104 protein-coding genes, 3 tRNA genes and 1 other RNA gene (2 of these 108 cut by a window edge) are annotated in these 112,788 nt (G+C 73.1%); 60 read left to right on the top strand and 48 right to left on the bottom strand.

Going from position 1 to position 112,788, the window contains the following annotated elements; genetic code table 11:
- The 4 genes from RM446_RS07585 to RM446_RS07570 all read left to right on the top strand — a co-directional run.
- Positions 1-264 carry the final stretch of a single-stranded DNA-binding protein gene (locus tag RM446_RS07585; RefSeq protein ID WP_311544444.1) on the top strand. The gene continues 303 nt to the left of window position 1, outside the view, so 264 of the gene's 567 nt are visible here — the last part of the coding sequence; the start codon falls outside the window, past its left edge; it ends in the stop codon at positions 262-264.
- Positions 265-371: 107 nt separating this feature from the next.
- On the top strand, positions 372-608 hold the full coding sequence (gene rpsR / locus RM446_RS07580) for a 30S ribosomal protein S18 (protein WP_040273181.1): 237 nt from the start codon (positions 372-374) through the stop codon (positions 606-608).
- 25 nt (positions 609-633) lie between these two features.
- Positions 634-1,080 carry a 50S ribosomal protein L9 gene (gene rplI / locus RM446_RS07575; RefSeq protein WP_311544442.1) on the top strand — a complete coding sequence of 149 codons (447 nt, stop codon included), beginning with the start codon at positions 634-636 and terminating at the stop codon, positions 1,078-1,080.
- A 159-nt stretch (positions 1,081-1,239) separates the two neighbouring features.
- A complete protein-coding gene (locus RM446_RS07570) occupies positions 1,240-2,061 on the top strand; it encodes a peptidoglycan recognition protein family protein (protein ID WP_311544441.1) in 822 nt (273 codons plus the stop codon).
- A gap of 60 nt (positions 2,062-2,121) precedes the next feature.
- On the opposite strand, the gene RM446_RS07565 is transcribed toward RM446_RS07570, so the two are convergent.
- The gene (locus tag RM446_RS07565; protein WP_311544439.1) at positions 2,122-3,474 is read right to left on the bottom strand and encodes an MATE family efflux transporter; all 1,353 of its coding nucleotides are present in this window, start codon (positions 3,472-3,474) and stop codon (positions 2,122-2,124) included.
- 339 nt (positions 3,475-3,813) lie between these two features.
- On the opposite strand from RM446_RS07565, the gene dnaB reads away from it, so the two are divergent.
- The 3 genes from dnaB to RM446_RS07550 all read left to right on the top strand — a co-directional run bounded on the left by dnaB (position 3,814) and on the right by RM446_RS07550 (position 7,080).
- On the top strand, positions 3,814-5,751 hold the full coding sequence (dnaB, locus tag RM446_RS07560) for a replicative DNA helicase (protein WP_311544438.1): 1,938 nt from the start codon (positions 3,814-3,816) through the stop codon (positions 5,749-5,751).
- Positions 5,752-5,975: 224 nt separating this feature from the next.
- Positions 5,976-6,512 (top strand): SRPBCC family protein, encoded by a 537-nt coding sequence (locus RM446_RS07555; RefSeq protein WP_311544436.1) that lies wholly within the window; start codon positions 5,976-5,978, stop codon positions 6,510-6,512.
- Between the two features lie 109 nt (positions 6,513-6,621).
- On the top strand, positions 6,622-7,080 hold the full coding sequence (locus RM446_RS07550) for a pyridoxamine 5'-phosphate oxidase family protein (protein ID WP_311544435.1): 459 nt from the start codon (positions 6,622-6,624) through the stop codon (positions 7,078-7,080).
- A gap of 179 nt (positions 7,081-7,259) precedes the next feature.
- Here the strand turns inward: RM446_RS07550 and RM446_RS07545 are convergent, their stop codons facing one another.
- The 4 genes from RM446_RS07545 to upp all read right to left on the bottom strand — a co-directional run bounded on the left by RM446_RS07545 (position 7,260) and on the right by upp (position 10,083).
- Entirely contained in the window at positions 7,260-7,478 is a 219-nt protein-coding gene (locus tag RM446_RS07545; protein ID WP_311544434.1) for a hypothetical protein, read from the bottom strand.
- A 399-nt stretch (positions 7,479-7,877) separates the two neighbouring features.
- Positions 7,878-8,396 (bottom strand): PH domain-containing protein, encoded by a 519-nt coding sequence (locus RM446_RS07540; protein WP_311544433.1) that lies wholly within the window; start codon positions 8,394-8,396, stop codon positions 7,878-7,880.
- Positions 8,397-8,729: 333 nt separating this feature from the next.
- The gene (locus tag RM446_RS07535) at positions 8,730-8,951 is read right to left on the bottom strand and encodes a three-helix bundle dimerization domain-containing protein (protein WP_311544432.1); all 222 of its coding nucleotides are present in this window, start codon (positions 8,949-8,951) and stop codon (positions 8,730-8,732) included.
- A 490-nt stretch (positions 8,952-9,441) separates the two neighbouring features.
- Entirely contained in the window at positions 9,442-10,083 is a 642-nt protein-coding gene (upp, locus tag RM446_RS07530; RefSeq protein ID WP_311544431.1) for a uracil phosphoribosyltransferase, read from the bottom strand.
- Between the two features lie 322 nt (positions 10,084-10,405).
- Here upp and RM446_RS07525 point away from each other — a divergent pair, with 322 nt between their 5' ends.
- The 6 genes from RM446_RS07525 (at position 10,406) to RM446_RS07500 (ending at position 13,810) form a co-directional block, all read left to right on the top strand.
- On the top strand, positions 10,406-10,903 hold the full coding sequence (locus RM446_RS07525; protein ID WP_311544430.1) for a tRNA adenosine deaminase-associated protein: 498 nt from the start codon (positions 10,406-10,408) through the stop codon (positions 10,901-10,903).
- 80 nt (positions 10,904-10,983) lie between these two features.
- Positions 10,984-11,469, top strand: a complete 486-nt coding sequence (locus RM446_RS07520; RefSeq protein ID WP_311544429.1) for a tRNA adenosine deaminase-associated protein — start codon at positions 10,984-10,986, stop codon at positions 11,467-11,469.
- Positions 11,470-11,495: 26 nt separating this feature from the next.
- Positions 11,496-11,975 (top strand): tRNA adenosine(34) deaminase TadA, encoded by a 480-nt coding sequence (tadA, locus tag RM446_RS07515; RefSeq protein ID WP_311544486.1) that lies wholly within the window; start codon positions 11,496-11,498, stop codon positions 11,973-11,975.
- Between the two features lie 10 nt (positions 11,976-11,985).
- A tRNA-Ser gene (locus RM446_RS07510) sits at positions 11,986-12,070 on the top strand.
- A gap of 193 nt (positions 12,071-12,263) precedes the next feature.
- A complete protein-coding gene (locus RM446_RS07505) occupies positions 12,264-13,061 on the top strand; it encodes a hypothetical protein (protein WP_311544428.1) in 798 nt (265 codons plus the stop codon).
- A gap of 50 nt (positions 13,062-13,111) precedes the next feature.
- The gene (locus RM446_RS07500; RefSeq protein ID WP_311544427.1) at positions 13,112-13,810 is read left to right on the top strand and encodes a hypothetical protein; all 699 of its coding nucleotides are present in this window, start codon (positions 13,112-13,114) and stop codon (positions 13,808-13,810) included.
- Positions 13,811-13,983: 173 nt separating this feature from the next.
- On the opposite strand, the gene RM446_RS07495 is transcribed toward RM446_RS07500, so the two are convergent.
- Positions 13,984-15,063 (bottom strand): medium chain dehydrogenase/reductase family protein, encoded by a 1,080-nt coding sequence (locus tag RM446_RS07495; protein WP_311544426.1) that lies wholly within the window; start codon positions 15,061-15,063, stop codon positions 13,984-13,986.
- 133 nt (positions 15,064-15,196) lie between these two features.
- On the opposite strand from RM446_RS07495, the gene RM446_RS07490 reads away from it, so the two are divergent.
- From RM446_RS07490 to RM446_RS07470, 5 genes are all read left to right on the top strand, one after another.
- The gene (locus tag RM446_RS07490; protein ID WP_311544425.1) at positions 15,197-16,012 is read left to right on the top strand and encodes a helix-turn-helix transcriptional regulator; all 816 of its coding nucleotides are present in this window, start codon (positions 15,197-15,199) and stop codon (positions 16,010-16,012) included.
- Positions 16,009-16,677, top strand: coding sequence for a hypothetical protein (locus tag RM446_RS07485; protein WP_311544424.1), 669 nt, complete (start codon positions 16,009-16,011; stop codon positions 16,675-16,677). Before RM446_RS07490 ends, RM446_RS07485 begins: the two co-directional genes overlap by 4 nt.
- A gap of 342 nt (positions 16,678-17,019) precedes the next feature.
- Entirely contained in the window at positions 17,020-17,715 is a 696-nt protein-coding gene (locus RM446_RS07480; RefSeq protein ID WP_311544423.1) for a class I SAM-dependent methyltransferase, read from the top strand.
- A gap of 496 nt (positions 17,716-18,211) precedes the next feature.
- Positions 18,212-19,483: a styrene monooxygenase/indole monooxygenase family protein gene (locus RM446_RS07475; protein WP_311544422.1), complete on the top strand. Its 1,272-nt coding sequence runs from the start codon at positions 18,212-18,214 to the stop codon at positions 19,481-19,483.
- Between the two features lie 184 nt (positions 19,484-19,667).
- Positions 19,668-22,535, top strand: coding sequence for a type I polyketide synthase (locus RM446_RS07470; RefSeq protein WP_311544421.1), 2,868 nt, complete (start codon positions 19,668-19,670; stop codon positions 22,533-22,535).
- Between the two features lie 200 nt (positions 22,536-22,735).
- Here the strand turns inward: RM446_RS07470 and RM446_RS07465 are convergent, their stop codons facing one another.
- Positions 22,736-23,095, bottom strand: coding sequence for an STAS domain-containing protein (locus tag RM446_RS07465; RefSeq protein ID WP_311544420.1), 360 nt, complete (start codon positions 23,093-23,095; stop codon positions 22,736-22,738).
- A 334-nt stretch (positions 23,096-23,429) separates the two neighbouring features.
- On the opposite strand from RM446_RS07465, the gene RM446_RS07460 reads away from it, so the two are divergent.
- A complete protein-coding gene (locus tag RM446_RS07460) occupies positions 23,430-23,876 on the top strand; it encodes an STAS domain-containing protein (RefSeq protein WP_311544418.1) in 447 nt (148 codons plus the stop codon).
- Between the two features lie 137 nt (positions 23,877-24,013).
- On the opposite strand, the gene RM446_RS07455 is transcribed toward RM446_RS07460, so the two are convergent.
- The 3 genes from RM446_RS07455 to RM446_RS07445 all read right to left on the bottom strand — a co-directional run bounded on the left by RM446_RS07455 (position 24,014) and on the right by RM446_RS07445 (position 25,374).
- On the bottom strand, positions 24,014-24,454 hold the full coding sequence (locus tag RM446_RS07455) for a pyridoxamine 5'-phosphate oxidase family protein (RefSeq protein WP_311544417.1): 441 nt from the start codon (positions 24,452-24,454) through the stop codon (positions 24,014-24,016).
- A 151-nt stretch (positions 24,455-24,605) separates the two neighbouring features.
- A complete protein-coding gene (locus RM446_RS07450; RefSeq protein WP_311544416.1) occupies positions 24,606-25,094 on the bottom strand; it encodes a MarR family winged helix-turn-helix transcriptional regulator in 489 nt (162 codons plus the stop codon).
- Positions 25,095-25,289: 195 nt separating this feature from the next.
- Positions 25,290-25,374: transfer RNA gene (locus RM446_RS07445), tRNA-Ser, on the bottom strand.
- Positions 25,375-25,521: 147 nt separating this feature from the next.
- Between RM446_RS07445 and ffs the strand changes: the two genes are divergently transcribed.
- The 3 genes from ffs to RM446_RS07430 all read left to right on the top strand — a co-directional run bounded on the left by ffs (position 25,522) and on the right by RM446_RS07430 (position 28,575).
- Positions 25,522-25,617: signal recognition particle sRNA small type (ffs, locus tag RM446_RS07440), an RNA gene on the top strand.
- 157 nt (positions 25,618-25,774) lie between these two features.
- Positions 25,775-27,958, top strand: coding sequence for a DNA polymerase III subunit gamma and tau (locus RM446_RS07435; protein WP_311544415.1), 2,184 nt, complete (start codon positions 25,775-25,777; stop codon positions 27,956-27,958).
- A 254-nt stretch (positions 27,959-28,212) separates the two neighbouring features.
- Positions 28,213-28,575 carry a YbaB/EbfC family nucleoid-associated protein gene (locus RM446_RS07430; protein ID WP_311544485.1) on the top strand — a complete coding sequence of 121 codons (363 nt, stop codon included), beginning with the start codon at positions 28,213-28,215 and terminating at the stop codon, positions 28,573-28,575.
- A gap of 112 nt (positions 28,576-28,687) precedes the next feature.
- Here RM446_RS07430 and RM446_RS07425 read toward each other — a convergent pair whose 3' ends face one another.
- Positions 28,688-29,434 carry a DUF6882 domain-containing protein gene (locus RM446_RS07425; RefSeq protein WP_311544414.1) on the bottom strand — a complete coding sequence of 249 codons (747 nt, stop codon included), beginning with the start codon at positions 29,432-29,434 and terminating at the stop codon, positions 28,688-28,690.
- A 142-nt stretch (positions 29,435-29,576) separates the two neighbouring features.
- On the opposite strand from RM446_RS07425, the gene recR reads away from it, so the two are divergent.
- The 3 genes from recR (at position 29,577) to RM446_RS07410 (ending at position 32,754) form a co-directional block, all read left to right on the top strand.
- Positions 29,577-30,176 carry a recombination mediator RecR gene (recR, locus tag RM446_RS07420; RefSeq protein WP_311544413.1) on the top strand — a complete coding sequence of 200 codons (600 nt, stop codon included), beginning with the start codon at positions 29,577-29,579 and terminating at the stop codon, positions 30,174-30,176.
- Between the two features lie 248 nt (positions 30,177-30,424).
- On the top strand, positions 30,425-31,696 hold the full coding sequence (locus RM446_RS07415) for an aspartate kinase (RefSeq protein ID WP_311544412.1): 1,272 nt from the start codon (positions 30,425-30,427) through the stop codon (positions 31,694-31,696).
- A complete protein-coding gene (locus RM446_RS07410; RefSeq protein ID WP_311544411.1) occupies positions 31,693-32,754 on the top strand; it encodes an aspartate-semialdehyde dehydrogenase in 1,062 nt (353 codons plus the stop codon). The genes RM446_RS07415 and RM446_RS07410 overlap by 4 nt, the downstream gene beginning before the upstream one ends.
- A 147-nt stretch (positions 32,755-32,901) precedes the next feature.
- Here the strand turns inward: RM446_RS07410 and RM446_RS07405 are convergent, their stop codons facing one another.
- The 8 genes from RM446_RS07405 to RM446_RS07370 form a co-directional block, all read right to left on the bottom strand.
- A complete protein-coding gene (locus tag RM446_RS07405) occupies positions 32,902-33,630 on the bottom strand; it encodes a GntR family transcriptional regulator (RefSeq protein WP_311544410.1) in 729 nt (242 codons plus the stop codon).
- A gap of 2 nt (positions 33,631-33,632) precedes the next feature.
- A complete protein-coding gene (locus RM446_RS07400) occupies positions 33,633-35,453 on the bottom strand; it encodes a S9 family peptidase (protein WP_311544409.1) in 1,821 nt (606 codons plus the stop codon).
- Positions 35,454-35,525: 72 nt separating this feature from the next.
- On the bottom strand, positions 35,526-36,044 hold the full coding sequence (locus RM446_RS07395; protein WP_311544408.1) for an NUDIX domain-containing protein: 519 nt from the start codon (positions 36,042-36,044) through the stop codon (positions 35,526-35,528).
- A gap of 353 nt (positions 36,045-36,397) precedes the next feature.
- Complete coding sequence (locus RM446_RS07390; protein ID WP_311544407.1) at positions 36,398-37,843, bottom strand: serine hydrolase domain-containing protein; 1,446 nt, start codon at positions 37,841-37,843, stop codon at positions 36,398-36,400.
- Between the two features lie 389 nt (positions 37,844-38,232).
- A complete protein-coding gene (locus RM446_RS07385; RefSeq protein ID WP_311544406.1) occupies positions 38,233-39,537 on the bottom strand; it encodes a dihydrolipoamide acetyltransferase family protein in 1,305 nt (434 codons plus the stop codon).
- Between the two features lie 14 nt (positions 39,538-39,551).
- Entirely contained in the window at positions 39,552-40,550 is a 999-nt protein-coding gene (locus RM446_RS07380) for an alpha-ketoacid dehydrogenase subunit beta (RefSeq protein WP_311544405.1), read from the bottom strand.
- An 18-nt stretch (positions 40,551-40,568) separates the two neighbouring features.
- The gene (gene pdhA / locus RM446_RS07375; RefSeq protein ID WP_311544404.1) at positions 40,569-41,696 is read right to left on the bottom strand and encodes a pyruvate dehydrogenase (acetyl-transferring) E1 component subunit alpha; all 1,128 of its coding nucleotides are present in this window, start codon (positions 41,694-41,696) and stop codon (positions 40,569-40,571) included.
- Positions 41,697-42,064: 368 nt separating this feature from the next.
- Positions 42,065-42,742 carry a GntR family transcriptional regulator gene (locus RM446_RS07370; protein ID WP_311544403.1) on the bottom strand — a complete coding sequence of 226 codons (678 nt, stop codon included), beginning with the start codon at positions 42,740-42,742 and terminating at the stop codon, positions 42,065-42,067.
- Between the two features lie 695 nt (positions 42,743-43,437).
- Between RM446_RS07370 and RM446_RS07365 the strand changes: the two genes are divergently transcribed.
- Positions 43,438-44,190 carry a phosphatase PAP2 family protein gene (locus tag RM446_RS07365; protein ID WP_311544402.1) on the top strand — a complete coding sequence of 251 codons (753 nt, stop codon included), beginning with the start codon at positions 43,438-43,440 and terminating at the stop codon, positions 44,188-44,190.
- 69 nt (positions 44,191-44,259) lie between these two features.
- Here RM446_RS07365 and RM446_RS07360 read toward each other — a convergent pair whose 3' ends face one another.
- Positions 44,260-45,231: a TIGR03557 family F420-dependent LLM class oxidoreductase gene (locus RM446_RS07360; protein ID WP_311544401.1), complete on the bottom strand. Its 972-nt coding sequence runs from the start codon at positions 45,229-45,231 to the stop codon at positions 44,260-44,262.
- A gap of 121 nt (positions 45,232-45,352) precedes the next feature.
- Complete coding sequence (locus RM446_RS07355) at positions 45,353-45,958, bottom strand: DUF1349 domain-containing protein (protein ID WP_311544400.1); 606 nt, start codon at positions 45,956-45,958, stop codon at positions 45,353-45,355.
- Between the two features lie 360 nt (positions 45,959-46,318).
- On the opposite strand from RM446_RS07355, the gene RM446_RS07350 reads away from it, so the two are divergent.
- The 4 genes from RM446_RS07350 (at position 46,319) to RM446_RS07335 (ending at position 49,974) form a co-directional block, all read left to right on the top strand.
- On the top strand, positions 46,319-47,020 hold the full coding sequence (locus RM446_RS07350) for a pyridoxine/pyridoxamine 5'-phosphate oxidase (protein WP_311544484.1): 702 nt from the start codon (positions 46,319-46,321) through the stop codon (positions 47,018-47,020).
- Between the two features lie 104 nt (positions 47,021-47,124).
- Positions 47,125-47,493: a VOC family protein gene (locus RM446_RS07345; protein WP_311544399.1), complete on the top strand. Its 369-nt coding sequence runs from the start codon at positions 47,125-47,127 to the stop codon at positions 47,491-47,493.
- A 217-nt stretch (positions 47,494-47,710) separates the two neighbouring features.
- The gene (locus RM446_RS07340; RefSeq protein ID WP_311544398.1) at positions 47,711-48,028 is read left to right on the top strand and encodes a transcriptional regulator; all 318 of its coding nucleotides are present in this window, start codon (positions 47,711-47,713) and stop codon (positions 48,026-48,028) included.
- A 500-nt stretch (positions 48,029-48,528) separates the two neighbouring features.
- Positions 48,529-49,974, top strand: a complete 1,446-nt coding sequence (locus RM446_RS07335; RefSeq protein WP_311544397.1) for an endo-1,4-beta-xylanase — start codon at positions 48,529-48,531, stop codon at positions 49,972-49,974.
- A 302-nt stretch (positions 49,975-50,276) separates the two neighbouring features.
- On the opposite strand, the gene RM446_RS07330 is transcribed toward RM446_RS07335, so the two are convergent.
- Positions 50,277-51,203 (bottom strand): AEC family transporter, encoded by a 927-nt coding sequence (locus RM446_RS07330; RefSeq protein ID WP_311544396.1) that lies wholly within the window; start codon positions 51,201-51,203, stop codon positions 50,277-50,279.
- 218 nt (positions 51,204-51,421) lie between these two features.
- Here RM446_RS07330 and RM446_RS07325 point away from each other — a divergent pair, with 218 nt between their 5' ends.
- On the top strand, positions 51,422-52,402 hold the full coding sequence (locus tag RM446_RS07325; protein ID WP_311544395.1) for a DUF389 domain-containing protein: 981 nt from the start codon (positions 51,422-51,424) through the stop codon (positions 52,400-52,402).
- Positions 52,403-52,569: 167 nt separating this feature from the next.
- On the opposite strand, the gene RM446_RS07320 is transcribed toward RM446_RS07325, so the two are convergent.
- Positions 52,570-52,866 carry a hypothetical protein gene (locus RM446_RS07320; RefSeq protein ID WP_311544394.1) on the bottom strand — a complete coding sequence of 99 codons (297 nt, stop codon included), beginning with the start codon at positions 52,864-52,866 and terminating at the stop codon, positions 52,570-52,572.
- A gap of 69 nt (positions 52,867-52,935) precedes the next feature.
- A complete protein-coding gene (locus RM446_RS07315; protein WP_311544393.1) occupies positions 52,936-53,982 on the bottom strand; it encodes a glycoside hydrolase family protein in 1,047 nt (348 codons plus the stop codon).
- A gap of 218 nt (positions 53,983-54,200) precedes the next feature.
- Here RM446_RS07315 and RM446_RS07310 point away from each other — a divergent pair, with 218 nt between their 5' ends.
- The 5 genes from RM446_RS07310 (at position 54,201) to RM446_RS07290 (ending at position 61,327) form a co-directional block, all read left to right on the top strand.
- Positions 54,201-55,295, top strand: a complete 1,095-nt coding sequence (locus RM446_RS07310; RefSeq protein WP_311544392.1) for a LacI family DNA-binding transcriptional regulator — start codon at positions 54,201-54,203, stop codon at positions 55,293-55,295.
- Positions 55,296-55,370: 75 nt separating this feature from the next.
- Positions 55,371-56,993 (top strand): FAD-dependent oxidoreductase, encoded by a 1,623-nt coding sequence (locus tag RM446_RS07305; RefSeq protein ID WP_311544391.1) that lies wholly within the window; start codon positions 55,371-55,373, stop codon positions 56,991-56,993.
- Positions 56,994-57,060: 67 nt separating this feature from the next.
- Positions 57,061-59,271 (top strand): hydantoinase/oxoprolinase family protein, encoded by a 2,211-nt coding sequence (locus RM446_RS07300; RefSeq protein ID WP_311544390.1) that lies wholly within the window; start codon positions 57,061-57,063, stop codon positions 59,269-59,271.
- Positions 59,268-59,966 (top strand): hypothetical protein, encoded by a 699-nt coding sequence (locus tag RM446_RS07295; RefSeq protein ID WP_311544389.1) that lies wholly within the window; start codon positions 59,268-59,270, stop codon positions 59,964-59,966. Before RM446_RS07300 ends, RM446_RS07295 begins: the two co-directional genes overlap by 4 nt.
- Entirely contained in the window at positions 59,963-61,327 is a 1,365-nt protein-coding gene (locus RM446_RS07290) for a transporter (protein ID WP_311544388.1), read from the top strand. Before RM446_RS07295 ends, RM446_RS07290 begins: the two co-directional genes overlap by 4 nt.
- Positions 61,328-61,458: 131 nt before the next feature.
- Here the strand turns inward: RM446_RS07290 and RM446_RS07285 are convergent, their stop codons facing one another.
- Positions 61,459-62,454 (bottom strand): DMT family transporter, encoded by a 996-nt coding sequence (locus tag RM446_RS07285; protein WP_311544387.1) that lies wholly within the window; start codon positions 62,452-62,454, stop codon positions 61,459-61,461.
- A 438-nt stretch (positions 62,455-62,892) separates the two neighbouring features.
- Between RM446_RS07285 and RM446_RS07280 the strand changes: the two genes are divergently transcribed.
- Positions 62,893-63,435: a hypothetical protein gene (locus tag RM446_RS07280; protein WP_311544386.1), complete on the top strand. Its 543-nt coding sequence runs from the start codon at positions 62,893-62,895 to the stop codon at positions 63,433-63,435.
- Here RM446_RS07280 and RM446_RS07275 read toward each other — a convergent pair.
- Positions 63,423-65,075, bottom strand: a complete 1,653-nt coding sequence (locus tag RM446_RS07275) for a DUF2637 domain-containing protein (protein WP_311544385.1) — start codon at positions 65,073-65,075, stop codon at positions 63,423-63,425. The two genes, RM446_RS07280 and RM446_RS07275, sit on opposite strands and share 13 nt — an antisense overlap.
- Positions 65,076-65,579: 504 nt before the next feature.
- On the opposite strand from RM446_RS07275, the gene RM446_RS07270 reads away from it, so the two are divergent.
- From RM446_RS07270 to RM446_RS07195, 16 genes are all read left to right on the top strand, one after another.
- Positions 65,580-66,482, top strand: a complete 903-nt coding sequence (locus RM446_RS07270; RefSeq protein WP_311544384.1) for a LysR family transcriptional regulator — start codon at positions 65,580-65,582, stop codon at positions 66,480-66,482.
- A gap of 174 nt (positions 66,483-66,656) precedes the next feature.
- The gene (locus tag RM446_RS07265) at positions 66,657-67,598 is read left to right on the top strand and encodes a bile acid:sodium symporter family protein (RefSeq protein WP_311544483.1); all 942 of its coding nucleotides are present in this window, start codon (positions 66,657-66,659) and stop codon (positions 67,596-67,598) included.
- A gap of 89 nt (positions 67,599-67,687) precedes the next feature.
- Entirely contained in the window at positions 67,688-68,134 is a 447-nt protein-coding gene (locus RM446_RS07260) for a hypothetical protein (protein WP_311544383.1), read from the top strand.
- Positions 68,135-68,839: 705 nt separating this feature from the next.
- Entirely contained in the window at positions 68,840-71,536 is a 2,697-nt protein-coding gene (locus tag RM446_RS07255) for a lantibiotic dehydratase (RefSeq protein ID WP_311544382.1), read from the top strand.
- Positions 71,536-72,714 (top strand): lantibiotic dehydratase C-terminal domain-containing protein, encoded by a 1,179-nt coding sequence (locus RM446_RS07250; RefSeq protein WP_311544381.1) that lies wholly within the window; start codon positions 71,536-71,538, stop codon positions 72,712-72,714. Before RM446_RS07255 ends, RM446_RS07250 begins: the two co-directional genes overlap by 1 nt.
- On the top strand, positions 72,711-74,513 hold the full coding sequence (locus tag RM446_RS07245; RefSeq protein ID WP_311544380.1) for a hypothetical protein: 1,803 nt from the start codon (positions 72,711-72,713) through the stop codon (positions 74,511-74,513). Before RM446_RS07250 ends, RM446_RS07245 begins: the two co-directional genes overlap by 4 nt.
- A complete protein-coding gene (locus RM446_RS07240) occupies positions 74,510-76,468 on the top strand; it encodes a TOMM precursor leader peptide-binding protein (RefSeq protein WP_311544379.1) in 1,959 nt (652 codons plus the stop codon). The genes RM446_RS07245 and RM446_RS07240 overlap by 4 nt, the downstream gene beginning before the upstream one ends.
- Positions 76,469-76,479: 11 nt before the next feature.
- Entirely contained in the window at positions 76,480-77,976 is a 1,497-nt protein-coding gene (locus RM446_RS07235) for a nitroreductase family protein (RefSeq protein WP_311544378.1), read from the top strand.
- Positions 77,973-79,808, top strand: coding sequence for a thiopeptide-type bacteriocin biosynthesis protein (locus RM446_RS07230; protein WP_311544377.1), 1,836 nt, complete (start codon positions 77,973-77,975; stop codon positions 79,806-79,808). The genes RM446_RS07235 and RM446_RS07230 overlap by 4 nt, the downstream gene beginning before the upstream one ends.
- Entirely contained in the window at positions 79,805-80,803 is a 999-nt protein-coding gene (locus tag RM446_RS07225) for an ABC transporter ATP-binding protein (protein WP_311544376.1), read from the top strand. The genes RM446_RS07230 and RM446_RS07225 overlap by 4 nt, the downstream gene beginning before the upstream one ends.
- A gap of 4 nt (positions 80,804-80,807) precedes the next feature.
- Complete coding sequence (locus RM446_RS07220; protein WP_311544375.1) at positions 80,808-81,626, top strand: ABC transporter permease; 819 nt, start codon at positions 80,808-80,810, stop codon at positions 81,624-81,626.
- Between the two features lie 105 nt (positions 81,627-81,731).
- The gene (locus tag RM446_RS07215) at positions 81,732-82,505 is read left to right on the top strand and encodes a hypothetical protein (RefSeq protein ID WP_311544374.1); all 774 of its coding nucleotides are present in this window, start codon (positions 81,732-81,734) and stop codon (positions 82,503-82,505) included.
- Entirely contained in the window at positions 82,502-84,484 is a 1,983-nt protein-coding gene (locus RM446_RS07210; RefSeq protein ID WP_311544373.1) for a hypothetical protein, read from the top strand. The genes RM446_RS07215 and RM446_RS07210 overlap by 4 nt, the downstream gene beginning before the upstream one ends.
- On the top strand, positions 84,481-85,767 hold the full coding sequence (locus tag RM446_RS07205; RefSeq protein WP_311544372.1) for an aminotransferase family protein: 1,287 nt from the start codon (positions 84,481-84,483) through the stop codon (positions 85,765-85,767). Before RM446_RS07210 ends, RM446_RS07205 begins: the two co-directional genes overlap by 4 nt.
- Positions 85,764-87,065 (top strand): iron-containing alcohol dehydrogenase, encoded by a 1,302-nt coding sequence (locus tag RM446_RS07200; RefSeq protein WP_311544371.1) that lies wholly within the window; start codon positions 85,764-85,766, stop codon positions 87,063-87,065. Before RM446_RS07205 ends, RM446_RS07200 begins: the two co-directional genes overlap by 4 nt.
- Before the next feature lie 5 nt (positions 87,066-87,070).
- Positions 87,071-87,259, top strand: a complete 189-nt coding sequence (locus RM446_RS07195; protein ID WP_311544370.1) for a thiazolylpeptide-type bacteriocin — start codon at positions 87,071-87,073, stop codon at positions 87,257-87,259.
- 118 nt (positions 87,260-87,377) lie between these two features.
- Here RM446_RS07195 and RM446_RS07190 read toward each other — a convergent pair whose 3' ends face one another.
- From RM446_RS07190 to RM446_RS07170, 5 genes are all read right to left on the bottom strand, one after another.
- Positions 87,378-88,022 carry a response regulator transcription factor gene (locus tag RM446_RS07190; RefSeq protein ID WP_311544369.1) on the bottom strand — a complete coding sequence of 215 codons (645 nt, stop codon included), beginning with the start codon at positions 88,020-88,022 and terminating at the stop codon, positions 87,378-87,380.
- A gap of 588 nt (positions 88,023-88,610) precedes the next feature.
- The gene (locus RM446_RS07185) at positions 88,611-89,357 is read right to left on the bottom strand and encodes an ABC transporter permease (protein WP_311544368.1); all 747 of its coding nucleotides are present in this window, start codon (positions 89,355-89,357) and stop codon (positions 88,611-88,613) included.
- Positions 89,354-90,295, bottom strand: a complete 942-nt coding sequence (locus RM446_RS07180) for an ABC transporter ATP-binding protein (RefSeq protein ID WP_311544367.1) — start codon at positions 90,293-90,295, stop codon at positions 89,354-89,356. Before RM446_RS07180 ends, RM446_RS07185 begins: the two co-directional genes overlap by 4 nt.
- Complete coding sequence (locus tag RM446_RS07175; protein WP_311544366.1) at positions 90,292-90,639, bottom strand: transcriptional regulator; 348 nt, start codon at positions 90,637-90,639, stop codon at positions 90,292-90,294. Before RM446_RS07175 ends, RM446_RS07180 begins: the two co-directional genes overlap by 4 nt.
- A gap of 23 nt (positions 90,640-90,662) precedes the next feature.
- The gene (locus tag RM446_RS07170) at positions 90,663-91,319 is read right to left on the bottom strand and encodes a hypothetical protein (protein WP_311544365.1); all 657 of its coding nucleotides are present in this window, start codon (positions 91,317-91,319) and stop codon (positions 90,663-90,665) included.
- A 188-nt stretch (positions 91,320-91,507) separates the two neighbouring features.
- Between RM446_RS07170 and RM446_RS07165 the strand changes: the two genes are divergently transcribed.
- Positions 91,508-91,678, top strand: coding sequence for a hypothetical protein (locus RM446_RS07165; RefSeq protein WP_311544364.1), 171 nt, complete (start codon positions 91,508-91,510; stop codon positions 91,676-91,678).
- Between the two features lie 91 nt (positions 91,679-91,769).
- Here RM446_RS07165 and RM446_RS07160 read toward each other — a convergent pair whose 3' ends face one another.
- Both RM446_RS07160 and RM446_RS07155 read right to left on the bottom strand, forming a co-directional pair.
- Complete coding sequence (locus RM446_RS07160) at positions 91,770-93,071, bottom strand: glycoside hydrolase family 6 protein (RefSeq protein ID WP_311544363.1); 1,302 nt, start codon at positions 93,069-93,071, stop codon at positions 91,770-91,772.
- Between the two features lie 200 nt (positions 93,072-93,271).
- Entirely contained in the window at positions 93,272-93,928 is a 657-nt protein-coding gene (locus RM446_RS07155; RefSeq protein WP_311544482.1) for a nucleoside/nucleotide kinase family protein, read from the bottom strand.
- Positions 93,929-94,048: 120 nt separating this feature from the next.
- Between RM446_RS07155 and RM446_RS07150 the strand changes: the two genes are divergently transcribed.
- A complete protein-coding gene (locus tag RM446_RS07150) occupies positions 94,049-95,119 on the top strand; it encodes a mandelate racemase/muconate lactonizing enzyme family protein (RefSeq protein ID WP_311544362.1) in 1,071 nt (356 codons plus the stop codon).
- Positions 95,120-95,159: 40 nt separating this feature from the next.
- Here RM446_RS07150 and RM446_RS07145 read toward each other — a convergent pair whose 3' ends face one another.
- The 10 genes from RM446_RS07145 to RM446_RS07100 all read right to left on the bottom strand — a co-directional run bounded on the left by RM446_RS07145 (position 95,160) and on the right by RM446_RS07100 (position 103,467).
- Positions 95,160-95,906 carry an N-acetylmuramoyl-L-alanine amidase gene (locus RM446_RS07145; protein ID WP_311544361.1) on the bottom strand — a complete coding sequence of 249 codons (747 nt, stop codon included), beginning with the start codon at positions 95,904-95,906 and terminating at the stop codon, positions 95,160-95,162.
- 253 nt (positions 95,907-96,159) lie between these two features.
- Positions 96,160-97,020, bottom strand: a complete 861-nt coding sequence (locus tag RM446_RS07140) for an SAM-dependent methyltransferase (RefSeq protein WP_311544360.1) — start codon at positions 97,018-97,020, stop codon at positions 96,160-96,162.
- Positions 97,021-97,278: 258 nt separating this feature from the next.
- Entirely contained in the window at positions 97,279-97,752 is a 474-nt protein-coding gene (locus tag RM446_RS07135) for a nitroreductase family deazaflavin-dependent oxidoreductase (protein ID WP_311544359.1), read from the bottom strand.
- Between the two features lie 72 nt (positions 97,753-97,824).
- Positions 97,825-98,235 (bottom strand): VOC family protein, encoded by a 411-nt coding sequence (locus RM446_RS07130; RefSeq protein WP_311544358.1) that lies wholly within the window; start codon positions 98,233-98,235, stop codon positions 97,825-97,827.
- Positions 98,236-98,393: 158 nt separating this feature from the next.
- A complete protein-coding gene (locus RM446_RS07125; protein WP_311544357.1) occupies positions 98,394-99,212 on the bottom strand; it encodes an SAM-dependent methyltransferase in 819 nt (272 codons plus the stop codon).
- A 215-nt stretch (positions 99,213-99,427) separates the two neighbouring features.
- Positions 99,428-100,129, bottom strand: a complete 702-nt coding sequence (locus RM446_RS07120; RefSeq protein ID WP_311544356.1) for a glycosyltransferase — start codon at positions 100,127-100,129, stop codon at positions 99,428-99,430.
- Positions 100,126-100,734, bottom strand: a complete 609-nt coding sequence (locus tag RM446_RS07115; RefSeq protein WP_311544355.1) for a class I SAM-dependent methyltransferase — start codon at positions 100,732-100,734, stop codon at positions 100,126-100,128. Before RM446_RS07115 ends, RM446_RS07120 begins: the two co-directional genes overlap by 4 nt.
- Positions 100,731-101,495, bottom strand: a complete 765-nt coding sequence (locus RM446_RS07110) for a PIG-L deacetylase family protein (RefSeq protein ID WP_311544354.1) — start codon at positions 101,493-101,495, stop codon at positions 100,731-100,733. The genes RM446_RS07115 and RM446_RS07110 overlap by 4 nt, the downstream gene beginning before the upstream one ends.
- Positions 101,479-102,558 (bottom strand): acyl-CoA dehydrogenase family protein, encoded by a 1,080-nt coding sequence (locus tag RM446_RS07105; RefSeq protein WP_311544353.1) that lies wholly within the window; start codon positions 102,556-102,558, stop codon positions 101,479-101,481. The genes RM446_RS07110 and RM446_RS07105 overlap by 17 nt, the downstream gene beginning before the upstream one ends.
- Before the next feature lie 201 nt (positions 102,559-102,759).
- Entirely contained in the window at positions 102,760-103,467 is a 708-nt protein-coding gene (locus RM446_RS07100; RefSeq protein WP_311544352.1) for an alpha/beta fold hydrolase, read from the bottom strand.
- A gap of 693 nt (positions 103,468-104,160) precedes the next feature.
- Here RM446_RS07100 and RM446_RS07095 point away from each other — a divergent pair.
- The 3 genes from RM446_RS07095 to RM446_RS07085 are packed head-to-tail and all read left to right on the top strand — an operon-like array spanning position 104,161 to position 105,292.
- Positions 104,161-104,601, top strand: a complete 441-nt coding sequence (locus RM446_RS07095) for a hypothetical protein (protein WP_311544351.1) — start codon at positions 104,161-104,163, stop codon at positions 104,599-104,601.
- 27 nt (positions 104,602-104,628) lie between these two features.
- Complete coding sequence (locus RM446_RS07090) at positions 104,629-104,925, top strand: hypothetical protein (RefSeq protein ID WP_311544350.1); 297 nt, start codon at positions 104,629-104,631, stop codon at positions 104,923-104,925.
- Between the two features lie 28 nt (positions 104,926-104,953).
- A complete protein-coding gene (locus RM446_RS07085) occupies positions 104,954-105,292 on the top strand; it encodes a hypothetical protein (RefSeq protein ID WP_311544349.1) in 339 nt (112 codons plus the stop codon).
- Positions 105,293-105,422: 130 nt separating this feature from the next.
- On the opposite strand, the gene RM446_RS07080 is transcribed toward RM446_RS07085, so the two are convergent.
- Positions 105,423-106,115, bottom strand: coding sequence for a TetR/AcrR family transcriptional regulator (locus tag RM446_RS07080; RefSeq protein WP_311544348.1), 693 nt, complete (start codon positions 106,113-106,115; stop codon positions 105,423-105,425).
- A 54-nt stretch (positions 106,116-106,169) separates the two neighbouring features.
- Here RM446_RS07080 and RM446_RS07075 point away from each other — a divergent pair, with 54 nt between their 5' ends.
- Positions 106,170-107,288, top strand: coding sequence for an FAD-dependent oxidoreductase (locus RM446_RS07075; RefSeq protein ID WP_311544347.1), 1,119 nt, complete (start codon positions 106,170-106,172; stop codon positions 107,286-107,288).
- 280 nt (positions 107,289-107,568) lie between these two features.
- Here the strand turns inward: RM446_RS07075 and RM446_RS07070 are convergent, their stop codons facing one another.
- The 4 genes from RM446_RS07070 to RM446_RS07055 form a co-directional block, all read right to left on the bottom strand.
- Complete coding sequence (locus RM446_RS07070; RefSeq protein ID WP_311544346.1) at positions 107,569-108,054, bottom strand: hypothetical protein; 486 nt, start codon at positions 108,052-108,054, stop codon at positions 107,569-107,571.
- A gap of 561 nt (positions 108,055-108,615) precedes the next feature.
- Positions 108,616-109,548 (bottom strand): ferritin-like domain-containing protein, encoded by a 933-nt coding sequence (locus tag RM446_RS07065; protein WP_311544345.1) that lies wholly within the window; start codon positions 109,546-109,548, stop codon positions 108,616-108,618.
- 996 nt (positions 109,549-110,544) lie between these two features.
- Positions 110,545-110,617: transfer RNA gene (locus RM446_RS07060), tRNA-Arg, on the bottom strand.
- A 190-nt stretch (positions 110,618-110,807) separates the two neighbouring features.
- Positions 110,808-112,073: an aspartate aminotransferase family protein gene (locus RM446_RS07055; RefSeq protein ID WP_311544481.1), complete on the bottom strand. Its 1,266-nt coding sequence runs from the start codon at positions 112,071-112,073 to the stop codon at positions 110,808-110,810.
- A gap of 256 nt (positions 112,074-112,329) precedes the next feature.
- Here RM446_RS07055 and RM446_RS07050 point away from each other — a divergent pair, with 256 nt between their 5' ends.
- A protein-coding gene (locus RM446_RS07050) for an NAD-dependent succinate-semialdehyde dehydrogenase (RefSeq protein ID WP_398694628.1) crosses the window boundary here: on the top strand, positions 112,330-112,788 show its 5' portion. The gene runs 1,011 nt beyond the window's last position; 459 of the gene's 1,470 nt are visible here — the first part of the coding sequence; the start codon lies at positions 112,330-112,332; the stop codon falls past the right edge of the window.

Raw genomic sequence — 112,788 nt, 5'->3', positions numbered from 1 at the left:
GACGTCGACGAGGTCGGCCCCGCGCTGCGCAGTGCCACCGCCAAGGTGACCAAGGTGCAGCGCCAAGGCGGTCAAGGCGGCGGTTTCGGCGGCGGTGGCGGCCAGGGCCAAGGCCAGGGCGGCGGCGGAGGCTACGGCAACCAGGGGGGCGGCTTCGGCGGGCCCCAGGGCGGCCGGTCCGGTCCTCCGGCTGACGACCCCTGGGCCACCGGCGGCGGTTTCGGCGGCGGTGGCGGAGGCTACTCCGACGAGCCCCCGTTCTGACCGCTGTCCCACTCGCGGAGACGCGCGGCCGACGCCGTGCGCGCCCGCGATCCTGTCCGAATGACCATCCCCGGGAGATCCGGGGCTCTTGCTAAAGGAGCACCACGATGGCGAAGCCGGCAGCGCGCAAGCCCAAGAAGAAGGTTTGCCTGTTCTGTCAGGAAAAGCTGACCTACATCGACTACAAGGACACGACCCTGCTTCGGAAGTTCATCTCCGACCGGGGCAAGATCCGTGCCCGCCGGGTGACCGGCAACTGCACGCAGCACCAGCGCGACGTCGCGACCGCGATCAAGAACGCTCGCGAGATGGCGCTGCTGCCCTACACCAGCACCGCTCGCTAACGGGGATTTTCGAGGGAGGTTTGTCGTGAAGCTGATTCTGACCCAAGAGGTCACCGGCCTCGGCGCCCCGGGCGACGTCGTCGAGGTGAAGGACGGTTACGGCCGCAACTACCTGCTGCCCCGCGGTTTCGCCATCCGGTGGACCCGCGGCGGGCAGAAGCAGATCGACTCGATCCGCCGCGCCCGTTCGGCCCGGGAGATCCGCAGCCTTGAGGACGCCCAGCAGGTCGCGGGCCGACTCAACTCCATGCGCGTGAAGCTGAACCAGCGCGCTGGTGACGGCGGTCGCCTGTTCGGCTCGGTCACCGCCGGCGACGTCGCCGAGGCCGTGAAGTCGGCCGGCGGCCCCGAGGTCGACAAGCGCCGGATCGAGATCCGCAACCCGATCAAGTCGGTGGGCGACCACAAGGTGCAGATCCGCCTGCACCCTGAGATCAGCGCAACCATCGCCGTTCAGGTCGTCGGCGTCTGATCGACCGACCGCCTGACCAGGCCCCGGCCCCACGGGCCGGGGCCTTTTCGTGCGTCCGCGGGCCTCTGCGACACGCCGACATGATGTAACGCTTCAATGACAAAGAGTGACTTACCTTGTCCTGTGGGCCCGCAGCTCCACAGGAAGGGTGAGGCCGTTATGTCCAGTCGGGATGCGGAGAGAACGGACGTCGGCGTCGAGCGCCGCAGCGTCCTGCACGGAGCCGCCCTGGCGGCCGGAGGAGTCCTGCTCGGCGGCGCCATCGACCTGGCCGCGGCCGGCGACGCGCTCGCGGGAGCGCAGCCGACGGTCTACACCCGCGGCGATTGGAACGCCCGCAGGCCCAAGAGCTGGGCCGTGATGCGCCCGTCCCCGCCGGACCGGATCGTTGTGCACCACACCGCCACGGCCAACAGCGCAAACCACAGCAAGGGCCACGCCTTCGCGCTTTCCCGGGCGATCCAGAACTACCACATGGACACGAACGGCTGGAACGACACCGGGCAGCAGCTGACCATCAGCCGGGGCGGGCACATCATGGAGGGCCGCAACCGATCCCTGAAGGCCATCGCCGAGGGCCACCACCTCGTGGGAGCGCACACGGCCAACCACAACAGCCACACGATCGGCATCGAGAACGAGGGCAACTACGTGTCGGCGACGCCGCCGCGGGACCTGATGGGCGCGCTCACCGAAACCTGCGCATGGCTGTGCCTGGCCTACGGCCTCGACCCGGCCGACGCGATCGTCGGCCACCGCGACTACAACGCCACCGCCTGTCCCGGCGACCGGCTGTATGCGCTGCTGCCGCAGCTGCGCAGCGACGTCCGGTCACGGCTGCGCGGCCTCAAGGCGCGGTTGATGCAGCGCGGGGACTCCGACGTGCCCGAGGAGCACCTGCCCACCTATCCCGACGTCCCCGCCGACGAGAGCCGGGCGCTCTTCTACCACGGGCCGGCGGTGGGTCCCCGGGACAACTGAGACCGGTTGGCCTGCGCCGCCCTCCCGGCTGCCGGCTCCGGCGACCGGGAGGGCGGGCGGTCAGGGGCGCGCGGCCCCGCTCACCAGCCAGGCGTCGCCGCGCGCCCGCAGCGCCAGGGTGGCGCCGCGGGCGGCCATCCACACGGCGAACGCGCACCACAGCCCCGTCAGGCCGTACTGCGGAGCGTCGGCCAAGCCGACCCGCACCGCGGCGGCGCAGGGCAGGAACACCAGCATGGTCCAGAAGCTCGCCCAGGCGAGGTAGCGCTGGTCTCCCGCGCCCATCAGGATGCCGTCGAGCACCATCACTACTCCGCTCAGCGGCTGCATGAGGGCCACCACGACGAGAGCGCCCAGCAGCAGGCCGCGCACCTGAGGGTCGTCGGTGAACAGCAGCGGTGCCCAGGGCCGCACGGCGAAGACCGCAAGGGCGAACAGCAGGCCGGCGAGTACGCCCCACTCGACCATGCGGCGGGTGGCCGCGCGGGCGCCCCGGGGATCGGAGGCGCCCAGGTAGCGGCCGATGATGGCCTGCCCGGCGATCGCGATCGCGTCCATGGCGAACACCAGCAGCGACCAGATCTGGGTGGCGACCTGGTGCGCGGCGATCTCGGGGTCTCCCAGCCGCGCGGCGACGGCGGTGCACACCACCAGTACGACGCGCAGCGAGACGGTGCGTACGAACAGCGCGACTCCGGCGCCCGCGGCCGCGCGCAGACCCTCTGAGCTGGGGGCGGCGGAGACGCCGTGGCGGCGTGCCGCACGCAGGACGACGGCGGCGTAGACGGCGGCTCCGGCGGTCTGGGCGGCGACGGTGGCCCAGGCCGAGCCGGCGATCCCCCAGTCCAGCGCGAGCACCAGCAATGCTGCCAGCCCGATGTTGGCGAGGTTGGCGCCCACGGCCACCACGAGCGGAGTCGTGGCGTCCTGCAGCCCCCGCAGGACGCCGGTGCCCGCCATGACGACCAGCAGCCCGGGTGTGCTGAGCAGGCTGATGCGCAGGTAGACGAGTGCGTGCGGGGCTACCTCGGGCGATGCGCCCAGCGCCTCGACCAGCCACGGCGCGGCCGGGTAGCCCAGCGCGAGGATGCCTGCGCCGATCAGCAGCGCCAGCCATACGCCGTCGATGCCGCTGCGCAGCCCGGCGGCGATCTCGCCGGCGCCGACGCGGCGGGCGACGGCCGAGGTGGTCCCGTAGGCCAGGAAGATGCACAGGTTCGCCAGGGTCATCAGCACCTGGCCGGCCACACCCAGGCCGCCAAGCTGCGCCGTGCCCAGCGTGCCCACGATGGCGGTGTCGCTGAGCAGGAACAGCGGCTCGGACACCAGTGCGAAGAAGGTCGGCACGGCGAGCCGGAAGATCTCGCGGTCGTGGGCGTGGCGGAACGGCGGCGCCGAGAGGAGAGCGGGCATGTCCTTGCAACGGTAGGGGATAACGGACACACGTTCGACTCGCTGTGCAGAGTTGTCCACCACATCAGGGGCCTGTGGATAACTTGTGGACAGCCGCTGGGGAAATTTCTTTCGCGCACAGCCGGTGCACAACATGATCGCAGGTCACTGGGGATATCGGCACCGGAGTCCGAAGTTATCCACAGGCACTGTGCACAAGCTATCCGCAGATTAACCCCAGTGGTCCACAGGATCTCCCCAAGTCCGTCCACAGGCTGCTTTGCGCTGCGGGTCCCGCAGTCGCGAGAATCCAGGCTCGGGCATGCTCGACATGCCGACCGTGAAGCAGGGGGAATCCACGTGAGCGTCGCCGAACACCCGCCGGACGGCACCGGCACCGGATTCGAGCGCACACCGCCGCACGACATCATGGCCGAGCAGAGCGTGCTCGGCGGCATGCTGCTTTCCAAAGAGGCCATCACCCAGGTGGTCGAGATCGTGCGGTCCGCCGACTTCTACCGGCCGGCGCACCAGACGGTCTTCGACGTCGTCGTCGACCTGTTCTCCCGCGGCGAGCCGGTCGACGCGATCTCCGTCAACGCCGAGCTGACCAAGCGCGGCGAGATCGCGCGGGTGGGGGGAGCGCCCTACCTGCACACTCTCACCGAGGCGATCCCCACTGCGGCCAACGCCGGCTACTACGCCCGCATTGTCGCCGACCGCGCTGTGCTGCGCCGCCTGGTCGAGGCGGGTACCCGCATCGCCCAGATCGGCTACTCGGGCGACGGCGAGGTCGACGACCTCGTCGACCATGCCCAGGCCGAGATCTACCGCGTCGCCGAGAAGCGCACCGGCGAGGACTACCTGCCGCTGAGCGACGTCATGCCCGGGGCTCTGGACGAGATCGAGGCGATCTCCGCGCACGACGGCTCGATGACCGGCGTGCCCACCGGGTTCACCGACTTCGACCAACTCTCCAACGGCCTGCACCCGGGGCAGATGGTCATCATCGCGGCGCGCCCGGCGGTCGGCAAGGCGCTTGCGCTGGACACACCGCTGCCTACGCCCGGCGGCTGGACCACCATGGGCGAGGTCGCAGTGGGAGAGGACCTCGTGGCCGCCGACGGCACCCCCACACGCGTCGTCGCCGCCACCTCCGTGATGGACCGCAGGCCCTGCTACGAACTGGTCTTCGCCGACGGCACCGCGGTCGTGGCCGACGCCCGGCACCAGTGGCCGACGCTGCGCCGCGACGCCGCGGGGCCGACGGTGCACGGCCTCGCCACGACCGGCGAGATCGCCGCCGCAGTGGAGTGCGGGACCGGCGTCGTCATCAGTGCGCCGGGCATGAGACCCGGCGGGCGGAGGGCGCCGGCCCGCGTGACCCGGACGGCGCCGGCGGGGCCGCCTGCCGGTTCGGGCGGTCCCTCCGGCGCCAACGGGACTCCGCCCGCCCTACTCGATCCCCAGCTTGTGGACAGCGCCGCGGCGCACGGGGAGCCCCACCGGGTGGTCGCGGCGCGCAGGGTCCCCAGCGTTCCGGTGCGCTGCGTTCAGGTCGACCACCCCGACCACCTGTATCTGGCCACCCGTTCGCGAATCCCCACCCACAACTCCACCCTCGCTCTCGACTTCGCCCGGGCCGCCTCGATCAAGCACCAGCTCACCAGCGTCTTCTTCAGCCTGGAGATGGGCCGCAACGAGATCGTCATGCGGCTGCTCTCCGCCGAGGCCCGGGTGCCGCTGCACACCATGCGGTCGGGCCTGATGACCGACGACGACTGGGCTCGTCTGGCCCGCCGGATGGGGGAGGTCGCCGGCGCGCCGCTGTTCATCGACGACTCGCCGAACCTGGCGATGATGGAGATCCGCGCGAAGTGCCGCCGCCTCAAGCAGCAGCACGACCTCAAGCTCGTGGTCGTCGACTACCTCCAGCTGATGAGCTCGGCCGGACGCGTCGAGAGCCGCCAGCAGGAGGTCTCGGAGATGTCGCGGTCGCTGAAGCTCCTGGCCAAGGAGTTGGAGGTCCCGGTGATCGCCCTGTCCCAGCTCAACCGCGGGCCCGAGCAGCGAACGGACAAGAAGCCCCAGGTCAGCGACCTCCGTGAGTCGGGGTCGATCGAGCAGGACGCTGACATGGTCATCCTGCTCTACCGCGAGGACGTGCACGAGAAGGAGTCTCCCCGGGCGGGCGAGGCCGACCTCATCGTCGCCAAGCACCGCAACGGCCCCACGGCAACGGTCACCGTCGCGTTCCAGGGGCACTACAGCCGATTCGTCGACATGGCGCCGGGCTGACATGCCGACCCGCACCGCCGCAGCTCCGACTGCGCCGGGCGCGGACGGCCGGCCCACTGGACCGGCTGCCCCGCAGCGTCGGCTCGGTTTCGGCTGTGCTCGATTCGCATTGGCGATGGGCCGATTTGTCGACAAAGCGATCCGCGCGGGGGAGCGGGCCGCGGCTCCGGCCCCTTTGGCAGACTGGGCGGTCGGAGGCGGTTCGTGTTGCGGGAGGTATCGCCGTGCGGCTTGGTGACGGGCCCCGGACCGAATGCGAGAGGCTGGTCGCGGCCCCCTCGGCACGGGTCTGGGAACTGGTGGCCGACATCGGGCTGCCGGCGGAGTACAGCCCCGAGCTGATGCGGGCCGAGTGGTTGGGCGCCGGGGTTCCGGCCGTGGGGGCGCGCTTCGCGGGATACAACCGGAACCGCCGACTCGGCGCGTGGCGGACCGTATCGGAAGTGGTCGAACTCGTTCCCGAGCAGGTATTCGCGTGGGCCGTGCTCGACGCCGACGGGCGGTTCGGTCCGCCTGCGGAGGATCCGGAGCGTGCCTTGGCGGTGTGGCGCTACACGCTGGAGCCCCGCGAGGGCGGCGGCACGCTCCTGCGTCAGGAGGTCCGGCTGGGTCCGGGCCGCTCCGGACTGACCGCCGCCGTGGACCGCATGCCCGACCTGGAAGAGCAGTTGGTGGCCGGCCGACTCGACGAGCTGCGCGCCGGCATGGAGACCACCCTGCGCGGCCTCGCCTCCCGCGCCGAGAACGGCTCCGCGGCGTAGCGTGTGCATGAGACCGCCCCTGGGACGCCGATGCGCGGCCGGGGCGGGTCCGTGCCGTGCACCGTCCGGCGTCGCGCCGGGCGCCGCTCCTGAAGACGAGGTGAACACCGTGCCCGCCCTTTCCGTCGAGCAGCGCCGGGCCTTCCTGGCCGAACCGCGCATCGCCGCCTTCTCGGTCAGCGCCGGCGAAGGCCGAGCCCCCCTCACGGTCCCGATCTGGTACGCCGTGGAACCGGGCGGCGAGCCGTGGATCATCACCGGGCGGCGGTCGCGCAAGGGCCGCCTCATCGAGGAGTACGGCCGGTTCTCGCTGATGGTGGAGTCCGTCCGGCCGCGGGTGCGCTACGTGTCGGTCGAAGGCCCCGCCGAGCGGCAGCCGCTGACCGAGGAGCTGCTGCGGGCCATGACCGAGCGCTACATGCTCCCCGAGGCCGTCGAGGGCTACCTCGCGGCGGCCTGGGCGGCCCGTACCGAGCTCGACGACGCGGTCTACGTGCTGCGGCCCGAGCACTGGCTTTCGGCGGACCTCTCCGAGCACGGGGGCACCACCGGGCACCGGGTCGTGTAGGGAGCCGGAGCCGAGACGGAGACGGCGAGGCCGCCGCCCCGCTTCCAGACGGCCGGAAGGCGTGTCGGCGCGTGGCCCCGCGGTTCGCCCCGGAGAGGGGCGCGTCAGGCCGGGCAACGCTGAGGGGCCGGTCGCGTCGTGCGGCCGGCCCCTCAGCGGCGGCGGATACTCCCGTCGCGTCAGATCCAGCGGGCCTCAGGGCGGGTCCGTCCGCTGTCGTCGGTCACCAGCACCCAGCTCATCAGCGGGCGGTCGGAGGCGACGGACTCCGCGGCCTCGCGCGGCTGCGGAGCGGCGGGCGCCGGAGCGGCGCTGCGCAGCCGCGCAGCGTTGCGCGTGCGGCGGCGGGGCGGTGCGGTACGGCCTGCCTGTGGCGCCGGGCTCACCGGTTGGTTCATTGCGGCACCCCCTTGTTCGCCTCTCTGAATACTACAGTTAACCCTTCGTTCACCTTGAAGTCAATCTGGATTCCCTGCCATGTCGCTCGGGACCGGGGGTGGCGAAGGGCTTCAGCTGGAGCTCCGCCGTCAAAGTGAACAAAAGATGAACAAGAAGAACGTCCGTCTGAATCCGAGATGCCGGCGGTGCGTGCGCATCTCCGCGCGGGGCCCGCGATCGGGCCGGGCGGGCGCGGGGGAGGGCACCGCCCTATGCTGCCCCTGCCCCTGCCCCTCGGCCGCGGGACGGCGGAAGACGCTGAAAGCCCGGCCGCGGGCGGCCGGGCTTTCACCGGTGTCGGGTATCGGGTAGGAGACCCGGTTGCCGGGTCGGCGTGTGCACGCCGCCCGGACCGCGGATCACTCGTTCGGGTCCTTGAAGATCAGGCCGACGACTTCCAGGTAGAGCTGCTCCGGATAAGGCACGAAGTTGATCCGGCTCAGGGCCTGGTCCTGACCGGCGGACTCCATGACGAACGTGCCGTATCCGAGGAAGCGCCCCATGATCGAGCGCTCGAAGCGCATGTCCGTGACCTTGCCCAGGGGCATCATGTTGACCTGGCGGGTGATGAGTCCCTGGGTCAGCAGCAGGCGCTGCGACGTGATGACGAAGTAGTCGACCGACCACTCGGCCACGCGCCAGACGAACCAGACGAGGATCAGCAGCCACACCCACCAGATCACCGCCAGCGCGGCGGGGCTCGCCGCGATGACGGTGTTGCTGAGGATGCCTGCGAAGATCAGCGCACCGAGCACGGATGCGACGGGTCCGATCAGCACCGCGGGGTGCCGCCGGATGGTGACGACGTCCTGTTCGTAGGGCAGCAAGTAGCGGTTGACAGATGCCGGTGCTCGGTTCGGCGGTGCGACGAGCCTCATGGCCGGGCGACCCCTATGCGCTCAGGGTGTTCACGAATCGGGACAGTGATTCGGCGGCCGACATGAGTCCCCCGACTCCGGTCTGAATGACCCCGGCAGCGCTTTCCGGTTGAGTGAGCAGATAGAACGCGACGAAAGCGATGAGGGCGTACCCCAGCCACTTCTTCAACCTCGCCATGACCGACTCCCCACGAATGCTGATGACCCACTGACCCAAGGTGATTGTTACACCGACATACGGGCCCGTAAAGCCAGATGCCCGTTTCGGGCGTGGCGTTCCCGGCGCAGGGCGTGGTGCTGGTCACCCGGCTGCCGACCGTGCGGCCCGGCCGGTCAGCGGCGTTCGGCGAAGGCGAGTGCGAGGACCTGCAGGTGCTGTCGCGCGATGCGCTCCACGAGCTCGGGGGTCGCCCGCCCGGTGACGTCGAGGGCGCCCTGACGCGCCGCGTCCACACATCGTGTGATGGTGGCGGCGTCGTGTACTCCGGCGAACTCGGAGTTCAGGCGCTCGACGACGGGGGAGAGGTCGCGCGGCGTAGTGGTCTTCTCGGGCATCTCACTCCTTCGAGGGAAAAGGGTGACCGGTTGCGCTGTGTACCCGCAAGCAGGCGCTTCGTAACCGCCCTCGGGGTCAAGATTACGGGTCGGGCATAAGGCCGATGGTGGTCGAGTTCGGCTATCGGGGATTCGGCGAGGGGTGTCTGCGGTTGTGCTCGGTCAGTGAGTCGGGGGCGACTGTCGCCCATGATCGACCCTTAGTGTCACGACTCCATCTCGGTCTGAATTCGGCCTACGCAAATCGTCGTGTTCCGGGTGCTCAGAACGCGATCACCAATGCGGTGCCGGGTGACCGCCCGAGCGCCTGTTCGAACCAACCGAGGTCTTCCCTGATTTCGGATGTCCAATCATCGTGATTCGGATTGATGCAAAAAAGTCGAACAGTGCATGTCCGACCGTCGTGCCTCGCGGTCGCCGCGGGCGCCGACGGCGCCCCCGCCGCGGCAACCGCGTTCACGGGGTCCGATGCCACCGGACCGGATTCGGTTCAGACCGATCCGTACAAGCGGTCGCCCGCGTCTCCCAGGCCCGGAAGGATGAAGCCCCTGTCGTTCAACCGCTCGTCGACGGCGGCCGTGACCACGCGCAGCGTCGCGCCGTTCTGCTCTCCCAGGTTTTCGGTCAGAGTCTTCAGGCCTTCGGGGGCGGCCAGTAGGCAGATGGCGGTGACATGGTCGGCGCCGCGCTCGACGAGCAGGCGCAGGGCCGCGGCCAGGGTGCCTCCGGTGGCCAGCATCGGGTCGAGCACGTAGCACTGGCGGCCGGAGAGGTCGTTGGGCAGCCGGTCGGCGTAGGTGGCCGGGCGCAGGGTCTCCTCGTCGCGCGCCATGCCCAGGAAGCCGACCTTCGCCGTCGGCAGCAGCCGGGTCATCCCGTCCAGCATGCCCAGCCCCGCCCGCAGGATGGGCACGACGAGCGGTGTCGGCCGGGTCAGCTGCGTACCGGTCATCGGTGTCAGCGGAGTCTCCACGGTCACGTCGGCCACGCGCACGTCGCGGGTCGCCTCGTAGGCGAGCAGCGTCACGAGCTCGTCGGTCAGTCTTCGGAACGTGGGCGAGTCGGTGCGCACGTCGCGCAGTGTGGTGAGTTTGTGCGCGACCAGCGGGTGGTCCACGACCAGGGTCTCCATTGAACACTCCGGTTGAGCTGGGCGGGCGATGGGAAATCGGCGCCGAGTCTATCCGCGTGCATGCGGGCTGCCGCCCCCCGGTTGACCTGGGATTCGGCGCGGTCGGCGGCGCGGAGGTGCATCCGTAACCCGATCGCGTCGGTCGTAACGTTCTGCCGGGTGGCGGTTGTCCGTTGTAATAGAGGTTGTGAGCGCCGACTTCTATCACGAGGCAGATTCCCTCTGGGGAAACCGGGTCGCGGGCGACCGCGACCGCTACGATGACGCCGCGCCGGACGATCTGCGATCCTGGCCCGATCACAGCAGGGCTGGTGGGGTGACGATGACGGAACTCGACGACGACGATGACGGCGGCGATTTCGCCGCGGTCGCGTACCGCGAGGAGGACTACTGGGACGTCTATCTGCTCCCGGTTGCCCTCACACAGGACTTCAAAGGGCTGCTGCACGCGCTGCGGCAGCAGCCCAGCATCAGCGGCGCGATCGGCATGCTCGCCATCGGCGACGACTTCTTCGTCATCGTGCGCCTCTACGGCGACGACGTGAGCCTGTTCCTCTCCGACGTCACGGCGTCCGTGGACTGGCAGGTGGCGCGTGACGTCCTGGAGTATCTCGACATCGACGTGCCCGACGACGAGGATTTGGACCAGGTGCTGCCCGCGGGCGACATGTCGGTACTCGCCGATCTCGGTCTGGACGAGATGGAGCTGGGCGCCCTCGCCGGCGACCTCGACCTCTATCCCGACGAGGTCCTGGCCAGCATCGCCGAGCGCATCGGATTCCACCAGGCGTTCCAGCGTGCGGTGGACTCGATGGGGTAAGGGACTCGGGATCGGCCAGTGACGGCAGGTCAGGCCCCCGGCCGGCCCGGCGCCCGCGAGAGAGGACTGGAGAGCGTGCGGTGTCGATCTTCTCAGCGGTCTTCTGCAGAGCCGCCGACGAGTGGACGGGCGTAGAGACCGAACTCGACGACGCGGCGAGCATCGACGACGTCGCCGACATCATGCGCGACGCCTCGGGCTCCGCCTCCGAAGGCACGATGGTCCTGCTCATGGAGGCCGACGACGAGTGGTTCGCCGTGGTGCGCGTGGAGGACCACTCCGACCCCCGCGTGTTCCTCTCCGACGTGCGGGTCGTCCACGAGCACCCCGTCGCGGCGCTGCTGCTGGACAGCGGCGAGATCGAGGCGCCCGAGCAGGTCGAGGGGACCGGCCAGAAGCCCTATCCGCAGCCCGGAGGCGACACCCGCCTGCTCGTCGACCTCGGTACGCCCTCCGGGGAGCTCGTCGCGCTGACCGCCGGCGGAGGGCTGCTGCCGGGTGACATCCTCGCGGAGATCGCCGACCGCGCCGGATTCGGCGGACCTCTGGAGGCACTGCGGCTGTGACCGGAACCGGGGGCGATCCGGTGCCCATGGGCCGTGCCGGGATCGATGCGGCGCTGCGCCTGGCTCTGGACGAGAGCGGGCGCACCGCCGACAGCGGTGACGTCCCGGTGGGCGCGGTCGTGCTGGACGCCGCGGGCGAGGTGGTCGGCACCGGGCACAACGGACGCGAAGCGGTCGGCGACCCCACCGCCCACGCTGAGATCCTCGCTCTGCGCGCCGCGGCCCGCCGTCGCGGCGCGTGGCGCCTGAGCGGCTGCACCCTCGCGGTCACCCTGGAGCCGTGCACCATGTGCGCCGGAGCCCTCGTCCAGGCCAGAGTCGACCGCCTGGTCTACGGCGCCCGCGACTCCAAGGCGGGAGCGGCCGGATCGCTGTGGGACGTGGTCCGCGACCCCCGGCTCAACCACCGCCCGGAGGTGGTCCCGCCCGACCTCGTCGCACCCGAGCTGGCCGACCGGTGCGGGGCCGTTCTTTCCGAGTTCTTCTCAGTGCGCCGTATCCGGTAGAGTACGCAGCGGTGGAGTCGCCTAGTGGCCGATGGCGCTCGCCTCGAAAGCGAGTGTAGGGAGACCTACCGTGGGTTCGAATCCCACCTCCACCGCCGCCGGATGAGCCGGCCGCCCGATCGGGCGGCCGGCTCATCTCGTGTGTGCGCCTTCCTGGGGCGCGGGGGTGCGACGGATCCGGCCCCGGACCCGACCGGCCGCGGCCGGATGCGGCAACGCGGGAGCCTGCCGTTCATCCGGGACGGCGGCTACGATTTCCTCCGCATCCCCCTACAAGAGGAGACGTCGGTGACCGCCGGCCGGCTCGGCAGCTACAGGCGCGCCCGCGGCAACACGCAGGAGCCCCCGCGGCCGCAGTGGAAGCGCTCCCGTCCCCGCGGAGCGGCCGCGACCGTCGGCGTCGGTGATGCCTCGTTCTCCCGGCGGTTTCGCGACTCCGCACTGGAGCGTGTGCTGGTCTCGCCGTGGGCCGGACCGCTCACGTGGGTCGCGGTGACGACGTCCATGACCGCACCCTTCCTGGGACGCTTCACCGCGCTGGTGCTCGGCGCTCTGGCGCTGCAGCCGGCCTGGGCGGGGCATGCACTCGCGTACTCGATCGGGGCATGCGCGGGCGCGGGGCTCGCCGCGCTCACCGCCGTTGTCCGGCGCAAGAGGTGTGCGGCGGCCGAACGGGGTGCCGACGCGCGGCTCAAGCGTGCGGCCAGGCTGGTCCTGCACCGGGGAGAACTCGCGGACGACCCCGCGGCCAACCGGATCGCCGCGTCGCTGGGGCGGATCCACCTGCGCGAGGGATGGACACCGCTCGCCGCCCGGATGGTGCGGGTCTTCGCCGGCGGCACCGTCGTCGCGCTGGCGGTGGCGCTGTACTTCATCTACGCCGGCAGTGGTGCCGCCGGTATCGCCGAATTCGCCGGAGTCGCCGTCCAGCTTCTCGGACTGACGACCGCGGCAGCGGCGGTCTCGCTCCCGGCGCGCCTCCACACCAACAGCCGCCGGATCGTCGCGCTGCAGGCCGCCGAGGCCTGGTCGGGCGCCCCGGGGCGCCCGACCAGAAGCGCGGACTCAGGTTGCCCGGTCATGTGACGACACCTCGCAGCAGCAGAACCGACAGCCGCCGTGCCGAGGAGGTGCCGATGACCGCCGACACCGCCGATCCGGCCGGTCCCCGCATCTCCGTGCGGGACCGCGTCGCCGTCGCGATGTGGAGGAGGCCGCGAACCCGGGGCGGCGCGGGCGGCCTCGTACTCGGGCTGGCTCTGGGGGCGCTGCTGCCGCTCACCGTGTACGACCCCGGTGCCCGCCTGTACATGCCCGTCCACGTGCCGTGGCTCGGAACCTGCGTCTCGGCGGTGACGTCAGCCATGGGAGGGGCCGCTGGAACGGTGGGCGGCTTCGGCGTCGGCGGCCGTGCTCTGGCGACGGAGAAGAGCGGAGTCCTCGGATCCCGCCTCGACCCGAGGATGATGGGCGCGGCGCGGACGGCGCTGCGGAAAGGCGTCCTGCCCCGCGACGCCGAAGCCGCTCGGATCGCCGCGGCGATTGCGCGCCTCCGGCAGCGGAGACCGGTCCACCCCGGGGCCGAGTCCCTGCTCTTCGGCACGCAGGCCGTGCTGCAGGCCGTCCTTCTGATCCAGGCCGCAGGGAGCAGCCCGGCACGGGCGATCCTGTGCGGTGCCGGGGCGACCGCCTTCGCCGTGCTGGCGGCCGACGCCCCGAGGAGGTCGCGGGCGCGAGCGCGGCGGGAGCGGGTGCTGTTCCTGTCCGGCGGCGACGACGCGCCCCCCGGCAAGGACGGTTCCGGCCGGGAGAGCGTCCCGCGGAGTGGCCGATGACGCGCCCGTCGGAGCCGGCTACCGCTGCCGCCGCATCGCCGCGCCGAGAGCCGCCGAAGATCGGTACGGCCGCCTGCCCGCAGCCGCTTTCGCGCTGCTCGACCGCTGATCGGCCCCCGCGGTCCCCGGCCCCGACCGCTCGGCCCGCCGGCGCTGTCGACGGCGTCCGCGCGTCACGGCCGGAGCACGGTCAGGGCGAAGCGCCGACCGCAGTCGGCCGCATGGGCGACGGCCCGCGCCGCGTCATCCAGGGCGAACCGGGTGATCTCGAATCCGCTGAGGTCCAGCAGACCGGCCCGGGCAAGCGCGATGAGGCCGCCGACGGCGCTGCGCGGGTACATCCACTGCCCGCGCACGGTGACGCTGTTGCGCATGATCCACGGGTAGGGCAGTTCCAGGTCCGCGCCGCCGAGCATGCCGACGCCGCCCATGAGTACCACCCTGCCGTGCTCGCGGACCGCCATCGCGGCGGCCCGCACCGGCCGCGTCCCCGCCGAGGGAGGGAGCAGGTCGAGTACGGCGTCGATCGGCCCCGGTGCCGCCTGCACCATGCGCTCGCGGTCGGCGTCCTCCGCACTGGTGAGCTCGACCGGGCGCACCCGGAACCCGAATCGCCGCTTCAGATCGTCCAGTACTGCGCGGTCGCGGCCGGGCGCCACGACGCACCCGGCGCCCATCGCCAGCGCGACGGCGACTCCGGCGCTGCCGAAGTTCCCGGTCGCCCCGCTGACAAGCACGGTTTCGCCGGGCTGCACTCCGGCCGCGAGCAGGCCCCCGTAGGGCACCAGGCACAGGTTCAGCACCGCCCACCGCCCGGCGTCGGCGGGGTCGATCGTGCCGAGCGGGGCGGCGTTCTCTGTGGGCACGAGCATCTGCTCGGCGAAGGCCCCGTGGCCGAAGCGCTCCTGCAACCGGAGCCCGCCCTCCCCCCGCGCGCTCAGGCCCTGGAGGGTGATGTCGGGTGTCAGCGCGTCGTCGCGGGAGCGGACGGTCGGGTCGCACAGCACCCAGTCCCCCGGCGAGAGCCGTGTCGCGTCCGGCCCGACCTCGCGTACCCGGCCCACCGCCCCCGCGCCGGGTGCCGCGGGCAGCCGGAGCAGGTACTGCCGAGCGCCGCTGAACACCTCGGCGGCATAGGGCAGCACAGGCGCTGCCACCACGTCGACGACGACCTCCCCTGTGCCGAGCGTTGGTCCGGGCACGCTCCGCACCGACAGCTGTGCACCGAACTCCGGCAGAATCGCGGCCTTCACAGTCCTCGATGCTCCTTTCATCACGTCGGATCGCTCACCGGACGATCGTGGGCGGGCCGCGGGCCCGGCCGCCAGGACCGCCCGGGTCCTGGGACCGTCGGGTCCTACCCGCGGGGAGGGGGCGACAGTGTCAGTGTCTGAACCGGACCGCAGTGGTCTGGGCGCCTTCCTGCGGTCGCGGCGCGAAAGGCTGGCCCCGCAGGACGTCGGGCTCCCCGAGCGTGGCCGCCGGCGCACCCCCGGGCTGCGGCGCGAGGAGGTCGCCGAGCTCGCCGGAATCGGCACCGACTGGTACATCCGGCTCGAACAAGGGCGCTCCGTGATCCCCTCGCCCGCCACAGTCGGCGCCCTGGCCGCCGCCCTGCGCCTCGACGCCGCCGAGCAGGCCCATCTGCAGGCCCTGGCGGGCGCCTTCGTCCAGGAGCCCTTCGTTCGCGAGCGCGCGCCGGACGGGCTGCGGAACCTCGTCGAGACGCTCGACCGGCCGGCCTACCTCACCGGCCGCCGATGGGACCTGCTGGCCTGGAGCCCCGCGGCGGCCGACCTTTTCGCCGACTTCGGGGCGTGGGCGGAGGAGGACCGCAACGTCCTCGTCTACCTGCTGCTCGACCCCGGAGCCCGCCGCCTCTTCGGCCACGGGTGGGCCGACCAGGCCCGGCACCTCGTGGGCCGGTTCCGCGCGGCTCGCGACCTCCGGCCGGCCGACCCTGCGTTCGACCGGTTGACCGCCCGGCTCCTCCGCGGCTGTCCGGAGTTCGGCGCCTGGTGGGACCGGCACGACGTGCGGGAGGCGGGCGGCGCCGGAACGAAGGTCCTGCACACCCCGGACCGGGGCGCCCTGCGATTCGACTACGCCACGTTCCAGGCCGACGAGGACCCCGCGCTGTGCCTGACGGTCTACACGCAGGCCGGTCGGCAGCCGCAACCCCCCGCAAAGGAGTCGCCGTGAACGGTGGCACCGCCCTGCCGGACCCCTCGCGCGCCTACCCGCTGGAACGCCTTCTGTTCTCGCGCTGGCGGCGGCCGATGGTCTGGGGCTGGATCCTGGGAGCCGTAGGTGCGCCGGTCGCGGGCGCACTGTTCTGGATCCTCGAGTCGGGGACGGCGGATCCGGTTCCCGTCTGGCGTGCGGTGGTGGAGGGCACGTTCCTGAGCGTGGGCATCAGCGCCGCCATGGGAGCCCTCGCCCACGGCGCGGTGCCGGAGCGGCTGGCGCGTGTCGAGGCGGAGCCGTGGCGGCTGCGGGCCGCCCGGAGCGTGTGGAAAAGCGGTGAGCTCTCCGCCGACGCCGAAGTGAACGCCATCGCCGCCGCCATGGCGCAGGCGAGCCTGCGCTGGCCGCACACGTCGGCGGGGAACCGGTGGACCCGGGCCGTCCTGCTGTGCTTGGCGCTCCTGGAGGCGGTCGCGGTAGGCACCGCCCTCGCCGATGGCGACATGGTCGGCGCTCTCGGCTACGGCTCCTTGGCGGCCTGCATGGTCGTGATGGCAACCGCCGGTGTGTCCGCGGGCGTCAGGGCCGGCCGCCGCTGCCGCCGCATCGTCGCCCTCGAAGCCGCCGAGGGCTGGTACAGCCGCCTGCCCGCAGCCGCTTTCGCGGAGCTCGACCGGTGATCCGCCCCGCGTCGGCCCCGCGGTTCCCGACCGCTCGGCCACGGGGCGCCGCATCGGCGGCGTCCGCCATCGATTTGAGGGCCGGTGGAGTCTCTGGTTTCGGGTGTCCCCATATGGGTGGCGCTCCGCCGTGACCTGCAGACCACGCGTCCGATCGACTAAAAAGTCGGGAGTGCGGTGACCTGGTCCTGCGCTGGCACGCGATGCGACGTCCCCAGTTGAGGCAGTGCTGCGCGATCGGTGTCCGTTTCGGGGTTAATGCGTGCCTCATGTGGTCGCTGGGTATCAGGCCGCGGTGCCCGCACGGGCGCGCCTGCCGACCCGAACCCCCGAAGGACAAGCATGGACGAGTCTCCCGCCGGCACCGGTTATGACGAACCCTCCGCCAGCGTCTACACCCCCAAATGGATGCGCACCTACGACCGGATCGTGTTCGGCGGGACCTGCCGGTGGTACGGCTGGGGTCCCACGGCCGCCCGCCTGGTGGAGTTCTACCGGCAGCACTTGGGGCGGCGCCATCTCGACGTCGGAGTGGGGACCGGTCTGCTGCTGGACCGGGCGGGCATGCCCGCGGACTACGAGGAGCTCCACCTGCTCGACCGCAACCGGGTGCCGCTGGAGATGACCGCCCGCCGCCTGCAGCGGTTCTCCCCGGACACGACCCCGGCCGACGCGCAGGAGCCGTGGCCCCTGCCCGACGACCGGTTCTCGTCGGTGGGGTGCTCGTTCACCATCCACTGCCTGGCCGACCCCGAAGGGCGCGGGATCGCCGCCAAGGCCTCCTTCTTCGACGAGGTCGCCCGCGTGCTGGAGCCCGGTGGGACCTTCTTCGGCACCACGCTGCTGGGCCGCGAGGACTGGAAGGGGTGGCGCCCTGTGGCCGGCCCGCTCATGGCGGTCTACCGCCGAAAGGGCTGGTTCGACAACTCCCGCGACGCCGCCGTAGATCTGCGGCGGGAGCTCGCCGCCCGCTTCGACGCCGTCGAGGTTCACGTCGAGGGATGCACCGCGTTCTGGACCGCCCGCGGCCGCGCGTGAAGCGCATCGAGTCCGTGTCCGCCACGCGGGTCCACTGAGTGGGCCCGGGGCGCGGCGCCCGCGCCGCGCCCCGGGCGATTCGCCTGCCCCCACCCGGAGAGTCATGCTGAGAGACGCCGCTCCCACCGCGGACGACGGTCCCGCCCCGATCGCCCCGGCCGCTGAGCGGCGCGAAAGCCGGCGGCGCCGGTGGGGGCCCGAGCAGCAGGACGTGCCCGCCGACTGCGCGGCCGTTCCGACCCGTATCCGTCGCCCTGCTCACCTGCGCCGTTGGCACCCGGCGCAGGTAGCCCGGACGCCACATCGCCCGCCACACAGGCGATGTCGCGCCCGACCCGGCTGGACTCCCATGATCACGCGGTGGAATAATCCCGGTCGAGCGCGGCATTCAGCCACACCGCACCGGACATCAGGACAGGGACCGAGCGGTCCTCGCGGGGCGGCAAAGGAACCTGTCCGCCGCCGCAGCAACGACCCCCGACCCGAGGACCCCCCAATGACCATGCGTCGCATCACGATCGTCGGAACCGGCCAGGCCGGTCTGACGCTGGGCAACCTGCTGCGCAACGCCGGCCACCAGGTGCGCATGACCGGTTCCATGACCAGCACTGAACTGCGCAAGGGGCGTCCCGACCTCACTCAGATGTCGTTCCCCTCCACTCGGCGCATCGAGGAGGAGGCCGGTCTCTACAACCGGCTCGACTGGCTGGACGCGGCGCCGCGGCTGCGCGGCGTCGACCTGTCACTGCGCCCGGGCGGCGACGAGAACATGACCATCGCCAGCGACTGGAGCGGCGGCTGGGGGCTGTCCGTCGACCGCAGCGTCAAAATCGCCGACTGGCTGGACCGCTACGAGGACGACTGGGGATCGACCACGATCCACGCCATGACCACCGGCGACCTGGACTACATGCTCCAAACCGGTATGACCGAACTGATCGTGGTGGCCACCGGCGACAGCCAGTTGGGCCGCGTCTTCCCGATCGACGCCGAGCACACCGCCGGAGCGCGGCGCCGCGCCTACGCTCAGGCGTTCGTGGTGGGTGCGGACCACCCGGGCGACCGCATCCTGGCGGCCTCCCTGCCCGAGGGTGAGGTCTACCTCATCCCGGTGCTGACGACCGCCGGTCCGGTGACCAGCGTCCTCATCGGGGCCCGGGCCGGGGCTTCTGCGCTGGACTGCCACGAGAACGACGAGCGCACCGTGCCCGACGACCAGGTGTGGGAGCGCATGATGCTGCGCCTGGTCCAGCACGTGCCCGACTTCGCCGGACTGTGCAAGGACGCCGTCCTGGCCGACGTCGACGGCCCGGCCACGGTGCTCACCCACGTCGACCCGGTCGTGCGCCGGCCGGTGGGGTACCTGGCGTCCGATCTTCCGGTACTGGGCATGGCCGATGCGGTGCTGACCTCTGACCCGGTGAGCTGCCAGGGGTGGGGCAACTCCACCCGCTCGGCCCACATCATCGCCGACGAGATCGCCAAGCGCGGCGACGCTCCCTTCGACGCCTCCTGGATGCAGCAGGTCCACGACCGGTTCTGGCACGAAGCCGGGCGCCACGCGGCCGCGTTCTCGGAGATGATCGACCAGTTCTACGCGGGCACCCTGCCGGCGCACTACCTGGAGGTGGCCGGGGCGGCCACCGCCTACCCCGAGGTCGGCAAGCGGTGGAACGACGCTTTCGACGAGCCCTCCGACTTCGCGAACTTCCTCTACAGCCAGGATGAGGCGCGCGCCTACCTCGCCGACGTCGCCGCCCGCTCCTGACCTCCGACGTCCCCATACGCCTACCCCAGCCCTCCCAGAGACCCGGTCCCCCGATTCCACGTCACTGTCCCTAGGAGGTTGGCTTGGCCTGCCCTGAAGCCCCCACTCCCCGCCACGAACCCGCCCCCGGCCGCGTCGGCGCGGCCGCCGACCGCGGCGACCGCCGCAGATCGGGGGCCTCCCGATGACCCGACCGGTGATCGTCGGCATGTCCTGCCGCCTACCCGGCGGCGTCGACTCCCCCGAATCCCTGTGGGCGGCGCTTTATGAGGGCGCCGACCTCATCACCGACCCCTCGGACGAGCACCCCCACCAGCGCGAAGACGTTCTGCCCGGCGGTCTGCTCGACGACGCCGACATGGCTCTCGACGCCGACCACTTCGGGCTGTCGCCGCTGGAGACCCGTACCCTCGACCCGCAGCAGGCGCTGCTGCTGGAGGGGGTCGACGAAGCCCTGCAGGACGCCGGGATCGCCCCGGGTGAGCTGCGCCGCACACCTGTGGGGGTGTGGGTGGGCTCCTCCTGCCTGGACCAGTCCATCACCCATTTGGGCACCGACCACGGCGGAACCATGGTCGAGACGGCCGGAGCGCTGCCGAGCATGCTCGCCGGCCGCCTCGCCCGCACCTTCGACCTGCGCGGGGCGGCCGAAGTGGTCAACACCGCCTGCTCGGCGTCGCTGGTTGCGCTGCACCGCGCCCACCAGGCCCTGTTGCTGGGCGAGGTCGACACCGCCGTGGTCGCGGGGGTGCAACACCTCGGCCTCGACACCCACACCCGCATGTTCCGCAACTCCGGCACCTACTCCCCGACGGGCCGGTGCCGCCCGTTCGACGTCGACGCCGACGGGTTCGTGCGGGGCGAAGGGGTCGCGGTACTCGTCCTGACCACGGCCGAGCGCGCAGCCGCGACCGGTACGCGGGTGCGCGCCGAACTGCTGGGCAGCCACACCAACGCCGACGGGTTCGTACCCCACGGGCTGGCTTCACCGAGCCGGGCCGCCCAGACGGATCTGCTGCGCCACGTCTACGAGCGTTCCGGTGTGGATCCGTACGCGGTGGGCTACGTGCACGCCCACGGCACCGCCACCCGCGCGGGAGACGCGGCCGAGTCCATGGCGCTGGCCAACGTGATGGGCCGCGGCCGCGCCGAGGACGAGCGGCTGGTGGTGGGCTCGGTCAAGGCCAACCTCGGCCATCTGGAGGGCGCGGCCGGCGTCGTCTCCGTCGTCTCCACCGTGCTGGCGATGGAACACGGCCACGTCCCGCCCACCCCGCACCACGCGGAGCCGCTGCCGCGCATGGCCGAACTGGGGCTGGAGGTCGCCACCGCCCCGCGGCCCTGGCCCGGGCCGCCCGAGCGGCGGCGCCTGGCCGGGGTCTCGGCGTTCGGGTTCGGCGGTACCAACGCCCACGTCATCCTCGCCCTGCCCGAGACGGCGCCCCGGGGGGCCGTCTCGGGGGAGCAGGCCGCCGAGCCGGTGGCGCGCCTGCTGCCGGTCTCGGCCGGCGGACCGGCGCCGCTGGCCGAGACCGCCGGCCGCTGGGCCGAGCACCTGCGCGGCGCACCGGAGACGGCGTGGGAGGCGATCGCCCGCACCGCCGCCACCGGCCGCGACCACCTGGCCCAGCGCGCCGCCGTCGTCGCCGAGGACCCGGCGGGAGCCGCCGCGGCGCTGGAGGCACTGGCGGGCGGGCGGGGGCACCCGGCGCTGATACCTCCGCGCCGCACGCCTGAGCGTCCGCCGCGTGTCGTGTTCCTGTTCCCCGGCCACGGTTCCCACAGCCCGGGAATGGGCGAGCTGCTGGCCGAGCGCGAGCCCGTGTACGCCGCCGCGCTGCAGAAGGCGCGCGCGGCCCTTCAGGCCCACCGGCCGCAGACACCGCTGGGGGAGGCGGACCTGCGCGCGGTGCAGCCGGCCGCCGTGGCCCATCAGGTCGCGCTCAGCGCGCTGCTGGCCGACTGGGGCATCCGGCCCGACGCTGTGGTGGGCCACTCGCTGGGCGAGGCCGCGGCCGCCCACGTGGCCGGCGCGCTCAGTCTGGAGGACACCGCCCGCCTGGTGGCCGAGCGCAGCGCTCTGCTGGCCGAGTCCGCCGCACTGGGCGGCATGCTGGCCACCGATCTGGACGCCGACCGGGCCGCTGCGGCCGCGCGGGCGAGCGGCACCAGCCTGGCCGCGGTCAACGGCCCCGCATCGACGGTGCTCTCCGGTACCCACGGTGCGCTCACGGCGCTGCGGGAGCACCTGGAAGCCCATCACCCGCGGGCCCGGTGCTGGGAGGTGGACCAGGCGCCGCCGGCGCACTCGCCGCTGCTGGACGCGGCCGCCGACCGCCTGGCCGCGGCCTTGGGCGAACTGGCGCCCGGAGCGTCGGCGGTCCCCATGGTCTCCACCGCCACCGGCGCCGGGATCGGCGGCGCCGAGCTGACCGGCGCCTACTGGGGCCGCCAGCTGCGCGCTCCGGTGCAGCTGGCGGAGGCGGTGGCGGCCGCCACCGGCGATCCGGGAGCGTCGGCGGTGCTGGTGGAGGTCAGCGCCCGCAGCGTGCTGGCACCGGCCCTGACCGACGATGTGCTGGCGTGTGCCGATGAGGCCTACGACGAGCACACGGCGCTGCTGCGTCTGGCGGGCGGACTGTATGCCCGGGGCGTGCCGCGCGCCTGGGACCGGGCGCGGCCTGCGGCGGCGGTACCGCTGCCCGCGCGTGCCTGGGCCCGCCCGAGCGACCGCCCCGACCCGGCAGAGCGCGGTGACGATCTGGCACGGCGCCGCGCCGAACTGGAGGCCGCCGCCGATGAGGCGCAGCGGCGGGACGTTCTGGCGCGGGCGCTGCAGGCATGGGTGGCCGAGCAGGTGCCCGGCCAGGCCGGAGCCGAGCCGGTGGGCCTGGATTCCGACCTGGCGGCCCTGGGGCTGGGGTCGCTGGTCCTGATGGGGCTGCGCACCCGACTGCACCAGCTGACCGGCGAACCGGTGGAGATCGCCGACTTCTACGGCGAAGCGGGGGTGGCCACGCTCGGCGCGGTGCTGGCACACCGCTCCCGCTGACGGCCTCCCTCCGGGCGATGGCGAAGGGGCTCGGTCCGACCTGGCGGTCGGGCCGAGCCCCTTCTCTTCCCCGGATCGGATTATCGACTTATCGGCTCAGCTGTTTTCACAGTTAAGGTGAACCCGATATCGACGATAACGCGGCCGACCGACGCAATGCGGGAATGGTGCGTCGCGGAATCAGCGGTTCGGTGCCGGGCTTACCCCGGCATCGGCGGCCGGTGGGAAAGTGCTTCCTCCAGGCTGCCGTCGATCGGCATCAGCCTGCCGATCCCGCAGATCTCCAGGACGCGTCGGACGCTGCGCTGAGGCGCTACGACGCGGATGGTCTTTCCCCGCGACAGGGCCCTGCGGCGGGCCGTGAGCAGGGCGTGCACGCCCGAGGAGTCGCAGAAGGCTGTCTCGGACATGTCGACGACGAGGACGCCGGCTTTGGAGTCGAGCACGTCGAACATGCTCTTCACCAAGCCGTCGCGATTGTGGATGTCGATTTCCGCGGGCATCGCGGCGACGGCGTGGCGCCCGTTCGAGGCGATCGGCGGCGAGAAGGCTGTATGCATAGGCTTCGTCCTTCGGACCCAAGGCTGCGAGGTGGCCCTTGGCCGGACCGGGAGCCCTCGGCGGTCTCCACCATGTCTACCAACCTGCCTCTCAAATCCGGGCAAACGACAGTTATGGATCGGCCATTTCGCGCAAGTCGCCCATATAGCCCCATTTTGGTGAGCGGTATCGGTCACAATAATCCGACGTTTGCGGCGCGCAGTGGCGGGGCAGCGAAAGGGTGGGTCCGGAGGCGCGGCCCGAGGGTGCCCCCGCTCACTCGCCAGTGACGTTGGGGACATCCGTTCACGCGGAGGTCCCACGAGGAGGGACCGGGCTTCCGGTCAGGTGATTATGAAACAGCCCACGCAGATCGTCGCGAAGACCGACTACATCGGGCGCGGAGCCGTCGTCACGGTGCCGCAGAGCATCGAACCCTGGCACACCCGCTGCCTGCGCGAGCAGCTGCTATGGCTGCTCAACGAGCGACTCGACGAGGTGGTGATCGACTTCACCCCCACGATCGCCTGCACGTCCGCGATGAGTGAGGCGCTCGAACGCGTCTACACCCGCACCCGGGCGCGGGGGATGGGACTGTCGCTCGTACTCGACCAGGACTCCCCGCCCGCGAAGGCGCTCGAGGCGTCCGGACTGACGCGTCTGCTGCACGTCCACGCCGACCGCGGCGAGGCGGAGCGCGGCCTGCGGGAGCGCGCCGCCTCGCGCACCCGCCGCGGGACCGGGCAGGATCCGAATCCCGTACCTCCGCCGCGAGGCGGACCCGTCGCGAAGGCGTCCTGAACCGTACGCGCCGGCGACCGGAACCGCGGTGCGGACAGCTGCGGCGGTCCATGTCGACACGTCGCCACGTCGCCATATCGACCGGTCACCGTGTCGATTCGCGGGTCCAGCGCCCCGGCGACCGGACGCGCGCGCACTCACTCGGCGGCGGGAACCTCCAGTGCGGTCCCGTAGAGGCGCGACACCCGGAGCCGGACGACTACGCGGCTCTCCGCCACCTGCTGTTCGAGGAAGGCCGCCCGCTCCTCGGGTCCGGGACCGGCCCCGGGCGCCAGCCCCAGCAGTTCCAGGCCGACGGCGTCGCCGGGCGTTCTCGCGGGTTCGGACACCTCCGCCTCGCCCTCGGCGACGGCGAAGGACCACGGATCAGGGCTCGTGTGCAGCGCAGCGCGCGGGTTCCGGCGGAGCTGGCGGACCTTGAGCCGGTCGGCCGTCGACGAGACGCGGACGGTCCCCTCGTCGGGATCCCAGCTGTAGACCACTGTGGACAGGTGCGGATGGCCGCCGACGCGAACGCTGGCCAGCACGCCGAAGCGCTGCCTGCTGAGCAGGGACGACAGCTCCGGCTCGGTCAGCACGCGGGGACCGGGGCGGTGAGCCGTCGGATTCGGGAGCTCGGACACGCGGCCTCCGGGCGGTAGTCGCAGAAAAGCTACGTCAGTGGATTGTTCCGTTGCGGACTATATATCCGAAGTACGTTTTTGTCGCGCCGCCGCACGTGCTCCCCGCCTATCGCTTTCGCTGCCGTGCCCGGCGCACCGGCCGGGGAGACTCCGCCGGAACGGCCAGATGGCCGCCGGCCAGGCGTTCCAGCGCGCGCAGCAGTGTTCGGCGCTCATCCTCGGGTAGCGCGTCCAGCGCCTCGCGGTGGACGCGGTCGACGACGCGGCTGCTCCGCTCGGCCGCACGGGCGCCTTCCTCGGTCACCGTGACGACGCGGGCCCGGCGGTCGGTGCCGGAGGGTCTGCGCTCGGCGAGGCCCGCCGCCTCAAGGGCGTCGACGGTCACCACCATCGTGGTCTTGTCCATGTCGCCCATCTCGGCGAGTTGCGCCTGGGTGTGCTCCTGGCCGACGGCGTGCACGAGCACGCAGTGCATGCGCGGGGTGAGCCCGATCTCGGCGAGCGCCGCCGACATCCGGGTGCGCAGCACGTGCCCGGTGTGATCGAGCAGGTAGGAGACATCGGGCTCGCTCCGCCGCGGCGCCATGGCAGTCATGCCGATAAGGCTAGAACCTTGACGGGCAACAACCGCCGATCTTGTAGCTATCGTGAAGGAAAACGATTTCCATTTGCGATAGCTACAAGATCGGCGGTGCTGTGAGCCGACCGGACCGGCGCCCCGCACCCGGAAACGACGAAGGCCCCGACCGCGCACCCGGTCGGGGCCTTCGTACTGCCTACGTAGAGGCGGCGGAGGATACGAGATTCGAACTCGTGAGGGGTTGCCCCCAACACGCTTTCCAAGCGTGCGCCCTAGGCCTCTAGGCGAATCCTCCGCGGACAACTTTACCAGCCACTCCGGCGTGCTGTGACACGTCGGGCGCGCCCGACGCGCCGGCGGGCGGAGCCGAGTGCGTGAGGACCGCCACCCGGCATCGGGCCCGAACGGTTCGCCGGGGCGCGAGTGTCCGATACAGTTGGGGGCAGACCCCTCGTGCGGCGTCACCTTATGAACCTCCCCAGGGCCGGAAGGCAGCAAGGATAAGTAAGCTCTGGCGGGTGCGCGGGGGGTCCTTTCTCTTTCCCGGGAGGCCCTTCCGCCCCCGCCTCACCGGCGCAGCCGCGTGCGGTCTGTCTCAAGTACAGGGTTGAATGGACCCGCGGACACGGCCGGGGGCGATCGGTCGCCCCGGATGGCCGGCAGTGCCGATCCGCGGAGGGAGCAGTGAGCGCGCCGTGAGCATCGCGCTGTATCGCAAGTACCGCCCGGCGACGTTCGGCGAGGTTCGCGGGCAGGAGCACGTCACCGACCCGCTGCGCCAGGCGCTGCGCAACGGCCGCGTGAACCACGCCTACCTCTTCAGCGGCCCCCGCGGCTGCGGCAAGACCTCCAGCGCGCGCATCCTGGCCAGGTCGCTCAACTGCGACCAGGGGCCCACCCCCGACCCCTGCGGCACCTGCGACGCCTGCGTGGCGCTGGCGCCCGACGGCCCGGGCAGCATCGACGTCATCGAGATCGACGCCGCCTCCCACGGAGGTGTCGACGACGCCCGCGACCTGCGCGAGCGCGCCTTCTTCGCGCCGGTGAGCTCGCGCTACAAGGTCTACATCATCGACGAGGCGCACATGGTGACTCGCGAGGGCTTCAACGCGCTGCTCAAGCTCGTCGAAGAACCCCCGCCGCACCTGAAGTTCGTCTTCGCCACCACCGAGCCGGACAAGGTCATCGGCACCATCCGCTCGCGCACGCACCACTACCCGTTCCGGCTGATCCCGCCGAGCACGCTGCGCGAGCTGATGGAGGAGATCCTCACCGACGAGGGCGTTCCCTTCGACGCCGCCGCCCTGCCGCTGGTGGTGCGGGCCGGTGCCGGCTCGGCCCGCGACTCGCTTTCCATCCTGGACCAGTTGCTGGCCGGATCCGACGAGAACGGCATCACCCGCGAGGGCGCGGTGGCGCTGCTGGGCTACACCGACTCCAGCCTGCTGGGCGACATGGTCGACGCGCTGGGCGCGGCCGACGGAGCAGCGGTCTTCGGTCTGATCGACCGGGTGATGGAGGCCGGCCACGATCCCCGCCGGTTCACTGCGGACCTCCTGGAGCGCACCCGCGACCTGGTGGTGCTGGCCGCGGTTCCCGACGCCCTGGACAAGGGGCTGATCAACGTCGCGCCGGACGCCGTGGACCGGATGCGGGAACAGGCCGAGCGCCTCGGCCCTGCCCGGCTCACCCGGGCCGCCGACATCCTCAACCAGGCTCTGACCGAGATGCGCGGCGCCACCTCGCCGCGGCTGCTGCTGGAGCTGATGTGCGCGCGGATCGTGCTCCCGGGCTCCGCCGGCGCGGGCGACTCCGGCGCGCTGCTCGCGCGCCTGGAGCAGCTTGAGCAGCGGATGGCCTCCGGGCAGGCGGCACCCGCACCCGCGACGCCCCTGCCCGTTCCGGCTGCGCCGGCCGCGGCCTCCAGCGCTCCTGCGGCGCCGGAGCCGTCGCCGCCTCCGGCACGGTCCGAGCCCGCCCCGGCGGCGGATCCCGCACCTGCCGCCGAGTCGGGGGCTCCCGCACCGGCCGCGGCCCCGGCCGCCGGCTCCCGCCCGGTCCCGCCCCCGGACGACTGGGGGATCTCCGGCGGCGACGGCGCGTCGGCGCCCTCTCGTGCTTCGACTCCGGCGTCGCCGGGCGACGGGGCGCCGGGCGGCACCGGCACCGCCGACCTCGGCGGCATCCAGGCCGCGTGGGACCGGATCATGGAGGCTGTCAAGGGCATCCGCCGGTTCACCTGGATGGTGCTCAGCGGCAGCGACGTCCGCCCGGTAGGAGTCGAGGGCAACCTCGTCCAGCTCGGGTTCACCCGGCCGAACGAGGCGAAGGGCTTCTCCAACAGCGGCAGCGACAAGGTGGTCTCCCAGGCCATCCGTCAGGTGCTGGGCATGGAGGTCCGGGTGGCGGCCGTGCCCGCCAACGGTTCGGGCCCCGCGGCCGCGGGACCGCCCGCGCCGCCGCGCCCGCCGGCCGCGCCGCCGGGCGGCGAGCCGGCGGGATGGGACGCTCCTGCGGCCCCGCAGCCGCCGGAGGCCCCCGGCCCGGTCTCCGGTCCCGGGTCGGACCCGGGGCCCGCACCGCCCGCCGGGCGCGAAGGCGGCGCCGCGGCGCCCGGCCCTCCGGCGCTCCCGCACCAGCAAGAGCCCCCGCCCGATCCCTTCGAGGACGCGGCTGAGGCGCCGCCGCCCGAAGCCGGCCCCGCTCCCGAGCCCGCACCCGCACCCGCGCCCGCGGCGCCGGCTTCCGCACCGCAGGCCCGCGACGCCGACAGCCCCGCCCCGAAGGCGGCCGGTAGCCGTCCGTACTCGGGATTCGCGCTGATCGAGGCCGAACTCGGCGGCAAGATCATCAGCGAGATCGACCACACGGCCGAGTGAGCCCGCCCCCGCGCGCCGTCCGCAGGCCCCGTCGGCACGTCCGCTCGTCGCCGAATCGCCGAATCGCCGAATCGCCGAATCGCCGAATCGCCGTGTCGACACACCGACACGCCCCCGTCCGCGCCGTGTGCCGGTACCTTTCGGCTCCCCACGCGCACCGGACCTTCGGCGCGCGGTCCGGGCGCGATGAGCGGATACGCTCGCAAGCACGGACAGCGCAGGCAAGGAGAGATGCAGTGAACCCTGGCGGCGGAATGGACATGCAGGCCCTCCTCCAGCAGGCCCAGCAGATGCAGCAGCAGCTCATGGAGGCCCAGCAGCAGCTCGACGAGGCCCAGGTCGAGGGCACCTCGGGCGGAGGGCTGGTCAAGGTCACGGTGAGCGGCCGCGGCTCGGTGGAGGAGATCCACATCGATCCCCAGGCCATCGACACCGACGACGCCGAGGAGACCGCGCAGACGGTCGCGGACATGGTGCTGGCCGCCATCCGCGACGCCGAGTCCTCGGTGGAGGAGCTCCAGCAGGAGAAGATGGGCCCGCTCGCCGAAGGCCTCGGCGGCGGCATGCCCGGCGGGGGGATGCCGGGCGGCGGCATGCCGGGCCTTCCGGGCTTCTAGCTGGGCGCGGTTCCGCCCGCGGCGGGCCCGCCGCGGGCGGAACCGCGTGCCCACCGCCCTGCGCGGCGGGGCACAAGACGGTGCCCGGCGGCGTTTCGGCCCATCGGCGGACTCAGACCGCGGTGTCGGCGTTGGCCACGGAGAGGTCGGTGAGGCGGCCGTACTCGTCGAACGCGGCGCTCACCGCATGGTCTCCGCGGACTCCGCGCAGCCCGCCGTCGGGTGCGGTCTCGACTGCGGCCCCGTGCCGCTCCAGGTAACCGCTCACCGTCGCACGCGGGTCGTGCGGGAACACCTCGATGCCCTGCATGATCCGCCGCGGCAGGGTGACCAGGTCGAAGCCGGCCCGCGGGATGGCCTCGTCGACCATGACCATGGCGATCCGGGCGCCGGTACCCGCCGTCACGCTGCCGTACCCGCGCCCGGCGACCGTCCCCGTCGACGCGAGCAGGAGCCGTTCGAGCGCCATCCGCGCGTCGGCGAACTCCGAGAGCTCCAGCCGCGGCGTCACGAGTTCGGGGACGTCGCGCTCCTCGCCGATGCGGCGCAGGTCCAGCGACAGTGACAGCCGTTCCGAACCCGGCGGATGCATGTGCGGGTTCGCCCACGCCCACACCCAGCTGCCGTCCGTGCCGAACGTTCCCAGCGGGGCCATCCGCACGGTGATCGAGCCCTGCCGGAAGGTGCACGCCTCGATGTCGACGTGCCACTCGGCGGCGGGGTGGTAGGCGTTGTAGGCCTCGGTCTGCTCGATCGCCCAGGCCGCGCAGGCGGCGCCCATCCGCTCCAGGCCGGGGCTGAACCACCGGCGGGACCCGGTCCCCTCGGCGCCGCCGGGTCCGTGGTCGGGTTCTGCCATGCTCGTCGCTCCCTCTGCCCGCATGTCCGGTCGGGACTTCGACGCCCGCGGGGCGCCGACGGATCCCGCCCCTCCGGTGGCGGCACCGGGCGGCCGACTGGGCTACGGTGGGAGGCGCAGCGATGACTCACCTGGATGGGCTATGTACGAGGGCGCGGTTCAGAACCTGATCGACGAGCTCGGGCGGCTGCCCGGCGTCGGTCCCAAGAGCGCGCAGCGTATCGCCTTCCACGTGCTCGCTGCCGAGACCGCCGACGTCAGGCGGCTTTCGGACGCGCTGGTCGAGGTCAAGAACCGCGTGCAGTTCTGCGTGGTCTGCGGCAACGTCTCCGAGGAGAACGAGTGCCGCATCTGCCGCGACGCACGGCGCGACGCCGCCGTCATCTGCGTCGTCGAGGAGTCCAAGGACGTCGTGGCCATCGAGCGCACCCGCGAGTTCCGCGGCCGCTACCATGTCCTCGGCGGCGCGATCAGCCCGATCGAGGGCGTCGGCCCCGACGACCTGCGCATCAAGGAGCTGATGTCGCGGCTCTCCGACGGCCAGATCACCGAGCTCATCCTGGCCACCGACCCCAATCTGGAAGGGGAGGCCACCGCGACCTACCTGGCGCGGCTGGTCAAACCGATGGGGCTGAAAGTCACCCGCCTGGCCAGCGGACTGCCCGTCGGCGGCGATCTCGAGTACGCCGACGAGGTGACGCTGGGCCGGGCCTTCGAAGGCCGGCGGAGCTTGGAGTTCTAGCTCACATTCCCCGGCCGGGTGCCCGGCGGGCGCGCTTTGCGCGCCGCGCGCGTTTGCCGAGATGGCGGCGCGACTTCGCGGGAAGCATGAGTATCCGCGCGCACACGGGGTACGTCCCAGCGCCGGTGCTGTTCGGCCCGCCGCCCCGCCAGGCCGACTGCCTCGCAGGTGAGACGGCATCCCCGACATTCCGCTAGCTACACTTTCGAGTTGATTACCGTGATCCCGAACCCTCAGGAGCAACGACCGTGGCTCTGATCGTGCAGAAGTACGGTGGGTCTTCCGTCGCAGACGCGGAAGCCATCAAGCGAGTGGCCCAACGGATCGTCGCTCAGAAAAAGGCGGGTTACGACGTCGTCGTCGTGGTCTCGGCCATGGGCGACACCACCGACGAGCTGCTCGACCTCGCCGAGCAGGTATCGCCGCTGCCGCCCGGGCGCGAGCTGGACATGCTGCTGACCTCCGGTGAGCGCATGTCCATGGCGCTGGTCGCCATGGCGATCGGCAACCTCGGCTACGAGGCCCGCTCGTTCACCGGTTCGCAGGCCGGCGTGCTGACCACGTCCCTGCACGGCAACGCCAAGATCATCGATGTCACACCCGGACGCATCCAGGAGGCGCTCGACGAGGGCTCCATCTGCATCGTCGCCGGTTTCCAGGGGGTGTCCCAGGACAGCAAGGACATCACCACGCTGGGCCGGGGCGGGTCCGACACCACCGCCGTCGCGCTCGCGGCCGCGCTCGACGCCGACGCCTGCGAGATCTACAGCGACGTCGACGGCGTGTTCACCGCCGACCCGCGCATCGCGCCCACCGCCCGGCGCATCCCCAAGATCTCCTACGAGGAGATGCTGGAGATGGCCGCCTGCGGCACCAAGATCCTGCACCTGCGCTGCGTGGAGTACGCCCGCCGGTACGGAATTCCCCTGCATGTCCGCTCGTCGTTCAGTCAGAGGCCCGGTACCTGGGTCGTCTCAGAAGTTGAGGAATCCGAAGGCATGGAACAACCGATCATCTCCGGTGTCGCACACGACCGGAGCGAGGCCAAGATCACGGTCGTGGGCGTCCCCGACAGGATCGGTGAGGCGGCGACGCTCTTCTCGGTGCTCGCCGACGCCGAGATCAACATCGACATGATCGTGCAGAACGTGTCGGCAGCCTCCACATCGCGCACCGACATCTCCTTCACGGTGCCGATGGACGCCGGCCAGACCGCGCTCGCCGCCCTGAAGAAGGTGCAGGACAAGGTCGGGTTCGAGTCGCTGCGCTACGACGACCAGATCGGCAAGGTCTCGCTGATCGGGGCCGGCATGCGCTCCTACCCCGGTGTCACCGCCCGCTTCTTCGACTCCATCGCCAAGTCGGGCACCAACATCGAGATGATCTCCACCTCGGAGATCCGCATCTCGGTGGTCGTCGAGCAGGACCAGGTCGACACGGCGGTCGCGGCCGCCCACTCCGAGTTCCAGCTCGACGCCGAGCAGGTCGAAGCCGTTGTGTACGGAGGTACCGGACGATGAGCGAACGCCGTCCCACCCTGGCCGTCGTCGGTGCCACCGGCGCCGTCGGCACCGTGATGCTGGACATCCTGTCGACCCGCGAGGACGTCTGGGGCGAGATCCGCCTGGTCGCGTCGCCGCGTTCGGCCGGCAAGAGGCTCACCGTCCGCGGCGAGGAGGTCGAGGTCCAGGCGCTGGCGCCGGAGGTCTTCGACGGTGTCGACGTCGCGATGTTCGACGTCCCCGACGAGGTCTCCAAGCAGTGGGCGCCCGTCGCCGCCGAGCGCGGCGCGGTCGCCGTGGACAACTCGGGCGCGTTCCGCATGGACCCCGAGGTCCCGCTGGTCGTGCCCGAGGTCAACGCCGAGCAGGCCCGCAACCGCCCGCGCGGCATCATCAGCAACCCCAACTGCACCACGCTGTCGATGATCGTGGCCATGGGGGCGCTGCACCGCGCCTACGGCCTCGCCGGGCTGGTCGTGGCCTCCTACCAGGCGGCTTCGGGTGCCGGGCAGGAGGGCATCGACACCCTGCACGACCAGATCGAGAAGGCGGCCACGGACCGCACGCTGGGCAGCCGCGCTGGCGACGTGCGCGCCGCGGTGGGCGAGCAGGGCCCGTTCCCGGCGCCCCTGGCGATGAACGTCGTGCCGTGGGCCGGGTCGCTGAAGGAGGACGGCTACGCCTCCGAGGAGCTCAAGGTCCGCAACGAGTCCCGCAAGATCCTGGGCATGCCCGACCTCGCCGTGGCGGCCACGTGCGTGCGGGTCCCGGTCGTCACGACCCACTCGCTGGTGGTGCACGCCACCTTCGGCAGCGAGGTCGACGCCGACGCCGCCCGCGCGGTGCTGGCCTCGGCCCCGGGCGTCGTGGTCCAGGACGACCCGGCGCGCGGCGAGTTCCCCACCCCGGCCGACGTGGTGGGCACCGACCCCACGTGGGTGGGCCGGATCCGCCGCTCGCTTGACGACCCCAAGTCGCTGGAGCTGTTCATGTGCGGCGACAACCTGCGGAAGGGCGCCGCGCTGAACACCGCCCAGATCGCCGAGGTCGTCGCCCGGGAGTTCACCGGCTCCTGATCCGGTCCCCGGTATCGGGGGCGGGGCGGCCGGGCCGTGCGGCCCGGCCGCCCCGCCGTTCCCAGGGCCTCCGCCGGGACGGCCTTTTCGGTCCCGCCCTTCGTTTCGTTGCACCGGGTTCCCGGGTTCACCGGTTCGGTGTGCCGCTCAGCCCTGCCTGGGCTGGCGCGCCAGACTGAGCCGGTACAGCAGTCGGCAGTGGTCGATCGACCCCACCAGGTCCGAGGTCTCGACCGGGCGCCGCCCCTGGTAGTGCGTGCGCTCCACGACCAGCACCGGCAGCCCCGGTGCCAGGTGCAGAAGGCTCGACTCCGGCTCGCGCAGCGGGCGTACGCCCACCTCCTCCACCACCCGGTCGACGACGACCCCGGCGGCACCGAGGCGCTGCAGCACGCTGGCCGCCGGGTCGGCGTCGGCGGGGGTGCGCAGCGTCCCCTGGGTGAGTGCGGCCGGCTCCCAGGCGGTGTGCAGCGCAACGGGGACACCGTCGGCGGTGCCCAGGCAGCGGGTGCGGAAGACCCGCACGCCGTCGCGCATCCCGAGCCGCCGCGAGACCAGTCCGCACGCGGTCTCGGTGCAGGTGCCGAGGTCCTCGCGGCCCAGCGGGTCGACGCCCGAGCCCGAGGTGCGGTCGGTGCGGGAGAACCGGTGGATCTGGGGCACCGTGCGGACGTAGTAGCCCGAGCCGGGCTTGGCCTCGACCAGTCCTTCGCTGACCAGCAGCCGCAGCGCGTGTCGCGAGACCTGCTCGCTGACCCCGTAGGTGCGTGCCAGCCGGGAGCGCGACGGCAGGCGCGAACCGGGTTCGAGCTCGCCGTTGAGGATGGGCCTGCGGAGGAGGTCGGCCACCCACAGGTAGCGCGGTCGCCCGCCCACGGCTACAGCGCTTCCGGTGCCGCGCCCTCCCGTCGGCCGGTGATTCTCAGCGCGAAGTCGAGCTCGACCGCGGTCTGGCGGATGCGCTCCTCGATCACGAAGGATCCGTGCCCGGCGTCGAAGCGGTAGACCTCGTGCGGCCTGCCGAGCTCGGCGAGACGGGCGAGGTAGTTGTCGACCTGCCGGATCGGGCAGCGGGGGTCGTTCTCGCCGGCCAGCACCAGCACCGGAGCGCGCACGTCGGCGGCGTAGGTCAGGGGTGAAGAGGCCCGGTACAGCTCGGGCACCTCATCTGGGGAGCCGCCGAACAGCGACCGGTCGAAGGCGCGCAGCCCCTCCATCTGGTCGGCGTAGGCGGTCTCGTAGTCGGCGATGGGCATCGCCGCGATTCCGGCGGTCCAGTCGCCGGGCCGTCGGCCCAGGGCGAGCAGGGCGAGGTAGCCGCCCCAAGACCCGCCTTCGATGAGCAGCCGGTCCGGGTCGGCCAGACCGCCTTCCACGGCCCAGTCGCGGACGGCGGTGATGTCCTCCAGTTCGGTGATGCCCACGCGGCCCTCCAGGGCGTCGCGCCAGGCGGTGCCGTAGCCCGTCGAGCCCCGGTAGTTGACGCGCACCACCGCGAACCCGTGGTCGACCCAGGCGGCCACGTCGGGCATGAACGCGTCGAAGTCCTGCATCTGCGGGCCGCCGTGGACGACGAAGACCGCGGGGTAGGGCCGTTCGCCCGCCTCGGGCAGCGAGACCAGCGCATGGACGCTGCCCCCGGGGCCGTCGACGTGCACGTCGTGCACCGGCACCGACGGGGGCGCGGCGGGGCCCTCGGATTCGATGACCACGGCGCCGGAGGTGCTGCGCACGACGGGCGGATGTGCGGAGCTGGACCAGGAGTACTCGACGGTGCCGTCGGGGCGGGCCGTGGCGGCCGAGACCACGCCGGGCGGGACGTCGAGGGGGGCGAGGCTGCCGGTGGCGAGGTCGTAGCGGTGCAGCAGGACGCGGCCGCGGGTCTCCTGCGAGATCAGCAGGGCGGCCGCGTCGGGCGTCCAGTCGGCCCACAGCTCACCGGGCAGGCCGGTGTCGATCCCGCGTTCCTCGCCGGTGACGGGGTCCCACAGGAGCGGGGCGCGGCGGCCGCCGCGCTCGTGCATCACCAGCAGCCGCCGGCCGCCGGGCTCGAATGCGACGGGGGCCAGGTCCAGGCCGGAGCCGTCCCACAGGTCGGCCACCGGCTCGGCGGTCGTGCCGCCGCCGTCCGGATCGCCGCCGGGCCGCAGGCACAGCACGCGCACCGCCATGTGGCGGCTGTCGCCGTGCTCGCTGTGGGCCAGCGCCAGCAGCGAGCCGTCGTCGGAGAGGCCGGCCACCCAGCCCTCGCAGCGGTGCGCGTAGACGGTGCGGGCGGGCCCGCCGGAGACCCCCGCGTGCGCGCTGAACCCGGAGTCGGTCGAGCGCCCCACCACGGCGAATCCGCCGGAGCCCAGCGCCAGGCCGCCCGCATAGGAGGGGGCGAGGTCGGGAAGAGGGGTCTCGGCCGGATCGCCGGGGCCGGTACCGAAGGGCCGGCGCCGCCACACGCCGAACTCGTCGCCGTCGGTGTCGTCGAACCACCACACCCACGCGCCTGCCGGGTCGAGCGCACCGTCCTCCGTGCCGTGGGGGCGCTTGGTCAGCTGCCGCCGTTCGCCGGTGGTGCGGTCCCAGGAGTGCAGCTCCCAGGTGCCGCTGATGTTGCTGCGGAAAAGCGAGCGGTCCGGAGCCTCCCTCGCCCACGAGGGGAGCCCGACCCTGCCCGCGCGGAACCGATCCTGCCAACGCTCGCCCATGATCTCCAGTAAAGCAGCCCCGATCTCCCTGATGTGCGCGAATCGATCACTCCGGGGGGACCGCGGGTGCGTTCACCGGGGCAGGGCCGCGTCCGCCGGCCGCATCGCGGCACCGTCGGCCTCCAGCAGCCGCTGTACGAGCGCGGGGTCGTAGTCGGCCAGCCCGGCGTCGTTCAGCACGACCATGTCCGTGGGGTGGGGGAGCACCTCGGCCGGATGCGCCTGGCAGATCCCGGCGATCTCCGCAGGGTCGGGCGCGAAGCCGTCGGGCACGGCGCAGGGCCGCAGCGACCGGTAGACGTGCATGCGGAACCAGTAGGGTGCGTCGTCCTCGGTGCGGCCGCGGATGTCGTAGATGCCGGTAGGCGCGAGCGGGCCCAGGCGCACACCCGCCTCCTCGGCCGCCTCGCGCCGCGCCGCCTGCTCGGCGGTCTCGCCGGGCTGGATCCGCCCTCCGGGCAGCAGCCAGTGGCCGGCGTAGACACCCCGGTTCTGCAGGACGAAGGTGAGGGTCCGCTCGGGGCCGGGGGCGATGGCGGCGGCGGTCATCAGCGGGGCGGGGCCGGTCGAGGGGCGGGAGGAGGTCGTCATGCGGTGCTCTCCTGGTCGGCGTCGGGGGATGGCGGCCTGACGGCCGGGGCGCCCGGCCGCCGCACGCGACCCGCGAGCCGTCGAGTGGAGGCGCCGACCGGTCGGGGCGGTGAAGGGGAGGGCCGCCTCCGACGCGGCGTCCCGGACGGCGTTTCGGGTCGCCTGCGGTGCCCAGCCTTGCGCATACGCCGTGTTCCCCGCCACCGCAGCGGGGATCCGTCGCGCCCGGGTCCGCGCCGCCCGGGGCGCGCGGAGGGCGCGCCCGCCCCGGTTCCACGTGAAACACTGCAGGTGGCGGGGCTGTCGATACTGCGCAGCAGGCGGCGTCCCTCGGCGCGACCCCGCGGGCCCGGTTACGGCCGCGGCCTGGCACGCAGCCGCGCCGCGACCCGCGCGGCGGTGAGGACGGCCCCCACGAGGGCCAGGGCCGCCAGGAGCACGGTCAGAGCGGGGAACAGCAGGAACGCGTCAACGGGTGTGTAGCTGTTGTCCTGCAGCGCCGGCGCCACGAGGAAGAGCAGCACGGCCGGTACCGCAGCCGCCACCTGGGGCAGCAGGCGCGGGACGAACCGCCACGCCGACCAGGACGCGCGCCGCGCCGCCCATCCGGACGCGCGCCGCAGGCCCAGCGTGCCCAGGGACAGCGTCAGCAGTGTGAGCGCGCCGAGCGACAGGTCGACCAGGGTCGCCGTCGGCGCCCCGGGGTCGGGATCGCGGCCCTCGGTCAGGTCGATGATCCCCGAGCTGATCTCGTAGGCCTGCTCGCGGGAGGGCGTGAAGCTGTTGAGCAGTACCGCCACGCCGTAGCCGCTGCTGGGCACCAGGTCCTGCTGTGCGTTGAATCCGGAGGTAATCCCGCTGTGCGAGATCCGGGCGGGGGCGATCCCAGGGCTGCTGCGCTTCCAGCCCAGCCCCGACCGTTCGGCGTTGCGCTGCGGCGTGTGCGACTGGCGGATCAGCTCCTCCGGGAGAAGGCGCCGGCCGCCGGGGCCGACGCCGCCCCGCTGCTGCATCGCAAGCCACGACGCCATGTCGTGTGCGGTGCTGACGACGCCGCCGGCCCCGCTGTTCATCTCCTCGGCCCCGGCCGCGGGCAGCACAGTCCCGTAGGCGGTGACGTATCCGTCGGCCAGCCCGTCGACGTGATCGCCCGTGGTGGTGGCGTTGACCGTCTCGTCCATGCCCAGGGGAGCGAAGACCCGGTCGGCGAGGTAGTCGTCGAAGGGGCGTCCGCTCGCCTCCTCGACCACGCGGGCGGCCAGCCAGTAGTTGGCGTTGCTGTAGGCGTAGTCGGTTCCGGGCTCGGTGACCGTGGTCCAGTCGCGCGTTCTGGCGGCGCCCTCCTCCAGCGTATCGGCGGGGCCGACGATGGTGGGGTTGGGCAGCCCCGAGGTGTGGGCGAGTAGTTGGCGGACGGTGATGGCGCGGCCGAAACCGACGTCGGGCAGGTAGCGGCCGACCGGGGCGTCGAGGTCGAGTCGGCCCTCGTCCGCGAGCCGCAGAGCGGCGAAGGCGGTGAACGACTTGGAGACGGAGCCGATGCGCAACCTGCTGTGCTCGGTGAGCGGCTCCCCACGGGAATCCTCGCCGTATCCGGCCTCGAATACGGTCTCGCCGTCGCGCACGACCGCGACGGCGGCACCCGGGAGCCCGTGGCGGTCGAGGTAGTCCGCGACGAACGCGTCGGCCTCGGCGGGGTCGAACCCCTCGGCGTCGCCGGCGACCGCGGACGCGGGCACCGCCGAGGGGACGAGGACCGCGGCGGCGAGCGCCAGGCACAGTAGGGGGACCGACCGCATGCGAATACTCCTGATGATTGAAGGACCGCGGTCGGCGCGGCGGCAAGGCCGCATCCCGCCCGAATGGGCGCCGCGAGCAGGTGCCACCGTCCCACCCGCCCGGGGTGCGGCGGATCAGGGCGCCACCCTGAGTCGCCCCGGACTCCCGAGGTGGTCGGCCGGCAGTCGCCGCCGGGCGGCTCCCCTAAGGGTTCGGCGCAGGCCCGTCCCCGGACACCCGGAAATCACCGTTGATCTTGTAGCTATCGTGAAGTAAAACGATTTTCAGTGACGATAGCTACAAGATCGACGGGGACAGTCGGCAAGGGCTCGGCGCAGGCCCCCGGACACGCGGCGGCGCCCACCCCCGCGAGGGGACGGGCGCCGCGGCGTATCCGGGGACGGGCCGCTCAGACCACGATCCGCATCGGGTTCTCCAGCACCTCGGCGAGGTCCTTCAGGAAGGCCGCGCCGACAGCGCCGTCGACCGCGCGGTGGTCCACCGACAGCTCCAGCGAGATGGTGTTGCGGACCACGACCTCGCCGTCGCGCACCACCGGCTGCTGCTTCATCGCCCCCACGGCCAGGATGGCCGCCTCCGGCGGGTTGATGACCGCCGAGAAGCTGTCCATCCCGTACATGCCGAGGTTGCTGACGCTGAAGGTGCCGCCGCTCATCTCCTGCGGCTTCAGCTTGCCCTCGCGGGCGCGTCCGGCGAGCTCGCGGCTGCGCTCGCCGATCTCCGACAGCGCCAGCTTGTCGGTGTCGTGCAGCACAGGGACGATCAGCCCGGCCTCCACAGCCACCGCGACGCCCACGTTGATGCGGCCGTGCTGCAGCAGCTTCTCGTCGACCCACGACCGGTTGACCTCGGGGTGGGCGCGCAGGGTGGTCGCGCACGCCTTGACGATCAGGTCGTTGAAGCTGATCTTGCTGCCGGTGCTCTCCAACTGGGCGTTGATCTGCGCTCGGAAGTCCTTGAGTCCCTCGGCGTCGATCGTCCGCCGCAGGTAGAAGTGCGGCGCCTCCTGCTTGCTCTGGGTGAGGCGGCGCGCGATCACCTTGCGCACGTTGCTCACCTGGAGCTCGGTCGAGTCGCGGCCGTCGTCGAAGGCCTCCCGGCCGGCGGAGGCCTGCGGAGCGGCGGCTGACGGCGCGGGGGCGGTCTCGGGCGCGGCCGGGCGCTGCTTGGCGGCGGCCTCGATGTCGGCTCGCACGATCCGTCCCTTGGGGCCCGAGCCGCTGATCGACTCGATGTCCAGCCCGTACTCGCGCGCGAGCCGGCGTGCCAGCGGGGAGCTGCGCGGACGCGTTCCCGCGGAGCCGTCGGGGTCGGTGGGGGCGGCGGGCTGCGGAGCCCCCTCTCCGCCGTCCTGCGTCTCCGCCGGCGCCTCCTTACCGGTGGTGCCGCTATCAGCGGGCTTCTCCTCGGCGGGAGCCGCCGCGCCTTTGGAGGAGGACTCCTCGGGCACCGCGTCGGGACTGTCGCCGATGTGGCCGATCACCGCGCCGATCGGGACGGTGTCGCCCTCGGAGACCGCCTGCTGGACGAGGTAGCCGTCCTCGTAGGCCTCGTACTCCATGACGGCCTTGTCGGTCTCGATCTCGACGAGGACGTCGCCCGAGGCGACCTTGTCGCCGACGTTCTTGACCCAGGAGCTGATGACGCCTTCCTCCATGGTGTCGGAGAGGCGCGGCATGTAGATCTCTGACATCGTGTGGTTCCCCTTCACCCGACTCGCTTGCCCACAGCGCTCAGGGTCTCCTTGACGGCGGTGGTGATCGACTCTGCCGACGGAAGCGCCGCGGTCTCCAGCGGCTTGGCGTAGGGGAGCGGCACCTCGGCCATGGCCACCCGGCGCACCGGGGCGTCCAGGTAGTCGAAGGCCCCCTCCTGAATGGACGCGGCGATCTCGGCGCCGATCCCGTAGGTCAGCCAGTCGTCCTCGGCGATCACCGCGCAGCCGGTCCTGCGGACCGAGTCGACGATGGTCTGCCGGTCCAGCGGGCGCAGACTGCGCAGGTCGACGACCTCGACGCTGATGTCCTCTGCGGCCAGCCGCTCGGCGACCTGCAGGCCGACGGCGGCCATGCGCGAGTAGCCGATGAGCGTGATGTCGGCGCCCTCGCGGGTAACAGCGGCCCGGCCGATCTCGGCGACCGCCTCGTCGCCGTCGGGAACCTCGCCCTTGGAGTTGTAGAGCCCCAGGTTCTCCAGGAGCATCACCGGGTCGTCGTCGCGGACGGCCGCGCGCAGCATGGCGGCGGCGTCGGCCGGCGAACTGGGGGCGAGGACCTTCAGCCCGGGGATGAAGGAGTAGAACAGCTCGATGTTCTGCGAGTGCGTCGCGCCGAGCTGCTGCCCGCCGCCTCCGGGGGTACGGATGACCATCGGCACGCTGGTCTGGCCGCCGAACATCCCGTAGACCTTGGCGGCGTGGTTGATGATCTGGTCGATGGCGATCAGGGAGAAGTTGATCGTCATCAGCTCCACGACGGGGCGCAGCCCCAGCATCGCCGCGCCCACGGACGCGCCGACGAAGCCCTCCTCCGAGATCGGGGTGTCGCGCACCCGGTTCTCGCCGAACTCGGTGAGCAGCCCCTCGGTGATCTTGTAGGAGCCCTCGAAGAGGCCGATCTCCTCGCCGAGAAGCAGGACGTTCTCGTCGCGGAGCATCTCCGCCCGCAGCGTGTCGCGCAGGGCTTGGCGGTAAGTGATCACAGACATGTACCCGCTCCTTGAGGTCTATTCGGCGAACACCGGGTCGGCGGGCATGCGGCGCGACTCGTTCGCCACGGGGGTGGCGTAGGTGTAGTCGAAGAGCGTGGAGACCTCGGGGTGCGGGCTGTTCTCGGCGAAGTCCGCGGCGTCGGCGACCTCCTCCTTGACCGAGTCGGAGATCTCCTGCTTCTTCTCCTCGGTCAGCACCCCCGCCTTCTCCAGCTGGTCGGCGAAGTCGGCCACCGGGTCGTTGGACCGGGCCTCGGCGACCTGCTCCTCGGTGCGGTACTTGGCGGGGTCGACCACGGAGTGGCCCTTGAGGCGGTGGCTCGTGCACTCCAGGATGTAGGGCCGCTGCTCGGAGCGGGCCTTCTCGACGAGGTCGGCGGCCGCGTCGCGCACGGCCAGCACGTCGCGGCCGTCCACACGCACGCCCTCGACGCGGAAGGCGGACCCGCGCTTGTACAGGTCGGGCTCGGCCGAGGAGCGGTGGACCGCGGTTCCCATGCCGGTGAAGTTGTTCACGATGGTGTAGACGATGGGCAGGTTCCACAGCGAGGCGAGGTTGAGGGCCTCGTGCCAGGCCCCGATGTTGGTGGTGCCGTCGCCCATCTGGCACATGACGATCTCGTCGCCGCCGCGGTAGGAGATCGCCAGCGCCGCACCGGTGGCCAGGGGGAGCTGGCCGCCCACGATGCCGTAACCGCCGAGCATGCGGGTCTCGGTGTCGTACATGTGCATGGAACCGCCCCAGCCCTTGGCCACACCGTCGGTGCGCCCGTAGAGCTCGGCCATGACCCGCCGCGGGCTCATGCCCTTGTGGATGGCGTAGCCGTGGTCGCGGTAATTGGTGTAGAGGTAGTCGCGCTCCTGCAGGGAGTCCATGAGGCCGACGACCGTGGCCTCCTCGCCCAGGTTCAGGTGGCAGTAGCCCCCGATGCGCGCCTGGGTGTAGGCCTGTCCCGTGCGCTCCTCGAACCGGCGGACCAGCAGCATCCGCCGGTAGTAGTCGAGCAGTACCTCAGGCTTCTCGTCGGCGACGCCGGAGGTCGCGCCGCGGGCGGCCGAGGTGGTGCTGTCCTTCCGGCTCCGCCGGCGGCCCCCCGTGCTCCTGGCGGTGCCGCCGCCCTTCGCTTTGGCCGTGTCAGCCATGCTGGTGCCTTTCTACGTGCGGAGGCGGCCTTTCGGGGGCCGGCGGGCCCGGGAAGGCCGCTACCCGGGTACGCGGTCGGAACCGGGCCCGGGAAGAGGGTGCGCCGGCGCCGGGCTCAATCGGCGGGGCGCGCAAGTGGCTGGCTAGCTGTCCGTGGCTGGACTCGCGTCCGCCCGCCTTCCGTGTCACCCTTCCCCGGTTGCGGGCTCGGGTCACTCGTTTCGGTCGGCTCGCGTAGCTCCATCGGTGCACATACCGTGTGATGTGCGTCGCGCACACTCTACGTACTGATCGATGATCGATCAATACGACTTTACGGGACACCCATCGCGAATCGGACTGGCGGGGTGGCACGTCCCCGCGGGCCTCAGCCCGCGCGGCCGTAGGTCTTCAGCGCGGCTTCCACGTAGTTGAGGACGTGCTCGCGCACCATGCGCCCCACATCCGGGTCGGCTCTGCGGAACGCGTCGGTGATCTGGGCGTGGTCGGCCGCCTTGGCGTGCAGCTCCATGTTCAGCCACCGCACGGACAGCCGCGTCCACACCTCGACGCCCAGGGATTCCCAGGTGTGCAGGAGCACACTGTTGTCGGCCGCCCGCACGATCTCGCGGTGGAACTCCACGCTGTGCTTGATCTGCTCCTCGACGTCGCCGTCGGCCGTGGCGCGCCGCAGGGCCTCGACCTCGCGCTCCAGCGGGCGCGGGTCGGCCGCCAGCCGGGGCGACGCAAGCTCGGCCGCCACCAGTTCGAGTCCCGCACGCACCGGGTAGATCTCGGCCATGTCCGCCACGCCGAAGTCGCGAACGCGTGCGCCCTTGTTCGGCACCGACTCGATCAGGCGCAGATTCTCCAGTTCGCGCAAGGCCTCGCGCACCGGCGCCTGGCTGACGTTGAACTCGGTCGCCACGCGGCGCTCGACGATGCGCTCGCCCGGCTGCCAGCGGCCCGAGAGCAGACCTTCCACCAGCATGTGCCGGATCTGCTCGCGCAGGGGGTTCCGGGACAGGCGGGCGGGGTCGTCCGGCCACTCCGGGAGGTCGACCATCAACGGCCTTTCTGCTCGGGGCCCCGGGCAGGGCGTCGCGCGGGGAGCGGAGTCGGGTTCCACTACGAAGAGTGCCATACGCGAGACGGCCCGGACCTCCGCCGGGCGGCGTCCCCGCCGCGGCAGGCACCGGTGGGCGCGGGGGTGAACAACAACCGGGACCGCGCTGACCAGGGGGTGAATCCGGAGATCGGAGAAGGGGCGCTCTGCGAGTGTCAGTGCCGTCGTGGGTAGCGGGACGCTATGCTCGACTGTCGGAAATGTTCCATCCAAGCCAGTCAAGCGCGATGGCGCGGCAATGTGCGGCACTCCGGCGGTACGTCCGCCCGGGCTGCGGCACGTCCCCGCACCGTCTGCGGTGCGGTCTCCGGTGGCGCCGGTGCCCCACTGGCAAGCCGACCAGGGGAGGCCGTGACCACCGTGTCCCCGGCGTCTTGGCGCACCCGTTCCCAACCGACCCAACCGAGCGGCGAGCCCGTCCCCCCAACGCACAAACGTGCCGCAGGCCAGCCCACGAATCGTGAGACAGCACTGAGCACATGATGCATACACTGCGGATCCGGTCGAACCCGCTGTTGCGCGCCGGGATGTCGAGACCCTTGTCACAGACACGGCGATCGCTCGTCGGTTCCCGGACCTCGGTCGGCGGCGCATCAGGCCGCCGATCCGGAGCACCACAGGTCACCTGGCCGAGCGTGAGTGAGATCGCGTGGGGGCTGGCGTCCGACAAGACGGCGATCATGCTGGCTGTGGCATTGATCATCATGACCGTTCTCTCAGCCGGCCCGCTCCACCCTATCGACAATCTGATCAACAACGCACCTCGGCCGTTCTGGGAACAGCTGCGGGTTCCGATGATCCTGTGGCCCGACACGGTCGCGTCGCGGTTCGTGGCGCTGCCGGTGCTGGGCGTGACGTGCCTGCAGCTGGCCTACTGGCACCGCTCCTGGCGGCCGGTCATCCTGGGCGCCGTCGGGCCCTTCGGCATGGTCTGCCTCGTCGCGGCGATGAAGCTGCTGTTCACCCGCAGCCACCCCCGCACGCACGACCCCGCGTTCTTCTCCGACTCCGGAGTCTCCTTCCCCTCCGGCCACGGTGCCAACGCCATCCTGATCTACGGGCTCGTCCTGTTCCTGATCATCCGCTACCGGGCGGCGCGGCCGCACATCGTCCGTCGGCTGGCCTACTGCATCGTGGGCATCGCCGTGCTACAGGCGATGGTGTCGGTCTATCTGCACTTCCACTGGTTCACCGACCTGATGACCGGCATGGTCGCGGGCGGCCTCGCACTCGTCCTCACCATCCGGCTGGACCGGATGATCCCCGAAGGGCGCACCGTCTACTGGTGGCCGTGGTACGGCGGCAGCCTGTGGCGCGGCGAGGACGGCGGCCGCGGCGAGGACGACCGGGCCGAGGGCGGTTCGGGAGAGTCGGCCGAGCGGGGCTGAGTCCGACGCCGGAACCCGGGCCGGGCCCTCCCCGCGGCGCGAAGGGCACGGATCCGCCGCCGCACGCGCTCACCCCGCCGGCGCGGGGGCGTCCAACCGCCCGCTGAGCTCCTTGGCGAAGAAGTCGAAGAACCCGTCGGGGTCCGGCCCGGCGTTCACCAGCGCGAGGCGGTCGAACCCGGCGTCGGCGAACCGCTCGACGGCGGCGACGTGGCGCTCGGGATCGGGTCCGTATCCGAAGGCCGAGGCCATGTCATCCTCGCGGACGTGGGCCGTCGCAGCCTCGAAGTTGGCCACGTTGGGCAGTTCGGCCTGCACCTTCCACCCGGTCGCGCCGAAGCGGAACATGCGGTGCGCGGACTTCAGCGCGGTCTCCTCGTCGGGCGCCCAGGACAGCGGTACCTCGGCGTAGCGGGGCCCGTTTCCGCCGGAGTGGCGGTAGGCGCGGGTCAGCGCGTGGTCGGGCTCGGTCGCGAAGAGGGCGTCGCCGAGCTCGCCCGCCAGGCTCGCCGCAGCCGCACCGCCCGCTGCCACCGCGATCAGCGGCGGGTCCTCGGGCAGATCGAAGACCCGGGCGTCGACCAGTCGCAGGTGCTCGCCCTCGAAGGAGCGGTAGCCGCCCTGCCACAGCAGCCGGATGATGTGCAGCGACTCCCGCAGCATCGCGTGGCGCTCGGTGACCGAGGGCCAGGGCCGACCGACCACGTGCTCGTTGAGCTGCTCGCCCGAGCCCACGCCGAGCACGAAGCGGCGCCCGTCGGCCAGCAGCGCGGTCGTGGCCGCGGCCTGCGCGACCAGTGCGGGGTGGTAGCGGATGAACGGGCAGGTCACGCCGGTGGCCAGGCCGATCCGCCGGGTACGGGCCGCGATGGCTGCCAGGATCGACCAGGCGAAGCCCGAGTGCCCGTGGCTCTCCAGCCACGGGTGGTAGTGGTCGCTGATCACGACGAAGTCGAAGCCCGCCGCCTCGGCGCGCTCGGCTTGGCGCACCATCTCCTGCGGCGAGTAGCCTTCGGCGAAGAGTTTGTAGCCGATCTGCATGATCCCCTCCACACCCGGTGCCGGCGTCCGGCGTGCCGCTACCCGGGTGCCCGGGGGGCATGCCCGCCGGGGGTGCCGCGAGGTCGGACGGTCCGGGCCCGCAAGGGCGGGTGCGGTCGGCTCAGCTGCCGTCGCGCACGTCGGCGATGCGTTCGGCAGAGTAGGCGATCTCCTCGAAGCGGGCCGTCGTGCCCGCACCCGTGGGGCTCTGGGCGAGGAAGCCGACCTCGGCCTCCTCGCGCAGCGCGAAGTACCGGATCAGCTCCCAGGGGCCGCCGTCCACGCGTACGTGGAAGGCGTAGGCCGACCCGATGCGCCCGGCGCGCAGCCGGATGTCGGCGGCCGCGGGGTCGGCGCGGAAGTGGTTGCAGTCGTCGCTGACACCGCGGTTGACCACCGACACCACGGTCCCGCTGCCCTGCGGTGAGGCCTCCACGCACAGCTTTGCCCAAGCGTCGGGGCCGGAGTGGAGTACCAGCGCCGCCGCGTCGAACGTCGCGGTCAGGTCGAGGCGCACCCGCGCGCTGACGCAGAAGTCGCCGTTGAGCGCACCGACGAGCGCGGGGGCGTTGTCGTGGAGCGTGCCGTCGGCAGGTTCGGTGAACAGGTCGGTGCCGCCGGCGGCGCTGACGACGAGCCTGTCGTAGCCCTCGACCGTGTAGGCCTCGGGCGCGTTGAGCCAGCGCATCGTGACAGGGAATGCCGACAGGGAGACGGGATCGGCCATGAGGGGCTCCAATGGCGCACGGGGGCCGCGGGGCGCGGCGGCTGAACGGGCGGGACGGGACTCGCTCCGCCCTGGGGATTGGCGAGGAACATACTGATCGCCGGTCGGCCGCGGCAAGGGGCTATCGGCAGTGGTGCGAACCGGTGCGCAGCGAATTCGGGAGCGCTCCCATGGTACAGCTGCGCGTCCCGATCCCGTGCGGGAGTCCCAGCACACAAGGGGTCGGGCGGGCCGCCGGCCGTTCCGCGGGGCGGCGCGGCGCCCTCCTCTGCCTCCTCCTTGGGCCCCTATGCTGATCGGCGGGCCCGCGGATGCTGCGAGCCCGGCACACACGCGGGACGGAGGGGACGGGTGAGAGTCATGGCGGGCGAACCCGGTGGAGGGAGGGCGCAGGTCGGCGGCCCGATGCGGGAGCGGCTGCGCGGGCTGCGCGGGATCCCGGTGTTTGCGGGGGAGATTCCGGCGTTCGACCCCGATACGGCGCCGGACGACCCGGTGGAGCTGTTCACGCGGTGGCTCGACCACGCTCTTGGCGCGGGCGTGCCGGAGCCGCACGTGATGAACCTGGCAACGGCCGACGCGGCCAACCGCGTGGCATCCCGCTTTCTGATCCTCAAGGACGTCGGCCCGAACGGCTGGTCGTTCGCGACGGGATCGGCCAGCCCCAAGGGGCGCGACCTGGACGCCAACCCGCACGCGGCGCTGGCCTGCTACTGGCCGCGAGTGGGCCGCCAGATCCGAATCGCCGGCACGGTCGCGCCCGAGAGCCCGCGCACCGGCGCCGCCGACTTCCTTGCCCGCTCTCCCGACGCGCGCGCGGAGGCGCTCGTGGGCGGGCAGAGCGCGCCGATGGCCTCGGTGGGCGAGCACGAACGCGAGCTGGCCGAGGCCCGCGAGCGCGTCGACGCGGACCCCTCGCTCGTCGCGCCGGAGTGGACGCTGTACACGCTGCGCCCCGACTACGTGGAGTTCTGGCAGGGGTCGCGCGACCGCAACCACGTCCGCCTGCGGTACACGGCTGCGGGGGAGGGCCGGTGGCAGCGGGCGCTGCTGCGGCCCTGAGCGCTGCCCGTGCGGCCGGCCCGAATGTCACAGGGGCGCGCGACCATGGCAGCAGCGGCGCTTGCCGCCGCGCGTCCGTTCCGAGACCCGAGGAGTAGCAAACGATGATCGGTCGGCTTTCCACCGTTGTCCTCGACTGCCCCGACCCCCGCGCGCTGGCCGCGTTCTACTCTGAGGTGCTCGGCATGCCGATCACGCGGGCCGAAGGCGACTGGGTCGACATCGGCGACCGGGACGGGACGCAGGTGAGCTTCCAGCTCGCACCCGACCACGTCCCGCCGCGCTGGCCCGATCCCGCCTATCCGCAGCAGTTCCACCTCGACGTCGACGTCGACGACATCGCTGCGGCCGAGGAGCGGGTGCTCGCCCTCGGCGCTGCCAAGGTCCGTGAGGACGGCACCTTCCGGGTTTACACCGACCCCGCGGGCCACCCGTTCTGCCTGGTCCTCGCGCCCTCCCAGCCCGCGGGGTAAGCGGCGGAGCGGGCCGCCACCGGCGCGGCACCGACCGTGGTGCGGTGCGGCGTGTTCGACTGGGGTACGGGCAGGTCGGCCGCACGACTCCGCGGCACCGTGCTCACTCCGCCGCAGAACCGGCCCGGCTCGCCGGGCCGGGGGCCGCCTACGCCGCGCAGGCCCGCTCGCGCGCCTGCTACCGGGAGGGCGGCCCCGAGACCAGGGGAGGCAGCGCATGCCGATCACCGAGACCCTGTTCGACGACTTCATCCACGTACGGCCGAGGTTGGCGATCCTGGTCCGGCTGGCAGGCGCGGAATGGGTGGAGTTCACCCAGGTGCGCGACAGCGTCGGATGCAGCGACTCGGCGCTGTCGAAGCAGGTCACTGCGCTCAAGGGCGCCGGGTACACCGAGGTGCGCAAGATGACCGAGCGCCACCGGCGCCGCACGTGGATCCGGCTGACCGACGAGGGCGGGGCCGCGCTGGCGCGCCACCTGGAGGCGCTGGAGCGCCTCTGCGCTCAGGCGCGCGGCCCGGCCCCGCGGAGCTGAGTCGGCGCGCGTCCGCCCGGGCCGTCCGCGGCGGATCACCGGAGGACGCGCATCCGGCAGCGCTCCGCCGCACGCGTCGAGGTGGAGCGAAGGCGGGCCACGGACGCCTGTTTCGGTTGACCTATTCGGCCCTTATTCGGTCACTCCTATTGCGGCCTTTTGTTCGAAACTATCGAAGTTTCCGATTGTGAGCCTTCGGTCTCTGTGTCTTCTCGGAAGAGCCTGCATTCGAATTTGCCGTTAGCGGACCGTACTTTTTTCTTGTTCCGGACGCACGTTATTGGGGAAATAGCGACCGATAGTTTCGGATTCATTGCCGAGAGATAGCGAATCTCCTGGTATTGGACCCATGCCCGCTCGGGTGCCTGATTGGTCCGTAATCTCTCCTTCCCGAGCCGTCAGAACCGGTGTTACGTTCATCACGCTCATGAGCTGGGAGCGCTCCACCTTCACGATCCCCCCCCGATTCCACTGGATTCGCGCACCTGGAGGTGCCTGACGTGAGACTCGCAAGAAGCGGCGGTCGCCAGACCCCGCGCCGCCACCGGGCGGCCCCCGCCCGGCGGGCCGTCGGCGCGGCGCTCGCGACGCTTCTCGGCGCGGCGGTGCTGGTACCGGCCGCTCCGGCGGCCGCCGACGCCCCGCTCCGTGACCACGCCGACCAGATGGGCTTCGAGATCGGCGCGGCGCTGGCATCGAACCATCTGCAGAACGACAGCCAGTACGCCGATCTGGCGGCGACCGAGTTCAACGCCGCGACACCCGAGAACGCGATGAAGTGGGCGTCCACCGAGCCCTCCCGCAACCAGTTCGACTTCGGCGGCGCCGACGCCTTCATGGACTTCGCCCAGGCGAACAACCAGAAGGTGCGCGGGCACACGCTCGTATGGCACAACCAGCTCCCGTCCTGGGTGGAGAACGGGAACTTCAGCGAGAGCGAACTGCGCTCGGTCATGGAGAACCACATCGACCGGGTGGCCGGCCGCTACGCAGGTGAGATCGCCTACTGGGACGTCGCCAACGAGATCTTCCTGGGCGACGGCTCCTGGCGCGATTCGGTCTTCTACCGGACCCTGGGCCCGGACTTCGTCGCCGACGCGCTGCGCATGACCGCCGAGGCCGACCCCAACGCCGAGCTGTGGCTGAACGACTACAGCATCGACGGGGTCAACGCCAAGAGCGACGCCTACTACAACCTGATCCAGGACCTGATCGCCCAAGGCGTCCCGATCGACGGGATCGGCCTGCAGGCGCACCTGATCAACGGCCAGGTGCCCGGCAGCATGCAGCAGAACATCCAGCGCTTCGCCGACCTCGGCATCAAGGTGGCCATCACCGAGTTGGACGTGCGCATCGAGATGCCGGCCAGCCAGAGCGAGCTGGAGCAGCAGGCCCGCGACTACCGCTCGGTCATGGACACCTGCCTCGCGGTCGACGGCTGTGTTGCCGTCACGGTCTGGGGCGTCTCCGACCAGTACTCCTGGGTGCCGGGCACGTTCGAGGGCCAGGGCGCCCCGCTGCTGTTCAACGACAACTACCAGCCCAAGCCGGCCTACGACGCGGTGCACGAGGCCCTGGGCGGGACCGGCGACGGTGGAGGCGACGACGACGATCCTCCGACATCCGGCCCCTGCGCCGTGGACTACTCCGCCGCCAACGAGTGGAGCACCGGGTTCACCGGCCAGGTCACCGTCACCAACAACGGCGACTCCGCGCTGGACGGCTGGAACCTGGAGTTCGACTTCCCCAGCGGTCAGCAGCTCACCAACGGGTGGAACGCCGAGTGGTCCCAGTCCGGCTCCACTGTGACCGCCACCAACACCGGATGGAACGGCGACGTCCCGGCGGGCGGTTCCGTGACGGTCGGCTTCAACGCCGGCCACAGCGGCACCAACGACGAACCCGAGGCGTTCACGCTCAACGGGCAGTCCTGCTCGGTCTCCTAGCCGCTCCCCTTTCGGGCCGCACACGCGCCTGTCGTGACACCGGCGCCGCGGCCGGGCCAGGAGACCGCCGGGCCGGCCGGACCGCATCCCCCATTTCGGCCGGCCCGTCCACGGCCCTCGCCGCACAGCGGCGGGGGCCGTTCGCGCGCCCGCGTCCCTGCCGGCCGATGCCGGGGGCATCCGCCGAGCCGTCGATCACCTGCGCCGATTCGTAGTCGGGCGCGAAAACGTGCGGAGTGGTTGCCGGCGCGCACTTCCGCCCAGCCGCATGCACAGCGGCGCGTCCGCGGCGGGTAGGGCACCTACCCCAGAAGGAAGGCGATCGCCACCAGCACGGGCAGGGTCAGGAACGTCGTCAGCAGCACGATCTCTCGGGTCATCCGCGTGGCGGTGTCGTAGCGCACGGCGTAGGTATAGGTGTTCTGCGCGGTCGGCAGGGCGGCGATCACCACGACGGTGAACAGCTCCACACCTTCGAGCCCGAACCAGAACGTGCCCATCGCCCACGCGGCGGCGGGCTGGACCAGGCACTTCAGTACGACGGCGAGCGCGACGGGCCCGCGCTGCGGGCCGCGCCCGGGCAGAGGGCTGCCGTGCAGGGAGATTCCGAAGGCCAGCAGCACCGACGGGACCGACATCGATCCCACCAGCTCGAACGGCTGCATCAGGGGTTCGGGCACGCTCCAGCCGCTCGCCGCCACGGCGACGCCCGCCAGGGACCCGACAACGACCGGGTTGCGCAGCGGCGCTGCCACGATGCGCGCGAGGCCGACGCGGGTGCCCGGCGTGCGGCGCGCCAGGTCCAGCGCGGTCAGCCCGATCGGGACCACCACCATCAGCTGCAGCAGCAGCACCGGCGCGACCAGTGAGGCGTCGCCCAGCACGTAGGCCGAGACGGGGATGCCGAGGTTGCCGGAGTTGACGTAGCCCGCGCACAGCGCGCCCATCGTCGTCGAACCCGCGTCCCAGCGGCGCAGAGCGGCGACGGCGAGGAACAGGGCCGCTACCACCGCGATGCTCAGTGCACTCACCAGCAGCGGAGCGTGCACGAGCGTCGAGAGGTCGGCGTCGGAGAGGATCTCGAAGAGCAGCGCCGGGGTGGCGACGAAGAAGGCGAGGTTGGTCAGCACGCGGCTGCCGTTGTCGCCGAGGGCGTCCAGCCGGCCGAGGATGTAGCCGAGGGCGACGATGCTCGCGATCACGCCGAACCCGATCACGACCCCGGTCACGGCGCGCCCCCCGTATCGCCCCTCGCCCGACACCGGATCCGTCGGGCCGCGACGACCTTAGCCGTGCCCGCCGGACGCCGCCACGGCGTGGCTCACACCTGCCGGGTCCGCCAGGGGCCGCGTTGCGGAATCGGTATGCACGAACGCCTCCTGAGTGGCCAGCCTGTGCCAAACCGGCGCATACCAGCGGTATCCAGCCCCTAAGGTGGTGTCTTCGTATGTTCGGAAAGGGCTGGAAGGGCCGGGAGTTGCTGCACCTGAGGGTGATCTCACCGCACGATCGGACCGACGACGTGCTCGAAGTACTGAAGGGCCAGGTCGGCGTGGCGCACGTCGTCGTCTTCGAGAAGGCCGCGGTCCAACCCGAGGGAGACGCCGTCGAGGCGGACCTGGCACGCGAGTGCGTCGACGACGTGCTCCTGCAGCTCTCCAAGCTCGACATCGACCACACCGGCGCCATCACCCTGGAGGCGCTGGAGACCACGCTGTCGGACTCGGCCGACACCGCCCGAGCCGACGCACCCGGCCACGGCCATGAGGCGGTGGTGTGGGAGGAGCTGATCTCCCGCGCCGACGACGACTCCCACCTCAACTGGGTCTACCTGACGTTCCTCACGCTGGGGCTGATGATCGCGGCGGTGGGCGTGGTGACGAACTCGCCGGTCACCGTGGTGGGAGCGATGGCCGTCGCCCCCGACTTCGGCCCGTTGGCGGCCTTCGGCGTGGGCCTCATCGGCCGCCGCTGGGACCTGGTGCGCCAGTCCGCCGGCACGACGGCGGTCGGGTTCGGCGTCGCAATGGCGATCACCACCGTATTCATGCTGGTGCTGGAGTGGACCGGGCTGGTGACCATCAGGGCGTCGGGGCTCAGCAACCAGAGCCAGGTCGACTTCATCTACGAGGTGGGGCCGTTCTCCCTGATCGTCGCGCTTCTCGCCGGCGCCGCGGGCATGCTCAGCCTCCTCTCGGCCAAGTCGTCCGCGTTGGTGGGCGTCTTCATCTCGGTGACCACGGTGCCCGCCGCCTCCTACGCGGTCGTCGCGGCGACACTCCTCGACTGGGGGCGCGCGATCCAGTCGATCGAGCAGCTCGTCGTCAACCTCGTCGGCATCATGATCGCCGCCACCGTCGTGCTGGCCGTGCGCACGCGCCGCGAGCACCGCAACGGCGAACAGGGGCGCCCCCTCAGCCAGCGCTGACCCGCTGCCGGAGGACGTCCGGGCCTGTCCGCGTGCTCGTCGCTGCGGCAGGGGCGGGCGACCAGGGCATGGGAGTGCTCGCCCGGCGCCTGCAGGACAGAAGCAGCTGACCGGCGGGGTCGACGTCCGCGTGCGCACAGCGCGGGGCGGCGGCCGCGCCAGTCCGCTCATCCGGTGTGCGGGACGAACAGCAGTTCCGCGTCGGCGCGCTCGACGGTGCCGCCGTAGCCGTACACCGACCCCCGCTCCGACCGCCCGGTACGGCGGTAGCGGTGCAGGGAGGGCTGCGCGGCGCTCAGCCGGAGCGCGCGGTCGGCGGGGTGCTCACCGGGCACGGTGTCGGGCTCGTGCGGCCGCTCGATCACGACGACGGACTCGGGCGCCTCGTCCACCGCATACTCCCGGCCGTCGAGCGGTCCGCCGGAGAACCCGACGCGCACCCCGCCGGAGGCGATCTGCTTCACCCAACCGATGGTGGCCCCTCGCGCCGCCGAGCGCCAGCCGCGCGGGGAGGCCGGTACGGGACGAGGGGGCTACGCGCGGGCGACGGCGATCGTGGCGCCCAGCCGGCTGCCCGCCTCGTAAAGCATGTACTGCGTTCCGTGGTGGGACCCGTAGGAGGGCGCGGCCGAGCGTCCGTTGTCGGGCGGTCCCGCCATGGGCTCGTGCACGGTGCCGAGGTGGCGGCGGAGAGAGAAGTCGCGACCGACCTCGGTGAGGCGGATGTCGCCCTCGCTCGTGTGGTAGGCGACGTAGGTGCTTCCTCCGCGTTCGACCACGTGCGGTCCCGAGAGGTTCGCGGCGCCCGCGGCCGCGTGGTCGACCAGCGGGTCGGGGTCGAAGTCGAACGAGACGCCGTCGGCCGACCAACCCCAGCCGATCGAGCGGTGGTCGGTCGTGTCGTTGCGCATGAACACCATCACGTAGCGGGACCCCCGGTCGGGCAGCGGGTGCTCGAAGACGCGGGCGTATGAGGTCTCGGTGGTGCCCTCGGGCAGCATCGCCGTGGTCAGCACCTCGCCCTCATAGGAGAAGTCGGCGCCGTCGCGGGAGCGCGCCAGCCGGGTGGTGGTGTTCTCGCCGTGGAAGTACAGCCACATCTCGCGTTCCTGCTCGTTCCACAGGACGTGCGGCGAGGAGACGTGGCTGACCGAGTAGTGCGGCGCCCATTCGCGCCCGACGATCGGGTTTCCCGGATGCTCGGTGTAGGGGCCTTCGGGGGTGTCGGCGTAGGCCAGGCAGATCCCGCCGGGCGCGTCGTGCGGGGCGTAGTAGAGCAGGAAGCGGCCGGGTGCGTCGGGCAGCCTCCCCTCCGTCCCGCGCAGGCAGGGGAAGATGAACTCGCCCGTGGGGTTGTAGGCGAGGTCGGCGGTGTCCAGGGCCTCCCTGACGAAGGTGTACTCCGGCAGCACACCCGCCGCGGCGCGGCGCGGAGCCGCGGCCGCGGGCGAGTCGGCGAGCCCTCCGAGGGCTCCGGCGGCTCCGGCTGCGGCGGCTGTGCGGAGCAGGGTGCGGCGGTCGATCCCGTGCGGTGCGCCGCGGTGCGTCGAAGGGCGGGGCTCGGGGTGCGTCTCGGGCATGGGGGCTCCCTTCCGGGGTGCGCCGGGGGGCGGCGCGTCCGGGTGTCGAGAACGCGAGCTTCGACCAGCATCGATAGCTCAGTCAAGAACCTAATACGTATTAACGTAACTTCCCTGTCATTGGCGAGAAATTCGCCCGCACCTCTTGACGCGCCCCTGTGATGCAGCTCAAAGTCGGAACCTAATCCGGATTAGCTTGCGTACAGAGGAGATCTTCGGTGTCCGAGACCGCGTCGCCGCCCCCGACACCGCCGCGTCCGAACGGGCGGGCGAAGCCGCGCCAGTCCGACATCGCCCGGGCCGCGGGCGTATCCCAGGCGACGGTCTCGCTGGTGCTCCGGGGCGCGACGACCGGCGTGGTCCTGGCCCCGGAGACGCGTCGGCGCGTGCTGCGCGCCGCCGAGGACCTGGGCTATGTGCCCGATCCCGTCGCAACGCGGCTAGCGGCGGCGCGCAACGGCATGCTCGGGCTCTACACCTTCAGCACGACCTTCCCCACCGACGTCGCGCACTCGTACTACCCCGTGCTCGTGGGCGTCGAGGAGGAGGCCGCCGCGCAGGGCCAGGACCTGATCCTGTTCACCGGTGCGAGCCGCGCCGCCGGCACCACCAGCGACGCCGCCGCGGTGCGCCGCGTCCGCGCCGCCGACGGCTGCCTGTTCTTCGGCCGCCACGTCCCCGAGGACCCGATCCGCCGGCTGAGCGAGGACGGCTTCCCCTTCGTCTACATCGGCCGCCGCGAGGAGCCCGGCATCAGCCACGTCGGCGCCGACTACGTCTCGGCGTCGGCGGAGGTGGCCGCGCGCCTCGCCGCGCTGGGCCACCACCGCGTCCGCTACCTGCGCGAGAACGACGACGCCCCCGCTTCCACCGACCGCGAGCGCGGCGTCGTCGACGGCGCCCGCGGCGCCGGGCTGGAGACCGTCGGCCTGGTCGAGCGCACCGACGGCGGCGACGTGGACGCCCGGCTCGCGCGCTGGCGCGACGAGGGCGTCACCGCGGTGGTCACCGAGGAGACGGACACCGGCGCGGCGCTGTCCGGGCTGACCGCCGCCGTCGCCCGCGCCGGCCTGAGCTGCCCCGGCGACCTCTCGCTCGCGCTGCTGGGCACCCCCGCCGCGGCACCAGCCGCACCGGTCACCGGACTCGCCGGCGCGATCAGCGGCTTCGGCGTGCCCATGCGCGAGATGGGCCGTGCCGCGGTGCGGCTGCTGCTCGACCTCATCGAGGGCAGTGCGGCACCGCAGTCGCACTTGCTGGCCTGCGAACCCGTGGCCGGCGCGACCCTCGGCCCCCCGCACCCGGGCCGCTGACCGCGCCCGCCCCCCGCATCCCTCCCACCCTCCGCCCCCCGAATCACCACCGCAACCACCACGGAAAGGCGCGCGATGACGGAGAGCAGTACCGAGATCCTGGTCGTCGGAGGCGGACTGGGCGGTGTCGCCGCGGCCCTGGCCGCCGCACGCTCCGGTCGCCGGGTCGTCCTCACCGAGGAGACCGACTGGATCGGGGGCCAGCTCACCTCCCAGGCCGTCCCGCCCGACGAGAACCCCTGGATCGAGCGGTTCGGCTGCACCGCCTCCTACCGGCAGGTGCGCGAGGGCATCCGCGCCTACTACCGCCGCGCCTACCCCCTGCGCGCCGAAGCCGCCGCCTCGCCCGAGCTGAATCCGGGCGCCGGACGCGTCAGCAAGCTCTGCCACGAGCCGCGGGCGGCCCTGGCCGTGCTGGAGGAGTTGCTGGCCCCGCACCGCGCCGCGGGGCGCATCACCCTGCTCACCGGCCACCGTCCCGTCGCCGCCCGCACCGACGGCGACGAGGTGCGCGCCGTCGAACTGGACGACGGGCAGGGCGGGCGGCACACCGTCCAGGCGTCCTACGTGCTCGACGCCACGGAGAACGGCGACCTGCTACCTCTGGCCGGAGCCGAGCACGCCACCGGGGCCGAGTCCCGCGCCGAGTACGGCGAGCCGCACGCCCCCGAGACCGCCGACCCCGCCAACCTGCAGGGCATCACCTACTGCTTCGCCGTCTCCCACCACGAGGGCGAGGACCACACGATCGAGCGTCCCGCGGACTACGGCTTCTGGCGCTCCTACCGGCCCGACTTCTGGCCCGGGCCCCTCGTGGGCTTCGCCGCCCCCGACCCCCGCACCCTCGAACCGGTCGTCCGCACGTTCGACCCCAACCCCGACGTCGACCCCCTGGACGTGGCCGCCGACCAGAGCGCCGACGCCGGTGACAAGGAGCTGTGGGGGTTCCGCCGCATCCTCGCGCGCAGGCTGCACCGGTCCGGCGCCTTCGACTCCGACATCACGCTGGCCAACTGGCCGCTGAACGACTACTGGCTCAAGCCCGCCCTGGAGATCGACGGGTACGCCGACGCCGAGACCGTGCGCCAGGCCCACGACGAGGCCCGCGGGCTCTCCCTCTCGGTGCTGTACTGGCTGCAGACCGAGGCGCCCCGCCCCGACGGCGGCACCGGGTTCCCCGGCCTGCGGCCCCGCCCGGACGTCACCGGCGCCGAGCACGGCCTCGCAAAGGCCGCCTACGTGCGCGAGTCCCGCCGTATCAAGGCCGTCACGACCGTCACCGAGCACGACGTCGCCATGGACATCGTCGGGCCCCGCGGCATCACTCGCCGCCACGACGCGGCGGGGATCGGCAGCTACCGCATCGACCTGCATCCCTCGACCGGCGGCGACACCTACATCGACATCCCCAGCGTGCCCTTCGAGATCCCGCTGGGCGCCCTGCTGCCGGTGCGCATGCGCAACCTGCTGCCCGCCGGCAAGAACGCCGGCACCACCCACATCACCAACGGCTGCTTCCGGCTGCACCCCGTCGAGTGGAACATCGGCGAGACCGCCGGGCGCCTGGCCGCCTTCGCGCTGGACAACGGCACCGAGCCGCACGCGGTACGTGAGAAGGACGACCTGCTGGAGCGGTTCTCGGCTCTGCTGGACAGCACGGGCGTCGAACGGCGCTGGCCCGACGTGCGCGGCTACTGACCGCCCCCGGGCCGCCGCGCGCGGCCCTCCGCCACATACCCATCCCCGCGCTACGAAAGGTGCGGATATGACTCCCCGACTCCATCCCCCGTCCGACCCCCCGCCCGGCCCCGACGGATCCGCCGGCGCTGCCGTGCGGATCGGCATCGACGTCGGCGGCACCTTCACCGACGCCGTCGCCGTGAGCGCCCGCACCTTCGAGCTGCTCGGCCAGGCCAAGGTGCCCACCAGCCACGACCACGCCGACGGCGTCGCCCACGGCATCATGGCCGCGCTGGAGCGCCTGCTCGCCGACATCGGCGTCAGCGCAGACGACGTGACCTTCCTCGCCCACGGCACCACCCAGGCCACCAATGCGCTGCTGGAAGGCGATGTCGCGACGGTCGGAATCGTGGGGATCGGCTCCGGCTACGACGCCTTCGCCACCGGGCGGCTGCGGTCCCTGGGCCGGCTCAGGCTCGACTCCGGTCGACCGCTGCCCATCCGCTACGCCGGCCTCAAGCACCCCGAGCGGCCCGGCGCGGCCCGCACCGCCGTCCACCGGCTGCGTGAGGAGGGCGCCGATGTGCTCGTGGCGGTCGAACCCTTCAGCGTCGACGCCCCCGAGGGCGAGGACGCGGTGGCCGCCGCGGCCGCCGACGCGGGCGTGCCCGTCACAGCGACCCACGAGATCACCCAGCTCTACGGGCTCGGCAAGCGCGCCCGAACCGCGGTCCTCAACGCGGGAGTGATGCCGCGCATGCTGGAGACCGCCGACCTGGTCGAGCGCAGTATCACGAAGGCCGGGGTCAGCGCTCCGCTGATGGTGATGCGCTGCGACGGAGGGGTGATGTCGCTGGCGGAGATGCGTTCGCGGCCCCTGCTGACCGTGCTCTCCGGACCCGCGGCCGGCGTGGCCGGCGCGCTGATGGGCGAGAAGGTCAGCGAGGGCGTGTTCCTGGAAACCGGCGGCACCTCCACCGACATCAGCGTCATCCGGCGCGGCCGGGTGCAGATCCGGCACGCCCGCCTGGGCGGCAAGGAGACCTATCTGTCGGCGTTGGACGTGCGCACGGTCGGCATCGGCGGCGGATCGCTGGTGCGGCTGGGAGCGGCGCGCGGCGGTGGCGCCAAGGTCACCGACGTGGGGCCGCGCAGCGCACACATCGCCGGGCTTCCCTACGCCTGCTTCGCCGAACCCGGAGACCTGCGCGACGCGCGGATCGTCCGGATGAGCCCGCGCGAGGGCGATCCCGCCGACTACGCCGTCGTCGAAGGCGCCGGCGGGCGGTACGCCCTCACCCTCACCTGCGCGGCGAATGCCGCATCCCTGGTCGGCGAGGACGACTACGCGCGCGCCGACCCCGCTGCCGCGCACGCCGCGCTGGAGCCGCTGGCCCGGGAGCTGGGAACCGACACCGACAACGCCGCCCGCGCCGTCCTGCAGCAGGCGACCGACCGCATCGACACCGCGGTGGCCGGGCTGATCTCCGAACACGACCTCGACCGGGACGTGTGCACCCTGGTGGGCGGGGGCGGAGGTGCGGCGACGGTCACCCCCTATCTGGGTGCGCGCATGCGCCTCGACGCGCGCATCGCCGCGCACAGCGAGGTCATCAGCCCGCTGGGCGTGGCACTGGCGCTGGTGCGGGAGTCGGTGGAGCGCATCATCCCCGGCGCCGGCCACGGCGACGTCCTGGCGGTGCGCACCGAGGCCGAGCAGGCAGTCCTGCGGCAGGGGGCCGACCCCGCCGCGGTCGAGGTGGACGTGACCGTGGACCCCCAGCGCAACCTCGTCTCGGCGGTGGCGACCGGCGCCACCGAGCTGCGAACCAAGGACCGCGCCGAGGCTCTCGGGCCCGAGCAGGCCCGCCGAACGGCGGCCGCCAGCCTCGGAGCACCGCCCGAGGAGGTGCGCGAGCTGGCCGCGACCGCCCAGTACCGCGTGCTCGGCCACACCCGGCGGCCCTCCGGTCCGGTGCGCCGCTTCGCCCGCGAGCGCACCCGCGTCCGCGTGGTCGACGCCGAGGGTGTGGTTCGGCTGCACAGCGCCGACGCCCGCGTCGACACCATGGCCGCGGGCGTTGCCGACGCGCGGCTGAAGGAGCTGGTGGCGGAGCGCACCTCCTACGGAGACGGCGGTTCCCGCGCCCCGGCCGTGTGGCTGCTGCTTGGGCCCAAGCTGGTGGACCTCTCCGGTGTGCTGGACCCCGGCCACCTGCTCGCTCTGGCCGCGACCGAGACCGGCGGACGCATGCCCGGCGAGGAACTGGTCGCGATCATGGAGGAGCGGCGGTGAGCGCGCCGACGCCCGGCGGGGCCGTATCGGGCCGCTTCGCCCCGGTCGAGCGCTACGCGGAGCTCGCCGCACTCGACGACGCCGACCTGGGTGCCCGCCTGCTCGCGGCCGCGCCCACGCACGAGGGGCGCGGCCCCGGCCGACTGCGCGCATGGGCGCGCACCGCCATCGCGGTCGGCGCCGAGACCGCGGACGCCGAGACCGACGGTGCCGACGCCCTGTGCGGCGCCGAACCCCGCGTTACCGAGTGCACCGGTGGGCTCCGCCGCGACGAGGTGCTGCTCGCCGAGTACCGGCGGCGGGCACGCGGCGGCGTGATCGTGCTCTACACCGACGCACTCGACTACGCCCACGGCGTCGCCGAGGCCGCGGGCTGGGCGGCGGACTTCCCGCGAGAGGCCGTCCGCGCGGCGGCCCTGCACCACGAGCGCGCGCACCGGCTGCTGCACGGCCCCCGCGGCCGCGAGCTGCGCCGCCGGCTCGGCCACTCGGCGGCCGCGTGGGGGCGCCTGCGCATCCGCGGGCACGTGGTCGGCGCGGACGAGATCGCCGCGCACGCCTACGCCCACCGGCGCGGCGGTATGCGGCGCAGCCCACTGCTGCTCACCGCGGCCGTCGCCGCGACCCTCGCCCACGCCGGACCGCCGGTCCCGCCGGCCACGGCACCCGTACTCTCCCCCGGAGGTCCAGCATGACCGCGTTCGCGATTCTCGCGGTGATGGCGGTGGGCGTGGGGCTCATGCTCACGCGCCGCCTGCCGACCGCCTTCGCCCTCGTCCTGCTGTCCGTGGCCATCGCCCTCATCGCGGGCGCGCCGCTGATGGGCGACGAAGGCAGCGTCGCCGGCACCGTCCTGCAGGAGGGCGCACCGATGCTGGCGTCCACCATGGTCGCCATCCTGCTCGGCTGCTGGCTGGGAACGCTGATGTCGGAGACCGGCATCGCCTCCACGCTCGTCCGCAAGATCGTGGAGTTCGGCGGCGAGCGGCCGTCGGTGGTGGCGGTCGGCGTGTTCGTCGTGGCGATCATGTGCGGCAGCATCACCGGTTCCGCTCCGGCGGCGATGCTCGCCGGCGTGGTGGGCATTCCCGCGATGATCGCCGTGGGCGTGCCGCCGACCGTGGCGGCGGGAACGGTGCTGGTGGGCATCGCGGCGGGGCTTCCCCTGGAGCTGATCAACTGGCAGTTCCTGTCCGACGCCATCGGGGTCCCCGTCTCGACGGTGCAGCACTTCCAGCTGCGCATGTTCCCGATCGCGGTGGCGGGCGGTTTGGCCTACATCCTGATCGAGATGCGCCGCCGCGGCGCCCGCCACACCTGGGCGGTGCGCGTCCCCGCGGGCGGCGGGGGAGATGCGGGCTCCGGCGGTGCGAGCGGCTCGGAGTCCGGCGGCGGGGAGCGCCCCGGCGTCCTCGCCCGCGCGGCCCGCCGCCGCGAACGCCGAGGCGACGCCCCCTGGTACGCGCTGCTCACCCCCGTCGTGCCGATCGCGCTCGCCCTGGGCCTGGAGGTCCCCATTGTCCCGGCGCTGCTGACCGGGCTGCTTTTCGCGCTGGTCACCGCGGTGCGCTGGCGGGAGATGGCATCGACGGCGCTGCGTACGCTCTACCGCTCCTTCGACGTGGCGGCGCCACCGATCGTGCTGTTCATCGCGATCGGCATGCTGCTCGCGGCGGTCAACCTGCCCGGCGCAGTCGAGGCCCTCAGCCCGGTGGTCACCGCGATTAGCCCGAGCGGGCCGCTGCTGTTCGTCGCCGTGTTCGCGGTGCTGGTGCCGCTGTGCCTCTACCGCGGCCCGATGAACATCTTCGGCCTGGGCGCCGGTGTGGCGGGCGTGCTGATCTCCGGCGGCATCTACCCGCCGCCGGCGGTCCTGGGCCTGATGGCGTCCTACGGCCAGGTCCTCGGCGTCTCCGACCCGACCAGCACCCAGACCGTCTGGAGCGCACAGTACGCCGGGGTCCGCCCGGAGCGCTCCATGCTCTCGACCATCCCCTATACCTGGGCGGTCGCCGTCGCGGGCCTGGTCCTGACCGTGTGGCTGTACCTGCTCTGAGCCGACCGGCGGCCGCCGCCCCGGCGCGGCGGCCGCCGCCCGGACCGCGAACCCCGCCGAGCTCGTATCCATCGTGAAGGAAAGCGATCTCCGTTCGCGACGGCTACAAGCTCGGCGGTGGTATGCCGACGTCAGCCGCGCCGCCGCGCCGCGGACCCGTGCCGGTACCGGGCCAGCGCGGCGCCCGCGATGACGATCAGGGCGCCGAGAGGCTCGTTCCAGGCCAGCCGCTCGCCCATCAGCAGCACGCCCGCGCCGATGGCGACGACCGGGGCCACGTAGGTCACCGTGGAGGCCACCGTCGCCCCCGCCTCGCGGATGACCCCGTACTGCAGCACGAACGCGACGCCGGTGCCCAGTGCGCCCAGGCACGCCACGGCGCCCGCGGCATGCAGCGGCAGCTGCGCGGGAGCGTCGGTGAACAGCAGCGCGGCGATCGCGATCTGCACCGAGCCCGTGAGCAACTGCGCCGTGACCAGCTCCAGCGACGAGTATCCGCTGCCCGCCACGAAGCGCCGCAGGTAGGGGGTGCCGATCCCGTATCCGACCGTGGCGCCGACCGCCATCAGCATGCCGGCGGCGCTCGCTCCGGCGAGTCCCGTCCACACGCCGAACACGACGAGGACTCCCGCGAAGCCGACGGCCAGCCCGGCCAGTCGCACCCGTGTCGGGCGCTCGTCGGGGAGCAGCAGCAGCGAGAACAGGAGCACGAAGAGCGGCGTCGCGGCGTTGCAGATGCCGTTCACCGCCGAAGGGATGAGCTGGCCGGCGTAGCCGAAGAGGGTGAACGGCACGAGGTTGATGATCAGGGCGGTCACCGAGAGGTGGAACCAGATCCGTCCGCCGCGCGGCAGGCGGCCGCCGCTGAGCAGTACGACGCCGGCCAGCGGGATCAGGCCGGCGACCATGCGGCCGAGCGTGATCTGGATGGGCGCCAGGTACTGGCCGGCGATGCCGATGAACATGAAGCTGGTACCCCAGACCAGCGCGAGCAGCAGGAACTTCGCCCGCCAGCCGAGCGCGGGCCGCCCCGGCGCATCCCCGATGGCGGAGGGCGGGGCGGTGCGGCCGCCAGGTGGTTCGCCGGCCGCTTCGGCGGTACCGCGCCGGTCGGGATGCAGGCTCATGGCTCAAGGGATATCGCCGACGCACGGTTAGGTCTACTTGATTCTGCTAAAGGCCAGAGTTAGCGAATCTTACCTTGGTGGTCGGTGGCGGCGGCTGTGTGGAGGGAGCGCGCGCCCGGTCGGCCGCGGCGGCTGTCCAGGCGCGCTGAACCGGGCAGACAGGAGTCGGAGGCATCCCGGCCGGTGCGCGACGGCCGGTGCCCGCACTCCCGCCCCGGCACCCGCCCGCCCCGGGCTGTGGTGAGGATCTCCCGGCACCCGCCCGCCCGCGGGCACCGGACGTAGGGCACCGCGCGCCCCGGGGTGGTCCTGGCACCCCCGCGCGCGGAGGGGCGGGGCCCTGCGGACAAAGGGGTCCGCGCACACCGGACGCGGCGGGGGCGTTCGGACAGAATCGGCACTGCCGGGGAGGACGACGACGAAAGGGGAGGCGGGACCATGGTGCGCACGGCAGCGGGCGGCGGGGCGCCGAGGGCGAGCGGTGGGGACGCCGGACCGGGTGCGCGTGCGCCCCGGCCGGTCCGGGCGGCGGCCGCGGTATGGGCGGGTGCGGTCGCCGCGGGTGCGACCGAGGCCGCCGTCTTCGTCGCGGGCGCGGCGGCGGACGGAGCGCCGTGGCCGGACCTGCTGCCGGGTCTGGCCGTGCGCGCAGCCGTCTACGCCGCCGTGCTGGCGGTGGTGGCGGAGTTCCACCGGGGACGGCGCTGGGCCCGGACGGCACTCGCGCTCGGCCTGGGGATCGCGGGCACCCTCAGTCTCGTCTACGAGCCGCTCTCCTGGGCGCTCGCCGGCGGAGCGGCGGAAGGGCTCCCGCCGCCGACCCCGGAGTTCACCGCGGTGGTCGTGCTCCGCACCCTGCACATCGCCGCGGTGCCGGTCGCGCTGGTGCTGATGTACCGCCCCGCGGCCACCGCCTACCTGCGCGGCCGGGGCTGGGCGCCGCGGTCCGCAACGGGCGGGGCCTCCGCTCAGTCCCCGTAGCCCGAGTGCACCAGCCGGGGCTGGCCGTCCTCGCCCTCCTCGACCCGGTAGCCGTCGTTCGCGGCGGTCGCCAGGATCTCGTGGCGGTACTTGCGGACGGTCCGCGCGCTCACACCCAGGTATCCCGCGATCTCGTCCTCGGTGATGTCGGGGACCGTCTCCATGAGGTTGCGGACCTGCTGCTTGCGCTCCTGGGCGCTGGGGCGGGAGAGGGGGCTGGTGCTGCGCCGCGGCGCGGACTCGCGGGAGGGCTCCTCGTACGGCGGCGCGGGCCCGGTCCCGTCCGCGGGCTCCGGCTGCCGCTCGGGCTCGGCCGCGGGCTCGGGCGTGAAGCGCAGTCCGGCGGGTCCGTCGCCGCCGGGCGCCGCGGGGGCATCGGCCGCCGGTGCCCGGCCGCCCTCCTCCGGCTGCTCGGACCCCGGACCTGCAGAGGAGGCGGTCGGCTGCTGGGCCGCGGTATCCGCTTCGCGACCGTTGTGCGCGGACGCGCGGCCGCCCGGAGCGTCCTCGGGCGCCCCGTCCGGGCCGGCCGACGGTCCGGGAGCAGCCTGGAACACCGGGGTGTAGGCGCGCTCGCTCTGGTCGGCCGCGGCCGCCCGACCCGCGTCGGCGCCGGCGGCGGGTCTGGACGCCGCATCGTCCGCTCCGCCGCCGACCGTGGGCGCGGACGGTGCGGCACCGTTCGCCGAGGCGCCGTTGACGGCCCCGGCCTGCTCAGCAGCGGCCACCGCTCGCCACCGCGCACGGCCCTCGGCCGGCGCCGCCGGCACTCCGGCGGGCTCGCCCAGCAGCGCCCGGGCCTCCTCGGCGGTCATCGCAACCCGCGAGGCCGTCATGGCGCGGATGATCCGGAAGGCGGTAGGCAGGTCGTAGCCGTTGTCCAGCATCCACTTCAGGTGGCGCGGGGTGGCGCGCCGCCAGCGGCGCGCGTACTGCTCGCGCAGCATCGCGTAGGCGAGCTGGCGCTGCTGCTCGCGCTCCAGGGCGTCGGGGTAGGAGGTGATGCCCGACCCGAGCATGAGGCGGGCGACCTTGAGTGTGGAGAGGGGATGGGCGATCCAGCGCCCGGCGGGGATGCGGTCGGCGGCCTTGCCGTGGGCGAGCCCGGCCAGGTGGCGCACCCAGGCGGCAACGCCCTCGGCGATGAGGATGATGACCACCGGCGGCCCGGCGTGGCCCAGGTAGGAGGAGGTGGTCCCCTCGCCCTGGGAGACGTTGAGCACGATGGTGATCGCCGACAGCCCGTAGGCCGACCAGCGGTTCAGCGGGTGGCGGCGGCCCTGCCACTCCATGACCAGGTCCATCGCCAGGAAGTAGACGATGACGGCGTCGATGCCCAGCGGGAACAGGAACCGCAGGTCGCCGCCGTTGATCGCGGTGAGCTGGGTGTCCTCCAGCCAGGTCGCCGACTCGTACAGCGCGGCGTAGCTCATCGTGAAGGCGACGGTGATGAGCAGCAGCGCGGCGGTGGCGATGAGGGCGGTGGCCACGAGGTAGCCGGTGTGCAGGCCGGAATAGGCGTCGGTGCGGGGGCCGCGCCGCGCGAGCAGGGCGCGCAGGCCGGAGATCGCGACGACCACCAGCACCAGCGCGGCCGCGGCGATCGCCCACCACGGCACGTGGGATATCCACGCAGGCATCAGGTCTCAACTCCCGAATCAGGGCACACAGCACTGAACCCACGCGAGTCTGGCAGAGTCGCATCTCGTTCACGTGACCGTGCGGCCACAGCGGGCTGTCCGCGCTGTGCGCGCGATGTGCGTCGGGGCGGCCGGTTCCGGCGCCGTCCCCGGTGGTCGGCGGTGCGTGCGGCGGGTGCTGCCTGCGGCTCCGCCCGGATTGCCGGCGAGGGGGAGCGGAAGGCGCCCCGCGGTCCGACCGGACGGGCCGCAGCCCAATGCTTCCGGGGCGCGTCCGCCGGTTTCCGCGACAGCATAGCCAGCCCGCCCCGGTGCGTCCTGCGGCGGGGCGCACCCGCGGCATCGGCGCCGGTCCCGGACCGGCGCCGATCAGGCCCGCGGCGGTCGCGCCGCGTGTGAGCGGTGCGTGCGGGTTCGGCGGCGGGCACGCGGGGCCGGGTCCGGCCATGATGCGCCGGTTAGTGCGGCTTCATGCGGCGGTGCCGCCCTATTAGGCTGGCTTACATGCTCAGCGTCGACCGCCTACGCATCCTGCATGCGATCGCGGCGAACGGTTCCCTCAACGGCGCCGCCGAGGCCCTGCACGTCACCAGTTCGGCGGTCTCCCAGCAGCTGTCGAAGCTGGAGCGCGAGGTCGGCCAGTCGCTGGTGGAGCGCAGCGGGCGCGGTGTGCGGCTCACCGAGGCGGCCCAGATCCTCGTCGAGCACACCGGGCAGATCCTCTCGCTGGTGCAGCAGGCCGAGGCGGCGGTGGAGTCCCACCGCGGCGAGATCAGCGGGGCGCTGGAGGTCTCCTCGTTCGCCTCGGGCGCGCGCGGCCTGGTCACGCCGGCCCTGGGCGCGCTGGGCCAGGAGCACCCGGACCTGCGTGTGCACCTGAGCGAGCTCGAACCGGACGACAGCATCCCCGCGGTGGTCCGCGGCGACTCCGACCTCGCGCTGGCCGTCGACTGGGACGGCTCGCCCATCGCCCTCCCCAAGACGCTGGTCAAGACCCCGATCATGGTGGACACGGCTGACGTCGCGCTGCCGGTGAACCACCCTCTGGCCCACCGCGAGCTGCTGGAGCTGGACGAGGTCGTCGGCGAGCCGTGGATCAGCTGGGGCAAGGGCTCCATCTGCCACGACTGGCTGGACGGCACGCTGCGCGCCCGCGGCATCGAGCCCACCATCGCCCACAGTGTCGAGGAGCACCAGACCAAGCTGGCCATGATCGCCTGCGGCCTGGGGGCCGCGGTGATGCCGAGGCTCGGCCTGGGTCCGGTTCCCGAAGGCGTGCGGCTGGTGCCCGTGCAGCCTGCGCTGGTCCGCCAGGTGTTCGCGTTCTGGCGCAAGGACGCCGCCCGGCGCCCCGCCATCACCGCCGCCGTCCGTACCCTGCGCGAGGTCGCCGCCGCCCGCGGCTGACAACTCTCGTTTGCGATGGCTACAAGGTCGACGGTGATGGGCCGGGAGCGGCAGCGGGCCGCCCGGTCGCCCGACGGTCTCGGAGGCCCCTGCGCCGCGGGACCGCGCCCGCTCCGGCCGCTTGGCGCCGCCCCGCCTGAACACGCGCGCGGCGGAGGTGCTGGAATGTCCGCCATGAGAACTCTGGCCAAGGCCGCCGCGTTCGCGGGACGCTGGTTCGGCCTGCTCATCCTTGCGAGCGCGCTGTTGGGCCTGCTCGTACCGGACCAGGCAGCCCGGCTCACCCCGTGGATCAGTGCGCTGCTCGGGATCATCATGTTCGGCATGGGCCTCACGCTGCGGCTCGCCGACTTCAAGGTCGTGTTCACCCGGCCGCAGGCGGTCGCCCTCGGCCTCGTCGCGCAGTTCACCGTGATGCCGGTGGTCGGCTGGGCGCTGGCCGAGCTGCTGCAACTGCCCCCGCTTCTGCTGGTCGGCATGGTGCTCGTCGGTGCCGCGCCCGGGGGCACGGCCTCCAACGTCATCGTCTACCTGGCGCGCGGCGACGTCGCGCTGTCGGTGGCAATGACGTCGGTCTCGACCCTGCTGGCCCCGTTCCTCACCCCCTTGCTGGTGCTGTGGCTGGCGGGTTCGACGCTGCCCGTCGACGCCGGAGCCCTGCTCGTCTCGATTCTGCAGGTGGTCCTCGTGCCCGTGGTGCTGGGCATCGTGGTGCGTGCGCTGTTCGCCCGGGCGGTGAGCAGGGTGCTGCCGGTGCTGCCGCTGGTCTCGGTGGTGGGGATCATGGTCGTGGTGTTCGCGGTGGTGGGCGCCAATGCCCAGACGCTGCTGTCCACCGGCGCCCTCGTCGTCCTCGCGGTGATCCTGCACAACCTGATCGGGCTGGCCCTGGGTTACGGGGCGGGCAAGGCGGTGCGCCTGCCCGAGTCGTCGCGGCGCGCCGCCTCGATCGAGGTCGGCATGCAGAACTCCGGTCTCTCCGCCGCCCTGGCCACTGCGCACTTCGAACCCCTGGCGGCCCTGCCGGCGGCGCTGTTCTCCGTCTGGCACAACATCTCCGGCGCCATGCTCGCCTCCTTCTGGGCCCGCCGAAAAGCGGGCACCGGCGGCCGCTAGCCGCGTGCTGCGCGCGCGGCGCCGCGCGCGCAGCACGCACCCGTCCGCGCGGCCGCGCCGGCGACGCGGTGTGAGTAGCATTCGCTGGTGTGCCGCCGGACGAGCCCGGCGGCGAGCGGTCGCCCCCCGGAGGCAGCAGCATGGTCCAGACCCCGTCGGCTTCCCCCTACCTGTGGGCGCTGCGCATCGCCGCCCTCGTGCAGATGGCGCTGATCGCGCTGGAGTTCGCCACGGCTGGGCAACTGGTGCTGGAGGAGGTGTCCGCCCTCGGGCTGCACGCCGGCACGGCCCTCGCGGTGCACGCCGCCGGAGGCGTGCAGCTGCTGGCCTCCGCACTCCTCGTCCGCCCGGGCGGCGGGCCCGTCTGGCCGGCGGTACTCAGCGCGCTCGCCTTCGGTACGGGGTTCGCGCAGGCCTATTTCGGCAGCCACATGATGTTGGGACTGCACGTCCCGACGGCGCTGCTGCTGGTCGTCCTGGTGATGGCGGTCGCGGTCGCCGCGTGGCTGCCCTCGCTGCGGCGCGCCGGAAACTGAGGTTCGCCCGCGAATTCTCGCGTGTGGCGCTGTTCTCGTGAATTCCTGACCGATCGGTCGCCAAAAGTGCCGCCGCGGCCGGACGGGCGTGTTTCCCGAGGGGCGGCCGGGAAGCGTGGCGAAGGTCTTCTCGTCCGTGAAGGCCGGGCCGCCCGGCGGGCCGCCGGAAATGGCAGGCGCGGGCGGCACCATGCCGTCCGCGGTCGGGCCCGGCCGCGGGATGCGCAGGAGGCGAGCCGCGGCCGCCGCGCGCGACCGGTGCGGGAGCGCGGGGGGCCGCGCCGCATCCCGCTGTTTCCGCGACGTCCTCCCAAAGTGCGCGAGGCATTCCGCGGACAGATATGTTTTAATGTGCTTCCGCGGTCGGTCCGACCGTCACCCGGTGTCGCTCTCCGGTGGAATGCGACAACCTGCATCCGGCGAGCCAGCGCATTATTTGTGCAATACCGGATTCACGCAGAGACCGCCGGACGGGCGGCTCTGTCGGCATTCCCGGAGCGTGTCCACGCAGCGTAACCACCGAAGTGCCGTCGCTTCAGCATGGAATCGATTGTGCACTCTGAGTGAGTCGGCTGCGGAAAACCCGCAACGGTGATGCGGAGTATCCCGATGACGTCGGACGTCCGCCGCCCCAAGGATTGAGAACGGCAGATCGCTTATCGAAGAGAGGGCATCGCCGTTGTGTCGGAACGGGCGCCAGACGTCGTGGCAGAAGAATTCCCACGATTCTCAGAATTCCATGCCGGGCCGCATCCGCTGCTGCGGGTCAACCTCACCGAGGCCGCTGACCTGTGGTCCCGGCGGGGCCGCGACGACAGCGGGCTCGTGGCGGAGCTCGACCGGCTCCACCGGGAGCAGGCGGCCGCGGCACCGCGGCTGAGCGACCTGCTGTACGACATCGCCGGCAGCGCGGACCGTGCTCAGCGCCAGGCGGTGGTGCTCCCGCTGCGCCGGGCCGTCCACAACGGGCGGATGCCCAAGGGCACCGTCGACACCTCGGTCTTCGCCGGAGCCGCGGGCGCCGACGCGGTACGGGAGTGGCTGGACCGCCAGGAGCGGATCGAGAAGCTGCGCCGCGAGCTGCACGCCGGCTACGAGGCGACGCTCGACGAGGAGCGCCGGGGCCTGGCCGCGGTCCTGCACGACGGCTTCCTCGGCCGCTCGCTCGCCGTCTCCAGCCCGCTCCTGCCCGGGGTCGCCGAACGCTACCGGACGGGCGGGTGGGCCCAGCCCGGCAAGAAGACGCGCAAGGCCGAGGCGAGCCTGCTGCGCTACGCCATGCGGGCGGCCGCCAAGACCAGCCCCTACAGCCAGTACACAGCCGTCGGCTTCCTCACCCCGGAGGCCGAGCCCGCCTCCGTGCTCCGGATCGCCTCGGCCGTGCAGACCAACCAGGCGTTCCTGCGGCGCGTCGAGGCAGGCATCGCGCGGCTGCCCTCCGCCCGCGACCGGCTGATACTGCACCCTTCCGCGGGCCTGCGCCACGTCGACGGTCAGCTGGTGGCCGTCGGCGACCGCGACCAGCTCGGCGAGGAGGCCGCCGCCGTCGCCGAGCGCTACGGCGAGGCCCAGGTCACCACTCCCGCCAAGCCCGCCGTCATGGCGCTGCTGGGCTGGCTGGAGAAGCGCCCGGACGCGAGCGCCACGTTCGCCGAGCTGGCCGCGGTCATCGAGCAGGCGGTCCCCGGCGCCGACGCCGCCGCGGCGGCATCGTTCATCGAACGCCTGCGCGGCGGCGGCGTGCTCGCCGCGGCGCCGCTGGTGGACGAGCACGCGCCGGACCCGCTGGAACGCCTGTGCGCCTGGCTGGAGGGATGCGACCCGGACGTCCCCGGCGGCGCGACCGCCGCAGACGTGCGCGACCGCCTCGACCGGATCGTGCGCGCCCAGCGCGACTTCGGCACCGCCGAACCGGACCGGCGCGTCGCCCTGCTCCGCTCCTCCCGCGCCGACAGCGAGGCCGCGCTCGCCCTGCTCGGGGACGACGTCGCCCGGCGCGCCGCGCCCGAACCGCTCTGGTTCGAGGACTGCCGGCTGGCCGACCCCGTCACCGAGGGCGCCGCCGACTTCTCCGCCGTCCTGCGGGAATGCCGCGACCTCATGGGCATCCTGGAGATCTTCGACGAGCAGCACGTCTTCAGCCGGGTGCTCAGCAAGCGCTTCACAGCCCAGTACGGCCCCGGCGGCGAGTGCCCCGACCTCGACGCCCTGGGCGAGCTGTACCTGCCCGCCTATGGCGACGCGCTGCAGATCACCGAAGGCTTCGAGCACGAGCTGATCGAGACCGACCCCGTCATCGGCGAGCTGGTCGCCCTGCGCCGCTCCGTGCTCGGCCCCCTGGTCGCCGAACTGCGTGCGGCCTCCTCCGCCGGCACCGACGCGCCCGTGGAGATCGCGCCGGAGGTGCTGGAGCGGGTGCGCCGCGAGGTCCCCGCGTGGGTGCGCGACTACCCGTCGTCCTACAGCGTCTTCCTGCAGCCCTTGGGCGGGCGCCCGGCCACCGGCGCGGTGCTGAACAAGATCTACAACGGCTGGGGCAACTACCTCTCCCGCTTCCTCACCCACGCCCCCGCTGAGATCGCCGACGCGGTGCGGGCCAACATCCGCGCCCACTACCCCGACGCCGACACGGTCGCCGAACTGCGCCCCGTCCAGGGCTTCAACGCCAACGTGCACCCGCTGCTCGCCGAGACCGAACTGGACTTCGACCGCCGCGGCGGCGCCGACCGCATCGCGCTGGAGCGGCTGAGCATCCGCCACGACCCGCGCAGCGACCGCGTCCAACTGTGGGACGCCGCCACGGGACGCCGCGTGCACCCGCTGTACCTGGGTTTCCTCATCCCCTACTACCTGCCGTCGCGGCTGGTCCCCCTCACCGCCATCGCGGGCAGCGGTTCGGTGATGTTCGAACCCCAGGTCAGCGCCGATCGCGCCGCGGCCGGCGCCCGCGGCGGCGTCCGCCACTACCCCCGCGTCGCCTGCGGCGGCCTGACCCTGGCGCGCGCCCGCTGGCACGTGCCCGCCGCGTCGATTCCGCGGTCGCGGCCCGACGAGGGGTCGGCCGACTACTTCGTGCGCCTGAACGAGTGGCGCGCCGCGGCGGGCCTGCCCGACGAGGTGTTCCTGCATCCGCCCGCGCCCGAGCTCGACCCGGGCAAGGTCAACGACTACTTCAACTCCTACCTGGGCAACCGCAAGCCCCAGTACGTGGCCATGCTCAGCCGCCTGCACGTGCGCCACCTGGAGCGGCTCCTCGTGGAGCAGCCCGGTGCCGAGATCGTCTTCGAGGAGGCGCTGCCCGCCCCCTCCCAGGCGCTGCCGGTCGCTCGGGGACGCCACACCGCCGAGCTCGTCGCCGAGTTCTACCGTCCCGCCCGCCCCCCTCGGAAGGACTCCCACTGATGCCGCTGTCCCGCGCCAGCCTGGCGATCGCCTACCACGCACCCGCCAAGCGCGGCTTCGTGCGCGCGGTGCTGCTTCCGGCCGCGCGCCGCGTCCGCGCGGAGGAGGGGGTCAGCCACGTGCACCTGGCCCGGCACTGGCGCTTCGGTCCGCACATCCAGCTCGTCGCGACCGGGCCGGACCACGCGCGGCTGATGGAGGCGCTGGCCGCCGAGCGGCCGCGGCTGGAGTCCGGCCTCGCCGGGCACCCCTCCACCTACCGGCTGGACCACGAGCACTACCTGGCGCTGTCGGCGCACCTGGGCGAGACCGAGCTGGTTCCCCCGCCCTATGAGCCGATCTGGCCCGACAACACCGTCCAGCTGTTCGACGAGCCGCTCGCGCCCGGGCTGATCGAGCATCCCGACGCGCTCGATCTGCGCGACGCCTTCTGCGATGCGCTGCTGGAACCGCTGGCGAGCGTGCTGGAGCGCGAGGCTGAGGACCCCACACAGCGGCTGGTGGGCGCCAGCGAGCTGATGGTGCTGCTGGCCGCCACCTACCCCGACGCCGGGCTCTCCCACGGCTACCTCTCCTACAAGTCGCACCTCGACGACTACATGCAGGACTACGACCGCGACGGTTCCACCCGCGCCGACTTCGCCAACCGCTACGAGCGGGTCGCGCCCGCTTTCGAGAACCTGATCGCCGGCCTGGTCGCCGCGCCGACCCGGCCCTGCGCCTACAGCGGCGGCGACCCGGCGCTGGCGGGCTGGTCGCGGCGGCTGTCGCAGCTGTGGGAACGGGCCCTGGAGCTGGCCGCGACCAAGGCGATCGACCCGCTGCTGCACGAGGGCTACACCCGGCGTGCCACTGAGATGAACGACCACCTGCGGCGCAAGTGGGAGGTGGGCGACGACCGCGAGTACAGCGAGTTCCACGCGGCGCTGCGCCGGTACACCTACGACGACCCCGCCGCGGGCCGCGACTTCGCCTCCTACCGCTTCATGGTCAACCTGCTCTACACCCAGTTGCTGGTCGCCGACGTCTCGCCGGCGGAGCGGCTGTTCCTCTGCCACGCCGTGAGCGAGGCGGTGCAGTCCACCACCGGCGTCTCCTGGCGCGACGTGCTCAAGCCCGACGGGTTCGGCGGCACCGGGCAGGACGCCTCCGCCGCAACCGAGGCGGTGGCCGAATGAGCGCCGGAGGCAGCGCCACCACCCGGCTGCGCCCGGCCGTGCACGTCGCGCCGGTCGGCGGCGGCCTGCTGTTCGTGGGCTGGCAGAAGAGCCTGGTCGTCCAGGGATCGGAGTCGCTGGGCCTGCTGTGGGAGGCGCTGTTCCCGCACCTGCACCGCGGCGTGGACGTGGAGAGCCTGATCGCCGCGCTGCCGCAGAACGCCCGGCCGACCGCGCGCAAGCTGCTCGACGAGCTGGAGGGCAACGGCTTCCTGCTCGACGAGGGCGCCGACGCGCCCGACGACCGGAGCCTGCCGGAGCACCCCCACCACCGGCGCACCCTGGAGTTCCTCGACTCGGCGGCCGCCGACCCCGTCGGGGCGCTCGCCCGCCTGGGCACCGGAACCGTGTGCGTCTCCGGCGGCGGACCGGTCGCGCTGGCCGCCGCCCGCGAGCTGCTGCGGCTGGGCGCGGGCCGGGTCGTCCTCGCCGGCGGGAAGGCAGACGCCGAGCTGACCGCCGCGGCCGAGGAGTACGGCGCCGAGGTCGTCCACGACACCGGCGAGGAGCCGGCCGTGCGCATCCGCGTGGGCGTCCCCGAAGCCGGATCGGACGACGCGTGGTCGGGCGTGCCCGAGGCGGGCGTGGCCGAGCTGGGATCGTGTGCAGCCGTCAGCCCGCTGCGGACCCGCGCCGACGACCCCGGACTGGGCGTCCTGCTGCGCCGGCTCGCCGCGCGCGGCACCCCGACCGCTCCCGCCCCGCTGCCCGAGGTCGCCGCGCGGCTGGCCGGCGGGCTCGCCGCCCTGCAAGCCTTCTACCACCTCACCGGGGTCTCCACCGAGTACGACGGGATGGCCTATGTGGTCGGCGCCGAACGGCTCCAGGTGACCACTCACCCGTTGTGGCGGTCCGGCGGCCACCGCGCCGAACCGCTCGCGGACACTCCGCCCGCCCCGGCCGAGCCCGACCGCCTCAACGACCTGTGCGACGACCGCACCGGGGTCTGCGCCCCCGCTCTGCCCGGTGATCTCGCGCAGACCCCCTTCGCGCTGGCCGAGGCCGCCGGCCCCGGCACGGTGCCGCCGGCGCTCGGCTGGGCCCACACTGGTTCGACGGCCCGCTACCGCGCCGTCCTGGAGTCCGGGCGCCTCCTCGCCGGAGGGGCGCCCGCCCGCCTGTGGCCGGCGGACGCGGCGGGCGCGGGGGCTTCGGCGCGTCCGGCGCCGCACGCCGTCAGCGCGGCCGGCGCCGACACCGCGGGCATGCTCGTGCACGGCCTGCAGCGCCTGCTGGCCCGGTTCGCCGCCGACCCCGGGCAGCGCGGCGCCCGCCTGGTCGAGGAGCGGCCGGCCGGCCCCGTCGAACGCGGTTCCTCGCCGGAGACCGACGCGGCTCTGGACCGGGCCGTCGTCCTCGGGAACACCGGGTTCACCGCCTGCGTCCTGCGGCCCGCCGGCGCACCCGGCCTGCTCGCTCTCGCCGAGGTCGCCGAAGCCGCGACCGGCCGCGTCCTCGCCTACGCCGCCCGCCCCGACAGCGGTTCCGCCGTCGCGGCGGGGCTCGACCACGCGGTGGCCGTGCTCCAGGCCGGCGGCGTACGCGAGAACGTGGGACAGGAGGCCGAGACGCCCCCCTCCGGGGGCGGGGCCCCGCCCGCGCCTCCGTTCGACCCGGCACCGGTGCTCGACGCGCTGTGCCTGCCCGGAGAGGCGCCGCTCGGCGGCCGGTGGCGCGGCGAACCCGCGCTGGACGCGCTCGGCGTCATCGGCTGGCTGGCCGTCGCCCCCGCGCGCGACGACGAGGGGAGCCCGCGATGACCGCCGAAGCCGCCACCGCGCCCCCGACCCTCCGGCTGCTGGGCGAGGGCCTGCTCTACGACGCGCTCTGCGCCCGGCTGGCCGGCTCTTCCGGCGGGGACGGCCCCGGCGGGCCGCTGGACGTGCCCGCCGAGCCCGGCGAGGTCGTGGTGCTGGGCCGCGAGGGCTGGGAGCCCGAGCGCGAGCTGGCGGAGCAGACCGCCGTGCGCTCGCGTGGCGCCCTGCTGCTGCCCGTCCGGGTGATGGGGGACCTGGGCGTCGTGGGCCCGTGGGTGCGCCCGGACCGGCGCGGCTGCCAGGTCTGCGCCGAGCGCCGCCGCCGCCTGTGGCGCAAGCAGGACTTCACCGGCGAACCCCTGGAGGGACCGCTGCCGGCGCTGCCGTTGACCGCCTCGCACCTGGACCACCTCGCCTCCCTGGCCGCCCATGCGCTCGGCACCGGCCTGCTCGGTGAGCACGAGCTGTACGCAGCCCGCGGGGACCTGGTGGGGCAGGTGCACCGCGCCAACCCGCTGCCGGGCTGCCCCGGCTGCTGCGACCTGCCCGACGACTCTTCCGAGTCCGCCCGTCTGGAGCTGAGCAGCCGCCCCCAGCCCGACCCGGCGTCTTTCCGCACCCGCCCCGACGGCCTGCCCGGCAGCGCGCTGCGCGAGAGTCTGCACGACTGGCGCTACGGCCCGGTCGGCCACGTCTTCCGCGCCGACAACTCCGCCGGCGCATTGGTCAGCGCCGAGTTGGCGCTCACCGGCGGCGAGTCCGGCGAAGGCGGGTACGGCCGCGCCGCCACCTACCCCGCAGCCGAGTCGGTCGCCCTCTACGAGGCCGCCGAACGCCTGGCCTCGGCCACGCCGCACGGCAAGCGCACCGTCGTGCACGGCAGCCGGAACGAGCTCCCCGACGCCGTTGACCTGCGCGAGCTGGGGCTGCACGACCCCGCGTACTACGACCACCCGCTCTTCCGGTTCCAGCCCTACGACCCCGACACGGCCACCGAGTGGGTGTGGGGCTGGCGGACGGGCGCTCAGCGCCCCGTCCTGGTGCCCGAGCACGTCGCCTACTGGCACGTCGACCGGTGGCGGCGGAGCGCCCGCGGCGCCCGCTTCCTCTACGAGAGCTCCAACGGCGCCGCGATCGGGAGCAACATCGAGGAGGCGGTCCTCTACGGGCTGCTGGAGGTCGTCGAGCGCGACTCCTTCCTGCTGTGCTGGTACACCCGCCGCCCCGCCCGCCGGCTGGAGGCCGACGACGAGGTGCCGCAGCTGCGCGGCATGCGCGCGACCCTGCGCAGCCTCGGCTACCGGCTGCACCTCTTCGACATCGCCAGCGAGATCGGCATCCCCGCGGTGCTGAGCGTCGTGGTGCGCGACGACGACGCCGGACCGGTGGCCTTCTTCGCCGCCGGCGCCCACTGCGACCCGCGCCGCGCGGCCGCCGCGGCCGCCAGCGAGGCCGTGACCAACGCCGTCGTGCGCGTGCGCACCCCCGCCGAAGAGCGCGCCGAGTTCGAGGACGGCGCCCGCGCATTGCTGGAGGACCCCACCCGCACCCAGACGCTGCGCGAGCACACCGTCCTCTACAACCTGCCCGAGACCCGCCCGTGGTGGTCGTTCCTGGACACCGGGGCCCCCGGCGCCACGCTGGCGGAGGCCTACGGCGACTGGCGCGCCCGCTGGCAGCGCGACGACCTCACCGACGTCCTGCGCGAGGTGCTGCGGGCCTGCGGCGCCGCCGGGCTGGACCCGATCGTCGTCGACCAGACCGACCGGTGCACCCCGCGGGCCCCCACCACGGTCAAGGTCCTCGTCCCTCAGACGCTGCCGATGACCTTCGGGCACGTGCACCGCCGCACCGAGGGCCTGCGCCGCCTCACCGACGTGCCCGTCGCGCTGGGCTACCGCACGCCCGAAGACCCCGCCCCCGACCTTGCGGCGCTCCCGCCGCACCCGTTCCCCTGAGGAGGCCGGCCATGACCCTACCGACCGGCCACCCCGCGCCGGCCCCCGGCACCGGCCGCGGCTGGGACGACGAGCGGCTGCTCGCCTTCGCCGAGCGACAGGCCCGACCCATGCGGCTGGGCATCGACACCGATGGAGACGACCGCGCGCCGGTACCGGTGCGCCCGCCCGGCGGCGCGGTGGCCGACGTCGCGCTGCCCGGCGGTCTGCACCGGGACATCGGCGCCGCCCCCTACCCCCGCGGCCGCGCCCCGGACGGCCTGCCGACGCACCGCCGCGTGTTCGGGGTGCTGGCCGCGAGCGGTGTGCAGCGCTTCGAGGTGCGCAGCGCCGTCAACCCGCACCGCGGCTACCCGGCCGCGCACTGCTTCTTCGCCGCGCAGACCTTCCTGCTGAGCGGCGGGGCGGCCTGGCACTTCGACACGGCCGGGCACCGGCTGCGCGGGGTCGGCGACGCCGCGGCCGGTCCCGCCCGGGCGCCGGCGCCCGAGTCGATCGACGCCGCCGGGGGAGCCGTGCTGGCCGTGCTGTGCCATCCCCGCAGCATCCCCTCCCGCTACCGCGAGCTGCGCTGGGCGCTGGCGCTGTGCGAGGCCGGGCACCTCGCCGAGCTGCTGGTGCAGCTGGCCCGCGCCTACGGGCTGGCGGTCCGGGTGTGCCGGGACTTCCCCGACCGCGCCGTGCTCGCGGCGGCCGGCGGCGGCGCGGAGTGGATGCCCGCCTGCCTGGTCGAGCTCGGCGCCGCGCGTGCCGCCGATGCGCTTCCGGTCGCCGAGGCCGACGCCGAACCCGGCGCAGGGCCCGCACCCGAGGATCCCGCCCTGGCCGTGGACCGCCGCGCCTGGAGCGGCGCCCCGCCGTCCCCGGCCGACCGCACGCGGCCCGCGCCCCGGCCCGGCGCGGGCACCGGGAGGAGCTGGTCCCGGGTCGTCTTCGAGCGGTCCTCCGGGCACGGCAACAAGGGCTTCACCGCAAGTCCCGCCCCACTGGCCGCGGCCGCGCTCGACGACGCGGCCGCGGCGCTGGCCGACGCTCTGGGAGACCAGCCCGGACTCGGCGCGGGCGGGATACGCACGCTGCTGCTGGCCGGACGCGTCGCAGGCCGCGAGCGCGGCCTCTACGAGATCGACCGCGCCGGCTGGACGCACGCGCTGGAGGCCGGTTCCGAACCGGGCCTGGGCGCCGTGCAGCGCGCCTTCAGCTACCCGCTGACGCAGATGTCGCTCACCAGCTGCGCGGCCGCCCTCGTGTTCACCATGGACCAGCGCGCCCAGTTGGCCCGCGGCGGTCCGCGCCGCCTGCGCACCGCCCAACTGGACTTGGGCGCCGCCGCGCAGGCCGCCGGGCTCGCGCTGAGCGCGCACGGCGCCTTCCTGCGGCCCGCGCGCAGCTTCGACCCCGACCTGCTCGCCGCCGACCTGCGGCTGCCCGACGACCAGCTGCCCGGCTACATCGCCCTGGTGGGCGTCAGCCGGTTCACCGACCTGCTCTTGGACGTGCGCCCATGACCGCAGACCAGCAACCCGCCACGCAGCCGGAGTCCCGACCCGACGCGGCGACGTCCGCGACCGCCGAGACTGCTGGAGCCGCCGACGCGCCGCGCCTGTGGCGCGCCGTCCACGCCTACTGCCACCGCGGCAGGTCCGGCACGGACGAGCTGCTCGTCCAGGCGGTGGGTCCCGCGGTGCGCGACCTGCGCCGCCGCGGGCTCGTCCGCAACTGGTTCTTCATCCGCTACTGGCACGGCGGACCGCATGTGCGGGTGCGCCTGGGCGGTCCCGACGGCGCCGCCCTCGACCAGGCGGCGGCCGAGCTGCGCGAACGCCTGGCCGCCCACCTCGCCGACGGCGGCCCCACCGAGGATCTGGACCCGGAGTCGTTCTACGCCGCCTTCGCGCTCAGCCCCGAGGAGATCGCCGAGATGGGCTGGCATGCCGACGGCACCGTCGTCGAGGCCGTCTACGAGCCCGAGGCCGAACGCTACGGCGGCGACGACGCCATCGGGCTCGCCGAGGACCTGTTCGAGGTCTCCAGCTCCCTGGCGCTGGCCGTCATCGCCAACACCCCCGGCGAGCAGGCGCGCATCGGCGTGGCCCTGGACCTGCTGCTGGCCTTCTGCCGGGGACTGTTCGAGCGCACCGCCGACACCGTGCGCTGGCTGCGCGAGTACGCGGTGATGTGGCGCTACCTGGACTCCGTGGTGGCGCGCCGCTCGGCCGGCATGCGCGCCGCCGCCGAGACCACCTTCCTCGCCGAGTCGGAGCGGCTGGTCGCCCGGCGCGACCAGGGCGCCGGCGGGGGCGCCGCCGCGGTCGCGCAGTGGTCCACCGCGGTCGCCCGCACGGCCGCCTGGCTGCGCAGCCGCGAGGAGCGCCTGACCGGCTCGGCCGACGCGATCATGGTCTCCCAGCTGCACATGCTCGCCAACCGCCTCGGACTGAACGCCTCCGACGAGGTCTACCTGGCCTGGCTGGCGTCCCTGACGGTCGCCGCGCCCGGCGAGCGGCCCGACTACTTCGCCGACGGCGCCGACGCGCCCGACCGCGCCTACCACGAGCAGGCCAAGTTCCGCCCCGCCGTCTTCGACGCCCAGCGCCCCTCGCCCGGAGCGCCGCTGGAGCGGCGGCTGGACTTCGCCAGTGGCGACCCGGTGGCGCTTCCCGTGCCCGAGCAGGACGAACTGGCCCGCCCGCTCCACGAGGTGATCAGCGCCCGCCGCAGCCGCCGCACCGGCCTGTCGGGACGGCTCGGCCGGGCCGACCTCGGTGCGCTGCTGGGCTACGGCGCCGGCTACGTCGGCAGCGAGACCGCCGAGGTGGGCGGCCGGCGGGTGGAGCGCGGCGTGCGCGCCCACCCCAGCGCGGGGATGTCCTACCCGGTCGTGGTGCGCGCCGCCGTCTACGACGTCGAAGGGCTGCGCCCGGCCGTCTACGAGTACCTGCCCCTGGAGCACAGCCTGCAGCAGGTCGGCCAGCTGTCCCCGCAGGAGGCGCTGGTGGACAGCTCGCCGTTCTTCCTCGGCGACGACCCGCGCATCGACGTCGCCCACGCGCCCGCCGTGCTGTTCCTGGCCGCCGACATCACCGCCGCGCGCCGCCGCTACGGCCTGCGCGCCCACCGCTTCGCGATGCTCGAAATCGGCCATGTGGCGCAGAACACGGTTCTGGTGGCGGCCGCGCTGGGCCTGCCCGCCGCCCTCGTCGGCGGGTTCTTCGACGACGCCGCGTGCGAGCTGGTGCAGTTCGACGGCTACGACGAGCTTCTGGGCTACATGGTCCCCCTGGGGGCCCGCCCCGACCGAGCGACGCAGCACAACCACACGGAAGGTGCCATGCAATGATCCCGCAGACAGAGCAGGAACCGCGGCCGGCCGCGGAACCGGACGGCGGCGACGCCATCACCGTCGCCGGGGTCTCCAAGTCCTTCGGCCCGGTGCGTGCGCTGCGCGACGTCGACTTCTCAGTGCGCCGCGGCGAGATCTTCGGCCTGCTCGGCCCCAACGGCGCCGGCAAGACCACGCTGGTGGAGATCCTGGAGGGCCACGGTGTGCCCGACCAGGGGTCGGTGCGCGTGCTGGGCCTGGACCCCCGCAAGGCCGGCGCGCGTCTGCGCGACCGGCTGGGCATCGTGCCGCAGCAGGCCAGCTTCGAGCTGTACCTGACCGTGCGCGAGCACCTCTTGGCCTTCGGCGGCTACTACCGCTCCAGCCTCCCGGTGGACGAGCTGATCGACCTGGTCGGGCTGGGCGAGAAGCGCCGCTCGCTGGTGGGGCGGCTCTCGGGAGGCCAGCAGCGGCGGCTGGACCTGGCCCTGGCGCTGGTGGGCGACCCCGACATCATCTTCCTGGACGAGCCCACTACCGGGTTCGACGTCGAGGCCCGCGACCGCGCGTGGCGGGTGGTGGAGGCGCTGCGCGCCGCCGGCAAGACGATCGTGCTGACCACGCACAACATGGACGAGGCGCAGAAGCTCGTCGACCGGGTCGCGGTGCTCTACGACGGCTCGCCGGCGGCCATCGGCACCCCCGCCGAGCTGCTCGCCGACCAGGGCAGCCGGATCGGGTTCCGGGCCGGCGCGATCACGCCCGCGGACCTTCCCGGAGGCCTCGCCCCTCTCGCGCGGTCCGAGGGCGACCGGATCGTGCTGGTGGCCCAGGACGCCGCCGAAGCGCTGCACGAGCTGACCGGCTGGGCGCGCGCGAACGACCACACGCTGCCCGACCTGGACGTCAGCCGCCCCGACATCGAGGACCTCTACCTCTCCATCGTCGGCGCGCAGACCACCCGCCGCGAGACCGCCCCCACCGCCCCGACCGGCGCACACACCACGGAGTAGGACCATGACCGCTGCCTCACTCGAACCGCGGCCCGCGGTGCCCGCCGGGGTACCCAACCCCAGCCGCAACTGGCTGACGCTGCTGATGCACGACATGCGCTACGGGATCACCAGCGCCGTACGCACACCGTTCCCGCTGGCGACGGCGCTGTTCCTGCCCCTGTTCTTCAACGTCATGTTCAACCTGCTGCAGGACGGCCAGACCGTCGGCGGCATCCCGAACGTCAGCGCGACCACGGCGACCATCGTCGTGTTCGTCGTGACCACGTCGGGCTACTTCAACATGGCCATCGGCGTGACCGTGGCGCGCGAGAAGGGCGTGCTCAAGCGGGTCCGGCAGACGCCGATGCCCAAGACGCTGCACCTGATGAGCCGCATCGGCGTCTCCACGGCGATGGCCGCGGGGTCGGTGCTGCTGATGGTCGCGATCTCGATGGCGGCGTTCGGCCTGGAGATCCGTCCGGCGGCGGTGCCCGGCCTCATCCTCGGCTTCTTCGTCTGCTGCTTCACCTCGGCGGTGCTGGGCATGGGACTGAGCCGGTTCATCCCCACCCTGGAGGGCGGCGTGGTCATCGGCACCGCGACGCTGTTCCCGCTGCTCTTCCTCTCCGGCGTCTTCTTCCCGCTGGCCCTTCCCGAGCCGCTGCAGACCGTCGTCGACCTGCTTCCGTTCGCGCCGATGGCCACCCTCGTGCGGACCTCCTTCGACCCCGGCGCCACCGGCCTCGCACTGGACCTGCCCGCGCTTGCCGTGGTCGCGGCCTGGGGTGCAGCCGGCCTGCTGGCGACCCTGAAGCTGCTGCGCTGGGAGCCGCGCCGCTGACCCACCGCCCGCCCGGTCCGCTCACCCCGAGGAGTCCCGGCGCGGCCTCGGCCCCCGCGGACTCCCCGGCGACCGGAGAGCGCCCGCAGAGAAAGGAGGAACCCGATGGAGGCGATCGCGGCGGCCGCCGAGGCGGCGGGTGCGGCCACCCAGTGGCTGCTGGCGCCCTTCGCGCGGCTCGGTGAGCCCTGGCTCGGCGGCTCCTCGTGGGGTCTCGCCGTCCTGCTGGTGGGCACGGCCTGGCGCCTGCCCCTGTGGCCGCTGCTGGTGCGGGAGGCGGCGGCGCGGGTCGTGCGCATGCGCCTGCTCGCCGCGTTCGCCGCGGAGGAGGAACCGCCGGACCGCGGTACGGCCGCGGCCCGCGTGGAGGCCGCGCTGCGCGAGCGGGGCCTGCGCCGGCCCGCCGAGGTGGCCGTCGGCCGCGCCGCGGCCGCGGTCCAGATCGCCGCGGTGCTGGTCGTCATCGTGTGGAGCCGCACCGGCGAGGCGGCGCCTTCGGCCGCCTTCGCCGGTCTGGACGGACTCGCCGCCCCGCCCGTCGCCTCCTGGCCGGGCGGAGCGCTCTGGGCGCTGGCGCTGTGCGGCGCCGCCACCGCCTCGGGGATCGTCACGCAGCGCGCCGTCGGCGCGGCCGACGAACGCCGGCGGTTCTTCGCCACCCGGATCGCGCCGGTGATCTTCCTGGGATTGGGCCTGTTCCTGCCCGCGGCCACCGTCGTCGTCTTCACGGCGGCGATGGTGCTCTCCCTGGCCACCGCGCTCGCCGCGGCCCGGACGCCGGCGGTGCGCGCCCCCGGACCCGGCGGAGACGGTGAGCCCGGCGGGCTCGGCGAGCCCGAGCAGGCCCAGGCCCCGGCGGGCGAAGGGGGGACGCCATGACCCCCCGGCAGCGCACGGCCGTACGTGCGGTCCGCCTGCGCGCCGACGCCGACGGGCGGATCGGCCCCGCCACCGACCTGGCCGCCGCCGAGTGCCTGGCCGGACAGGCCGCCGCGGGCGCTCGGGTCCACCTGCACACCGCCGCGTTCACCGGACCCCTGACCGAATGGGCGCGCACGCTGGGGCGCGGAGCGCCCGGAGCGGTCGTGCTCGCCGCCGACCCGACGGCCCGGCCGCTGGCCGACCTGCTGGCCGAACGGCTGACCGGCGGCTCCGCGGACCGCCCTGCGGTCGTCTGCGATCCCGGCGAGCTGGCCGGGGCGCTCGCCCGCGTCACCGGGTCGGCGCCCGGGAACGGAGCCTCGCCCTATGCCGCGCGCGTTCTCACCCCCGCTCAGGCGGCCCTCGCGGGCGTGCGGGCGCGCGCCGCGGACACGCTCGCCGACCTGGAGCTGCTGGCCCGCCGGGCGAACGGGCCGATCGAGGTCGCGCTGCGCCCCGCCGCAGCCGGGGACGGCACCTGGGCGCCGGAGGGCGAGCTGGTCGCCGGCCTCGGTGGCCTCGCCGACCGGCTGGCCCGCGCCCGCCTGGTGCCGCGGCCCCGGCTGAGTCCCGCGGAACTGACCCCGGCGGCGGCCGAGGCGCTGGCCGCTTCCGGGATCGCTCGGGCGACCATCGCCGCGACCGCGCAGGCTGGGGAGGAGCACCGCCTGCGCGCGGCGCTCAGCGCGGCGACCGCGGCCGGGCTGAGCTGCGCCGTCGAGTTCACAGTGCCCGGCCCCAAAGGGGAGTCCGGCGGGCCCCCGGAGGCCTCCCCGACCGCCGCCGAACACGTCGCGCGCCTGCTGCGGGCCTGCCCCGATGCGGTCCCCGACCTCCCCGCCGCGCCGCTGGCCGCGCTCGCCGCCCGCGCCGCGTTCGCGGGCGTCCCGCCGCACGCCGCAGCGGCCGCCGAACTGCGCCGGCACCGCCGGACGCTGCGCGCGTTCGCCCGCCGGGCCCTGGTCGGCGGCTACGGCGCCACTGCCATCAGCGCCGGCGCCCACGACCTGTGGTGGGAGCACTCCGAGGCCGTCGCCGCCCACGCCGGGTGGGTGGCCGACGTGGTCGCCGCGGGCGGTACCGTCCTCACTCCCGCGGACGCCGCGGGGCCGGTCCGCGGCTACGCCGACGCCGACACCCGCGCACCGGGCCCGGGCGTGCTGCTGATCCGCACCGAGGCCGACCGCGACGCACTGCTCGCCGACGCCGACGCGGCCCGGCGGCGCGGTGTGTTCCCCGCGCGGCTGTTCGACCCGGCACCGACACTCGCAGGGCTGTGCCGGCTGGGCCGGGGCGGCTGTCCGGCCGAGCGCGGGCGCCGACTCTACGTCGACCCCCGGGGGCGGGTGCGCGGCGGCCCACACGGCCCGGTGCTGGGCAAGGTCGGCGAGCCCCTGGAGGAGCTGCGGGCCGCCCTGCGGGAGCGGACCGCCGCCGGTTGCTCCTGCCTGCCCTCCGGATGGGCGCCGGCGGCTCCCCGCCTGTGGCTGGATCGGGTGCTGGATGCGGCCCGCTCCGTGGCGGCGCTGCGCGCGCTCGCCGCCCGCGGCGAGCATCCGGCTCCCGCCTCCGCCCCGTCTTCGAGCGACGGCGGTCCGCTCGCCGTCAGCGGCCTCGGCGGCGCCCTCGGCCACGCCGCCGCGCCCGCGCCCCGCTGGCCCGAAGGACTGGTGCTGCTGCGCGACGGCGGCGCCCACCTGCTGCACCACGGCCCCTCGGGCACGTGGGCGCGCCTTCCCGCGCCGCTGGCCGTGCTCGTGGAGCTGCGGCTGGACCTCGGCCCCGCGGCCGCCGACCACCTCGCCCGCCACCACGCCATGTCCGCCCGGACGGCGGCCGCGGCTCTGGAGCGCGCCGGCGCGGCGCTGGAGCGGCTGACCGCCTCGCCCGCGACCTCGCCCGACACCGGCAGCACGGACGGAGACGACCAGCCATGATCACCCAGGACGGCGCGGCCGCGGACTATCCGCTGTGGCACCCGATGACGCCGATGGCCGCCTACCTGAAGGCGCCGGTGACCATCGCGGGCGGCTCCGGCGCGCGCCTCTACGACGTCGAGGGCACCGAGTACCTGAGCGCCAATGCCGGCCTGTGGAACATCCACTGCGGGTTCGACGAGCCGCGCATCCAGGAGGCGGTCCGCGAGCAGCTGGAGACGCTCGCCTACAGCACGCTCTTCCGCTTCGCCCACGAGCCCGCGCTGCGGCTCGCCCGGCGCCTGGTCGACATCGCCCCGGCGCCCGGGCTGACCCGCGTCTTCTACGGAACCTCCGGCGCCAGCGGCGTCGACGCCGCGCTCAAGCTTGCCCGCCGCTACCAGCGGCTGACCGGGCGCAGCGAGCGCACCGGTATCGGCGCTCTCGCCGACTCCTACCACGGCACCCTCTACGGTCCGCTGGCGGTGACCGGCGAGGACCTCGACCAGGACGAGTACGGAGTGGACCGGAGCGCGGTCGTGCATGTGCCCACCCCGGTGGACCCCGAGACCGCAGCGGCCGCGCTGGAGCGGCTGGACGAGGCGGCCGACGGGCTCGCGGCGGTGATCGTCGAGCCGATCCTGGGGTCGGCCGGCGTCCTCGTGCCCCATCCCGACTTCTTCCGCGGCCTCGGCGAGCTGTGCCGCTCCCGCGACATCCTCCTCATCGCCGACGAGGTCGCCACCGGCTTCGGCCGCACCGGCACCATGTTCTGCTCCGAGCAGTTCGGCCTGGAGCCCGACCTGGTGGTGCTCTCCAAGGGCATCAACAGCGGATATCTGCCGCTGTCGGCGGTCCTCGTCCACGAGCGCGTGTGGTCGGCTTTCCAGGAGCGGGAGGCGGCCCTGCTCACCGGCGAGACCCAGGCCGGCAACCCGCTGGCCTGCGCCGCTGCGCTGGCCACGCTGGACGTGATCGAGGAGGACAAGCTGGTGGCCCGCGCCGCCCGGCTCGGCGCCGAGCTGTCCGCCGCCGTCAGCGAGGTCCTGCCGCGCGCCCGCGGCCAGGCGCGTGAACCGGTGGGGCGCGGCCTCATGCTCGGCGTGCACCTGGAGGGGAGCGGCGGCAGGCCCGGCATGGACGAGGTCGCCATGGTGGTCGAGCGCTTCCGCTCCCTGGGCGTGATCGTGCACCCCTCCGAGCGCGGCTTCGCCCTGCTGCCGCCGCTCGTGGTCACCGAGGACGACGTGCGCACGATCGCCGACGCCGCCGGGCACGTCTTCGACGAGTTGGACCTGCGATGAGCGCGGCGTCGAGTTTCGTCTGGCAGGTGCCCACGCGCGCAGTGTGCGGCGCGGGCGCCCTGCACGGCCTCGGCCCGGAGACGGCGGCCCTGGGCGGCGTGGTCGCCGCCGTCGTCGACGTCCGCGCGGCGCAGCTGCCCCCGGCCGCGGACGCGCTCGCCGTCCTGGCCGCCCACGGGGTGCCACCGGTGGCGGTGCACGAGGTCGCCGGACCCCCCACGCTGGAGTCGGTGCGCGAGCTGGCGGCGGCCCTGGGCCGCAGCGGGGCGGACGCGGTGCTGGCGCTCGGCGGCGGCAGCACCATGGACGCGGCCAAGGCCGCCGCGCTGGCCGCGACCAACCCCGGGCTGCTCGACGATCCGCGGTGGGCCGCCCACGGCGTCGTCGACCTGGACGCGCCGGGGGACGAACGCGCCCGGCCGGGCCTGCCGACGCTGCTGGTCCCCAGCACCGCCGCGACCGGCTCGGAGCTGAACGGCGTCGCCGCGCTGCGCAACGCCGGCCGCAAGCGGCTGCTGGTCTCCGGTCTGCTCGCGCCCTCCACCGCGATCGTCGACCCCGCGCTCACGGCCGCCCTGCCCGCTGCGCGGCTGGCGGAGGGCGGCGTCGAGACCCTGTGCCGGATCGTCTGCCCCTACCTGGCCTCCGGCGCCGCGCTGGGAACCACCGACGCGCTGGCCGAGGCCCTGGCCGCGCACTGCCTGCGCGCGGTCGCCGCCGCGTGCGGCGCGCCCGCGTCCGACGCGTCCCGGCCGGCGCGCGCCGACCTGGCGTGGCTGGTGTCGGTCTCGGCGACGCAGCTGCCCGGGCTCGGACGGGAGCCGTGGGGCCACGTGCTGTGGTACCTGCAGGATGCCGTGGCCGACCTGGCGGGAACCGCCAAGGGGCCGGCGATGGCGGCGCTGCTGCCCGCCTACCTCGCTGAGGCCGCCGCGGGGGGCGTCGGCGCCCGCTGGGGAACGCCCGGACGGCTCGCCCGGCTGGCCCGTGCGCTCGCGCCCGAGCTCGGCCCGGACGCGCACGCGGACCTGCCGGCCGCGCTCGCCCGCCGGCTGGAGGAGTGGAACCTGCCCGCCGACCTGTCAGGACTGGGCCTGGACGGCGCCGCCGTCGGGCGAGCTGCCGCGGACACCCACCGGGCGTGGGGGCGCACCGGCCTTCTGGACGGTGTCGGCCGCGGCGAACTGGCCGGCTTCTACCACCGCGCCCGCCGCTTCCCGGGCGCCACCGTGACCCCGGCCGGGGGCAGCGCTCCCGGCCGGTCGCCAGATACCCCCGCTATCAGAGAAGGGAGGTGAACTCCATGGACAAGTCTCTGACCGTCGACTTCGGCGACCTGGACCTGGGCGACCTGTCGTTCGACTCGGTCGAGGTCGCGACGGTGCGCGACGCGGTCGCGCTGCCCGAGACCGGCGCCTCGTCCGGCTCCAGCTCGTGTGAGTCCTGCTCCTGCTGTGCGGTGTGCTCGTGCTGCTCGGTCTGCTCCACCTAGCGGTGCCCGCCGCACGCGCCGTGCGGGCGGAGTCGCGGCGCTAGCGGAGGCGTCGGGTCTCCCGGAACCCCGGCCGGGGTTCCGGGAGACCCGTTCCACGCCGGCCCGGCGCGGCCGTTCAGGACGGTGTCGGCAGGTCGGGGCAGCTCAGGAGCAGAATGCCCCGGTCGCGGGCGTAGGCGAACAGCTCGGCCCGCGTCTGCAGGCCCAGTTTGTCCCGCAGGGCGGCGCGGTCGCCCTCGATCGTGCGCGGGCTGACGTGCAGCATCGAGGCGGCCGTGTCGATGGTGTGTCCGCTGGCCAGCAGCCGGATCACCTCGCGCTCCCGGGCCGTGGTGCAGTCGGCGGGGCCGGAGGCGAGCTTGCAGCCGATGCTGTGGTGAAGGTAGAGGTCGTCGTCGGCCACCGTGCGCAGCGCGGTGAACAGCTCGTCGACGCTGGAGGTCTTGGGCAGGTAGGCGCGCACACCGCAGCGCATCGCCTCGCGGACGACTTCGGTCTCCTCGTGGCGGGTGATGACCACGACCCGCGTGTGCGTGCTCGCCCGGGAGATCTCATCGAAGGGGTGCACGCCCTGGAAGCAGAGGTCGGTCAGCAGGATGTCCTGCTGCGCGCCGCGTGCAATCCGGTTGATGCCGGCCGGGCAGCTCACCTCGGCGACGACCTCGAACCCGTAGTCGGGCGCGAGAATGCCGCGCCAGGCGGCGCGGCCCAGAGAATAGTGGTCTGCGACGGTCAGGGTGATGGGATTGGGGGATCTCATCAGAACCGTCAGTTCGCGCGTGCGGCCGGGTCATCCCAGACGGATGCGGGGGGTATGCGGCGGTGCCGCAGTCCGGGACGGTCCGAAGCGGCCGTCATCGCACCGGTTCCTGTATTCGCCCGCGTTACACACACGCTAGGACCCTTTCGCTCGCTCGATTTCCGCCCTGGGGCGGCGGGGCCCCACGGGCGATCGGGTTTGCGGTCACCTGAGGTGACTGTGAAAGCGGCTGCGCAGGTGGTCCCCGCCGCAACTGCCGCCGATCCCGCTGCGCGACAGCTCGGTCGGTGCTCCACGCACACATCGGTACATCCGGGCGTCTGATGCGCCGTCTCTGAATTCAATTGTTCTTTCGGAAAATTCTCGGGGTTCGCCCGTTCCTTGCTCGTTCACGCCGTATTTGTTGCGCGTTCGTTTCATAGCGGCGGTTGTCGCTCCTGGTAAGGGGCAATGCCGCCACACAGGGCACTACCGTACGTCTCGAATGGGGCAAATGCAATGATAGTGGCGAATGCGGCTGGTCATAGCGTAGGGATGAAAGTTTTTCATGTTGCGGAATTGTGCCGCTCCGGACCGGCGCCCTCCGCGTCAGCGGAACCGTCGTCCCTCGTCACGCCGGTAGGCCCAGACCGCCAGCACCGCGGTGAGCGCCGTCCAGCCGGCGAGTACCGCGATCGCCGTCTGCGACAGGGCCGTGCCGTCGGTCACCGCCCACACCGACAGCTCCCTGGCCGCGCGTGTGGGCAGCGCGTGCGAAGCGGTGTCCAGCCAGCCGGGGAAGGTCTCGGGCGGAAGGAACAGTCCGCCGGCGAAGGCCATCGGGAACATGATCGCCTGGGCCGCAGGCAGGGCACCCTTGATCGACATACTGAAACCGATTGCGAACCCGCCGAAGAGGAACGGCAGGCAGCCGAACAGGATCACGGGCAGGGCCAGCGCCGCCGCGGAGAGGGGGAGCGTCGCCTCCGTGAGCAGCGGGGCCAGCAACGCGACCGGGATCACGGCCAGCAGGACGAAGGCGAACCCGTTCATCAGCCGCCCGGCCATGCGCGGCAGCGGGCCCGCCGGCAGGGTCCGCAGGTAGGGGTCCCAGGCGCGGGCGCGCTCTTCGGCCACACCCACGCCGAAGTTGAGCAGGCAGGCGTTCATCACTGCGAACACGGTGATCTGCGCCGTCGCCAGCGTGGCGGCCCGCGGGTCGTCGGCGATCGCCCCGTTGGGCACCACGAAGAACATCATCAGTACGCTCGGGAAGGCGACGTTGAAGCCCAGCGCGATGGGGACGCGGGCGGTCTCCAGGAACAGCAGGCGGGCGTGCTGCACGGCCAAGGTCATCGGGACACCTCCGCGGTTCCGGCGGCGGGCTCGGGGGTCGGGTCGCCGGCGGGGTCGTCGTCGGAGACGGCCTCCGCCTCGATCTCAAGGAACGCCTCTTCGAGGCTGGGCCGGTGGACGTCCAGGCCGGTGAAGGGGGCTCCGCTGCGCACGAGCTCGCGCACGAGCGCGTCGGTGTCCTCGGTGTAGAGGACCTGGCGGTCCCCGCGGCGCTCCCGGCCTACGACGCCCTCCAGCTCGGGGACCTCGTCGGCCTGGAAGCTGATGGAGCGGCGCGAGGCCGCCTCGGTGACCTCCTGCGGCGTGCCGTCGGCCACGACACGGCCGTGCTTGAGCACCACGATGCGCTCCGAAAGCGCCTCCATCTCCTCCATGTAGTGGCTCGTCAGCAGGATCGTGCCGCCGCTGCCGATGTAGGAGCGGATGCCCTCCCAGACCGCCCGTCGCGCCGAGACGTCGAGCCCGGTCGTGGGCTCGTCCAGCAGCACGAGGTCGGGCCGGCCCAGGAACGCGAGGCCGACCGCGAGGCGGCGCTGCTGGCCTCCGGAGAGGCTGCCGGTCTGGCGCTTCTCCAGGCCGATCAGCCCGAACCGCTCCAGCAGGTCGGCGGCCGGAAGGGGGTCGGGGTAGTGCCGGGAGACGAAGTCGATCACCTCCCGGACCCGCAGCGTCTCCGGCAGCCCGGTCTGCTGCGGGGTCATGCCCAGGGCGCGGCGGCGCCGCGGGTCCTGGGGGGAGCCGCCGAACAGTTCGACCTCGCCCCGAGTGGGGCGGCGCAGCCCGCACACGAGGTTGATCAGCGTGGACTTGCCCGCGCCGTTGGGGCCGAGCAGGCCGAGGACGGCTCCGGGGCCGATGTCGAGGCTGACGCGGTCGAGCGCCAGCGCTGTCCCGTAGCTGCGGGACACGTTGTGCAGCCGGGCGAGGGGAGGTGTCACAGGGCGCCTCCGGGGGGCCTCTCGGTGGTGGCTGATGCGGGACCGCCGGCGCTGAGCATGGTCTGCAGCGCCTGGACGTATTCCTCCAGGGCGTGCCGCCCTTGGGTGGTCAGAGAGAAGTAGGTGATCGGACTGCGGCGTTCGTGGGTCTTGACGCTTCGGACGTACTCGGCCTCCTCCAGCTTGCGCACATGCACCGAGAGGTTGCCCGAGGTCATTTCGAGGATCTCGCGCAGCCGGGAGAACGCGAGCTGGTCACCGGGAGGCAGCGCCTGCAGGGTGACCATCACCCGCAGCCGCCCCTGCGCGTGGATCACGGTGTTGAGCTCCGGCAGAGGGTTCATCGACGGGCCCCCAACGGACGCGGCTACGGACGCCGTGCGCGAGCGGCACGGCGGACGGTGAGCAGAACCGCGGCGGCGAGGAACCCGCCGCCGCCTCCGAGGGAGAGCACGAGGTAGGCGTGCGGCATCCCGACGACCAGCGCCAGCGCGTCGGCCGCCAGGATCCACCCGCCCAGGCCGAAGCGCAGCCGCTCGTGCTCCCAGGCGGCCGAGACCATGGACACCAGCCCGATGACGAGCAGCGAGAGTCCGGCGAAGGCGAGCCAGACCAGCGGCTCGGGCGCGCCGCCGCGGTACAGGCTCCACGCCACGACCCCCACGACGGCGAATCCGGCCACATAGGCCCATCCGATCCGCGCCCCGGCGAGCGCGGAAGGACCGCGCAGGCCGCGGTTGAGGCGGATGTCGTGGCGCGTCGTGACGGTCAGCGCCGCAAGGAGCGCCAGGAACATGGCCACCCCCGCGATCGCGGGCGGTACGCCGGAAAGCACGGTCCGCTGGAGGTAGAGGCAGCCGTAGCCGATGAGGAGGGCGAGCCCCCACACCGCGTAGAGCAGCCGCCAGTCCGGCGCCAGTTCGCTTTCGGCCGTGTCGCGCTGCCGCTCGATGAGTTCACGCGACGCGGCCGGATCGAACAGCGCGTCCTCGGCGGGACGCCCGTCGTCCTCTGCTGTCATCACGCCGTCTCCCGGATCAGTCGTTCTATGATGCCAACTACTTTGTAACACAAACTCGTTTGCCGCACCAGGAGCGGAGGCTCGGACGGGGAGGGGGACCCCCGGACCGGGGACGCGCGCTGCGCCCGCACCGGTAGGAGCGGCGGGCGGCCGGGTAGCGGGAAGCCGCCGCAGACCACGGAGGAGTTCCCATGACGATGCCCGAAGAGTCAGGCAAGAAGACCGAGGACACCGACCAGGCGCTCCCCGGCGAGCGCGACCGCGGCGAGCGGAGCCCCGACACCCGCCGCGAGATGGAGGCCGAGCTTCAGGACGCGATGGAGAAGGCCGACACCGACCGCGAGGACTTCGAGCAGAGCTGAGCCCTCTGCGGCCGCGAACACCGGTGGGGAGGGCGCCGCCGCGCCCTCCCCACCGGGTCACCCTCTGCTGTGCCCGGGGTCGGCGTCCGGATCAGCTCGCCGTGCAGGTCAGCTCGGGCGCACCGTTGGCGCCGCTGTGGGTGCCGGTGAATCCGAACCCGGTGCTCTGGCCGGCACTCAGGCTGCCGTTGTGGCTCACGTTCTCGGCCGTGTAGGCGCCGCCGCCGCCCGAGATCTCGGCGTTCCACGCCTGCTCGACGCTCTGGCCGTCCGGGTAGTCGATGGCGACCTCCCAGCCGCCGATGTCGGAGCCGGCCGTTACCGTCACACTGGCCTGGAAGCCGTCGGACCACTCGTTGGAGACCGCGTACGCGGCCTCGCAGCCGTCACCCGGCTCGGGAGTGGGGTCCGGGGTGGGCTCAGGGTCGGGATCCGGCTCGGCGCCCGCGGCCACCGCCATGTCGTAGGCGAGCTGCGGCACGAACTGGCCGGCTCCGGCGGCGCAGCCGTCTGCCTCGCCCGGCAGCTTGACCCACAGGAACGCGTCGATCACCGCGTTGCCGGTGTCGGTCGTGCTCTCCGTGCCGATCGCCCGGCCCTCGGGGTCGCACCACTCCGAGCCCCGCGGGCCGTTGCCGTTGCGGCTGGTGTCGACGACGGCGCGCAGCCCGGAGTGCCCGGTGGCGGCGACGACCTGCTCGGCGTAGGAGACCTCGTCGCCGGTCCGGTTGTAGTTGGACACGTTGGTGGCGATGCCGTGTGCGCTGCCGGCGACGTCGGCGCCGTTGAGCCGCGAGGCGATCTCGCCGGGCGAGTGCCACTGGGAGTGGCCGGCGTCCATGTAAACGCGGGCCTGCGAGGACCCGGCCATGAGCGCCTTGCCCGCGTAGGCCATGGAGTCCATGACCTGGCTCTGCTGGCCCCCGTCCATGCAGTTGCTCATCAGGGACAGCACGTCCGGCTCCAGCACGATCGTGGCCGGTCGGCCGTTCAGCCCGGCGGCGACCCGGTCGACCCAGTTGCGGTAGGAGGCGTGGTCCGGCGCGCCGCCGCCGCTGTGGTTGCTGCAGTCGCGGTTGGGGATGTTGTAGACGACCATGATCGGGATCTTCCCGGCCGACGCTGCCGCGCCGACCAGCGCATCCACCTCCCCCTGCACCTCACCGGGGTTGTGCTGGGTGAACCAGGTGGCCTGCGGGACGTCTGCGATGCGGTTGGCGATGACGTCGGCGCGCGAGTCCTGGGGGTTGTCCCGGACCCACTGGGCCGAGGCCATGTCCGGGTTGACGTAGAACTGCGACTCGGCGGCCGAAGCGGGAGTCGGGCCGGCTGCCACAGCGGCAGCCAGGAGGAGCGCGGCGCCGGCGATCGGGCGCACGGATTCTCGGAACATGCACGAAGTCCTTTGTCGTTGCAGCGGCCCCCGTGGACGGTGGAACGCCCACACCGATGGGAGCGCTCCCAATCTCGCTGGACTCTAAATCAGGGAACGCGTTATGTAAAGAGAAGGAAACATCCCGTCATCGGCCTGAGCCCGGTGCGCAGCGCAAGCGGGCCGGCCCGGCCCACATCGATGGCGAAGCGCCCACGACTCTAGTCGCAGCGCCGCAACCGCTCCGCGTCGCCCACGCGCACGATGCGGGAGCAGTTCCCGCGCGCGGCCTTGGCGATCTCCCCGTTGGCGCGGTCGCTGCGCCGCACCCACGCGCGCGCGTCCTCGAAGCTGCGGCCGCCGGCGCGCTGGCGTTCGACCAGGCGCGCCTCCCGGGTCTCGTCGTCGGCCTCGACGTACCAGAGGTCGGTCAGCAGCGCCCGGACCTCCCGCCACAGCGGGGCGTCGTCGGCGAGGTAGTTGCCCTCGGTCACGATCAGCCGGACACCCGGCTCGACGACCAGTCGGGCGGCGATGGGCTCGTCGGCGGCACGGTCGAAGTCGGGTGCGTAGACGGGCGCGTCGGCCGCGGCGTGCAGGCGCCGCAGCAGCGCCAGGTATCCGCGTACGTCGAAGGTGTCGGGAGCGCCTTTGCGGTCGCGGAGGCCGAGCCGGTCCAGTTGGAGGTTGGAGAGGTGGAACCCGTCCATGGGCAGGTAGGCGGCGCCGGGCGGGCCGAGCTTCGCGCGCGCCGCGTCGACCAGGTACCGGGCCAGTGCCGACTTGCCCGCGCCCGGCGCGCCCGCCAGCCCGAGGAACGCCCGCGCCGGGGCCCGGTCCGCCAGCGCCGCGGCCTCGGCGGCCAAGTCCTCCAGCAACATGGCTCCCACCTTAGGATCCGCCGCCCTCGTTGATCTTGTAGCTATCGTGAAGGAAAGCGATTTCCATTTGCGATAGCTACAAGATCATCGGGAAGACACCCACGAGGAGGACAGCTGATGCGCATCGCCGGCGTCGAGACCTCTGTGCGGCGGTTTCCGCTGCACGGTACCTGGGACGGCGGAGTCTCCTACCACGACCTCGTCCTCGTCACGGTCACCGCGGACAACGGGGCCCGGGGCAGCGGGTTCGGCTGGACTCCCCGCGTGGGCGGCGAGGCGGTGCGCGCGGTCGTGGAGCACGACTGCGCGCCGGTGCTGGAGGGGCGCGACCCCGCCCCGGCGTCCCGATGGGAGCAGCTCTACGCGCACCTGCACGAGGCCGGCCCCGGCGGTATCAGCGCAATGGCCCTCGCCGCCGTCGACATTGCGCTGTGGGACCTGCGCGGACGCGCCCTCGGGCTGAGCCTGGTCGATCTCGTCGGTCGGCGCCGCGACAGCGTCCCCTGCTACGGCAGCGGGGTGAACCTGGACCGCGGGCTGGAGGAGCTGCTGGACCAGGTGCGCCGGTTCACCGCCGCCGGCCATACCGCGGTCAAGATGAAGGTCGGCTCGACCGACCTCGAACGCGACGTCGAGCGCGTCGCGCGCGTGCGCGAGCTCCTGGGGCCGCACGGCCGGCTGATGATCGACGCCAACCAGCGCTGGGACCTGCCCTGCGCCATCCGGGCGGCGGGGGCGCTGGCCCGGTTCGACCCGTACTGGATCGAGGAGCCGCTGCCCGCCGACGACCTGGAGGCCCACGCGCGGCTGCGCGCGGCCACCGCCGTCCCGTTCGCGATCGGCGAGAACCTGCGCACCGTCCGCTCCTTCCGCGACGCACTGGTGCGCGGCGTCTGCGATGTCGCCCAGCCCAACGTCGTGCGCGTAGGCGGGATCACCCCGTTCCTGCGCATCGCGGACCTGGCCGCCGCTTTCAGCGTCCCCGTGGCCCCCCACCTGCTGCCGGACCTGTCCGTCCAGCTGGCGCAGTGCGTGCCGGCCGTCTCCATGGTCGAGGACATCGAACGGGCCTCGTTCGCAGACCTCGGCGCCTTGGCGCGGCCCTCCGGCGTGTCCATGGGTGCGGCGGGCGGCACCAGCGACACGCCTCCGGGGCACGGACTGGTGTTCGCGGAGCCGGAGCGGTGACCTGCCGGCGGCGTGCGGCAACCGCCGCTGCGGCGCCGGGTCAGTCCTGCCGGCGGGCCATCGCCTGCATGAGCTGGGCGTAGGCGTGGCCGCTGACGCGGTCGCCCCACCCCTCCTTCGCCTCGCTCCCCACCGACTTGCGGACCTGGCGCAGGCCTTCGGCGGTCTCGTCTCCGTAGTCGCCGTCGACGCCGTGCTCGGGCAGATCCGTACCGGCCTTGACGATGAGCGCCTGGAGCGCGATGACGTGCTCCTTGCGGCCGTTGTGCTCGCCGTCGCCTTTGCGCAGGTTGATCAGGGACATCTCGTCTCCTCCGAGCCCGTCTGCGGGCATGCCGTCGTGGACCCAGGCGTGCAGGTGGTCGCCGGGGCAGGTGGTGCTGTTGACGTCGCGGTGGCCTTTGGCCGCGAGCCGCCGCCCGGCGCGCTCGCAGGCCTCGTCGTAGAGCGCGCGGACGGCGGTCTTCGCGGCGGAGGTCGGGTTGTTCCGGCCGATGTAGCAGATGCCGATCCCGCTGGTGTTGTGGCCCACCGCGTGCGCGCCCTGGACCTCCCACCCGCGCCCTTCATAGGCGGCGCCGGCGTCGTCGACGAGGAAGTTGTAGCCGATGTCGGACCACCCGCGGCCGTCCATGTGGAAGTCCTGGATGGAGCGGACCGTCTGTGTCGGGGACTCCGCGGAGTGGTGGACGACGACTTCGGTGCGTGCGTCCCACGCGACGAGGCTCCGGTCGCGCGGCGCGCGGGCGCCCCACGCGGACCGGTCGATGATGTGGACCTGTGACATGCGTCGACTCTGGCATTTCGCGGTGGCGGTGTGCAGATGATCTGACGAATCCCCGGTCGGGGGTGACCTGGTTGTGTCCGGAGGGTTACGTCCGGTCGCCTTGTGCTTCCGGAGCCGGGGGCGGCCGACGCCTGCGGCGCGCCTGCCGCCTGTGGCCGGTCGGCGCCCGGCCGCCCGTGCGCTTCGACCGCCCGTCGGCCGAGGCCCCGCTGAAGCCGGTCCCCGCAGGGGTGCGGCCTCCGGCGTGCGGCGGTCAGATGTAGGCGACCCCGGCGTGCTCCCAGACGGGGACCTCCGGGTCGGCCGGGCGGCGCTGCGGTTCGACCCCGGGTACCCGCCACGTCGAGCAGTCGACGGCGACCGCCGGGAAGTCTCCGTCCAGCGACGGGGAGGCCAGCCGCATTCCCTCGAACACCCGGGACGCCTCGTCAGGGGTGCGCACCCTGCCCCAGTAGGCGCCGAAGGAGTGCATGCCCGCGGTGAAGGACCGCGCGACCTCAGCGTCGTCGGAGACGATGTGGGTGTAGACCAGGCAGGAGCCGGGCGCCAGCCGGTCGACGTAGGCGCGCACGATGCCGAACGGGTCCCGATCGTCGGGCACGCAGTGCAGCAGCGACACCAGCATGAGGCAGACGGGCTCGGTGAAGTCGATGATGTGCCGGGTGGCCGCGTCGCCGAGCACCCGGTCGACGTCGCACAGGTCGGAGGTGATCACGGTCGTCGACGGGTCCTCGGCGAGCAGCGCCCGGCCGTGGGCGAGGACGATCGGGTCGTTGTCGACGTAGACCACTCCGGCGTCGGGGTGGTGTCGCTGCGCGATCTCGTGGGTGTTCTCCATGGTCGGCAGGCCGGACCCGAGGTCGATGTACTGGCGCACGCCCGAGCGCGCGACGTGATCGACGGCACGCGACAGGTAGTCGCGGTTGGCACGGGCCATGGCGAAGCTTCCCGGTACCAGTGCCTCTAGTGCGAGGACCGCCTCGCGGTCGATCTCGAAGTTGTCCTTGCCGCCGATCCCGGCGTCGTACATCCGGGCGATGGAAGGGCGGGACAGGTCGATCCCCGTGGGGAACGGAGGGGCCGCGCCAGTGGTGGCGGGGTCGCTGTCGTGCATGCGGCGGTCTCCGGGTTCGGAGGCGAGGACCGAGCGGGCCGTCGCCGACGTCGTCGGGGGTGTGAACCCGGTGCCGTTCGGGGTGCGGCACCGCAGGGAAGGCCATCCTATCCGTAATTGCTTATGCACGCACAGTGACAGTCGGATTTCGAGGTGCTCCCGGACCGCCGTGGCCGGCCGGGCGTGCTGCCCGGCCGGCCACGTCCTATGGCGGCGGCGCGCACCGCGGGCGCCCGCAGAGGCGGCGCCTCTTCTTGGTCACCGCGGGACGAGCCGGACGACCGGGTACACCCGATCGGACTTGGCCTGGTACTTCCCGTAGCGGGGCTGGGCTTCGGTGATGCGCTGCCACGCCTGCTCGCGGTCGGCGCCCTCGAGCCGGTGCGGCACCACCGGGCGGGCGCCGCCGCCGGGCAGTTCGACCGACGCGCGCTCGGGGTGCGCCATGAGGTTGGCGTGCCAGTCGGGGTGCCGGCTTCCGCCGCCCGACGCGACGACCAGCCAGCCGTCCCCGTCGTCGGCGAACCACGCCAGCGGGGTCTCCCGCGGCTGCCGGCTGCGACGGCCCACCGTGTTCAGTACGAGCACGTCCATGCCCATGAAGGAGCCGCGGCCTCCTCGCACCTTGCGGCTCATCCGGCCGTTCATCTTCCGCTGCACCCACCGCGACACCGGTCCGGGGGTTCCGGGCTCGCGCTCGCTGCGGCTTCCTGCCTGCTGGTTCCGTGCCATGGGGCTGCCTCCGGTCGGTCCGCCCGCCCCGCGGTGCCTGTACGCCCGCGGGACGGACTCGAACAGCGGGTGTTATGCGTGGATCGGCTGCTGGATCCGCACCGTGTTGCCCGAGGGGTCGCGGAACGCGGAGTCGCGAACGCCCCAAGGCCGGTCGATGGGTTCTTGCAGGACTTCGGCGCCATACGACTGCACCCGTTCGAACGCCGTGTCGAGGTCGTCGGTGCTGAAGACGATCATCGGCAGGACACCGTTGGCGAGCAGTCCCCCCAGCGCGTCGCCGTCGGCCTCGGAGCGGCCGGCGTGCGGTACCGAGAGGACGTACTCGAGGTCCGGCTGCGCCGGGCTGCCGAGAGTGGCCCAGCGGGACCTGCCGGCCCCGATGTCCTTGTGCGGTTCCAGACCGAGTGCGTCCCGGTAGAAGCCGAGCGACTCGTCCACGTCGGAGACGGTGATCTGGCAGTACTGGAGTGCGATCTTCATGCTGACAACGCTAGACAGCGGCGGTGCGCAGCGCTTCTCGATTCCTGACCGGTGCGGCGCTCCGGCAGTGCTGCGGGCGGAGCGGCCCGCTCACCGCTCGCGCGGCCGCCCGACGGCGGGCGGCCCGGCCGGGGTGGGAACGCTTCCGGCGTCGGTCGTCAGGGCTTGCGCGCCACCCCGCCGTACTGGTCCATCCCCCGCCGCGTGCCGACCTCGATGGGGTCGGGGCGCCACAGAGGGCACGGGACCACGCCGGGCTCGACCAGCTCAAGGCCGTCGAAGCGGGCGGCGATGTCGTCCGGGGCGCGCAGCAGGTAGGGGACGGCGCCCTGCTCGTTGCCGCGCTCGACGGCCTCGTTGTAGGCGGGGCTGGTGTTGGTGCCGTCGTAGATCGCCAGGTAGCTGCCGGACGGCAGGGCGTCCACGAGCCGGTGCACGATCGGCAGTACGTCCCCGTCGGGGATGTGGCCCAGGATCCCCATGAGCATGAGCCCGATGGGCCGGTCGAAGTCCAGGGTCTCGGCGGCCCGCCGCAGGATGGAGTCGGGCTCGCGCAGATCGGCGTCGATGTAGTCGGTGGCTCCCTCCGGGGAGCCGACGAGCAGCGCGCGGGCGTGCGCCAGAACCAGCGGGTCGTTGTCGACGTAGACGACCCGGGACTCCGGCGCGATCCCCTGGGCCACCTCGTGGGTGTTGTTGACAGTGGGCATCCCGGTGCCGATGTCGAGGAACTGGCGGATTCCCGCTTCACCGGCCAGGTGGGACACGACGCGGATCAAAAACTCCCGGCTGGTGCGGGCGAGGTCCACGATCTCCGGAAAGGACGCGCGCACCTGGTCCCCGACGTCGCGGTCGATCTGGTAGTGGTCCTTGCCGCCCATCCAGTAGTTCCAGATCCGGGCCGAGTGGGCGACCGTGGTGTCGAGCTGCGGAGGGTTCTCGGACTCGGCGGGGGAGGGCCGGAAGCCGTCTGTCATGGGTACCTACCTCGGTCGTCGAGCTGGCGCCCTTCCGTGCGGCGGGGCCTCCGGCGCGGCAGCGTCCGAAAGCCCGCCCTCGGCCGGGATCCGTCGCCTCCGAGAGTAGGCAATCGGGCCCCGCCGCGCATACGCGGGGCGCACGGCGCCGGCGATCCGGCGGCGCGCCCGCCGCGGAAGCGGCGCGAAGGCGTGCTGTGCTCCGCAGGGCGGCGTCATTCGGGCCGGCTCCGCGCGAGGGCGGTCAGCCGGTCGCCGAAGCCTCCCGGGGCGCGGGCGTCCTCGCGGGCGGAGGTGGCCACGGGCAGGTCGGCGGGGCGGCGGATGCTGTGGCCGCGGGCGTGCAGGGCGGTGACCAGCGCGTGGTCCTCGGCGCGGGAGAGCGCGCCGAAGCCTCCGGAGTCGATGTAGGCCGAGGCCCGCACGCCGAGGTTGGCGCCGTGCACGTGCGGGTGCTCGCGGCCGCGCCAGCTGTAGGCCTCGGCGAACGCCGCCGCCAGGTCGGGCGGGCGGTGCGACCAGTCCTCGACGGTGACCGTGCCCGCGACCGCGTCCCAGCCGGCGTCGGCGTAGCGGAGGTGCTCGGCCAGCCAGCGGCGGGGGACCGTGCTGTCGGCGTCGGTGGTGGCCAGCCACACGCTGCGGGGCCGTTGCCCGCACGGGTGCTCCAGCGCGGCGCGCATACCGGCCGCCCGCGCCGCTCCGGCGCTTCGATAGGAGGCCTCCACCACGAGCGCCCCGGCGCGGCGGGCGAGCTCGGCCGTGGCGTCGGTGCACGCGTCGGCGACCACGACCAGGCGGCACCGCCCGGCGGCGAGGCCGCACACCGCGAGGGACGCGGCCGCCGAACGCACGCAGCGTTCGATCGTCGCGGCCTCGTCGTTGGCCGGGACGACCACGGCCGCCGCCCGGATCACGCCAGGCCTTCCCGCTGGGCGGGTGACGGGGCCGGGTCCGGGCCCGCTGTGTAGACGTCGAGCAGGAAGTCGGCCTCGACGTGCGAGGCGGTAGGGGCGATCCCGCCGTGCGCGGCGAGCGCGCGGTGCGCGTCGTCGCCGGAGCGGGCGTGGTCGGGCGCCGGGTGCCGCCAGTGCACCGCGACCAGGTCCCCGCCCGGGAGCAGCGAACCGGCGGCCCGATCCAGCAGGCGCCGGAGGTCGGCGTCGCCGAAGTAGTACAGCAGTTCCGAGAGCACGACCAGGTCGAAGGAGGCCTCGGGCCACTCCCAGGGGACGCTGCCGCGCCGCACCCGCACATGGGCCGTTCCGGCGAGCGCGCGTTCGGCGCGCCCGGCCGCGGCCGCGACCCGCTCCCACGCGAGCAGCGCGTCGCAGCGTGCGGCGAGTTCCCGTGTCAGCGCCCCTGTGGAGCAGCCCGGCTCGAACGCCCGCCCGTAGCGCTCGCGCGGCAGCGACGCGACGGTCAGCGCGCGCTTGCGGCGCTCGTACCAGCGGGTGGCGAAGCCCCACGGGTCCGCGGAGCCGGAGTACATCGCGTCGAAGTACCCGCCGTCGACACTCACCGGAACACCAGTTCCCGGTCGCGGTCGAAGTGCGCGAGCATCCCCGGTTTCAGCACGGCGGCGTCGGCGGGGTCGGCGCTCAGCGGCGCGACCTGGGTCGTGAAGCACTCCAGGGCCTCCGCCTTGCGGCGCCGGATGCGCGGGGGCAGGTCGATCCGGCGGGCCGCCTCCCAGGGCACGCCGGGGTCGCCGGGGCGCGCCCAGTGCCACATCCACACGGGGTAGAGCAGCAGCCCTATCCCGATCGCGGCGCCGACGTCGAGCGCGGCCCGGCCCGCGGCCTCGTGGTCGGGGTGCAGGTCGCCCGGCCACGGCGCCGCACACACGTCGAACCCCGCGCACAGCGCGCGCAGCCGCGCGGTCAGCGCGTCCCGCGCAGAGCCGGTCCCGCCGTCGGGCAGACCCAGCCGCACCACCTCCGCCCCTTCGGCGCCCAGGCACTCCAGCGCGCGTGCCCGCTCCTCCCGGCGGCGCTCGGCCAGCTGCGCGGGCGAGAGCGTCGGACTGCCGGGGTGGGAGCCCTCTCCGTCGGTAACGGCCACGACACGCAGCCGGGCGCCCTGCTCGGCGAGCAGTGCGAGCATGCCGCCGGCGCCGAGGACCTCGTCGTCGGGGTGCGGTGCCACGACCACCGCGCCGGAGACCGCGGACAGGTCGATCCGTGGCGGGCGGCCGAGCCCCGGCCACGCCTGCCAGACCGCCTCCTCGGTGCCCCCGGCGTCGATGGGATGGATCGCGGCGCCGTCACGCGACTCGGGCATGGGCGTCCTCGAAGCGGGGGGCTGCGGCGCTGCCGAGCTCGGCCAGGTCGCGCGCGCCGTGGTGCTGGTGGATGTAGGCGGCCAGGTCCTCGGCGGCGCGGGAGTAGTCCGCGTCGGCGGCGAGCGGGCCGGCGCCGAGCGCCTCCCGCGTGCTGCGCAGCACCTCGGCGCAGGCCGCGACGACGACGGCGCGCGCCCGCATGGCTCGCACGCGGGCGCCGCCGAACCGGTCGCGCGGATCGGTGTCGACCTCGCGCGCGGCCGCGGCGAGCACCGCCTCGGCGGCGTGCAGGTCCCGGTCGGCGCCGCCGAAGTAGGCGCGCGCGTGCGGATCCGCCCTGTCGGCGGCCACGCGATCGGCCAGGGGGCGCACGACGGCGAGCGCACCGCCGTACCAGCACGCCGCGACCCCGATGCCGCCGTGGTGGAAGCCCGGGCGCTCCGTGTAGGCGCCGGCGGGACCCACCGGGGCGGCCGGAGCGCCGTCGAAGGCGAGCGTCAGCGTGTCGCTGGCCGCCATCCCGGCCGCCGCCCAGCTGCCCGGGTCGGACGCGGCGGCGTCGGTGGGGACCGCGAAGAGGCGCCGCTCCCCGTCCCCGACCAGCGCGCTGACCAGCCCGTGGGTGCACACTCGCGCTCCGGAGCAGAACCGCTTGGTGCCGCTCAGCCGCCACCCGGCGCCTGCGTCCGGCTGCGCATGCAGGTCGGGGCCCGGCGGATGGGCCGCCCACACCCCCCAAACGCTGCCTGGCTCGGGTAGTGGGCCGCCGAGCTCGGCCAGGATGGCGACGGCGTCGCAGTGCCCCTCCGCCAGTCGCGCCAGGGCCAGGTCGCGGCGCCCCAGGTCGCGCAGCGCCGCCCACCGCCGCCACGTGTCCCCGGATCCGGGCAGCGGAAGATCCAGGCGCCCGCCGCCGATCTCGCGCACCAGGCGGTCGGCGACCCCGCGCCGGTGATCCTGCTCGTGCCCCTCGGCCGGCCGGCCGGTGTCCGCTCGGCGCGAGGAGTGCGCCGCCTGCGGCTCGGTCGTCGCCGGGCGGCCTGCGCTGCTTGCGTGTTCCACCCGGTCGCCTCTGCCCCTCGGATCTGAGGGCAAACGCCGTGGAGCCGCAGCGCAGCGCGATGAACCGGCGTCCCCCGCGCAGGCGGGAGCAGGCCCCCGCCCCCCCGTCGATCTTGTAGCCATCGTGAAGGAAAACGATTTCCAGTGACGATGGCTACAAGATCAACGGTGCTGAGCCGGTCGCAGCTCGTCGGCCATCGTTCACCGCTCGGTCCCCGCGGCGGCCGCGCCGGTCGCGTATGCCACCAGCACGTCGGCCACGTCCTCGGGGCGGCTGAGCGCGACGCAGTGGCTGCCCGGGATCTCGTCCGGCACGATACCCAGCCGGTCGGGCACGAGCCGGCGGAAGAAGTCGGGCGGGAAGCAGCGGTCCTCGCTGCAGAGCACGAACCTCGTCGGCACGTCCGGCCACGCGTCCAGCGGCCACGGGGCGGCTGTCGCGGCCTCCGACGGATGTGCTCGCTCCCTGCTCAGCGCCTCCTCGGCCAGCTCCCGCGGCACATCGTGGTAGAAGCTCACATAGGGATCCGCGTGGCCCGTCAAGCCGCCGTCGCGCTCGGCCTGCTCCGCAGCCGCGCGCCGGTAGCCGGTCCCGGCCCACCACTGGTCCGGTGACTCACCCGGCGACGGAACCATCCCGGCCAGCAGGACCAGCACGTCTGCGGGCAGCCGGTCGGCGACCAGCGGAGCGGTGAACGCGCCGAACGAATGGCCCGCGACGACCAGGTCCCGCCTATCACCGACGGCGTCGACCACGGCGTCGGCGTAGTCCGCCAGGGTCGCCGTCTCGTCGTCGCCGGGCAGGTCGGGCGCCACGACGGCGTGCCCGCGCGCTCGCAGCTCGGCCTCCACCCGGTGCCAGGACCAACCGGTGTCGCCTGCGCCGTGGATCAGCACGAAGGTGCTCATAGCGCACTCCCCGCGATTCCGGGGACGGTTCCGGCGGATGCGGGTCGAGCGAGCCCGTCCCGCGTGGGAGGTCCGTCACCGCCGGCCTCCCCGGGCTCGGCCGCGTGCCGTAGTGCTGCGGGTGGATCCTCCGGCCGGTCGAGGAGCGGGTACCGCAATGCCGATCGAGGATTCGCGTTCATGCCTCCGACTTTAGATCGGCCGTTCCATCGTGAAAAGCGATGATGTCCGATGCCGGCGATCGGATCTGTCGGCCGAGCGCGCGGTCGGCGGCTCTTCGACCGCCCGGGGCGGCCCGCGCCGGGTCCGGGACGCCCACGCGCTGCGGCCGCCGGACCGCCGGAAACCGGTGGAATAAGGCGCGTTCGGGAACGGGCTCGCTATTCCCCTGCGTGATCCGGAGTTGCGTATTGTCGGTGTTCCCGGAAATTTTCCATGAATCGGCCGCTGAATTCGGGGCGTCCTGCGCGACGAGGGATGTCAGGCCCGGGAAGATCGTGCGCAGGTGGCGGCGATGCGGGCCGACAGTTCGATATTCCTGCGATTGCGCTGCCCCGTGCGCCGGACCGGTCTACCGTCGGTACTGACGGCCATAGGCCGAAACGCGTCATGCAACGTACTGGAAAGTCGCAGGATACGTGTCGGCCATACCGGGGACGCCTCCCGGGGCCGCATCCACGCAAGGAGACAGAAATGGGAATTCGCACGAAATCCGCCGGCAGGACGGCTGCTGTCCTGCCGGCCGTTCTTGCCCTTCTGGCCGCGGGTACGCCGACCGCGGCCTACGCCTCGGACTCGGTCGGTACCGCTGCAAGTGCCGACGCCGCCCAGGCGGGCGCGGGTTGCCGACCGATGGCCGGGGCCCCGTACCGGGTCGGTACCACGGTCAAGGCCGATGTGAGCAGCTACGGCTGCACCAACGGCTGGACGTTCCGGGCGACCCTGCAGAGCTCGCGCTGGGACGGCTGGGCAACCGACGACACCGCCAGGTGGTTCGGCAGCACGAGCCGCGTCCTCAACGACTACGACTGCGGCGGCGTGCACGACCACCGGGTCCTCCTGGGGGTGGAGAGCCCCACCGGATTCGAGTACCCGACCAAGGTCAGCAGGACGGTTCGCATCGACTGCGGCTGAGCGATCGGACCTGAGAGGAGCCGTTCGATGATCAAGCTCACGACCCGAACCGCCCGCGGGGCCGCCGCGATGACCCTGGCCGTAGCGGCGGCGCTCGGCGGGACCGCCATGAGCGGCGCCGCGCCGACCGAGACGTGCTACGTCGCGACCGACGTCGTCCCCTACTACTCCCAGGCCCCGAACCGCGGCGGCGAGATCCGGGGCTGGGTGAATGCCGGCACCCGGTTCGAGGCCGCGGTCCGCGACGGCTACTGGCGTGGCGGCAGCATTCCCCGCGTCGCAAGCGGGGTCTTCATCCACTCCAACTATCTGAACTGCCCCTGAACGGAGGCGGGGAAGGGGACCGGACACGGTGACAAAAAAACGACTCCGCGCCGCTGCCGCGGCCGCGGTCGTCGGGTGCGCGGCGGTGCTGTGGGCGACGACGCCCGCGGGCGCCATCGGCGCATCGGCGGCGCCGGACCAGCGCGCCGCCGCGGAGGCGGCTGCTCAGCAGTGCGAATTCCGGGTGCTCAAGGTGACCAAGATCGAGCTCGCTTCGGGCGACATCGCCTATCAGTACCCCGGCGACCTCGTCGTCGGCGAGAATCCCCGCGGCGAGGCGCCGGTCTGGGTGTGGTCCTACCGGCACGTCGAACGCGGCTGGATCTACCGGACCTACGACAACATGTCCATCATCGGGTGCTCGTAGCAACGCGGGCAGGCGGGTGGTTCGGGGGCCCCGGCCCCGAACCACCCGCTTCTCGGGCCGGGAGGGGTCCGTCGTCATGGCGGGCGTTCGGGCGAACCGGGGTGCCGTCGGGCCGGGTGCCCTTCGAGCGCTACGCCGGCGGCGGGGAGAGTTTGGCGGCCACGGCGTCGAGGACCCACTCCAGGCCGGTCGCGAAGGAGGTCTCGGCGTCCACGTCCGTGCCCTCGTAGACGACCTTGGCCAGCGCCGGGAAGCGGCCCGTGGCCAGCATTCGCGTCACATGCGGGCCGGAGGCCCGCTGCCACTCGCGCTCGGACAGGCCCGTGGCGCGCTCGGCCCGCAGGCGTGCGATCTCGCGCCTGATCGCGCCGGTGAAGTAGGAGCTGACAGTCTCCACCGCGCGCATGAGGGTGTCGAGGTCGGCGAGACCGTCGAGGGCGCCTAGCGTGGCCTCGGTCACGGCGAGGCCGTTGGGACCCAAGGTCGGGCGCCCTCCGAGCAGGTCGGCCAGCCATTCGTGGCGGAGAGCGGCCTGCCTGGTGCGGTGGGCGAGGGTGCGCAGCGCCTCCCGCCAGTCAGCGGGCTGCTCGTCGGGGAGGATCTCGGCGTGGACCTCGTCCACCATCAGGTCGAGCAGCTCCTCCTTGGTGGCGATGAATCCGTACAGCCGCATCGGGCCGGCGTCCAGCCGGGCGGCCACCTTGCGCACGGACACCGCCTCCAGCCCGCCCTGGTCGGCCAACGCGATGGCGGCGGCGACGATCCGCTCCCGGTCGAGCGGCACGGGGCGAGTCGGCGGCTCCGGCCGGTCCCACACAGTCATGGCCCCCACCGTACTGTTGCGATCCACTGTAGAGTGATAATACGCTGTATCAATATGAGACACCGTATTGCCGTGGTCGGAGGCGGTCCCGCCGGCCTCGTTCTCGCCCGCGTCCTGCACCGCCACGATCACCCCGTCGCCGTACTCGAACGCGATCCCTCCCCGGACGCCCGCCCCCCGGGCGGCACGCTGGACATGCACGAAGGGCTGGGCCAGCTCGCGCTGGAAAAGGCAGGGCTGCTGCCGGAGTTCCGGGCGCTGTCCCGCCCCGAGGGGCAGGCCATGCGCATCCTGGACCCGGCCGGGACCGTCCTGCGCGACTGGTATCCCCGTCTTGATGACCGGGCCAATCCCGAGATCGACCGCGGGCAGCTCCGCGACCTGCTGCTCGGCCCTCTCGACGTGCAGTGGGGGCGGAGTGTGGCGCAGGTGGTGCCGCGGACCCGGGACGGCGTACTGGTCCGATTCTCGGACGGACGAGAGGAGGCGTTCGACCTCGTCGTCGGCGCGGACGGCGCCTGGTCCCGAACCCGCCCGGCAGTCTCGCCGGCGACGCCGCACTACACCGGCGTCACTATGGTCGAGACCTCCCTGGACGACGTCGACACCCGCCACCCTGGCCTCGCCCGGATGATCGGCGACGGATCCGTGGCCGTGTACGGCGCGAACCGGGCTCTCGTCGCCCAGCGCAACAGCGGCGGCCACGTCAAGGTGCACGCCAAGTTCCGCGCGCCGCTGGATTGGCACTCGAACCTGGACCCGGCCGACGCCGAGGCCGTGCGATCGGGCCTGCTGGCTCTTTTCGACGGCTGGGCCGCACCCGTTCTCGACCTACTCCGCCAGGGCACCGATTTCGTCCACCGCCCTCTCTACGCCTTGCCCGTCTCACACACCTGGACCCACGTCCGCGGGGTGACGCTGCTGGGCGACGCCGCCCACCTCATGCCCCCGCTGGGGGCGGGCGCCAACCTCGCGATGCTGGAAGGCGCCGAGCTCGCCGAGTCAATCGCGACCGGGTCCGGGGACCTGGACGAGGCCGTCCGCGCCTTCGAGGACCAGATGTGGGCACGGGCCGGCGGGTGGGCGAGGTTCACGGCGGCCGGACTGGAACGCCTCGTGAGCCCGGACCCCGCCGAAGCCCTCGCCCTCTTCGACCGCGTCCAGCCGTCCTGAGTGCCGGGCCGGGGGGAACAGGCCGGGCCCGGTCTCGACTGTGGCACCCGCGAGTGCTCCGCGCGGTCTTTTCGCGGTGAAGGGCCCCGCGGCGCCTTTCAGCTCCACGACCGGTTCGGCGAGAAGGCGATGGCGGACTCACGGTCGTGGCTGCTCGAGGTTCCCGGGCTTCCCGGATCACGGAGTCCCGGCGCGCAGCCTGCACCGTTCGGACGCCGAGAGGGATGCCCCGGTTGCGGCGTCCTCGGGTGCGCGTCTCGGCCCTACCCCGTTGCCGCCGTCACTGCGGAGGGTCGGAGAACGCCGGGGTGCGGTTCCGGGAGCGGACGAGGACCCCGGTCCGGGCAGCCGCGTCCAAGAGCACCGGGTCGGCCGGCAGTACCAGCGGCGACCAGGCCGGAGCGTCGGGCCAGGCCCCGGCCAGCGCGGCGGCGACGGCCCGGTGGAAGTCGATCAGTACGGTCGGCGCCTCCGCCTCGTTCCAGCGCCGCTCCGCCCAGCACCACAGCAGCACCGTGACGGCGCCGCACCGGCCCGCACCCCGCCGCCTGGCCGGTCCGGCCAGGTCGGACCGCGCGTGCGCCGGTGGCAGGAGGACCTCGACCCGACCCGGATAGACCTCCCCGGTCGAGATTCGCTCCACGGTGGTCACGGTGTCCGCGAGGAGTCCGGCGAGGACCTCGGGGCAGGTCCCCACGGGGACGGCCGCCGTCAGCGACATCGGCACCCTCGCCCACACCGGGTCGGCCTGCTCGGAAACGGACATGCTCCTCCGCGTTCATCTGGCGGCCCGCCTCCCGCCTCCCTCCCCGAAGCGACGGGGAGCCATCGTCCCCCTGGGATTGCGGGATTGCGGACGCGACCCGCAGGCCGCACACGCAAACGAACACTAATAGTATCCGAGGAAACGCATAGAGTTCCTATTCGGTTGCGCCACAGGATTCGCGCCCGGGGTCGCCCACCGGCACATCACCATTGATCTTGTAGCCATCGTCACTGGCAATCGTTTTCCATCACGATAGCTACAAGATCGACGGGGATCTCATGAGGCCGAGCGCCGCCAAGGTGTGCGGGGCGGATCCGGCGATGCGGTACTCCTGCGGACCGGCTACGGCCGCGCCCTCTGACCGCGGCCCGAACACAACGACGCAGGCCCTGAGCCGGGATTCCCGGATCAGGGCCTGCGTTGGGTCTGCGAACTGCGGCGCGCTCGGGAGGATTCGAACCCTAACCCAGGCGAATCGCGATCAGCAGGTGCACCACCCCGCCCGCCGTCGCCCGAGGCGCCGAGCTCCGGGCTTCAGCGGGTGGGGAGCGAGGGGCCGGCTCAGGCGTTGGCGCCGCTCTCGTTGATCGAACCGTTCACCCCGGCGGGGAAGAACCCCCCGGAGGTGGCCTGCTTCGGTGTCAGGTAGACGACGTTGAGAACCTGTGCGGCGCTGCGGCCGAACGCCAACCCGTTGCCGTCGGTGGGCACGATGTTGGCGCGGCCCGAAGAGTCGACCACACCCTGGTCGAGATCGATGTCGCCGTCGAGGCTGTCCCGGGCGTCGGAGACGGCCACCGACGGCGCCTGCAGGCCCTTCGAGTACAGCAGGGTGCGGATGTTGCCCGCGTGGTAGGCCTCGACGGCAAGCAGCCCGGCCGCGGCATCCAGGAAGGTCGCGTTGTCCACCAGCGGGGCGGCGCCCTTGTAGGCGGTCACGCCGACGTCCTCGAAGACGTAGGCGGCCAGCAGGAAGTTCTCCTCGTTGGCATAAGCGTCGAACTTCTGGCCCGGCTGGATGAGGCCGGCGGCCCGGGCGGCGGCAGTGAAGGCGGCGTCGATGTCGATCTCGGGACGCGCCACCGCGGCACCGCCCAGCGCCTTGCGCAGGAAGTCCACGTGCGCCCGCTCGTCGGCGGCGATCTCCTCGGCGTACTGGCGCACGGCCTTGGTCTCGAACGCCACCTTGCGCCCGCCGGTGACGTCGCCGACGTAGCCCTTGCCGCCGATACTCCCGTCCGGCAGCCCTTGGCCGGTGACGGCCTTGAGGTAGAACTCCGCCTCCAGGTACTCCAGGTTCAAAGCGAAGTTGAGGATGGCCGCGTCGCTGGGCCCGCCGCCCTCGCCCTGGGCCAGCGCGGGTACAGCGCCGAGCACGCCGACCGCACCGGCACCGAGCCCGGCGGCGCCCGCGGCCCGGAACAGGCGGCGGCGGTCCATGCCGTTCTCCGCGCTTCGAGCGATGGCCTTGTTGATGAAGAGTTTGTTGAACACGTTGCCTCGCAGTCGGGTTGTGCCGGATCAGCGGAATGTGTCCGCATTTCTCCGGTTGATTGACGCCGATGAGTGGACTCCGCTTTCCAGGCGGGCGAACGGGAGGATCGCTCCCTGGCTCCGTACCGCGTAGGCATTGCCGACCGTCTCTGGGGGTTGATCCCGAGACTCGCGTTGTCTTAGCTCGCGCTCGTTTCCCGGAATGGAGCTCATCGGGAGAAGCGTCGTCGTTGAGCAGGGCGATGGAGCGCGTCGGTATTGCGAAATCCAGGCTTCGTGGGCCTGTGCACAGGATGGCATGCAGATTGTTCCGGCCGCCCGAAGGATGGCGTGTGTCGAACCGCATGCAATCCGGATGTGCGTCGGCGACGAATTCTATTGAGGTCCGCGCTCAATTGAAATGGCTGGAATCGGAGGGGTTCAATCCTGTTTGCGTGACGCGCTGCAGAACAAATCGGTGGATCCGGAGATCACGACGCCGCCCGTGCGTTGAACCGGGAGTCGCGACGCCGGAAGGTTCACGCTGAAGGGACAGCTCAGCCCTTGGGCTGAGGGGACTCCTCGGCGGTGGGCCGGGAGCCGCCGCCAAGCGGCCGAACTCTTCCACGAATCATCCAAGACCGCTCATAAGTGGGCCAAGCGCTACAGCCAGGCCCGCCAGGCCGCCATGGGCGACCGCCTCTCGCCGAGGATCCGACCGTCACGCCCGACGAGCCGTCCGACGTTCAGCGGGCGTGGGTGGAGCGCCGCGCCGTGGTGACCGCCGAGCGGAATCGGCTCGTCGACGAGGGCAACGCCGATGGCCCCACGGCTGGGGGCGCGCTGACCCGTCGATCACGCTTCGGGTCTACGCGCACGTGATCGATGGGCAGGTGGCCACCGTCGCCGACACCTTCGCGGACATCCTGCGCAAGGCCGGGTAGCGGGGAGCGCTTGTTAGTACAGGTATTAGCACAAAGGCCGGTTCCGAAGATCGGAACCGGCCTTTGACCTGGGCGCGCTCGGGAGGATTCGAACCCCCAACCTTCTGATCCGTAGTCAGATGCTCTATCCATTGAGCTACGAGCGCTGATTCGGTTGTGCGCCCTCCGTCGGGGTGTTCCCTGCGGAAGACGTGTATGACTCTACCACGGTGAACGGAGCGCTTTCGCCCGGTTATCCGCCGACGGCAGGGGCGTGTGAGGGACGTCCCATGGGGCCTCCGCCGACCGGGGTGTCCCGGCGGAGGCCCCATGCTGGGGACGGGGCTGACGGGTCCCTCAGGCCGTGGCCTCCTTGACCGCCTGGGACCAGAGGTCGACTGCCTGGTCGATCTGGTCTGCGGTGACGATGAGCGGCGGGATCATGCGGACGACGTTGCCGTGCGGCCCGCAGGTGAGCAGGAGCAGGCCCTTCTCGGCCGCGGCCTTGTGGGCGCGGGTGGCGGTCGCGGCGTCCGGGGAGCCGTCGGGGGCGGTGAACTCGTTGCCGACCATCAGGCCCGGGCCGCGCACGTCGCCGATCACGTCGTGGTCGGCGGCCACGCCCTCCAGGCCGCGCGTGAGGCGTCCGCCCATCGCTGCGGCGTTGGCGACCAGGCCCTCGTCCTCGATGACGTCGAGGGTTGCCAGCGCCGCCGCGCACGAGACAGCGTTGCCGCCGTAGGTACCGCCCTGCGACCCCGGCCAGGCCTTCTCCATCAGCTCGTGCGGCGCCGCGATCCCCGACAACGGGAAGCCGCTCGCCAGGCCCTTGGCGATGATGGTGATGTCGGGCCGGATGCCCGCGTGCTCGTGGCCCCAGAAGGCGCCGGTGCGCCCGAAGCCGGTCTGCACCTCGTCGACGACCAGCAGGATGCCGTGCTGGTCGGCGCGCTCGCGCAGTCCTCGCAGGAAGGCCGCAGGCGCCGGGACGTAGCCGCCCTCGCCAAGCACGGGCTCGACGAAGATCGCCGCGGTGTCCTTCGGCGCGCTGACCGTGGCCAGCTGGTAGTCCAGCTCGCGCAGGGCGAACTCCGTGGCCTCCTCCTCGCTCATCCCCAGCCGGTAGGCGTAGGGGAAGGGGGAGACCACGACGCCCGGCATCAGCGGACCGATGCCCGCGCGGATCTTGGTGCCCGAGGTGGTCAGCGACGCGGCCGCCATGGTGCGCCCGTGGAAGCCGCCCTGGAAGACGATCGCGTTCTGTCGGCCGGTGGCCTGGCGCGCCAGCCGCAGTGCTGCCTCGACCGCCTCGCTGCCGGAGTTGACGTAGAAGAGCCGGTCGAGTCCTGCGGGCAGCACGCCGCCCAGCCGCTCCGTGAGCTGGAGCAGGGGCCGGTGCATGACCGTGGTGTACTGGCCGTGCACGAGCGTGGCGACTTGGCGCTGCGCGGCCTCGACGACCCGGGGGTGGCAGTGGCCGGTGCTGGTGACCCCGATGCCGGCGGTGAAGTCGAGATAGCGGCGGTCGTCCTCGTCGTAGATGTAGACACCTTCGCCCCGCGCCGCCAGCACAGGTGTGGCCTGCTTGAGCAGGGGAGAGAGCGCGGCCGACGGCTCAGCCATCATCAGACCTCTTCCGTAGGATTGTTGACAATCGACAGAGCTATGGAATCATCCCACATGAGGCGGTGTCCAGGTCCGTGCCTACCCCCGCGCGGATCCGGGCATCGCCGCTGGAACGAACACATCGACGGCGGCGGTTAGCCCGCGCTCGCCGCTGGGAAGGCGTCCCCTCGGAGAACCGGGGAACCCTCCGCGGCGCCCTCGCGCGTGCGGCGAACGCACCGCTACCCACCAGCCCAGAAGGGGATGTAGCGCAATGACCTTGGCCGAACGGGAGACGCAGGTCGTCGAGCGCGTGCCCAAGCAGCTCTTCGCCGGCGGCACGTGGCGCGACGCGCGCAGCGGAGCGGTGTTCAAGGTCGAGGACCCCTCCACGGGGTCCGTGCTGTGCGAGGTCGCCGACGCCGGAACCGAGGACGGCTTCGCCGCTCTGGACGCCGCCGTCGCCGCGCAGCCCTCGTGGGCCAAGCACGCGCCGCGCGAGCGCGGTGAGATCCTGCGGCGCGCCTACGAGCTGCTCATGCAGCGCCAGGACGACCTCGCGCTGCTGATGACCCTGGAGATGGGCAAGCCCTTCGCGGAGGCCAAGGGCGAGATCGCCTACGCCGCCGACTTCCTGCGCTGGTTCTCCGAGGAGGCCGTGCGCATCGAGGGCGGCTACTCCCTCTCGCCCAACGGCCAGGCGCGCTTTCTGATCATGCGCCAGCCGGTGGGG

The sequence above is a fragment of the Streptomonospora wellingtoniae genome (genome assembly GCF_031845375.1).
Lineage (GTDB): Bacteria > Actinomycetota > Actinomycetes > Streptosporangiales > Streptosporangiaceae > Streptomonospora > Streptomonospora wellingtoniae.
Note: the sequence above shows the minus strand (reverse complement) of the source record. Positions and strands in the feature narration are given on the sequence as shown.

What these genes read in the sequence shown, in the direction of transcription:
- RM446_RS07145 (WP_311544361.1), bottom strand. Translation starts at nt 95,906, where the DNA reads ATGTCACAGGTCCACATCATCGACCGGTCCGCGTGGGGCGCCCGCGCG.
- RM446_RS07165 (WP_311544364.1), top strand. Translation starts at nt 91,508, where the DNA reads ATGACGATGCCCGAAGAGTCAGGCAAGAAGACCGAGGACACCGACCAG.
- RM446_RS07345 (WP_311544399.1), top strand. Translation starts at nt 47,125, where the DNA reads ATGATCGGTCGGCTTTCCACCGTTGTCCTCGACTGCCCCGACCCCCGC.
- RM446_RS07210 (WP_311544373.1), top strand. Translation starts at nt 82,502, where the DNA reads ATGACCCCCCGGCAGCGCACGGCCGTACGTGCGGTCCGCCTGCGCGCC.
- RM446_RS07220 (WP_311544375.1), top strand. Translation starts at nt 80,808, where the DNA reads ATGACCGCTGCCTCACTCGAACCGCGGCCCGCGGTGCCCGCCGGGGTA.
- RM446_RS07305 (WP_311544391.1), top strand. Translation starts at nt 55,371, where the DNA reads ATGACGGAGAGCAGTACCGAGATCCTGGTCGTCGGAGGCGGACTGGGC.
- RM446_RS07360 (WP_311544401.1), bottom strand. Translation starts at nt 45,231, where the DNA reads ATGCAGATCGGCTACAAACTCTTCGCCGAAGGCTACTCGCCGCAGGAG.
- RM446_RS07280 (WP_311544386.1), top strand. Translation starts at nt 62,893, where the DNA reads ATGGTGCGCACGGCAGCGGGCGGCGGGGCGCCGAGGGCGAGCGGTGGG.
- tadA (WP_311544486.1), top strand. Translation starts at nt 11,496, where the DNA reads ATGGGCCGTGCCGGGATCGATGCGGCGCTGCGCCTGGCTCTGGACGAG.
- RM446_RS07055 (WP_311544481.1), bottom strand. Translation starts at nt 112,073, where the DNA reads ATGGCTGAGCCGTCGGCCGCGCTCTCTCCCCTGCTCAAGCAGGCCACA.
- RM446_RS07290 (WP_311544388.1), top strand. Translation starts at nt 59,963, where the DNA reads ATGACCGCGTTCGCGATTCTCGCGGTGATGGCGGTGGGCGTGGGGCTC.
- RM446_RS07500 (WP_311544427.1), top strand. Translation starts at nt 13,112, where the DNA reads ATGACCGCCGACACCGCCGATCCGGCCGGTCCCCGCATCTCCGTGCGG.
- RM446_RS07205 (WP_311544372.1), top strand. Translation starts at nt 84,481, where the DNA reads ATGATCACCCAGGACGGCGCGGCCGCGGACTATCCGCTGTGGCACCCG.
- RM446_RS07465 (WP_311544420.1), bottom strand. Translation starts at nt 23,095, where the DNA reads ATGCATACAGCCTTCTCGCCGCCGATCGCCTCGAACGGGCGCCACGCC.
- RM446_RS07080 (WP_311544348.1), bottom strand. Translation starts at nt 106,115, where the DNA reads ATGACTGTGTGGGACCGGCCGGAGCCGCCGACTCGCCCCGTGCCGCTC.
- RM446_RS07410 (WP_311544411.1), top strand. Translation starts at nt 31,693, where the DNA reads ATGAGCGAACGCCGTCCCACCCTGGCCGTCGTCGGTGCCACCGGCGCC.
- RM446_RS07460 (WP_311544418.1), top strand. Translation starts at nt 23,430, where the DNA reads ATGAAACAGCCCACGCAGATCGTCGCGAAGACCGACTACATCGGGCGC.
- RM446_RS07325 (WP_311544395.1), top strand. Translation starts at nt 51,422, where the DNA reads ATGTTCGGAAAGGGCTGGAAGGGCCGGGAGTTGCTGCACCTGAGGGTG.
- RM446_RS07235 (WP_311544378.1), top strand. Translation starts at nt 76,480, where the DNA reads ATGACCCTACCGACCGGCCACCCCGCGCCGGCCCCCGGCACCGGCCGC.
- RM446_RS07200 (WP_311544371.1), top strand. Translation starts at nt 85,764, where the DNA reads ATGAGCGCGGCGTCGAGTTTCGTCTGGCAGGTGCCCACGCGCGCAGTG.
- RM446_RS07395 (WP_311544408.1), bottom strand. Translation starts at nt 36,044, where the DNA reads ATGACGACCTCCTCCCGCCCCTCGACCGGCCCCGCCCCGCTGATGACC.
- RM446_RS07095 (WP_311544351.1), top strand. Translation starts at nt 104,161, where the DNA reads ATGGGAATTCGCACGAAATCCGCCGGCAGGACGGCTGCTGTCCTGCCG.
- RM446_RS07300 (WP_311544390.1), top strand. Translation starts at nt 57,061, where the DNA reads ATGACTCCCCGACTCCATCCCCCGTCCGACCCCCCGCCCGGCCCCGAC.
- RM446_RS07355 (WP_311544400.1), bottom strand. Translation starts at nt 45,958, where the DNA reads ATGGCCGATCCCGTCTCCCTGTCGGCATTCCCTGTCACGATGCGCTGG.
- RM446_RS07340 (WP_311544398.1), top strand. Translation starts at nt 47,711, where the DNA reads ATGCCGATCACCGAGACCCTGTTCGACGACTTCATCCACGTACGGCCG.
- RM446_RS07230 (WP_311544377.1), top strand. Translation starts at nt 77,973, where the DNA reads ATGACCGCAGACCAGCAACCCGCCACGCAGCCGGAGTCCCGACCCGAC.
- RM446_RS07285 (WP_311544387.1), bottom strand. Translation starts at nt 62,454, where the DNA reads ATGAGCCTGCATCCCGACCGGCGCGGTACCGCCGAAGCGGCCGGCGAA.
- RM446_RS07190 (WP_311544369.1), bottom strand. Translation starts at nt 88,022, where the DNA reads ATGAGATCCCCCAATCCCATCACCCTGACCGTCGCAGACCACTATTCT.
- upp (WP_311544431.1), bottom strand. Translation starts at nt 10,083, where the DNA reads ATGGAGACCCTGGTCGTGGACCACCCGCTGGTCGCGCACAAACTCACC.
- RM446_RS07535 (WP_311544432.1), bottom strand. Translation starts at nt 8,951, where the DNA reads ATGCCCGAGAAGACCACTACGCCGCGCGACCTCTCCCCCGTCGTCGAG.
- RM446_RS07150 (WP_311544362.1), top strand. Translation starts at nt 94,049, where the DNA reads ATGCGCATCGCCGGCGTCGAGACCTCTGTGCGGCGGTTTCCGCTGCAC.
- RM446_RS07525 (WP_311544430.1), top strand. Translation starts at nt 10,406, where the DNA reads ATGACGGAACTCGACGACGACGATGACGGCGGCGATTTCGCCGCGGTC.
- RM446_RS07125 (WP_311544357.1), bottom strand. Translation starts at nt 99,212, where the DNA reads ATGACAGACGGCTTCCGGCCCTCCCCCGCCGAGTCCGAGAACCCTCCG.
- rpsR (WP_040273181.1), top strand. Translation starts at nt 372, where the DNA reads ATGGCGAAGCCGGCAGCGCGCAAGCCCAAGAAGAAGGTTTGCCTGTTC.
- RM446_RS07175 (WP_311544366.1), bottom strand. Translation starts at nt 90,639, where the DNA reads ATGAACCCTCTGCCGGAGCTCAACACCGTGATCCACGCGCAGGGGCGG.
- RM446_RS07400 (WP_311544409.1), bottom strand. Translation starts at nt 35,453, where the DNA reads ATGGGCGAGCGTTGGCAGGATCGGTTCCGCGCGGGCAGGGTCGGGCTC.
- RM446_RS07350 (WP_311544484.1), top strand. Translation starts at nt 46,319, where the DNA reads ATGGCGGGCGAACCCGGTGGAGGGAGGGCGCAGGTCGGCGGCCCGATG.
- RM446_RS07245 (WP_311544380.1), top strand. Translation starts at nt 72,711, where the DNA reads ATGAGCGCCGGAGGCAGCGCCACCACCCGGCTGCGCCCGGCCGTGCAC.
- RM446_RS07430 (WP_311544485.1), top strand. Translation starts at nt 28,213, where the DNA reads ATGGACATGCAGGCCCTCCTCCAGCAGGCCCAGCAGATGCAGCAGCAG.
- recR (WP_311544413.1), top strand. Translation starts at nt 29,577, where the DNA reads ATGTACGAGGGCGCGGTTCAGAACCTGATCGACGAGCTCGGGCGGCTG.
- RM446_RS07140 (WP_311544360.1), bottom strand. Translation starts at nt 97,020, where the DNA reads ATGCACGACAGCGACCCCGCCACCACTGGCGCGGCCCCTCCGTTCCCC.
- RM446_RS07265 (WP_311544483.1), top strand. Translation starts at nt 66,657, where the DNA reads ATGAGAACTCTGGCCAAGGCCGCCGCGTTCGCGGGACGCTGGTTCGGC.
- RM446_RS07475 (WP_311544422.1), top strand. Translation starts at nt 18,212, where the DNA reads ATGACCATGCGTCGCATCACGATCGTCGGAACCGGCCAGGCCGGTCTG.
- RM446_RS07275 (WP_311544385.1), bottom strand. Translation starts at nt 65,075, where the DNA reads ATGCCTGCGTGGATATCCCACGTGCCGTGGTGGGCGATCGCCGCGGCC.
- RM446_RS07225 (WP_311544376.1), top strand. Translation starts at nt 79,805, where the DNA reads ATGATCCCGCAGACAGAGCAGGAACCGCGGCCGGCCGCGGAACCGGAC.
- RM446_RS07480 (WP_311544423.1), top strand. Translation starts at nt 17,020, where the DNA reads ATGGACGAGTCTCCCGCCGGCACCGGTTATGACGAACCCTCCGCCAGC.
- RM446_RS07425 (WP_311544414.1), bottom strand. Translation starts at nt 29,434, where the DNA reads ATGGCAGAACCCGACCACGGACCCGGCGGCGCCGAGGGGACCGGGTCC.
- RM446_RS07110 (WP_311544354.1), bottom strand. Translation starts at nt 101,495, where the DNA reads ATGCCCGAGTCGCGTGACGGCGCCGCGATCCATCCCATCGACGCCGGG.
- RM446_RS07270 (WP_311544384.1), top strand. Translation starts at nt 65,580, where the DNA reads ATGCTCAGCGTCGACCGCCTACGCATCCTGCATGCGATCGCGGCGAAC.
- RM446_RS07160 (WP_311544363.1), bottom strand. Translation starts at nt 93,071, where the DNA reads ATGTTCCGAGAATCCGTGCGCCCGATCGCCGGCGCCGCGCTCCTCCTG.
- RM446_RS07075 (WP_311544347.1), top strand. Translation starts at nt 106,170, where the DNA reads ATGAGACACCGTATTGCCGTGGTCGGAGGCGGTCCCGCCGGCCTCGTT.
- RM446_RS07380 (WP_311544405.1), bottom strand. Translation starts at nt 40,550, where the DNA reads ATGTCTGTGATCACTTACCGCCAAGCCCTGCGCGACACGCTGCGGGCG.
- RM446_RS07470 (WP_311544421.1), top strand. Translation starts at nt 19,668, where the DNA reads ATGACCCGACCGGTGATCGTCGGCATGTCCTGCCGCCTACCCGGCGGC.
- RM446_RS07545 (WP_311544434.1), bottom strand. Translation starts at nt 7,478, where the DNA reads ATGAACCAACCGGTGAGCCCGGCGCCACAGGCAGGCCGTACCGCACCG.
- RM446_RS07450 (WP_311544416.1), bottom strand. Translation starts at nt 25,094, where the DNA reads ATGACTGCCATGGCGCCGCGGCGGAGCGAGCCCGATGTCTCCTACCTG.
- RM446_RS07570 (WP_311544441.1), top strand. Translation starts at nt 1,240, where the DNA reads ATGTCCAGTCGGGATGCGGAGAGAACGGACGTCGGCGTCGAGCGCCGC.
- RM446_RS07090 (WP_311544350.1), top strand. Translation starts at nt 104,629, where the DNA reads ATGATCAAGCTCACGACCCGAACCGCCCGCGGGGCCGCCGCGATGACC.
- RM446_RS07195 (WP_311544370.1), top strand. Translation starts at nt 87,071, where the DNA reads ATGGACAAGTCTCTGACCGTCGACTTCGGCGACCTGGACCTGGGCGAC.
- RM446_RS07135 (WP_311544359.1), bottom strand. Translation starts at nt 97,752, where the DNA reads ATGGCACGGAACCAGCAGGCAGGAAGCCGCAGCGAGCGCGAGCCCGGA.
- RM446_RS07540 (WP_311544433.1), bottom strand. Translation starts at nt 8,396, where the DNA reads ATGAGGCTCGTCGCACCGCCGAACCGAGCACCGGCATCTGTCAACCGC.
- RM446_RS07370 (WP_311544403.1), bottom strand. Translation starts at nt 42,742, where the DNA reads ATGGTCGACCTCCCGGAGTGGCCGGACGACCCCGCCCGCCTGTCCCGG.
- RM446_RS07070 (WP_311544346.1), bottom strand. Translation starts at nt 108,054, where the DNA reads ATGTCCGTTTCCGAGCAGGCCGACCCGGTGTGGGCGAGGGTGCCGATG.
- RM446_RS07130 (WP_311544358.1), bottom strand. Translation starts at nt 98,235, where the DNA reads ATGAAGATCGCACTCCAGTACTGCCAGATCACCGTCTCCGACGTGGAC.
- pdhA (WP_311544404.1), bottom strand. Translation starts at nt 41,696, where the DNA reads ATGGCTGACACGGCCAAAGCGAAGGGCGGCGGCACCGCCAGGAGCACG.
- RM446_RS07390 (WP_311544407.1), bottom strand. Translation starts at nt 37,843, where the DNA reads ATGCGGTCGGTCCCCCTACTGTGCCTGGCGCTCGCCGCCGCGGTCCTC.
- RM446_RS07240 (WP_311544379.1), top strand. Translation starts at nt 74,510, where the DNA reads ATGACCGCCGAAGCCGCCACCGCGCCCCCGACCCTCCGGCTGCTGGGC.
- RM446_RS07185 (WP_311544368.1), bottom strand. Translation starts at nt 89,357, where the DNA reads ATGACCTTGGCCGTGCAGCACGCCCGCCTGCTGTTCCTGGAGACCGCC.
- RM446_RS07385 (WP_311544406.1), bottom strand. Translation starts at nt 39,537, where the DNA reads ATGTCAGAGATCTACATGCCGCGCCTCTCCGACACCATGGAGGAAGGC.
- RM446_RS07100 (WP_311544352.1), bottom strand. Translation starts at nt 103,467, where the DNA reads ATGAGCACCTTCGTGCTGATCCACGGCGCAGGCGACACCGGTTGGTCC.
- RM446_RS07315 (WP_311544393.1), bottom strand. Translation starts at nt 53,982, where the DNA reads ATGCCCGAGACGCACCCCGAGCCCCGCCCTTCGACGCACCGCGGCGCA.
- RM446_RS07565 (WP_311544439.1), bottom strand. Translation starts at nt 3,474, where the DNA reads ATGCCCGCTCTCCTCTCGGCGCCGCCGTTCCGCCACGCCCACGACCGC.
- RM446_RS07250 (WP_311544381.1), top strand. Translation starts at nt 71,536, where the DNA reads ATGCCGCTGTCCCGCGCCAGCCTGGCGATCGCCTACCACGCACCCGCC.
- RM446_RS07215 (WP_311544374.1), top strand. Translation starts at nt 81,732, where the DNA reads ATGGAGGCGATCGCGGCGGCCGCCGAGGCGGCGGGTGCGGCCACCCAG.